Here is a 114,359-nt window from a genome sequence, read left to right as displayed (position 1 = left end):
GGCATCCCCACGATGGGCACCGCCGCGCACGCCTTCACGCTGTTGCACGACTCCGAGGAGCAGGCGTTCCGTTCGCAGCTCGACGCGCTCGGCAACGGCACGACCCTGCTCGTCGACACCTACGACATCGAGGCCGCGGTCGAGACGGCCGTCCGGCTCACCGACGGCAAGCTCGGCGGCGTCCGCATCGACAGCGGCGACCTGCCGTCCGTCGTCGCCGCCGTGCGTGCGCAGCTCGACCGCCTCGGCGCGACGAGCACGAAGATCACGGTGACGAACGACCTCGACGAGTACACGATCGCCGCGCTCCGAGCCGCCCCGGTCGACTCGTACGGCGTCGGCACCTCGGTCGTCTCCGGTTCCGGGCACCCGGCCGCCGGCATGGTGTTCAAGCTCGTCGCGCACCGGGACGCGGACGGCGGCGACTGGGTCCCCGTCGCCAAGAAGTCGGCCGACAAGGCGTCGATCGGCGGCCGGAAGGAGGCGGGCCGACGGCTCCGCAACGGCGTCGCCACCGCCGAGATCGTGCTCACCGGCGCGCAGGTCGGCCCGGACGAGCGGCCGCTGCTGGTCCCCGTGGTCACCGGCGGCGAGGTCGACCCGGCGTTCCTCGGCACGCAGGGGGTCGAGGCCGCACGCGCGCACCACAGGCGCGCGAAGGCGGAGCTGCCCGCCGATGCGTCGCGCATCGGTCGCGGCGACCCCGCCATCCCCACCCTGGTGATCTAGGGCACGCGTCGCGCGTCGCGTCGCGGCGCGCGTCGCGGCGCCGCTTCGTGAGCAGCAATGGTCGGGTCTGTGTGACGGACCCGACCATTGCTGCTCACGAAGCGACCGACAGGCGGACGGGAGGCCCGTGGCGGCGTCGCCACGGGCCTCCCGTCCGTCTACTGGTCGCGTCTACTCGGCCTTCATCTTCTCGTAGATGGCCTTGCAGTCCGGGCAGACCGGGAACTTCTCCGGGTCGCGACCCGGGATCCACTTCTTGCCGCACAGCGCCTTGACCGGCTTGCCGGACAGCGCCGACTGCAGGATCTTGTCCTTCTTGACGTAGTGCGAGAACCGCTCGTGGTCACCGGGTTCGATCGCTTCGTCTTCGAGGAGCTTCTCGAGCTCCCGGTCCATCACGTCGAGGCCGCCGCCTGGTTCCGTCATGCTCATGGGTCCAGGGTACGACGGTCCGCCCTCGGGCGCGCCGCTCGTCCGCGCTCTGCGCCGCTCGTTGCGCTGTGTCGCTAGTTGCGCTGTGCCGCGGCGAGCAGGTCGGGGCCGCGGCGGTCGAACAGGCGTCCGCCGGCGGAGACACCGATCACGAGCACGACGGCACCGACCCCGATGCCCACCAGGAGCGTCAGCACCGACCAGGGCTCCGGACCCTGCACGACAGCGAGCACCGCGAGACAGGCAGCGGGGACCGTGCAGAGCACGATGCCGATCACCATGGACGCCTGCGCGACCGTGGCGGTGACGCCGGCAGCCTGGGGCTGCTGGAAGGGGTGGTCGCCCGGCCGCACCGTCGGGTAGGGCATGAGCACGGACAGGACGCTCGACAACCCGAGGCCGGACAGCAGCGCGCTCGCACTCACGCCGATGAGCAGCGGGAACGCCGCCCAGTCTCCGAACAGCCGGGCGGACAGCGCGGCCCCCGCGACGATCGCTGGCGCCCCCACGACCAGCACGGGCACGACACGACCGAGCCGGTCGCTCCACCCGGGCGCACCCGAGGCGACGTGCAGCCACACGGCGGTGTTGTCGTACGAGACGTCGTTGTGCGGCAGGAACCCGGCGATCAAGGCCATCAGCGGCAGCGGCACGAGGGCGGTCCACTGCCACGGCACACCGGCGACACCGAGCGGGATGACGACGATCGGCACGAGCAGGATGATGAGGTACGACGTGCGGTACCGCGGGTCGCGGACCCAGTAGGTGAGCGCCCGGGCGGCGACGGCCGACACCGGAGCCGAACCGAACCGGTCGAACCAGCCCAGGCCCTGGTAGCGACGGGTTCGGGCGCGGTCGTCGACGGTCTCGAGCGCACGGCCGACGAGTGCCCACCACGCCCAGGCGAGGAGCGCGACGACGGCGACCGCGACGAGGAGCTTCAGGACACCGGCGCCGACGTGGCCGCTCGCGACCTCGGCGGGCACAGCCCACGCGGCGCCCCACGGGGTCCACCCGGCGACGTCCGCGACGCGCTGCATCTCCGCGCCCTGCGGGTCGAGCCAGTCGACGCGCAGCAGCAGCGCCACCGTCGGGATCGACAGCGCGATGATGACGAGGGCCACCAGCCACCCGGCGTCGCGGGAGCGGCCCGGCCCGATCAGCCGGGAGCCGACGGTGCAGCAGACCCGGATGAGGAGCGCGCAAGTGGCGACCCCGAGCAGCCCGCCGAGCACCGCGAGCAGCCCGAGACCGGGGTCACGGGCCCAGGCGACGACCTGGCCGACCGCGACGACGACCACACCGATCACCGGGATGCCGACGAGGCCGGCGACGACGAGTCCGATCGCCAGGCGACGGCGCTCGATGCCGAACACCGCGAAGCGCCGCGGGTGGAGCTGGTCACTCCGGCCGACGACGAGCGGCACGACCGTGAACCCGAAGGTGATCAGGGTGCCGACGGGCACGATGACGGCACGTGCGACGTCCGGGTCGGCGTCACCGAGGGCGATGGTCTGCGACGCGACGAACACGGCGGCGAGGAGTCCGACGAGGCTGGCGAGCACGACGGCGACGGACCGGCGGGCGGTGCCGCGGACCTCGCCAGCGAGCAGGTCCGCCCTCAGCCGGAGAAGCTGTGCAACCATTCCATGCTCTCCGCGACGACACGACCGCCGGCGAGTTCGACGAACTTGTCCTCGAGGCTCTTGCGCCCGCGGACCTGGGCCATGGTGCCGGACGCCAGGACCTTGCCGCCGACGATGATGGCGACCGAGTCACAGGTGCGCTGCACGAGCTCCATCGAGTGGCTGGACAGCACGACCGTGCCGCCGCCCCGGGTGTACCGGCGCAGGATGTCCGTGATCGTCGCCGCACTCACCGGGTCGACCGACTCGAACGGTTCGTCGAGCACGAGCACCCGCGGCGAGTGGATCAGGGTCGCGGCCAGGGCGATCTTCTTCGCCATGCCGACGGAGTAGTCGGCGACCTGGCGGCCCAGCGCCTCGCCCAGCCCGAAGGCCTCGGCGAGGTCGGCGCTGCGCTTCCGGGCGGTGGCACCGTCGAGCCCACGGAGCGTGGCCGAGTAGTAGAGGAGCTGTGCGCCGGTCAGCCGGTCGAACAGGCGGAGCCGGTCCGGCAGCACACCGAGACTGCGCTTCGCCGCCGTCGGGTCGGCCCAGACGTCGTGGTCGAGCACCGTCACCGAGCCGGCGTCGGGGCGCAGCAGTCCGGTGATCATGGAGAGGGTCGTCGTCTTGCCGGCGCCGTTCGGGCCGACCACGCCGAAGATGGAGCCCTGCCGGATCTCGAGGTCGACCTCGTCGACGGCCAGGGTCTGCCCGTACCGCTTGACCAGGCCGTTCGCCGCGAGGACGACGGGCTGGAGCGTCTGCGGCTGCTTCGGGGCGGCGGTGCGGGGCGCACGCTTCTTCGCCGCGGGCGCGGCGGTGCTCGCCCGGTCAGCGACGTCCGTCGCGTCGTCCGCGTCGGTCGGGACGGGAGGCGCGGCGTCGGTCCGCGGGGCGGCCTTCGTCGGGCGCTTGGTGCGTCCCTTGCCGGTGCGCGCCTTCGCGGGGCGGGGCGCTGCGGCCGCCGTGTCGTCGGTGCGGTCGTCCGTCGTCGCGTCGTCCGTGCGGGTCTCGGTCGTCGCTTCGGTGCCGGTCGTCGCTTCGGTGCCGGTCGTCGCGTCGGTGCCGGTCGTCGCGTCGTCCGGGTGGGTCGCAGTCGTCGCGTCGGTGCGGACGGCCGTCCCGTCGGTCATCGCGTCATCAGTGGCGGCGTCGTCCGCATCAGTGTCCCCCGTGTCGTCGTCGGCTGCGTCGTCCTCAGCAGCCGCGGCGGTGTCCGCGTCGTAGGCGTCCCCCGCCTCGGTCATCCAGGCAGCGTCGGCCGTGGCGTACACGTCCTCGTTCTCTGCTCGCGCTGGCATCGACCCACCGTACCAACGCTCTCCGACCGTCGGGAACCGTCTCGGCCAGGGTCACGAATTGAGTACGAAGCACGCAGACCCGTACCCCGCGAGGGGGTGTTTCCGTATCATTCACCAGGGCACGAAGGAGTGTTCACCACTTGGAAACCTGCTCCAGCAGGCGATCCCGGCAGCCTCCTCGCTGCGACGACCACGTCGACGCGACCGGTTCTCGGGCAACTCGGACGTTGGAAGCGCAGACTCGACGAGGCCCGCCCGTACCCCAGGGTGCGCGGGCGGACACCAGAAGGGACCAGCATGACCACGCAGATCGTGATCCTCGCAGCGGGGATGGGCAGCCGTCTCGGCCGCAGCCTGCCGAAGCCGCTCACGGAGCTCAGTGACGGCCGCACCATCATGCAGCAGCAGTTCGACAACATCCGCGCCGCGTTCGGTTCGAGCGCCCGCGTGACGATCGTCGTCGGCTACAAGTCGGAGCACATCGTCGAGGCGTTCCCCGAAGCGAACTTCGTCTACAACGAGTCCTACGACTCCACCAACACCTCGAAGAGCCTGCTGCGCGCTCTCAAGGCCACCGGCAAGAGCGGTGTCCTCTGGATGAACGGCGACGTGGTCTTCGACCCGATGGCGCTGGTCCGTGCGGCCGACATGATCGACGAGGGCCGTTCCTTCGTCAGCGTCAACACCGACAAGGTCTCCGACGAAGAGGTCAAGTACACCGTCGACGCCGAGGGCTTCATCCACAAGCTCTCCAAGCAGGTCGTCGGGGGTCTCGGCGAAGCCGTCGGCATCAACTACGTCTCCGCCGCCGACAAGCAGGCCCTCATCCGCCAGCTCGGGCGCGTCGACGACCAGGAGTACTTCGAGGGCGGCATCGAAGCTGCCATCGCCGAGGACGGGCTACGCTGGACGCCGATCGACATCTCCGACCTGTACGCGGTCGAGATCGACTTCGCCGAGGACCTCGAGCGCGCGAACAACCTGTTCGCCTGAACCACCGTCAGGACCCCCTCGGCGGTTCCGCCCGGAGGGAAACCGTGACCACAGCGAGTGCGCCGACCGCGCCCGTGGCTCCCGCACCCGCGAAGGCCCGGAGCGCCGGTCGGCGCTATCGTCAGGCCCTGTGGTTGCTGACCGTCCGCGACCTCCGGGTCCGCTACTCGACGTCGGCGCTCGGCTACGTGTGGTCGATCCTCGACCCACTCGTGATGTCGGGGATCTACTGGTTCGTCTTCACGCAGGTCTTCCACCGCGGCTCGGTCGGTGAGGATCCGTACATCGTGTTCCTGCTGTCCGCGCTGCTGCCGTGGATGTGGTTCACCGGCGGCGTCTCGGACTCCACCCGGGCGTTCATCAAGGAATCGAAGCTCATCCGTTCGACCACGATCCCCCGCACCATCTGGGTGGCTCGGATCATCGCGTCGAAGGGCATCGAGTTCCTGCTGAGCCTGCCGGTCCTGGCTGCCTTCGCGATCGCGACGGGTGCACACCTGCACTGGCAGGTCGTGTTCTTCCCGCTGGCGATCGTGCTGCAGTGCGCGCTGGTCTACGGCCTGGGCCTCATCGTCGCGCCGCTGGTGGTCTTCTTCCGTGACCTCGAGCGTGCCACCAAGCTCGTGCTGCGGTTCCTGTTCTACGCGTCCCCGATCATCTACGGCACGCACGCGCTGCCCTCCGCCCTGCGCGACATCGCCGCGATCAACCCGCTCACCGGCATCTTCGGCATGTACCGCGCGGCGTTCTTCCCCGGCCAGCTCGACTGGCTCGAGGTCGGCGCCTCGGTGGTCGTGACCGGCATCGTCCTGGTGATCGGGTTCGCGGTGTTCCGCCGCAGCGAGCACCGCGTGCTGAAGGAGCTGTGATGACCGCGACCGACCAGACCCGTCGCACCGAGACCGTCGCACCGGTCATCTCGGTGCGCGACGCCGGCATCTGCTTCAAGCGCAACCGTCGCGCGAGCAGGAACTTCAAGGACCTGTTCGCCGGACGCGCGCGCCGCAAGCGTGCCGATGAGTTCTGGGCGCTCCGCAACGTGTCGTTCGACGTCCGCCCGGGCGAGGCGATCGGCGTCGTGGGGCGGAACGGACAGGGCAAGTCGACCCTGCTGAAGCTCGTGGCGCAGGTCATGCTGCCCGACGAGGGCCGCGTGGACGTGGGTGCCGGCGTCGCCCCGCTCATCGAGATCACCGGTGGCTTCGTCGGGGACCTCACGGTGCGCGACAACGTGTACCTGACGGCGGGCCTGCACGGCATGTCACGGGCCGAGATCCGCGACGCCTTCGACGAGATCATCGACTTCGCCGAGATCGCCGACTTCGTGGACACCCCCTACAAGCACCTGTCGAGCGGCATGAAGGTCCGCATCGCGTTCGCGGTGATCTCGCGGCTCGACGAGCCGGTCATCCTGGTCGACGAGGTGCTGGCGGTGGGCGACAAGGCCTTCCGCGAGAAGTGCTACAAGCGGATCGAGCAGCTTCTGGCCGGCGGCCGGACGCTGTTCTTCGTCTCCCACAGCGACAAGGACCTCCGCCGCTTCTGCGACCGGGGGCTCTACCTCGACAAGGGTCGTCTGCAGCTCGACGGCACCATCGAGGCCGCGCTGGCCCGGTACGCGGCCGACTACGGCTCCTGACCGGCCGGGGTACTCCCCCTGCACCAACACCGGTATCGCTGGCTCCCTCCACAGCCCCGGCCCTCGTGCGCGCCCCCGGGGTCCCGCCGTCGGACCCTCCCCCTAGCGTTCCCCCCATGCACCACCCACCAACCGCGTACGCTGTCCCGTTCGCCGTCGACCGATCGCACGCACCGCGTCGGTACGACCTCGTCAACACCGGCCCCGAGCCGGTCGACGGGCTCTCCCTCACCCATCTGGGCAACGGCTACTGCCCGCCGCTCGCGGTGCGCCGTCTCGACCCAGGCCGGTCGCTGTCGCTGGCGGTGTTCGGCGCCGACCCCGAGGACACGGGGGTCGTCATCGTGCGGTGGCGTCGGCCCGACCGGTCCGAGTACCTCTGGCGGATGTCGCTCGTCGGGCCGGGGCTCCAGCCGTGACCCTGCGTCGACCTGCGCCACGGAGGACCCGGGGTGACGACCGGCCGTCAGCGCCCGTCGCGTTCGGCCGCGACGGTCCGCCACCGTTCGAGCAGCCACTCCACGGCCTCGTGGAACCGCTCCGTGGCGGCACCCGGGGTCGTGTCGCCGAAGTACCGTGCGACCCAGTGCTGCAGGCGTGCGAGCTCCTCGGCGTCGCTCGCGGCCGCGTCGACACGGGCGAGCACCGACGGGGCATCGGCCGCGGTCAACCAGTTCGCGTCGCTCAGGTAGCCCCGCTCGTCGACGTCGGCCTCGGGCGAGACCGGCCGCGTGACGATGAGCGGCTTGCCGACCGCCAGCCGGTCGTAGATCATCGCGCTGATGTCCGTGATCGCGACGTCGGCGTCCGCCAGCTGCCAGCCGAGGTCACCGCCGTCGTCGTACAGGTGGTGCGCGGCGGGGTCGGCCGCGTTGGCCGCGCTGATCGCCGCCACGATCCGCTCGTGCGCCGCGCGGTACGCCGGGTCGAGCACACCGCTGCGCGGGTGCGGACGGTAGACCAGACGGTGGCGGGGCGACGCCAGCACCTGCTCGGCGATGACCGTGCCGTGCGACGCGATCGACCCGTACGCTGCGGCACCGCGGTCGCCCTCCCACGTCGGGGCGTAGAGCACGACGGTCCGGTCGTCGTCCGGGTACGGGGCCGCTCCGGCGAAGTGGTCGGCCTGCGGGCGTCCGATCGCGATGGTCCGGGCGTCCAGGTCGTAGTCCCACAGCGCCTCGGCCAGACGATCGCGTGCTGCGTCCCCCGCGATCAGGGCGTAGTCGTACGCCTTGAACTGGTTCGTGGTCATGTACATCTTGTCGCTCTCGCCGTGGTTGACGAAGACGTGCCACATCCGCCCGTACCGCATCATCTGGAAGTTGCGGGCGTTCTGGTTGACGTACAGCACCACCTTCGGCGCCTGGGTGTCGACGAAGTGCTCGAGGTCGACCACCTGCCGGGCGTAGACCGCGGGCACGGGCGACTCGTCGAGCAGGGTCAGCATCGTGCCCGGGCTCCGCGAGACGATCGCCACCGGGTGCGTCTTCGCGAGTTCGGCCAGCGGCGCGTACCACTGGCGCACCTGGTACATGTTGACCGGACCGTCGGCGAAGTACACGGCGATCTCGACCGAACCGGGCGCCGGCTTCGGCGCGGACGGCAGTCGCTGTGCGAGCTGCCGCCGGCTCCGGCGCGACGTCAGGAGTCGCTCGACGAGCCGCAGGGCGGTCCGCAGGTCGCTGATGATCGACATGGTCGTTCTCCGGGTCTGCTCGGGCGGTACGGGGCGGGGCGGGTCAGACGACCGGCGGCCGCCCTGCGATGGTCATGCGTGCGACTGTGAGCCAGCCCATCGGGCGGACCGGACCGCAGTCGGTCGTCCATCCTTCGCGGATGCCCCCGAACCAGGTGGCCAGTCGGCGGGGGTGACGCCACCAGCGCGCGATCTGGATCGCGGCCCACGATCCGACGTACAGCGGTCGCAGCACCGCCGGCAGGTTGCGCCGAGCGAGCCACACCCGGTTCCGGGCGTTCAACCGGTAGTACTCGGTGTGCCGCGCCGGGTCGATCGCGGGGTGGTGCGCGACGAGGTCCCCGGCGTACCAGGTCCGACGGCCGGCGTCCCACACGCGCCAGGCGAGCTCGATGCCCTCGTGGGCGTAGAAGTACTCGGCACCCCAGCCGCCGACGGCCCGGTACACGTCCATCGGCAGCACGACGGCGCCTTCCCAGACCGAGAAGACCGGCGACGAGTGGTCCGGCTCGCCCTTGCGGATCCGCGGCACCCACCGGCGGGGGTTCGCGGCGCCCGTGGGGTCGACGACCCGTGGCTGCACGAGGCCGAGCGACGGATCGTGCTCGAACACCGCGATCGCGTCGCGCAGGAACGTCGGCGACGGCACCGAGGCATCGTCGTCGAGGAAGAACACGTAGTCGCCGTCGACGACATCGGCCCCGGCGTTGCGCCCGGTCGGGATCCCGACGTTCTCGGGCAGGGCCAGCGCCCGAACGCCGTCCGGCAGCCCGGTCGGCGCCCAGCCGTTGCCGACGCAGACGACGTCGAGCTCGACGTCCTCCTGCGCGAGCACGCTGTCCAGCCCGCGGCGCAGGTCGTCCGGTCGGGTGCCCTGCGACAGGCTCACGACGGCGACGCGCGGTCGCCCGCGGTGCACCACCGCATGGCGGCGCAGCGTTCCGGGTACGGTCGTGTCCTCGGTCACGCCTTGACCCGCTTCGAGGCGATGATCGCCAGGAAGTGCCCGACCGTCGCGAGCACGGCGAGCGGCAACAGCGCACCGACCAGGATCCGGCTGGCGAGCGGGTCGCCGATCACCAGGGCGAGCAGGGCGAAGACGAACGCGAGCATGCTCAGCTCGACCGAGTGGTACAGGCGGTGGAACGGCAGGAACTTCGCCAGACGGCGGAGCGAGGCGAGCTTCCGACCGGACGGCGCGGTGGAGGCGTCCCGCCGGTCGACGAGCTTGTCGAGCCCGGCGTTCGCACGGGCCACGTGCACCATGTCGTTGAGGGCCTTGTTCAGCACGATGACCAGGCCGAGTGCGCAGCCGATCGTCGTCCACATCCAGTCGGCGTCGTGGATCGGCCAGGTGGCTGCCCGGATGCCGAGCGCGACCGGGATCAGCCCCTCGGTCGTGTAGTGCCCCACCTTGTCGAGGAACACCCCGGCGGGCGACTTGGTGCCGCGCCACCGGGCGACCTCGCCGTCCGAGCAGTCGACGAGCATCTGCAGCTGGCCGAGCACGAGCGCCAGCGCGGCGCCCCAGATGCCGGGGATGAGCAGGGCGGCGGCGACGCTCCAGCCCACCAGGATCATCAGGCCGGTGACCTGGTTCGCGCTGACACGGGTCTTCAGGAGCACCCAGGTCAGGTACGGCGAGACGTCGCGCAGGTACAGCGAGGCCGTCCAGTGCTCGGCGTTGGCGCGGGCTCGGACCTCGTCCGGCTGGGCGACGGCCCGGAGCTCGGCGATCGAGGTCGGCCGTGCGGATCCGCGGCCGGTCGTGGGCTGGTCGGTCATTCGGTCACCGTCCCGTGTGGGTGGTCAGCTCGGACGTGCGGGTCAGGAACCCGATGATGAACCCGAGCCCCCAGCCCACGTGGATGCAGGGCAGCACGACGAGCAGCCAGAGGAGCGTCGGCAGCCCGGAGCGACGCGCCACGGCGATCGACCCCAGGACGACGAAGAGCAGGTAGACGACGGGCACCACGAACCCGAGCAGCGCCCAGGCGAGCGCCGTGCCGAGCACGGCGCCGACGATGCCGACGAGCCCGGCGACGATGCCCAGCGCCATCGCCGCCACCATGGCCGGCGGCACGAAGTAGCGCAGGCCGTTGTTCGCCGGGAACCGACGGGCGAGCTCGCCGCGCCAGAGCCCGGTGGCGACGAACTGCCGCACCAGGCGCTTCAGGCTCGGCCGCGGGCGGTACGTGACGACGAGTTCGGGCGTGAACCAGACGGTCCCACCGGTCTGGCGCAGCCGCCGGTTGAGTTCCCAGTCCTGTCCGCGCTTGATGCCCTCGTCGAAGAGTCCGACGTCGAACAGCCGCTCGCGTCGGAACACGCCGAGGTAGGCGGTCTCGGCCGGGCCCGCGGTGCCGCCGACGTGGTGCGGCGTGCCACCGAGCCCGACACGGCTGCCGTAGGCCAGGGCGACGGCCCGCTCGAAGGGGGTCCGGCCCTCGGCGCGCATGATGCCGCCGACGTTGTCCGCACCGGACTCGAGGAGCGTGTGCACCGCGATGCGCGTGTAGTCGGTCGGCAGGACCGAGTGCGCGTCGACCCGGATGACGACCGGGTGCACGGACGCACGGATCGCCACGTTCAGCCCGGCGGGCGTCGACCCGACCGGGTTGTCGATCGCGCGGATCCGGGGGTCGGCAGCGCTCATCTCGGCGACGAGCTCGTTCGTGCCGTCGATCGACGGCCCGAGCGCGAGGATGACCTCGAACGGGCCCGTGTAGTCCTGGTCGAGCAGGCTGCCGACGGCGGCCCGGACCTCGGTGACCTCGTTGAGCACGGGCATCACGTACGAGACGCCCGGCAGGGGCTGTCCGTCTGACTGCATGCGTACCTCGGGGTGCTGGCTGGCGGCACGGGACGCACCGGGGCGGTGCCGCCCCGCAGAGCGACCATGAGCCTATCAAGAGGCCGAACCACCCAGCTGCGTCGGCGCCGGACGCGCCCCGTGACGGACTGGAGGCCCGGCGCACGTCGTGCCCCGGGCCTCCTGTCCGTCGTGTGGTGGCGTCAGCCCTTGCTGTCGAACGTTCCCAGCTTCACGTCGGCCTGGCGGGTCTGGCCGTCGCGGACGTAGCTGATCGTCGTCGAGGCGCCACCCGCGAAGAAGCGCACCTGCGCGGTCAGGTCGGTGGCGTCGGAGACCGACGCCGAGCCGATCTTCGTGACGACGTCGCCCTTCTGCAGACCGGCCTTCGCCGCGGCACCGCCGTTGGACACCGACTTGATGAGGGCACCGACCTGGGTGGCGCTGGCGTCCTCGGTGGCGTCGCCGACCGTTGCGCCGAGGAGACCGTGGGTCGCCGAGCCGTTGTCCTTGATCTCGTTCGCGACCCGCTTGACCAGGTTGGCCGGGATCGAGAAGCCGACGCCGATGCTGCCTGCGGCCGACTCCGACGACGACGAGCTGCCGGCCGAGGCGATCGCCACGTTGATGCCGATCAGTCGGCCCTTCGAGTCGAGCAGCGCACCGCCGGAGTTGCCCGGGTTGATCGATGCGTCGGTCTGGATGACCGGGAGCGACACGGTGGTGTTCGCGGACGAGCTGCTGCCGTTGTCCCCGTTGCCCCAGAAGTCGAAGGGACCCGAGCCGCCGTTGCCGCCCTCGTTCGAGTCGCCACCCTCGCTGGGGGCGCTCGAGGTGACCTGGATGCTGCGGTTCAGCGTCGAGACGATGCCGTCGGTGACGGTGTTCGACAGGCCCAGGGGCGCGCCGATCGCGACCGCCGTGTCGCCCACGTTGAGCTTGGACGAGTCCGCGAACTCCATCGGCTTGAGGTCGGTCGCGTCGATCTTGATGACCGCGAGGTCGACCGTCGGGTCGGTACCGATGAGCTTGCCCGCGTAGATCTTGCCGTTCGAGGTCGTGACGGTGATCCGGCCGTTCGAGCTGTCGCCGTCGAGGGTGACCACGTGGGTGTTCGTGACGATGTAGCCGTCCTTGCTCATCACCACGCCGGAACCGGTGCCGGCCTCGTTGCTCGCGGACACGTTGATGGTGACGACGGACGGGGTGGCCTGTGCCGCGACGGCGGTGACCACGGTGGCGGAGTCGTAGTCGTTGACGGTCAGGTTGCCGCCCTGCGACGAACCGGAGGACACCACGCTGCCACCGTCGTTGCCCGAGGAGACGGCCCAACCGGCACCGCCGCCCACCAGACCACCGGCGATGACCGCGGCGATGACCGGCAGGAGCAGCTTGCTGCGCCCCGAGCGGTCCTTGGTCGTCGTGGTCGCCGCGGCGCCCGAGGCGTCGTCGCTGAAGTAGTGACCGTTGCGCTGGTTCGCGCCGTCGACGTCACCGAAGCCGCTCGTGGCCGACTGCGGAGCCTGCGCGGACGCGTTCGCGTACTCGGAGGACGAACTCGGAGCGGCCGAGGACGTCGGCTGGGCGTACTCGCCGTAGCGGGGCCGTTCGCCGCCCGGCTGGCCGTACTGGGACTGCTGGCCGTAGGGGTTCTGGGGCTGCTGGCCGTACTGGCTCTGCTGGCCGTAGGGGTTCTGGGGCTGCTGGCCGTACTGGCTCTGCTGGCCGTACGGGTTCTGGGCCTGCGGGGGCTGCTGTCCGTACGGGTTCTGGCTCTGCTGGGACTGCTGGCCGTACGGGTTCTGGCTCTGCTGCGACTGCTGTCCGTACGGGTTCTGGCTCTGCTGCGACTGCTGGCCGTACGGCGACGTCTGCTGGCCGTAGCCGCCCTGCTGCGCACCCGAGGAGTCGCCCGAGACCGCGGGGTACGGCGCGGTGTAACGGTCGGTCGCGTGGTCCGTCGACGACGGGATCACATCCGTGTGGTCCGGGGTCGTCTCGTCGTTCTCGTTCTGGTTCGGGCGAGGGGTCTCGTCCGGCTGGTCGGAGTCGTTCGGCATCGACGTGTTCCCTCTCGTGGCCGCTGCTGCGGCGTCCTCACTGGCGGCAGGCGGAGCCGCATCGTCCGGACGGCGGTCGTCGCCCTGCCCGCTGGGCGTGGTGTCGGTCATGCTGGACGTGCTCCTTTCAAGCTCGTGCAGTCTGTCGCAAGCACCTGAGCGGTCCTTCTGGCGAGGCTGCGAGCCACCCCTGGCGATCTTATGCGTGCGCTGTACACGGTGGCCCGGTCTGCCGCGGGACGGACAGCTAGGTTGGGGTCCGTTCAGCGCGACACGTCGTCGCCCGCACGGGAGGGAACCACATGCGCCAGGCAGGACCGTGGCTGCGAGCCGCCGACGGAGCGATGCTGCTCGGACCGGACGGGGTCCCCGCACCGACGGTGTTCGCCGAGATGAGCGCCCTCGCCGCCAGCACCGGCGCGGTCAACCTGGGGCAGGGGTTCCCCGACGAGGACGGACCGGCCGAGGTGCTCGAGGCCGCGGTGCAGGCGATCCGGGACGGCGTGAACCAGTACCCGCCGGGCCGGGGCACCCCCGACCTGCGGACGGCGATCGCCGAGCACCAGCAGCGGTGGTACGGGCTCGAGGTGGACCCCGACCGCGAGGTCCTCGTCACCGCCGGCGCCACCGAGGGGCTGGCCGCGACGATCCTCGCGCTGGTCGAACCCGGTGACGAGGTGATCACCTTCGAGCCGTTCTACGACGCCTACGGAGCGCTCATCCGGCTGGCCGGCGGCGTGCACGTCACGGTCCCGCTCACCGCGCCCGACTTCCTGCCCGACGAGCGCACGCTCCGCACGGCCTTCACCGACCGCACCCGCGCCGTGCTCGTGAACACCCCGCACAACCCGACCGGCCGGGTCCTGCCCACCGAGGTGCTGCAGACGATCGTCGACCTGGCCACCGAGCGCGACGCGGTGATCATCACGGACGAGGTCTACGAGCACCTGACGTTCGACGTCCCACACACGCCCATCGCGACCCTGCCGGGCGCCGCCGAGCGGACGGTGTCGGTCTCGAGCGCCGGCAAGACCTTCAACACGACCGGGTGGAAGGTCGGCTGGCTCACCGCGCCCCCGGCACTCGTCGACGCGATCACGACGGTGAAGCAGTACCTGACCTTCGTGAACGGCGCGCCCTTCCAACCGGCCGTCGCCGTGGGACTCCGCCTGCCCGACGCGGTCTTCACCGGCATCGCCGCCGACCTGCGCGCGAAGCACGAACTGCTCGCCGACGGACTGACGGCGGCGGGCTTCGACGTGATGCGACCCGACGGCGGGTACTTCGTGCTCGCCGACGCCGCGCCGCTCGGGTACGACGACGCCCGTGCCTTCTGCCTCGAACTGCCCGCGTTGGCCGGAGTCGCGGGCGTGCCGGTCTCGGCGTTCGTCCGCCCGGACCGGGTCTCCGGCTACCGGTCCCTGGTGCGCTTCGCGTTCTGCAAGCGCCGGAGTGTCCTCGAGGACGCCGCCGCACGCCTGGCGACCCTCGGAGCGCGCCCCGGCGCCTGAGACGCGACCGCGTCGGGGACGCGACCGACGCGTCAGGGCTGCCCCGGGCCTCCAGGCAGGGTGCGCAGTGCGACATCGTAGCGCCGCAGCGACAGCGACGGGTTCACCCGTCGGACGGCGTCGGTGACGGTGGTGTCGATCGTGGCAGTGAGCGTGGTCGGCGAAGCGCCGGCCGAAACGACCGCGACGCCCGACGGGTCGAGGACGACCGAGCCGCCGATCCCGATCGGCGGCGTCTGCCCGACCCCGACGACCCAGACGGTGTTCTCGATCGCGCGGGCGGTGAGGAGCGTGTGCCAGTGGTGCTCCTTGCCGGGGCCGCGCACCCACTCCGCCGGGAGGACGACGACGTCGGCCGCTCCGGTCTCGGGAGCGGCGAGCCGTCGCGTGACCTCGGGGAAGCGCAGGTCGTAACAGGTCTCGAGCCCGACACGGACTCCACCGAGGTCGAAGACCGGCAGCTGCTCCGGGTCGCCGGACTCGATGCGGTCCGACTCCCGCGAGCCGAAGGCGTCGTAGAGGTGGACCTTCCGGTACGTCGCCGCCAGGTCGCCCGACGGGAGCACCGCGACCAGGGTGTTCCGGAAGCGCTCCGGCGTGTCTGCCGACTCGGCGACCCCGACGACCAGGGCGATGCCCGTTTCGCGGGCGATGTCGCGGAGGCCGGAGACGAACGGACCGTCCAGGGGCTGCGCGGCCGCCACGAACCGATCGTCGATGTCGGCGGTGAAGTACGAGGTGTACTCCGGCGTGACGAGGAGGTCCGCGCCACGGGCCGCCGCGTCGACCGCGGAGGTACGCACGGTGGCGAGATTGGCGGCGGGGTCGTCCACGGGGGCGAACTGCGCCGCCGCGATCGTGAGGGTGGCCATGGGGCGAGCGTACCCGGGGGTCTGTGGCGGGCGGGCCTGCGGCTGGGCGTCCTGCGCCGGGGGTCTCGCGTCTCGCGTCTCGCGTCTCGTGTCTCGTGTCTGGGCGTCTCGCGGTGGGGACACGAAGAAGGCCCCGGTCCTGTTGGACCGGGGCCTTCATGTGACGCTTGGTTGCGGGGGCAGGATTTGAACCTACGACCTCTGGGTTATGAGCCCAGCGAGCTACCGAACTGCTCCACCCCGCGGCACGTTTAGAAGCCTACACGGGGCCGTGGCGGGACACAAATCGAGTGCCCCGCCACGGTGTGTCAGTTGCCGTTCTCGGCTGCCGTGGCGGCCTCGATCGCGTCCTGGAGGCGCTGGTCGGCTTCCGCCGCGGCGACCAGGTCGTTGTCGGCGTAGGCCTCCTGGCGGTCCTGCAGGGCAGCCTTGGCGTCAGCCAGGGCCTCCTGCAGGGCGTCGTTGTCGGTCGAGCCGGAACCCGTCGAGCCGGTCGAGCCCGAGCCCGAGGAACCCGTGTCGGAACCGGACCCCGTGTCGGAGCCGGAACCGCTGTCGGAACCGGAACCGCTGCCGGAACCGCTGCCGCTCGCGCCGGAGTCGCCCGCCGCGGCACCGGAGTCGCCGCCGAACAGCGAGTTCAGGGCTTCGTCGAGGGTGTCCTCGAACGCGATCTTGTCGCCGAAGGCCACGAGGACCTTCTGCAGCAGCGGGTAGGACCCACTCGAGGTCGACTGGACGTAGACGGGCTGCACGTAGAGGAACCCACCGCCGACCGGGAGCGTGAGCAGGTTGCCCTGCTTCACGGTCGAGTTGCCCCGCTTCAGGATGTTGAGCTCCTGCGACACGGTCGAGTCACCGTTGAAGAGGCTCTGCACCTGCCCGGGGCCGGGGATGTTGTCGGTCTTCGGCATCGTCAACAGCGTGAGTTTGCCGTAGCCCGACGCCTTCTCGCCCTTGCCGGCACCACCCGCGTCGGAGTTCACCGCCAGGTAGCCGGTCAGCACGTTGCGGTTGTTCGCTCCGGCCGACTGCTGCGGGATGTAGGTCGTGTACAGCGAGTAGGCGGTCCCCTGCCCCGGCACCTTCATCGTCAGGTAGTACGGGTCCTGCAGGTTCGCCCTGTTGGCGGTCGTCGTCGTCTGCGCGCCGAGCGCGTTCGTCGACGTCGCCGCGGTGTCGGCGTCACTGTCCGACGTCGCCGTGCTGGTCGGTTCCTGCGGGGTGTTCCACGCGTCGTCACCCGAGTAGAACGAGTTGGCGTTGGTCACGTGGTACGTGCCGAGGATCGAGCGCTGCACCTTGAACAGGTCCGTCGGGTACCGCACGTGGTCGAGGAGCTCGGCGCTCATGCTCGACACCGGCTTCATCGACGTCGGGAAGATCTTCTGCCACGTCTTCAGGACCGGGTCCTTCGTGTCCCACGTGTACAGCGTCACCTTGCCCGTGTAGGCGTCGACCGTGGCCTTCACCGAGTTCCGGATGTAGTTCACCTGGTCGGTGCGGTACGTCGAGGACTCGGCGCCTGCGATGCTGTCCGACAGGCTCTGGCTCTGCGAGTACGGGTACGCGTCGCTCGTGGTGTAGCCGTCCACCACCCACTGGATGCGGTGGTCGACGATCGCCGGGTAGGCGTCGCTGTCGACGGTCAGGTACGGCGCCGCCTTCTGCACGCGGGTGATCGGGTCGCGGTCGTAGAGGATCTGCGAGTCCTTGTTCACCGCGTTCGAGAGCAGGATCTGCTCCGACTGGAACTTCGCGGCGTAGACGAGCCGGTTGAAGAAGTTGCCGAGGCTCGGACCGCCGTCGCCGGCGTAGGTGGTGGTCGCGTTGCCGCCGTTGTCGTCGTCCGAACCGGACGGGTAGTCGAGCTCCACGTCCTTCGTGCCCTTCGGCGCACCCACGATCGAGTAGGGCGGCGAGGTCTCACCGAAGTACACGCGCTGCTGGAAGTCGCCCAGTGCACCGTTCGACGGGATGCCGGACTCCAGGAACACCGGCTTGCCGTCGCTCGCGCGCTGGTTGCCGTAGGCCGCGGTGACGCCGTAGCCGTGGGTGTAGACGAACGCCCGGTTGTACTGGGTGTTCGCAGCCGAGCTGAGCCCGGCGAGGTCGATGTCGCGGACCGCGATGACGGTGTCCTCGGTCTCGCCCTTGACGTCGTAGCGGTCGACGTCCAGCTCCTTCGGGAACTGGTAGTACTGCCGGTACTGCTGCAGCTGGCTGAACGTGTCGGAGACGATCTTCGGGTCGATGAGGCGGATGTTCGCCGTCGTCTGCGCGTCCTTCGCGAGCGCACCCGAGCTCGTCTCGGTCGTGGCGTCGTAGTTCTGTTCCTCGACGCCGGCGACACCGTAGGCGTCTCGCGTGGCCTTGATGTTCCGCTCGATGTAGGCGGACTCGAAGGTTCGCTCCGAGGGCTTCACCTGCAGACGCTGGACGACCCACGGGTAGATGCCGCCGACGACGATCGCGGCGACGAGCAGCAGGCCCGTGCCGACGATCGAGATGCGCCAGCGGCCGATGACCGCCGTGACGATGAAGAGCAGCGCGACGATCGCCGCGATGCCCGCCATGATCTCCCGGCCGGGGATGACCGCGTTGACGTCGGTGTACTGGGCACCGGTGATGAGGGAGTTCGACTTCGTCAGGGCCGCGTACTGGTCGAGCCAGAGGCTGACGGCCTGCAGCGCAATGTAGAGCGCCGCCGTGACCGCGAGCTGGATGCGTGCGGCACGGGAGATCCGGACCTCACGACCACCGAAGCGGAGCGCACCGTAGAGGTAGCTCGCAGCGAGCGCGGCGAGGCCGGCGATGAGGACGACGGCCGACGAGTATGCCACGATCGAGCGCCAGAACGGCAGCTCGAACACGTAGAACCCGATGTCCAGTCCGAACTGCGGGTCGCTCTTGCCGAACGGCGTGCGGTTGAAGTACTCGAGGACCATGCTCCAGCGGCCCGCGGTCGAGAGCCCGGCGAAGATGCCGAGGACCACGGGGATGCCGATCATCACGGCGCGCCGCAGCGGCTCGATGACCTGCTGGTAGCGGTCGAGCTGCGAGTTGAGCTTCGCGTAGACCGGCCGGAACCGGAACGCGAGCGCGATGCTCACGAAGACCGGGACCGCCATGCCGAGGAAGCCCGCCAGGAACATCAGGGTCCCGGCGATCCACCGGGTGGTGAGGACCTGCTGGAACCCGAGCTGCGCGAACCACGCGTAGTCGGTGTACAGGCTGGCGAAGATGAAGAAGGCGATCACCAGTGCGGCCAGCACGATGATCGTGACCACGATGGGGACCCGCGGCGAACGCCGCCCCGAGGTGGACGAGGTTGTCGTCACTTGATGTGCTCCAGACGTGTCGGACCGGCGGGCCCGGCTCGCGGCGGGCCGTCAGTGACACTGATCCTATGGGACCGGACCGAGCGTGAACCTGTACGGGGGCTCAGGACCGGGTCAGGACCCGCAGCGGGCGAGCTTCGCGGTGCTCCCGCCGTCAGCGATCGTCTGCAGGTCGGTGACGGCCTGGTCGAGCGTGGAGACGCTGTAGACGTCGAGCCCGTCCGGCACGTGCCCGACGACCTCGTCGCAGTTGTCCGCGGGGGCGAGGAACACCGTGGCGCCCGCGTCCGCGGCACCGTAGAGCTTCTGCCGGATCCCGCCGATGGGCCCGACCTCGCCGTCCGCCGTGATCGTGCCGGTGCCCGCGACGTGCTTGCCGCCGTTGAGCTTGCCCGGCGTGATCTCGTCGATGATCCCGAGCGCGAACATCATGCCGGCGGACGGACCGCCGACGTCCTGCAGGCGGATCGACACCTTGAAGGGGAACTCGTAGCGCTCGGTGACGCCGACCCCGAGCAGCGCCGTGCCCTGCTCACTGCGGGGCGTCACCCGGACGTCCTTCGTCGCGCCGTCCCGTTCGACGGTGACGGTCGCTGGGCTCGAGGTACCGTGCTGCGCGACGGCTTCACGCAGGCTCACCGCGTCGGCGTTGGTCGTGAGCGACTTGCCGTCGAACGCCGTGATGACGTCACCCTTCTCGATCGCGCCGTCGGCCGCTGAGCCCTCCTGCACGGCGCTGACCTCGAGTTCCGTGGGCAGGTCGTTCCCCTGCTGGATGAGCGCGGCGGCGACGGCTGACTGTTGCGACGCCTGCATGTCGGCGGAGTCCCGCTCGTTCACCTGCTCGGTCGTGGTGCCGCTCGGGTAGATCGCCTCGACCGGGATCACCGCCTGCGACCTGGTGAAGATCGCGCGGATCACACTGGTCCACGACGGGCGGTTCGTGGCATCGCCCTGGATGCCGACGGTGAGCATGTCGAGGGCGCCGGCCGTCGGGTACGTCTCGTGGCCGGACACCTGGATGAGCTTGACGTCCTTCGCGTCCTTGCCCGTCCCCTGCTCCTGCGTGCCGATCGTGTTGTAGACCGGCCCGGGGACCTCGATGAGGTACGGGCTGGGCAGCAGGCTCGCCAGCAGCCCCAGCACGACCGCGCCGATCAGGAACGCCCACCCGACGGTCCGGGCACGCGAGCGACGACGGGGCGCGGGGGCGAAGAGGGTCACGCGGGGTCCTTCCGAGGTGGGCACCCGCGCCTGGCGGCAGGGTGGTCGCCCACGTCTCGCGACGGGGCTGTTCGCCCTGGGCGCAGCGCTTCGGGCGTTCCCACGGGGGCATCCCAGGTGCGGCCCCGTGAGCAGCGATTAGCGTAGTCGGCATGCCTGATGAACCACAGCCGGGGCCGGACGACGACTTCCAGGAGATGCTGCGCAAGCTGCTCTCGGGCGAGGGGCAGATCGACCCGTCGCAGCTCGCCGGTGCCGCCGGTCTGCCGAACGACCCGGCCTCCGTGGCGAACCTGATGAGCCAGCTCCAGCGTGCCGCGCAGTCCGGCGGTGACGGCATCGACTTCTCGGCCACCGCCGAACGCGCCACCGCGATCGCTCGGGACGGCGGCCACCCCGTCGACCCGGCCACCTCGCAGGCGGCCGACCAGGCCTTCCAGGTCGCTGCACTGTGGCTCGACGAGGTCACGACGGTCGCCGAGCTGACCGCGACCCCGAGCCTCTACACGCGTGAGCAGTGGGCCAAGGCGACCGTCCCGGTGTGGACGCAGATCGCCGAGCCGGTGGCCTTCAGCATCGCCGATGCCCTGACCGAGGCGATCGACCAGCGTGCTCCCGAGCAGCTCAAGGCGATGCTCGGTGACGTCTCGAAGGCGATGCGCGGCATCGGCGGGGCACTGTTCGCGATCCAGCTCGGCCAGGTCGTCGGGCAGCTGTCGAAGGAGGTCGTGTCCGGCGGTGACGTCGGCGTGCCGCTCCTCGACGAGCAGGTCGCGGCACTCCTGCCCCAGAACGTCGCCGAGTTCGCCGAGGGCCTCGACGTCTCCGAGGACGAGGTCCGCATCTACCTCGCGGTCCGCGAACTCGCCCACGCCCGGCTCTTCCGGTCGGCACGGTGGCTCCGGCTGCACATCATCTCGTCCATCACGGAATACGCGCGGGGCATCCACATCCCCTTCGACCGCGTCGAGGAGCTCGCGGCCGACATCGACCCGACCAACCAGGAACAGCTGCGCGACGCACTCGCCTCGGGCGCCCTCATCCCGCCGCGGACCGCCGAGCAGGACGCCGCGCTCGCCCGGCTCGAGACGATGCTCGCCCTCGTCGAGGGCTGGGTGGACACGGTCACCGCCGCGGCCACCGTCCGTCTCCCCAAGGCCGGAGCGATCGCCGAGATGGTGCGCCGTCGCCGCGCGGCCGGCGGCCCGGCCGAGTCGGCGTTCGCCACACTCGTCGGCCTCGAGCTGCGACCGCGTCGCCTGCGTGAGGCCGCGGCGATGTGGCAGCGGGTGACCGACGAGCTCGGCGCCGAACAGCGTGACGCCCTCTGGTCGCACTTCGACCTGGTGCCGACCTCGGACGACGTCGACGCCCCCGATGCCCTCATCGCACGGCTGCGGAACCCCTCCCAGACCGACGAGGACGACGCGTTCGACAAGGCCCTCGAGGACCTGCTGAACGACTCGACCGGTGCGCGTCCGCACGAGGACGAGTCCGGCCGCGTGGCCGACGACACCGAGGGCGGAGCGGGCGACGAGCCCGGGAACGACACGGGCGACCAGCCCCGCTGAGTTCTCCACAGATCCCTCTTGTGACCCCACGCGTGCCGCACACTCCGGCAGCGTGGGGTCATGGGCATCCGCATCGATCCGACGCTCGAGTTCGTCTGGCGCGACCCCGCCACGGTCCAGCTCGGGGTCGATCCTCCACGCGCCGTCGTCGCGGTGCCCACCACGGGGGAAGAACGGTTCCTCAACGGTCTGCGACGCGAGACCGGCCACGACGTGCTGGCAGGCCTGGCGGTCGCGTCGGGGTGCTCGCCGGAACGTGCTGCGGGTGTGCTCGGTGCCGCGTCGCCCGCGGTGGTCGAGGTCCTGCCCGAGCCGCTCGAACGCATCGAGGTGCACGGCGCCGGTGTCCTCGCCGACACCGTGGCGACGTTCCTGTCCGGCGAGGGCGTGACGGTCAGCCGCACCAGCGCGCCCCCCGGGGGCCCGATCGTGCTGCCCGAGCCCGAACCGCGCCGCGCCGTGGTGGTGGCCGACCACGTCGTCGACCCGGCGCTCCGCGCCGCGTGGACCCGCCGGGGCGTGCCGCACCTGGCGGTCGTCGTCGGCGACGGACGCGTCCGTCTCGGGCCGTTCGTCGTGCCGGGAGCCGGGCCGTGCCTCCAGTGCGCTGAGTACGCACGCGTCGACGACGACCCGGCCTGGCCGGCCATCGCGGCCCAGGTGTGGGGCCGGCACCCGGCACCGCTGTCACCGTGGCGGTCGGCGGCGGTGGCCGCCGCCACGACGCGGATGCTGCTGGAACGGCTCCCGCTCCGGACGCAGCGAGCCGAGCCCGACCAGCTCGTCTTCGAGCGCGACGACCTGTCGGTCAGCCGTTCGCCGGTCCGGCCCCATCCGCGGTGCGCGTGCCGAGCGCTGCCAGGAACCGACTCGGAGCCCGGGCTCCCCCACGCGTGGAGCCCTGTTGCGACCACGTGATCGTGACGGAACGGCGGGCGCGCGTCAGCCCGACGTAGAACAGGCGTCGTTCCTCGTCCACCTCGGTGTCGGTCGACGCGTGCGAGATCGGCAGGAGCCCCTCGGCGGCGCCGGCGATGACCACGTGCGGCCACTCCAGGCCCTTCGACGAGTGCAGCGTCGCGAGCGTGACGGCGTCGACCTCGGGCTCGTGGTGCGTCGCCGCACGGTCCACCAGGTCCTGGGTGAACTGCTGCATCGTCGTGCCGGCGGGGGCGTCCTCGGCCAGGCCCATGATCGCCTGCAGCGCTTCCCACTGCTCGCGGACTGCGCCGGTGCCCTCCGGCGGCGTCTCCGTCCAGCCGCTGACCTGCAGTACCAGCCGGACACGTCGGGTCAGCTCGTCGTCGGTCTGCCGGATCGCCTCGCCGCGCATGTGGTGGACGGCGAGCTTGACCTCCGGGCGGTTGAAGAACCGGGTCCCGCCCTGCACGCGGTACGGGATGCCGTTCCGGCCGAGCGCGGACTCGAGCGCAGCGGACTGCGCTCCGACGCGGAAGAGCACGGCGCAGTCCCCGTAGGACGCTCCGGCTCCGACGAGCTCGGCGATGCGCCGGGCGATGGTCTGTGCCTCGTCACCGTCGTGGACGCAGGCCAGCACGACCGGGTCCGGGCCCGGTTCCTGGCTCTGGGCCACCAGGTCGAGTGCCCCGGGCTGCCCGCGCATCAGCGTGTTGGCCGCGGACACGACCTCGCGGGTGGAGCGGTAGTTCCGCTCGAGACGCAGGACCGACCCGCGCGGGAACTCCGAGCCGAACCCGAGCAGGTAGTCGCTCGAGGCGCCGGCGAACGAGTAGATGGTCTGACTGGCGTCGCCGACGACGCACAGGTCGTCACGGCCACCCAGCCAGGCCCGCAGCAGGTCGTGCTGCACCGGCGAGACGTCCTGGTACTCGTCGACGACGAAGAACCGGTACTGCTGCCGCACGTACGACGCCACGCGGGGCTCGGACTCGACCATGCCGAGGGTCGCCAGCAGGACGTCCTCGAAGTCCAGCTGCCGCCGGTCGTCCTTCAGCCGCTCGTACGCCTTCATCAGGTCGATGACTCGGCGCGGCGTGGTGTCGCGCGGCATCACCCGGTCGGCGGCGGCAGCCTCGTACTCGTCGAGCGAGAGCATCTGCACCTTGCGCCACTCGACCTCGGCGGCCAGGTCGCGGAGCACCGGGGTGTCGACGTTCATGCCGACCGTGTCCGCGGCGTGGGCGATCATCCGCCCCTTGGACTCGACGATCTTCGGGGCGTGCCCGCCGACGGTGTCCGGCCAGAAGTAGCTGAGCTGCGCCATCGCGGCGGCGTGGAAGGTGCGCGCCTGGACCGTCCCGGCACCGAGCGCGCGCAGGCGCGACCGCAGTTCGCCGGCGGCACGGGTCGTGAAGGTCAGCGCGAGGACGTGGTTCGGCGCGTAGGTCCCGGTGGCGACGCCGTAGGCGATCCGGTGCGTGATCGCGCGGGTCTTGCCCGTCCCGGCACCGGCGAGCACGGCGACCGGACCGAGCAGGGTGCGGGCGACCGTCCGCTGCTCGGCGTCGAGCGCGGCGAGCAGTTCGTCGGGCGAGGGCGGCCGGGGTTCGACTGCCCCGGCGCCCCTTGCACCGTGCGGACCGGTGACGCTCACGGCAGGTCCAGCGGCCCGCCGTACCACTCCTCGATGATGGCGCGGGCGATCGAGGTGCGTCCCGGCAGCAGCAGGGTGTCGCCGGCGCGCTCGCGGATCTCGTCGCGCGAGAACCACCGGACGTCCAGGATCTCCACGCCGTCGGGTCGGGCGGTCGTGGGGTCACCGCCGGCTGCGCGGGCACGGAAGCCCACCATCAGCGACGCCGGGAACGGCCACGGCTGCGAGCCGAGGTACTCGGGCTCCTCGACACGGACGCCGGACTCTTCCCAGACCTCGCGGCGGACGGCGTCCTCGAGCGACTCCCCCGGCTCGACGAACCCGGCCAGCAGCGAGTACCGGTCGGCGTCCCACGCGGCGTTGGAACCGAGCAGGATCCGGTCGTCGGCGTCGACGACCCCGACGATGATCGCCGCGTCCGTGCGCGGGAAGAGGTCGTGCCCCTCGGGGTCGCGGCGGACCCATCCGCCGCTCACGACGGCAGTGGGTGAGCCGGTTCGCGGCGAGAAGCCGTGCACGGCGTGCCAGTTGGCCATCGCGACGGCTTCGACCGCCAGGCCCTGGTCGCGCGGCGAGAGCTCGGTGGCGAACATCCGGAGGCTCTGCCAGGCGTCGTTGTCGGGTTCGATGGCGGTGGCTGTCGCGCTGTCGATCAGGGCGGCGACGAAGCGCGTACCCGCCGGGGCATCGGCGGCGTCCGACACCGCACGGCCGAGGTACAGGGTCACGGTGTCGACCGGGATCTCCGCCGCGGTCACGAAGCGCAGGGTGCCGTCGGCGTTCCGGAGCATCTCGGCACCACGCACCGGCAGGTACCGGGTGTGCTCGTCCTCGCGCAGGACGCGCTCGACGTCGTCGGTCGTGCGGAACTCGGCGTCGCGGTCGAGTTCGTTGCGGGAGAGCGGGAGCCGGGCGGCGAACTCGACGGTCACGGCGGGAGAGCTCCTCGGATCGGGTGCGGACGTGCAGGAGACGTGCGGTGGGCGTGCGGGCCGCCGAACAGCGTGGCGTGCAGCCGTGCACGCGTCACGCGCCTACCCTGAGGGGCATGGCGGGATCCCAGTTCACTCTAGCCGCGTTGGCGACGACGGCCGTTCCAGGTCTCCTCGTCACGGGCACGCGCACGCTCGGCTCGGCCGCGGCCGGCGACTACGAGTCGGCGCTCCTCCGCGACGCCGACGGTGCCGAGATCGTCATCCGCCGCCCCCGGAACCAGCGCGCCGAGGCGCGGCAGTCGGCCGACCTCGTCGCCATCCGCGCGCTGAGCGCCGGCATCCGCACACGCCTGCCGTTCGGCGTCGCCGAGTACCGCGGCCAGGCGCCGATCGGGTCGACGCGCGCCATCGTCACGACGCGGCTGGTCGGGGCCCACCCGACCCTCGCGTCGCTCGTCGAACGCCCCGACCTCGCCACCAGCGTCGGCCGTGCCGTCGCCTCGATCCACCAGCTGCCGACGAGCTTCGTCTCCGACGCCGGCCTGCCGTCGCTCACGCCGTTCGAGGTGCTCCGGTCCGCCGTCTCGGTGATGGACCGCGCCGTGGCGACCAAGCTCGTCCCCGCCGCGCTCGTCGAACGCTGGGAGGGTGCCGCCCGCGACCAGCAGCTCTGGCAGTTCACGCCGACCGTCGTGCACGGTTCGCTCGGCACAGGCGCCCTGCTCGTGGACGGCGACGCGGTGACCGGGATCCTCGACTGGGGCGAGCTGCGGCTCGGTGACCCGGCGAAGGATCTCGCCTGGGTGCTCGCCGGCCGCCGCGACGCCTTCGACACCGTCCTCAGCGCCTACGAGGCGAACGGCGGCGGGCGTGACCGACAGCTCGCACAGCGTGCACGCGTGCACCACGAACTCGAGACGGCGCACTGGCTGCTGCACGGCGTCCAGGCGAAGAGCACCGAGGTCGTCGATGACGCCGTCGCGATGATGCACCGCCTGGTCGATGCCGTGCACGCCCCGAGTGCGGAACCGCTGCAGTCCGTGTCACCGGAGACGATGGAGATCGGCGAGGTGGAGCAGCTGCTGTCCTCCACCGAACGCCGCCACGGCTGACGCCGCCGCCCCACGCTTCGTGAGCAGGAATGGTCGGGTCGCTGCGGCGCACCCGACCATTCCTGCTCACCAAAGCGCGGCAGGAGTCGTGGACGCGACCGCCTGGAGGCCCGGCGCGGGTCCGGCGGGCCGGCAGCGGGCCTCCAGTGCGGAGCACGACACGAACGCAACGCGGCCGCAGGACGTCAGCCGACGGCCTCCGACCAGGCACGCTCGAGTCCGGCGCGGTCGAGCAGCTCGGTCGGACGGACCTCCAAGTCGTCGGCGACGAAGTAGAACACCGCATCGACCTGGTCGAGCGGCCGCCCGGTGAACTCGGCGTAGGCGACGCGGTAGAGCGCGAGCTGCAGCGTGCGGCGGGCCAGGTCGTCCGCCCCCGACGGCGCCTTGCCCGTCTTCCAGTCCACCACCTCGGCGCGCCCGTCGATCTCGTACACGGCGTCGAGCTTGCAGACCACGCTGTGGCCGAGGAACGGGATGTGGATCTCGCGCTCGACCTCGATCGGCGTCAGCCCGGCCCACCGTGAGCGGGCGAACGTCGCCTGGAAGGCAGCAAGGCGACGGGCGTCGTCGTCGGTGACCACGGCGTCCGGCGACGAATCGGCGAGGTCGTCGGCATCGAGGTCGAGCTCGCCGTCCCAGACGTCGAGCGTCTCGAGCGCGCCGCCGCTCCGCGCCCGCTGTTCCACCCACTGGTGGAAGAGCGTGCCGAGCCGGGTGGCGCGGTACGGTCGCTCCGGCATCGGCCGGCGGAGCCGCTCGGCCACGGAGTCGGGTTCGGTCAGGTAGTCCTTGAAGCCCGACGCCGGGACACGGTGCGGGACGGCGACCGCGTGCTTCGCGTTCCGGGTGGCATGCCGTTCAGCGAGCAGCAGGTCGATGTCGGCAGCGAAGCGCCCCGCAGCGCCGGGGTTCGCGTTCCGCACCCGCTCGGCGGCGGCCAGGACCCGCGGTGCACGCTGTCCGAACGGCACGTGCGGCCAGGTCTGGGTCGCGCCGCTCTCCCCCATCGGGTTCTCGTCGTGCACCGTCGTCTCCGGGATCGCCGCACCGTCGATGACGCCGGCGTCCACCAGGTCGCGCAGGTAGCGGCTCGGCTCGGTGGGTCGGACCCCGCCGGCCCAGAACGAGCCGGACACGAGCAGGTCGTGCTTGGCACGGGTCAGCGCGACGTAGGTCAGCCGGCGTTCCTCGTCCTCGTTGCGGGCCTTCACCTGTTCCTTGAAGGCGTCGATCGCCGCGGTGACGTCCTTCTGGGTCTCCTGCCCGCGCCATGCGAGTCGCGGCAGCTCGGCGGCGTCCCCGCGGAACTCGTACGGCAGCCGGCCGAACCCGAGCCAACCGGACGAGCCCTCCTGCGGACGCGCCGGCAGGCCGCCCTCGACCATCCGGGGCACCGCGACGGCGTCCCACTCCAGCCCCTTGGACCCGTGGATCGTCAGGATCTGCACGGTGCCGGCCTCGGGCTCCTCGGAACGCGGGCCCATGTCGTCACGCCGGGCGGCGGCGTCGATCCACCCGAGGAACGAACCGAGGTCGGCCCGGTCGTCGGTCGACACGAAACCGGCGAGCTCGTCGATGAAGGCGTCGAGGTACGCGCCGCTGCCCTGTTCGTGCGCGGCGACCTCGATGTCGAGTCGCATCTCCTGCACGACGAGCGTCACGAAGTCGACCAGGTCGCTCCCCGCGCGTGAGCGGAGCATCGCGAGCTGCCCGCCGAGCGCACGCATCCGGCTGCGACCCGCGGGGGTGATGCCCTCGAGCGCGCCGTGCTCGTCGGGTGCGGTCGCGACGAAGTCGAGGGCGTCGACGATCGACCCGTGCTCCCCGGCAGCCACCGAGGCACGGAAGGCCGCGGTCAGGTCGTCATCGAGGCGCTGCTGGGTGTGGTCGCGCTGGAACAGCCACCGGGCGAGCTGGTGCAGGGCGACGATGTCCGCCGCCCCGACCCGCCACCGTGCACCCGCGAGCAGCCGGAGCAGGTCGTTTCCGGCCGCCGGGTCGTGCAGCACCCGCAGGCACGCCACCAGGTCGACGATCTCCGGACGCTGGAGCAGTCCGCCGGTGCCGAGCACGTGGTACGGCACCCCACGGGCACCGAGCGCCGCCGTGAACGCCGCGAGGTCCTTCCGGGCCCGCAGCAGCAGCGCCATCGAGCCCGCCGGGTTCTGCCTGCGGTGGTCCTGGAACCACGCCGCGACCTCGTCGGCCTCTTCCGGCAGGGTCTCGGGGAACACCACCCGCACGGTGCCGGCGTCCGCACCTGGCCGCGGGGAGAGTCGTTCGACGTCGACCTCGGACGCCTCGGACAGCGGTGACACGATCGCGTTCGCCCCCGCGAGCACGTCCACCGGGTTCCGCCAGCTGGTCGACAGCGCGAAGGTGACGGGTTCGGCCACGCCGGGTTCGTCGCCGCCGAAGTCGCGCGGGAACCGGGCGAGGTTCGCGGCACTCGCACCGCGGAACCCGTAGATCGACTGGTGCGGATCGCCGACCGCCATCACCGAGTGCCCGCGGAACAGCCGGGCGAGGAACCGGGTCTGCACCACCGAGGTGTCCTGGTACTCGTCGAGGAGCACCACCCCGTACCGGCTCCGCAGGTCCGTCACGCCCCGCGGCGCCGACTCTGCCGCGGCGAGCGCGAGGGCGATCTGGTCGGAGAACTCCACGAACCCGCGGTCGACCTTCTGTCGTCGGAACTCGGCGACCAGGTCGGCCAGGGGTTCGAGGGCGCCGATCGCGGCGACCGCGTCGGTGATCGCCTTGTACGGCTTGCCGCGGTTGCCGGGGAGTTCGAGCAGCTCGGAGAACTCGATCGCGAACCGGCGCAGGTCCTCCGGCTCGACGAGGTGTTCCGAGGTGGCGCCGGCGAGCGCGACCACGGCCGCGGTCAGGGTGTCGACGTCGCGGTCGAGCCCGGCGAGCCGGTCGTCGCGCGCGGCCACCACGACCCGACGGGCGAGCTGCCAGGCCGAGGGCTCGGTCAGCACCTGGGACTCGCCGTCACGCCCGACGAGCAGGGCGTTCTCGCGGAAGACCGCGTTGGCGAAGGCGTTGTACGTCGAGACGGTGGGTGCCTCGAAGGCGTCACCGGGGGTGATCAACCCCACGTCCTCGAGCGCACGGATGCGGTCGTTGATGCGGACGGAGAGCTCGCCGGCGGCCTTGCGGGTGAAGGTCAGGCCGAGGACCTCGTCGGGGCGGACGAGTCCGTTGGCCAGCAGCCAGACGACGCGCGAGGCCATCGTCTCGGTCTTCCCGCTGCCGGCACCGGCGACGACCAGCGCCGGCACGAGCGGTGACTCGATGACGGCACGCTGCTGGGCGGTGGGACGAGGGCGGCCGAGGGCGTCGGCGATGGCGTCGGCGCCGTGCCGGATGACGGGCGGTGCAGCGGCAACAGTGTCGTCCGCAGCGGCAGCCGTGCCGGTCGCGTCACCCGCGTCGGTCGCGTCCGCCGTGTCGGTCGTGTCCGCCGCCTCGGTCGTGTCGCTCACCAGGTCACCTCCGCCACCACGTGGATCCGGCACTCGACCCCGGTCCGGGCCTTCTCGCAGTGGTCGTCCACGTGCGCCACGAACGTGTGTCCGGCCATGCCCCGCGCCACCCCGTGCAACCGCTCGCGGTAGGCCTCGCGCGCCTCGGCGTCGAACGCGTGCTGCGTCCGCTCGGAGTACGCCTGTCCGCCGCGGGGGTTCTGGACGAAGACCAGCCTGGCGTCGGTCATCGGAGACCCCGCCGGCACGCCCTCGACCGCGCCGTCCTCGACCGCGAGTTGGTAGGCCCCGAGCTGCGGGTGTTCCGGCATGTCGTTCTTCTCGCTGGGCATCGACCGGCCGGTCTTCAGGTCGACGACGCTGACACGGCCCTCGGCGTCGACCTCGATGCGGTCGATGCTCCCCCGGATCCGGGCGGGCCCGGTCACGAGCGCGAACGAGGTCTCGGCGCCGAGCAGCCTGCGGCCGGCGCTGGCGAAGGTGCGGAGGTAGTCGCTCAGCCCCTCGATCATCCGCCGGGTCCTGGCACGTTCGCGGTCGGCGACCCAGGGCGACTCGAACGTGAGCTCGTCCCACCGCGCCTCGACCCGCTCCCACAGCGACTCGACGTCGATCTCGGTGGCGTGCTCCATCGCTTCGTGCACGATCGTGCCGATGCCCATCGCCGGGCTCGGGGCACCGCCGCCGAAGGTCTGCGCGAACCAGTGCACCGGGCACTCCTCGAAGGTGCCGATCCGCGACGGCGACACCGACACGGCCGGGGCGACGGGCTCGCCGCCCTCGATCTCGGGCGCTGGCTCGGCGTCGAGGTCGACCAGGGGGTCGTCCGTGGTCGGCTCGGCGAGCCCGTACCACTCGTCCGGGTCCGCCCCGGGGACCTCTGCCTCGGCCAGGCGGGCCAGCGCGGACGCGGCCTCGTGGTCGCCGGAGCCCACCACCCGGCGGCGCAGCGACCCGGCGAGCCCACGCAGGGACAGCGGGTGGACGGTCGGTTGACGGTCCGGCGGCACCGGGACGAGCCGGACGAAGGGTGACGGCGACTCGTCGTCGTTCGCCACCGTGCCGATGACGACCTGGGTGGTGGCCCGAGAAACGGCCCGGGCGAACAGCCGCAGTTCGTCGGCGACCACGGCGGCTCGGTCGTCGATGGGTGATCGCTCGACCCCGGCAGCGGCGCGGACCAGGCCGTCCGGGTCGAGCAGACTGCCGCGCACTCGGGTGTTCGGCCAGACGCCGTCCTGCAGACCGAGCACCACGACCACGTCGCACTCGAGCCCGATCGTCGCCGACGGCGTCAGGACCCGCACCCGGCCGGCGGTCCGGTCGGGGCCGATCGAGTCCTCTGGCAGGTCCGCGCCGAGCAGGTCGTCGACGAAGACCCGCGCGGGCGCGTCCGGCGTGCGCTCGACGAAGCGCTTGGCGGCGGTGAACAGGCCGACGACGGCGTCCAGGTGCCGGTCGGCTTCCCCGGCGCCGACCCCACCGGCGGCGGACTGGGCACCCCATGACTTCGCGAGACCGCTGCGCTCCCAGAGGCCCCAGAGGATCTCCTCGATGCTCGATCCTGCATCCGCGTCGGCACGAGCCTGCACCAGGCTGCGGGCCAACCGGGTCGCCCGTCGCGCGAACCCGGCGTCGACGGTCGCCAGGCGCTCCGGCGCGCCCAGGGCATCGACCAGCAGTTCGTCGGCGGTGCGGCTGCCGTCGCCCGCGAGTTCCTCGCGCCGCAGGGCGAGCCGGAGCCGGCGCATGGCCAGGGTGTCGAGGCCACCGAGGGGCCCGGTGGCGAACGCGGTGGCCAGGGCAGCGTCCAACGGCACGACGTCGAGCGCCACCGCGGCCGCGTCGAGCAGCGCCCGCGCCGCGGAGTCGTCGCGCGGACGGACGGGCGCGGCACCAGCGGTCGCCGGGACCTCGGCCACGGAGAGTGCCCGGACGAGTTCGGGGATGGCAGCACCGCTGCGGGTGACCACGGCCATCCGGTGCCACTGCACACCGTCGAGCAGACGGTTTTCGCGCAGTCGACGGGCGATCGCCACGACGAGCGCGGACCGGCTGGCGGCTTCGAGGTGCACGACGGCGTCGGACCGCGCATCCTGGTCGCCCGCCGACGCGCTGCGCTGCCGACCGGCCGCCGCGGTGCCGATTCGACCCGTGACGCCGGTGACCAGGGCACGGATCGGGGCGGGGTGCCGGTGCACGGCGCCGAGGAACAGCTCGTCGACGCGGTCCACCCCGAGTCGCACGGCCAGCCGACCGAGCACGTCCGGTTCGGCGCCGCGGAACGCCGAGGCGGCGATGTCCGGATCCCCGAAGGCGACGACCTGCACGCCGGAGCGCGCGAGTGCCCCGAGCAGCGCGATCTCACCCTCCACCAGTTCCTGCGTGTCGTCGACCACGACCAGGCGCAGGGCGGCGATGCCGGCGGGGAGCTCGTGCCGCAGCACCGCGGCGGTGGCGTACGCCACGAGTTCGCCGGAGTCGAGCCCGGTCGGTCGGAACGCGGTCACCGATGCCCGGTAGTCGTCCACGAAGTCCCCGACGGCCCGCCACTCGGGCCGTCCGAGCTCGTCGCCGAGTTCCCGCATGTCGTCGGGCTCGACGCCGGCGGCCACCGCACGCATCATGACGTCGCGCAGGGCGGTGCGGAACCCCGCTCGCTCACGGACGACGGCGGTGATCGGGTCGGGCCAGGCCGGTCCGGCTCCGTCGAGTTCGTGCCCGGCGAGCAGGTCGGCGATGATCCGGTCCTGCTCCCCACCGGTGAGCAGCGTCGGGGGTTCCTGCCCCTGCACCGACGCCGCGTGGGTGACGATCTGGAACGCGAGCGAGTTCACGGTGCGTGCGAGGGCACCCGGCACGACCCGGTCGACCGCCCGTGCGAGCCGGTCGCGCAGCGCCGTCGCAGCCGTCCGCGCCGAGGTCAGGGCGAGCACCGTCGCGTGGCCGTCGGGGGTGATCGCGTCGGGACGGGAGAGCCGGTCGGCGACGAGCCGCGCGAGCGTGGTCGTCTTGCCGCTGCCCGGCGCACCGATCACCGCGGCGTGACGGCCGTCCGGCAACGCGAGCACCGCAGCCTGCGAGGGGTCGTCGACCAGTGCGCGCGCGAACCCGGTGTCCTCGGGAGCGGGCATCAGCGTGGTCTGCGGCACGCTCGTACGGTACCCAGGACCGCCGACAGCACCGCTGCGGACGCGCGGGGCACCGGTCGTCACGCCGTCGAGTGCGCCCGCGGCGAACGCCCGATGCCGCACGGGACCGCTCGGATACGCTGTGCTCGTGGACATCAAGATCGGCATCATCAACAGCCCCCGCGAGATCGCCTTCGAGACCGCCCAGACCGCGGACCAGGTCGAGAAGGCCGTGTCCGAGGCGCTCACCGCCAAGTCGACGCACCTGTCGCTGCAGGACGACAAGGGCCGTCGCTTCATCGTCCCCGTCTCGGCCCTGGCGTACGTCGAGGTCGGCGCGGAAGAGGCACGGCGCATCGGCTTCGTCGCCTGACGACGTGGAACTGCTCTTCGCCGTCCTCGGCGGCGTCATCATCGGTGCGGTCGCGCACGTGATCCTGCCGTGGCGGTCGAACCGTGGCGTGCTCGTCGGCCCAGCGGTCGGCGGCATCGCCGCAGCAGTGCTCTGGGAAGCGCTGACCTGGGCCGGTTGGCGGTACGACGGCACCTGGATCTGGGTCGTGGCCCTCGTGGGGTCCGGCGCGATCACCCTCGTCGTCGAGTGGCTCCTCGGCACCCAGCGCGACAAGCGCGACGCCGAGTACTACGAGCTGCTCAAGACGCGCGGCGCCTGACGCCCCGGCAGCCGAAGCTCAAGCACCCTGACGCCCGAGCAACCTGACGCTCGACCAGCCCGCCCCTCGGGCAGCTTGACCGCTCAGGCCGTCAGACCGAGCGCGTCCATCCGTCGGGTGTGCGCGGCGATGAGCTCGGTCCAGACCGGCTCGAGCCGCTCCTGGTCCTCTCGGGCGTGCGACGCCAGCGCCGACCGGGCGACGAGCAGGGTGTCGCCCACCAGACGACGTCCCCACATCGCCAGACGCGAACCGATCTGCGGGTCGTCCTCGATGTGGGCCGTCAGCTCCTCGACGACCGCCGCTTCCTCGCGCGCGTCGAACACCGACCGCAGCCGCTGCCGCACGTCGAGCGGCAGCGAGCGGAGCAGGTTGCCGAACAGGTCGTTCAGGATGCCGGCCGTCACGTAGCCGGTCAGCATCGACTCGTACCAGTCGGCGCCGCTCGTCCGTTCGAGGAACAGGTCGATCGCTTCGCGGTGCGGGGCCATCAGCGCTGCCGGGTCCCCGCCGGTGCGCTCGATCTCGGCCACGATCGTGCGGTGCCGCTCGAGCGCCGTGGTCGCGAGCACCCCGGTGACCAGGCGGCCGGAGAGCGTCGGTGCCGAAGCACCGGCTCGTCCCATCGTCTCGTAGACGGACAGCTGCAGGTACGCGGCCTGCCCCAGGTACACGTCGAGCTCCGGGGTGACGTCGTCGAGCGCGAGCCGCTTGACCTGCGCGGCTCCGCGCGGGTTCCGCGACGCGAGCCATGCGGCAGCGAGCTGCGCCGCGCGCTTCCGGTTCCACCACGACACCACCCGACCAGCATAGAGGGCACCCGCCGGTCACCCGCCCGACGCCCAGCGGCGCCCGCCGGGCGCCCGCCCCGACGCCCAGCGGCACCCCGGAGCACCCCGGAGCACCCCGGACCACGCGCCCGTCGGGAGCCGGAGTGCCCCGGACCACCAGCCCGTCGGTAGACTGGCCCGGACTTCCACCAGAACTAAGGTGATTCTTTGACTTTCTCAGACCTCAACATCGACCAGGACATCGTCGATGCACTGGCCGGCAAGGGCATCATCGACCCCTTCCCGATCCAGGAACAGACCATCCCGCTCGGCCTGACCGGCCAGGACATCATCGGCCAGGCCAAGACGGGTACCGGCAAGACGCTCGGCTTCGGTCTGCCGCTGATCCAGCGGCTCGGTGCTGACCCGGCGCACGGCGTGAAGGCGCTCGTCGTCGTCCCGACCCGTGAACTCGCGGTCCAGGTCACCGAGGACCTCGAGCTCGCGGCCTCGAACCGTCCGACCACGGTCGTCTCGATCTACGGCGGGAAGGCCTACGAGGGCCAGGTGGAGCAGCTCAAGGCCGGCGCCCAGATCGTCGTCGGCACGCCCGGGCGACTCATCGACCTGCAGCGGCAGCGTCTGCTCGACCTCTCCCACGTGCAGGAGGTCGTGCTCGACGAGGCCGACCGCATGCTCGACCTCGGCTTCCTGTCGGACATCGAGCGCATCTTCCAGGCCGTCCCCGAGGTGCGGCACACGATGCTGTTCTCGGCGACGATGCCCGCGCCGATCGTCGCCCTCGCCCGCCGGTTCATGAGCCGTCCGGTGCACATCCGGGCGACCGACCCGGACGAGGGCCTCATGCAGGCCAACATCAAGCACCTCATCTACCGCGCGCACTCCCTGGACAAGGACGAGGTCATCGCCCGCATCCTCCAGGCCGAAGGCCGCGGCAAGACCGTGATCTTCACCCGCACCAAGCGTGCCGCGGCGAAGCTCGTCGAGGAGCTGAAGGACCGCGGGTTCAACGCCGCAGCGGTGCACGGCGACCTCAACCAGGAGCAGCGCGAGCGCGCGATGGCGGCGTTCAAGGCCGGCAAGCGTGACGTGCTCATCGCCACCGACGTCGCCGCCCGCGGCATCGACGTCGACGACGTCACGCACGTGATCAACCACACGATCCCGGACGACCCGGACACGTACCTGCACCGCGCCGGCCGCACCGGCCGTGCGGGCAAGACCGGCATCGCGGTCACCTTCGTCGACTGGGACGACCTGCACAAGTGGACGCTGATCGACAAGGCCCTCGAGTTCGGCATCCCCGAGCCCGTCGAGACCTACTCGTCGTCGCCCCACCTGTTCGAGGAACTCGACATCCCCAAGGGCACCAAGGGCCGTCTGCCCGGCTCGTCGTCGCACGCCGCCTCGGCCGGCGCGCCCGTCGAGAAGCGCAGCAGCGACCGCCCGGCGTCGGGTTCGCGTGACGCGTCGCGTTCGCGGTCGCGCAGCCGCACCCGGTCAGGAGGCTCGGAGCAGTCCGCCCCGCAGGCTCCGGCGACCGAGTCGGTCACCCCCACCGCCGCGGCAGGCCCCGAGGACGGCTCGGCCACCGAGGGTGGTTCCACCGACGGCGCCGCGAAGCGTCGCCGTCGTCGCCGCCGTCGCGGAGCCGGCACCGGCGATGCCTCGGTGACCGCCTCGGCACCGCAGGGCACGTCGGACGGCGAGTAGCGCCTCCAGTTCGAAGGGCCCGTCGCTGACGCGACGGGCCCTTCGTCGTCCCCACCCGCCGACTGCCCCCCCCCGCGAAAGCGACAGATCGCCGCGAATTGTCAGCGGGGATCTGTCGCTTTTGCGGATGGGTCGAGCCGCGCCGCGCGAGATCTGTCGCTTCGGTGGGACGGCGCGACGCGTCAGGACAGGCGCGAGCCGGGTCCGACCACGGGAGCGCTGCCCGTCGCCTCGGACACGATCGCGTCGAACGAGACGCGCGCCGTGCGGTGCTCCCCCAGCCGGTTCGGCTTGCCGGTGCCGTGGTAGTCACTCGAACCGGTGACGAACAGGCCGTAGCGCGTCGCCCAGTCGAGCAGGGTGCGCTTGCCGTGTGCCAGGTTCTCGCGGTGGTCGACCTCGAGCCCGCCGAGCCCGGCGTCGACCAGGTCGCGGAGCATCGGCTCGTCGATGACGATCCCGCGCGAGGACGCCGCCGGGTGCGCGATGACGGGCACGCCGCCCGCCTGCCGGATGAGTTCGACGCCGCGCAGGGGCGACGGTGCCTCGTGGGGTTCGTAGTAGCCGGACGCCGGGTGCAGGATCCCGCGGAACGCCGCGGACCGGTCCGACTCGAGCCCGCGGGCGACCAGGGCGTCGGCGATGTGCGGACGGCCGATCGTGGCACCGGGGCTGGACTGGGCCAGGACGTCCGCCCAGGTGATCGGGTGGTCCTCGGCGATGCGGTCGACCATGCGGTGCGCGCGGGAGAGCCGGCCGTCGCGGATCCGGGTCGTCTCCTCGACCAGTCCGGGGTGTTCCGGGTCCACCAGGTAGCCGAGCACGTGCACGCTGCGGTAGCCGATCCGGGTGCTCAGCTCGAGGCCCGGCAGCAGGGTCAGGGGCAGCTCGTGCGCCGCGGCCGTGGCGTCCGCCCACCCCGCGGTCGTGTCGTGGTCGGTCAGTGCGACGGCGTCGAGTCCGGCGGCCGCGGCCGCTCGGACGAGCTCCGCGGGACGCTCGGTGCCGTCGGAGACACTGGAGTGCGCGTGCAGGTCGATGAACGGGTCTGGCACGTGGCCAATGCTATCCACAGGTGAGCGGCCGCACAGGCCGGGTGTCGCCCGGCGGTGCGATGATGGACGCATGGCCGACACGACTCCCCGCGCGACGAGCAACCGATCCACGACCCCCGGGTCCTCGACCTTCAAGGACTTCATCGGGTCGCAGTGGGCCGAGCGCTCGGAAGCGCAGCCCGAGCCCCGCGAGCAGGCCGCGTTCGCGGCCGAGCGTCGCGCACGCATCTCCGAGCTGCACCCGGGCCGCACGATCGTGGTGCCGGCCGGGCAGGCCAAGGTCCGCTCGAACGACTGCGACTACCCGTTCCGCCCGCACTCCACCTTCGCGCACCTGACCGGCTGGGGCACCGACACCGTCGTCGGCTCCGTGCTCGTGATGACGCCGAGCGGCTCCGGACACGACGCCACGCTGTACTTCCGTGCCACCGCAGGTCGCGACTCCGAAGAGTTCTACGCCAACCCCGAGATCGGGGAGTTCTGGGTCGGGCCGCGCCCCTCGCTCGACGCCGTCGCCGCCGACCTCGGGCTGGCCACGGCCGACCTCGGGGCGTTCACGGCCGTCGCCGACGCACTCGACGCGTCGGCGCTGCTCGTGCGTGAAGCCGACGACGACCTGACCCGTTCGCTCGACGCCCGTACCGGCGCAGCGATCGGTGGCGCGGACGAGACCGAGGGGTCGCCGGCCACCGACGACCTGCTCGCCCGCGACCTGTCCGAGCTGCGACTGGTCAAGGACGCGTACGAGATCCGTGAGCTCCGCAAGGCCGTCGACGCCACGAAGCACGGGTTCGACGACGTCATCGGCGACTTCGACGCCGTGCTCGCACACCCGCGGGGTGAGCGCATCGTCGAGGGCACGTTCAACCGCCGGGCCCGCGCCGACGGCAACACCGTGGGCTACGACACCATCGCCGCCTCGGGCCACCACGCCTGCATCCTGCACTGGACCCGCAACGACGGCGCCGTGCAGCCGGGCGACCTCATCCTCATCGACGCCGGGGTCGAGGTCGACTCGTTCTACACCGCCGACATCACCCGCACGCTGCCGGTGAGCGGCACGTTCTCGCCCGTGCAGCGCATGGTCTACGAAGCCGTGCTCGAGGCAGCCGACGCCGCGTTCGCGATCGTCAAGCCGGGCATCACGTTCCGCCAGGTGCACGCCACCGCGATGGAGGTCATCGCGCGCAAGACCGCCGAGTGGGGCTTCCTGCCGGTCTCCGCCGCCGAGTCGCTCGAGCCGGACAACCAGTTCCACCGCCGCTACATGGTGCACGGCACGAGCCACCACCTCGGCCTCGACGTGCACGACTGCGCGAAGGCCCGTCGTGAGATGTACCTCGACGGCACCGTGCAGGCCGGCATGGTCTTCACGATCGAGCCCGGACTGTACTTCCAGCAGGACGACCTGACCGTGCCGGAGGAGTTCCGCGGCATCGGTGTCCGCATCGAGGACGACATCCTGGTGACCGAGGACGGCGCCGAGAACCTGTCGGTCGGCATCCCCCGGACCCCCTCGGAAGTGGAGGGGTGGATCGCCCGCTCGGGCCGCTAGCCTGATCGGGTGACCATGCCCGAGGCCTCCCCGAACACCATTTCGATCGAGGTCGAGCACTTCGACTCCCCCGACGCCCAGCGACTCCGCGCCGCCCAGCGCCTGGAGATCGACCGGGCGCACGGCGGCGACACCGAACCGGGTGAGAAGCCGACCGCCGAGTCGATCGCGGTGTTCTTCGTCGCACGGGACGAGTCCGGGACTCCCCTGGGGTGCGGGGGCCTGCGCATCGTCGACGACGGCATCGCCGAGATCAAGCGGATGTACGTCCGGCCGGAATCCCGCGGGTCCGGCGCCGCGGCTGCGTTGCTGCGCCGACTGGAAGAAGCCGCGCTCGACCTCGGGTCCCCGGCGCTCGTCCTCGAGACGGGCACGGAGCAGCAGCGCGCCGTCGGGTTCTACCAGCGCGAGGGGTTCCGGCGGATCGCGAACTTCGGGCCCTACGTCGGGGCGCCCCTGTCGGTCTGCTACTCGAAGGTCCTCTAGCCGCGCCGAACCTGCCCGGCGGTTCCGTGCCGTGCCGTGCCGTTCCATCCGCAGGCCCGCGCCGCGCGCAAGCCCGCACCGCGCCCGGTCACGACGTGCCGTCTGCCCGAGGCCGAGCGGTCACGAACCGTCGTCTGGGCCGGTGCCGAACGACGATCTCCGACCGCTCGAGGCCGTGCGCGCGGGGTGTTGCGACCGCCCGGACCGCCCGATCGCCCGGACTCCGCCGCCGAGGTCGCACGAAGTGCCGCGCACGCAGCTCGGCGGCGACAGTTCGTGCGACCTCGGCGGACGTGAACGGCGTGTCTGGCGACCTCGCGCGACCCGACCTCGCACGAACCGAGGACGAATCCCGGTCGCACCAGCCGGAGCCCGGCTAGCGGCGGTCGCTGCTCCCGTCACCGTCGCGCTGGGCGTCCGGCGAGGACGAGGGCTCCGGCGGAGTGGCACCGGCGACCCGCTCGCCGTAACGCGGCGGCTCCTCGGGTCGACGCTCCGGCACCGGCGGAGCCGCGGGGGCGGCAGCCGTCTCGGGGGTCTCCCCGTACCGGGGTCCGTCGTTCGTGCCGTAGCGCGGCGGGCCCGAAGGCGCACCCGTCTGCGCGCCGGGGGCCGACGTGCCGGGGTGTTGCGGGCCTCCCGGCTGCTGGTGCGGTGTGGCGTGCCCGCCGTACGGCGACTGCTGCTGCGGCGGGACCCCACCGGGGCCCGGACGCCACTGCTGCTGCTGCTGCTGCTGCTGCTGGGGAGCGTCGTTCCAGTGTGTGGACGGGGTCGCCCCGTGCTCGCCGAGGATGCGCTGCGCCTGCCCGGTCAGCTGCGGGTTGACGACGATCTGGTAGTTCGTGGCGAGCACCTGGTGCACGCTCGTGAAGTCGCGCTGCCGCTTCGTGATCGCGAACGAGACGATGCCGTAGAGCATGCCGAACGCGGCCCCGATGATCGCGGCGGCCAGGATCAGGCCGCCGGCGCTCGGCGAGAAGAGCGTGAGCACGATGCCGAAGAAGATGCCGAGCCACAGGCCGGACAGCGCACCGGCGATCGCGGCACGGCCGTAGGTCATCTTGCCGGTGACCCGCTCGACCGTCTTCAGGTCGTTGCCGACGATCGAGAGCTGGTTGACGGGGAAGTCGGCCTCGGCCAGCTTCGCCACCACGCGCTGCGCGTCGGGGTAGCTGTCGTACGTTCCCAGGACGTCGCCCTTGGGCAGCGTCGGGAACGCCTGGGCGGTCCTGCCGGCGAAGGGGCTCTGATTGCTCACACAGCCATCATTCACCGCACACCTTGCAATCGCACGTGCACTCTCAGGGAAGCAGCCGATCGGAAGCAGCCGATCGGAAGCCGTCGACCGGTGCCGTCGGCGGCGCGGGCGAACGCGCACACCCGAGCGACTACGCTGGGTCGGGTGAGCGCCACGAAGGTCTTCGTCGCCCGCCTCGCCGGGTGCTCCGTCTTCGACCCCGCGGGCGACCGCGTCGGCAGGGTCCGGGACGTCCTGGTCGTCTACCGCCGGGCCGATCCCCCGCACGTCGTCGGGCTGATCGTCGAGGTGCCCGGCAAGCGCCGCATCTTCGTGAGCATCGGCCGCATCACCTCCATCGGTGCCGGGCAGGTCATCACGACCGGCCTGGTGAACATGCGCCGCTTCGAGCAGCGCGGCGGCGAGGTCCGCGTCATCGCCGAGATGCTCGGCCGCAAGGTGCTCATCAAGAACCAGCGGATCCGCGCCACGATCGAGGACGTCGCGATCGAGGACCGCGGGCAGGGCGACTGGGAGGTCGCGCAGCTCTTCCTCCGCAAGCCGAAGACCACGCCGTCGCCGTTCGGCAAGGGCCCCACGACGTTCGCGACGTGGAACGAGGTCACCGAGGACGAGCTCCCCGGCGAGGCCCAGTCCGCCGAACACGTCATCGCCGCCTACTCCGACCTGCTGCCCGCCGACCTCGCGTCGACGCTGCTCGACCTGCCCGCCGAGCGCCGGTTCGAGGTCGCCGAGGAACTGCCGGACGATCGCCTCGCCGACGTGCTCGAGGAGATGCCCGACCAGGAGCGCATCGAGATCCTCACCCGGCTGGTGGACGCGCGCGCCGCCGACGTCCTCGACCAGATGCAGCCGGACGACGCGGCCGACGTCCTCGCCCAGTTCTCCGACGAGCGGAGCGAGGCCCTCCTGCAGCTCATGGAGCCGGAGGAGGCGCAGGACGTCCGCATGCTCCTGGAGTACGAGCCGGACACCGCCGGTGGTCTGATGACCACCGAACCGGTGATCGTCTCGGCCGACGCCACCGTGGCCGAGGGCCTCGCGCTGGTCCGCCGCCACGAGCTCGCGCCGGTGCTCGGCGCCGCCGTCTGCGTCACCCTGCCGCCGTACGAGCCGCCGACCGGTCGGTTCCTCGGGCTCGTGCACTTCCAGCGGATGCTCCGCTACCCGCCGAACGAGCGGCTCGGCACGCTCATCGACCAGCAGACCGAACCGGTCCGGGTCGACGCGAGCGCCGCCGAGGTCACCCGCATCATGGCGACCTACAACCTGCTGTCCGTCCCCGTGGTCGACGACGCCCACCGTCTCGTCGGGGTGGTGACGATCGACGATGTCCTCGACCACGTCCTGCCGGACGACTGGCGAAGTCAGGGCGAGGGGGAACCCTCACCGCTTCCACGCCAACGCCCGCGCAGGACACCCGTGACGACGGGAAGGAGGACCACCCGTGGCCCGAACGGATGACAACCGTCGCGACCGTGACCGCCAAGAGGTCCGGCTCGACTCCCCCAAGGGCATGCGCACGCGTGTGCTGCCCAGCCGCCGCCGTGGTCGCGGGGACACCTTCGGTCGTGCGACCGAGGGCATCGCCCGCGGGATGGGCACGCCGTGGTTCCTCATCGGCCTCACGCTGTTCTGCGTGGTCTGGATGGGCTACAACACCCTCGCGCCGAAGCCGTGGCAGTTCGACTCGGCGGCCATCGGCTTCACGGCTCTGACGCTCGTGCTCTCGCTGCAGGCCTCGTACGCCGCCCCGCTGATCCTGCTCGCGCAGAACCGGCAGGACGACCGCGACCGCGTGCAGTTCGAGCAGGACCGCCAGCGCGCCGAACGCAACCTGGCCGACACCGAGTACCTGGCCCGCGAGGTCGTGGCCCTGCGCCTGGCGATGCGGGACATGGCGTCGAAGGACTTCATCCGCGCCGAGCTCCGCTCCCTGCTCGAGGAGCTCGACCGCCGCGACGCCGACGAGGCCGGCTACGCGGACGAACACGACAGCTCCACCCGTGGCTGACCCCGCCCCCACCGACGAACAGCTCGGCACGGCGGTCCTCGCCGCGCTCGGGCGCGTCATCGACCCCGAGATCCGCCGCCCCGTCACGGAGCTCGACATGATCCGCGGTGTCGACGTGCAGCCAGGAGGCGCGGTGCGCGTCGACCTGCAGCTCACGATCGTGGGGTGCCCCGCCGCCGACACCATCGAGCGCGACGTCCGCGTCGCCGCCGGGTCCGTCCCGGGGGTCGCCGCCGTCGAGGTCGACGTGTCCGTGATGGACCCGGCCACTCGTGCTGCGCTGACCGAGCGGCTGCGAGCCGGCCGCCCCAAGGGCGTCCAGTTCACCGCGGACTCGCTCACGCGCGTCATCGCGGTCACGAGCGGCAAGGGTGGCGTCGGCAAGTCCACCGTCACCGTGAACCTCGCCGTCGCGCTCGCCCGCCGGGGCCTGCGGGTCGGGGTCGTCGACGTCGACGTGCACGGCTTCAGCGTGCCCGGACTGATGGGCCTGACCGACGAGCACGGGGTCGCACCCCGTCCGACCCGCGTGGACAGCATGATCCTGCCGCCGGTGGCGCACGACGTGAAGGTCGTCTCGATCGGCATGTTCGTCGACGACGTGTCGACCGCGGTGTCGTGGCGCGGACCGATGCTGCACCGCACCGTGAACCAGTTCCTCACCGACGTGTTCTTCGGCGACCTCGACGTCCTGCTGCTCGACCTGCCGCCGGGCACCGGCGACGTCGCGATCTCGGTGGGGCAGCTGTTGCCGCACGCCGAGGTCCTGGTCGTCACGACCCCGCAGGCCGCCGCGGCCGACGTCGCCGAGCGCAGCGGGATCGTCGCTCGGCAGACCGGGCAGCGGGTCATCGGCGTGGTCGAGAACATGGCCGGGCTCGTGCAGCCCGACGGCTCGGTCCTGCATCTGTTCGGCGAGGGTGGTGGCGCCGAGACCGCCGCACGGCTGTCCCGCGGGCAGGACGCCCCCGTCCCGGTGCTCGGCAGCGTGCCGCTGTCCGTGCCGCTGCGCGAGGGCGGCGACGCAGGCGTGCCCGTGGTGCTCGGTGCCCCCGAGGACCCGTCCGCCGTGGCCCTGACGGCGATCGCCGACCGGATCACCACGATGGGGCGCGGGCTCGCCGGCCGGAAGCTCGGGTTGTCGCTGTCCTAGGCTCGGGGCATGAGCACCGATCACGTCGACGTCGACTGGGAGCACGCACGCGCCACCAACCGCGCGAACTGGGACGACCGGGTGCCGATCCACGAGGGCGCCTACGCGCTCGACGCCCTCGCCGACCCCGGCCACCGCTCGGACGTCGTCCGCGAGGACCTGCCGGCCCTGACGCCCTGGTTGCCGAACGGCTCGCTCGCAGGCCTCGACGTCTGTCACCTGCAGTGCCACATCGGCACCGACACGGTGTCGCTCGCCCGCGAGGGTGCCCGACTGACCGGTGTGGACTTCTCCCCCGCCGCCCTCACCTCGGCCGCCGGGCTCGCATCGCGCCTCGGTCTCGACGTCACCTGGGTCGAGACCGACGTCCTCGATGCCCGCGCCGCCGTCACCGGTGACTTCGACGTCGTGTACACGAGCATCGGTACGATCTGCTGGCTCCCCGACCTGGATCGCTGGGCTGCGCAGGTCGCCGGCCTGCTCCGCCCCGGCGGGGTGTTCTTCATCCGCGACGGACACCCGGCGCTGTACGCCCTCGACGAGGACGCCGACGAGCTCGTCACCCGGTACCGGTACTTCCCGGACGGCACCGCGCAGCAGTGGGACGACGCCGGCACCTACGTCGGTGACGGGACCGTGGCGAACACCCGGACCTTCGAGTGGCCGCACCCGCTGTCCGAGATCGTGAACGCCCTGCTCGGTGCCGGGCTGCGGCTCCGACGGCTCGACGAGGGCCGGACCCTGCCGTGGCGGTTCAGCTCCCGCATGGTCGAGACCGACACCGGCTCGTGGGCCTGGCCGGAGCACGACCGCGACCGGATGCCGACGACCTACACGATCGTCGCCACCCGCGACTGACGACGCGACCCCCTGACGGACTGGAGGCCCGGTGCCAGCTGGCACCGGGCCTCCAGTCCGTCAGGTGGGTACGTGACGGGCGTCAGGTCGCCTCGGCGTCGAAGGGTGCCGGTTCACCGGCGGCCAGGGGCACGACGGGAGCCGTCGCGCGCACCTTGGAGGCCGTCACCTGCGCGGTCTGGACGGCTGCGGCACTCGTCCCGGAGTCGAGCAGGGCGTCGCGGATGATGCGGCGCGGGTCGTACTGGCGCGGGTCGAGCTTCTGCCACTCGATGTCATCGAACTCGGGGCCCATCTCGTCGCGCATCCGCTCCTTCGCGGTGTCGGCGAACCGACGGACGGCCTTGACGAACTCGGCCAGCTTCTGGGCGTACATCGGCAGGCGCTGCGGCCCGAGCAAGAGGACGCCGATGACCCCGATGATCAGGATCTTGTCGAGCGGGATGTCCACGCGAGCGAGCCTAACGCGTGCTGCTGCGTTGCACCTCTAGAGTTGTCTCCCGAACGGAGTGTGCGTGTCAGAGAAAGAGTCGAACTGGAAGTTCGCCGAGGACATCGTCTCGGAGACCGAGGCGATCGCCCGTGCTCGTGAGCACTCCCTGGAACTCGGGGTCGAAGCGATCTCGCCCGCGATCGGTGCGCAGATCGGGGTCATCGCCGCAGCCTCGCGAGCCACGAGCATCATCGAGATCGGCACCGGCCTCGGGGTCTCCGGCCTGTACCTGCTCACCGGCGCCCCGAACGCGACCCTGACCACGATCGACGTCGAGGTCGACCATCAGCAGTTCGCCCGCGACGCCTACATCAGCGCCGGCACCGCCCCCGCACGGATCCGGCTCATCCCCGGACGGGCGAACCAGGTGCTCCCCCGCATGAACGAGGCCTCGTACGACGTCGTGCTCGTCGACGCCGACCCCGAGCACGTCATCGAGTACGTCGAGCACGGTCTGCGGCTCGCCCGCCTGGGTGGCACCGTCCTGGTGCCGCACGCCCTGTGGCGCGGACGCGTGGCCGACCCGGTGAAGCGCGACCGCGCCACCACGGACTTCCGGCTGCTCCTGACCGAGGTGTCGACCTCGGGTGCGGTGCGCAGCGCGCTGTCGCCCGCCGGTGACGGGCTGCTGCAGTTGACGAAGGTCACCAACTAGCGCTCGACCAGCCGGCGCTCGCGCAGGTCAGTCCAGGTGCCGCAGGTACCGCTCGGGCGACTCGAGGAACGCACGCTCGTTCCGCACCAGGTCGAGGTCGCTCCACTCGGTGCGCCGCAGGCCCCACTCGCCGACCTCGTGGATCGTCGCGCCCGGGAACGCGGCGAGCACGGGCGAGTGGGTCGAGAGCACGACCTGGCCGACGCCGCTCTCGACGATCGAGCGCAACAGTGCGATCAGGGTGAGGCACCCAGAGAACGACAGGGCGGACTCCGGCTCGTCGAGGATCCAGAGCCCGGGCCAACGTGCCCGGTCGATGACGAAGTCCAGGAACGCCTCGCCGTGGCTGCGCTCGTGGAACACTGGCTCGGGGCGACTGCGGTTCGGGTGCTCCTCGAGGTAGGTGAAGAAGCCGTGCATGGTCTCAGCACGCAGGAAGAAGCCACCGCGGGGCGCACCGAAGTCACGTCGCAGGGCGATGTGCTGCCACAGGTCCGACTCGGACGGGCGGGTCGAGTGGTGTGCCCCGGTCGAGCCGCCTTCCGGGGACATCCCGAACGCGAGCGCGATGGCCTCGATCAGGGTCGACTTGCCGACACCGTTGTCCCCGACGAACACGGTCACCGGGTCCAGGTCGAGGCCCTCGTCGAGCAGCTGCCGGATCGGCGGGAGCGTGGCCGGCCACTCGTCGCGCGGCATCGGGTCCGGGTCGCGGTACTCCTCGACGCGTCGGATGGGCAGGTGGGTCCTCGGCACGGCCCCATCCTGCCGGACCCGACCGACACTGCGTGTGGACGCCCGCTACCGGCGGGCAGACGGAAGGCCCGGAGCGTACACGCTCCGGGCCTTCCGTTCTGGTGCTTCGACGTACTAGGCCGAGACGACCTCAGCGAGTGCGTCGTGGAGTTCCTTGGCCTCGGCATCGTTGACCGAGACGACCAGGCGGCCTCCACCTTCGAGCGGAACCCGCACGATGATGAGTCGACCCTCCTTAACAGCCTCCATCGGCCCGTCACCGGTCCTCGGCTTCATGGCTGCCATCAGATGTCCCCTTTCGTGCAGTAAATGCTGTCCCATTATCCCGTATGGAGGGGGCAACTGCGAAACCGCCCAGGTTGGGGGTGTCGGATGCGACGTTCTGATGCTCCGCAGAACGCGGATCCACGGGCCTCCCGCGCCCCGCATCGATCACGGCGGGGTCCAGTCGTAGCCGTCGATCCACCACGTGTAGTACAGCCAGACCCACTGCAGCCCGACGAACGCGACGACGACGGCCACGCGGTACACCCGTGACCGCGGCAGCGCCACGATGCCGAGCAACGGCGCGATCGGCACGAGGATGCGCCAGGTGCTCGACTGCGGGAAGAACACCGCCAGCAGGTACACCAGGTACGCCACGCCCCAGAGTCGCAGCTCGATGCCGATCCGGCGCGCAGCGGGCATGCACACGAACGCCGCGAACCCGACGAGCACGACGACGAGCAGCACCGTGCCGGCCGGCTGCCCGAACCACCACCCGAACCCCTGCGCCCACGGCGCGAACGGCACGAGTTCCTTCCACCCGATGTACGACGACCGCCAGGCGAGCTCGGTGTCGGTGTAGGCCTTCGGCACGCCGGTGACCGCCCACGCGATGGCCGGCCAGGCCAGACCGACCAGACCCGACACCGTGGCGACCACCGCGGGTGGGACGAGCCGGCGGAGGGTCAGCGGTTCCGACGAGCGCACCCACGCCGGGCGGATCGCCCACGCGGCCACGAAGAGCACCACCAGGAACGCGAAGGCGAGCCCCGTCGGTCGGGTCATGCCGAGCAGGAGCACGACGGGCAGCATCGCCCACCACCGTCGATCCACCATGAGCAGCAGCGCGACGAGCAGCAGGAACAGACCCATCGACTCCGCGTAGGCCACCTGGAACATCGCCGACACCGGTGCGACGCAGAACAGCACCGTGGCGAACGTCGCCCGCGCGGGGTCGAGGAACCGTCCCATGAGCCGGCGGAACACCAGCGCGGCCCCGAGTCCGGCGAGCAACGACACCGAGACCGCGACGAACTCGAACGACGCTCCGGTGAGCAGCGTGAGCCCGCGCACCAGGAACGGGTACGCGGGCATGAACGCCCACGCGTTCTCGGTCACGTGCCCCGCGGCGTCGACGGGCAGCGTCGACGGGTACCCGCCCGTGGCGATCACGCGGTACCAGGCGCCGTCCCAGATCGACGCGAACGACAGGTACCCCGGGCTCTGCACGGTGAACGAGTTCGCCGCCTGCACGCGGGCGAAGGCGAGCATCATCGCGCCCGTGACGAGCCGCGCCAGCACGTAGACGACCGTGATGCGCACCCACCACGGGACGACCCGGTACCGGGCCAGCCAGCGGTTCCGAGCAGGGGTCCTCCGGGTGGCCCCCGCCGTCGTCAGGCCGTCAGCCACCGACGCAGCCCGGCCTCGACCGCGGTGATCTGCGCGACCGGGACCTGCTCGTCGTCGTGATGGGCGAAGACCGGCTCGCCGGGCCCGTAGTTGACCGCGGGGACCCCGAGCGCCGAGAAGCGTGCGACGTCGGTCCAGCCGTACTTCGGACGGGGCTCCGGTCCGCCGACGGCCGCGACGAAGTCCTGCGCGAGCGGGGCGTCGAGCCCGGGGCGGGCACCGGCGGCGAGGTCGACGATCGTGACCTCGTACCCGTCGAACAGCTCGCGGATGTGGGCGACGGCTTCGTCGGCCGAGCGCGAGGGAGCGAACCGGTAGTTCACGTGCACCATCGCCTCGTCGGGGATGATGTTGCCCGCGATGCCGCCGCTGATGCCGACCGCGTTCAGGCCCTCGCGGTACTCGAGCCCGTCGACCGTCACGGTCCGCGGTTCGTACGCGGCAAGGGTGGCCAGGATCGGGGCGGTCTTGTGGATCGCGTTGTCGCCGATCCAGCTCCGGGCGCTGTGCGATCGCTTGCCGAACGTGCGGATCTCGGCGCGGAGGTTGCCGTTGCAGCCACCCTCGATCTGCGCCCCGGACGGCTCGCCCAGGATCGCGAAGTCGGCGGTGAGGAGTTCGGGTCGCGTCCGGGCCAGGCGGCCGAGGCCGTTCAGGGCGTCGCTGACCTCCTCGTGGTCGTACCAGACCCACGTGACGTCGACCGAGGGGTCGACCAGGTCGTACGCCAGCTTGAGCTGCACCGCGCAGCCGGCCTTCATGTCGACGGTGCCGCGGCCCCAGAGGATCTCGGTGCCGTCCTCGGTGGTCCGGAACTCGGTCGGCAGGTTGTCGTTGAGCGGCACCGTGTCGATGTGACCGGCGATGACGACCCGGCGGTCGCGGCCCAGGTTCGTCCGCGCCACGATCGCGTCGCCGTCACGGATCACCTCGAGGTGCGGCAGCGGTGCGAGCACGGCCTCGATCGCGTCGGCGAGGGCCTGCTCGTTCCCGGACACCGACTCGATGTCGCAGATGGCACGGGTGATGTCGATGGACGAGGCGGTGAGGTCGAGGTGCTCCGGCATGCGGGCAGCCTACCGGCCGCCCCTCGCACCGCCCCGGCAGTCCGGACGGTCGGGAACCCCACCGACCCGGCAGTCGGGACGGTCGCGACCCCACCGCCCCGGCCGTCCGGCCGGACGGTGCCCGCCGACGGCCGCTCGGTACCCTGGAGCCGTGACCGACACGACTGCCACCGACCGCCCGACCCACGCCTGGGGCCACGGCCTCGCGACGATCGCCGCCGACGGCACGATGCTCGACACCTGGTACCCGGAGACGCACCTCGGCCCGCTGCCCGCCGACGCCGTGTTCCCCGCCGAGCTGCAGGCGCACGTCGGTGACGACCCCCGCCGCGAGGTCCGGATCGAGGCCGTCACCACCGAGATCACGATCGACGCCGCTCCGACGAGCACCCCGGACGCGTACCTCCGCCTGCACCTGCTGAGCCACCTGCACGTGCGCCCGAACGAGGTCTCCCTCGACGGCCTCTTCGGCCACCTGCCGATCGTCGCGTGGACGAACGCCGGCCCGGTGCACCCCGATTCCCTGACGCGCCTGCGGCCGTCCCTGCAGCGCGCCGGCATCGCCGTGCACGCCATCGACAAGTTCCCGCGCCTGCTCGACTACGTCGTGCCGGACCGCGTCCGCATCGGCGACGCCAACCGCGTCCGCCTCGGCGCACACCTGGCGCCGGGCACGACCGTCATGCACGAGGGCTTCGTGAACTTCAACGCCGGCACCCTCGGCGACGCGATGATCGAGGGCCGCGTCTCGCAGGGCGTCGTCGTCGGCAACGGCACCGACATCGGCGGCGGCGCCTCGATCATGGGCACGCTTTCCGGCGGCGGCACGCACCGCGTCTCGCTCGGGGAACGCGCGCTGCTCGGCGCGAACGCAGGCCTCGGCATCTCGCTCGGCGACGACTCCGTCATCGAGGCCGGGCTCTACGTCACGGCCGGTACGAAGGTGGTGCTGGTCGGCGCGGCACCGAACCCCGACGGCACCCCGAAGACCGTCAAGGCCGCGGAGCTCTCCGGCACCCCGAACATCCTGTTCCGCCGCAACAGCATCAGCGGCGCCGTCGAGGCGCTGCAGCGCAAGGGCGAGGGCATCCAGCTGAACACCGCGCTGCACGCGTAGCGCTCTGCCCCGCCCCGCGAGCGGTCACGACGCGCCGCCTGCGCGCGCCGAGGGCGCACGAACTGTCGCTCCGGCACCCGCCGGACGACAGTTCGCGACCACTCGGCGGAAGTGAGCGGCGCGTCCCACGATCGCGCACCCACCGACGCACCCGCCTGGAGGCCCGGAGCCGGTCAACAAGACCGGCACCGGGCCTCCAGGCGGTCGTGTCCAGAGCCCGCCCCGCCCCGCGAGTGGTCACAACACGCCGTCCGCGTGCGCCGAGGGCGCACGAACCGTCGGTTCGACACCCGCCGGACGACAGTTCGCGACCACTCGGCGGAGGCGAGCGGCGCGTCCCGCCGGACGGCGGCACGCTGCGCACAACGCACGAGCGCGCCGCCCCACGGAACCGTGGGGCGGGGCGCTCGGGGTCGGTCAGCGCCCGGGGACGTCGCGCTCGGGCGCACCCACGTAGAGCTGCTGCGGGCGACCGATCTTGTTCAGCGGGTCATTGTTCAGCTCGCGCCACTGGGCGATCCAGCCCGGCAGACGACCGATGGCGAACAGTACGGTGAACATCCGCGGCGGGAAGCCCATCGCCTTGTAGATGATGCCGGTGTAGAAGTCGACGTTCGGGTAGAGCTTGCGGCTGACGAAGTACTCGTCCTCGAGCGCGATCTGCTCGAGTTCCATCGCGATGTCGAGCAGGTCGTCCTGCACGCCGAGGGACTCGAGGACCTCGTGCGCGGACTCCTTGACGAGCTTCGCGCGCGGGTCGTAGTTCTTGTAGACGCGGTGCCCGAAGCCCATGAGCTTGACACCCTGCTCCTTGTTCTTCACCCGCTCGACGAAGCGCGTCACGGGCTCGCCAGAGTCCTTGATCTGCTGGAGCATCTCGAGCACGGCCTCGTTCGCACCGCCGTGCAGCGGGCCGTACAGGGCGTTGATGCCGGCCGAGATCGAGGCGAACATGTTCGCCTTCGTCGAGCCGACCATGCGCACCGTCGAGGTCGAGGCGTTCTGTTCGTGGTCCTCGTGCAGGATGAGGAGCCGCTCGAGCGCCTTCGAGAGCACCGGGTTGGGCTTGTAGGTCTCGGCCATGGTGCCGAAGTTCAGCCGCAGGAAGTTGTCGACGAAGGACAGCGAGTTGTCCGGGTACAGGAACGCCTGCCCGATGGCCTTCTTGTGGGCGTACGCGGCGATGACCGGGAGCTTGGCGAGGAGCCGGACGGTCTGCAGCTCGACCTTCTCGGGGTCGTCCACGTCCATGTCGTCCTCGTAGTACGTGGACAGGGCGCTCACGGCGCTCGAGAGCACGGACATCGGGTGCGCCGAGTGCGGCAGGGCGTCGAACAGGCGGCGGAGGTCTTCGTGCAGCAGGGTGTGCCGACGGATGCGGGCGTCGAACTGCTCGAGCTCGGTGGGGGTCGGCAGCTCGCCGTAGATCAGGAGCCACGCGACCTCGAGGAAGGTGCAGTTCCCGGCGATCTGGTCGATCGGGTACCCGCGGTAGCGCAGGATCCCCTGGTCGCCGTCGATGTAGGTGATCGCGCTCTTCGTCGCACCGGTGTTCACGAACCCGTAGTCGAGCGTGTTCATCCCGGTCTGCTTCTTGAAGGTCGAGATGTCGATCGCGGACGCGCCGTCGACGCTCTGCAGGATCGGGAACTCCGCCGTGCCACCCGGGAACGTCAGCGTCGCGGTCGCGCCCTGCTGTTCGGCGGCGGGACTCACGGGGACGGGCGTGGTGGGCGGTGTGGCCGTCTTCTGAGCGTCATTGGCAGTGTCAGTCACGAGGACAGCCTAATCGCGGCACCTGTCGGTCGTGCACACATCCCAGGTGACGATTTGGTGGTTCCCACGGATTGCGGGCACCACCGGAACGACTCGTGTCCGTGCTACGCGGTGCCGAGGCGACGGCTGCTCGCCAGTCGCTGGGAGGCCGCGGCGATGCGTTCGTCGGTCGCCGTGAGGGCCACACGGACGTACTCGCCCCCCGCTGCGCCGTAGAACGTGCCCGGTGCGACGAGGATCCCGCGGTCGGCGAGCCAGGCCACGGTGTCGAGTGCGGGTTCGCCGCGGGTGGCCCAGAGGTAGAGCCCGGCCTCGCTGTGGTCGATCCGGAACCCGGCATCCTCGAGTGCTCGCCGGAGCATGTTCCGGCGCGCTCGGTAGCGGGCCTTCTGCTGCTGCACGTGGGTCTCGTCCTGCAGGGCGACGACCATGGCCTGCTGCACCGGCAGCGGCGGCATGAGCCCGGCGTGCTTCCGGACGGCCAGGACCTCGGCCAGGATCGCGGCGTCACCGGCGACGAAGGCCGCACGGTAGCCGGCGAGGTTCGACTGCTTCGACAGCGAGTACACGCTGAGCACGCCGTCGAGCGAGTCACCGATCACCCGGGGGTCGAGGATCGTGGGCGTCGGGGTGGTGGCGTACTCCGGGTCCCACCCGAGCTCGGCGTAGCACTCGTCGCCGACGATGACGGCCCCCAGCTCGCGGGCGCGCACCACGGCGGCACGGAGCTCGTCGATGGTCAGCACGCGGCCGTCCGGGTTGCCCGGGGAGTTCAGCCACACGAGCTTCGTGGTGGACGGCCACGCCGCCGGGTCGTCCGACGCGAGGGCCTCGGCGCGGACCAGTGCGGCGCCGAGCTCGTACGTCGGGTACGCGGCGGCCGGGAACACCACGGTGTCACCGGGCCCGATGCCGAGCCAGAGCGCGAGGCCCGCGATGAACTCCTTCGAGCCGATCGTCGGCAGCGCGTTCGCCTCGGTCAGGGCGACGCCGTGCCGGCGGCCGTACCAGTCGGCGATGGCCTGCCGCAGCGCCGGGGTGCCGGCGACCTGCGGGTAGGCGTGCGCGTCGGTCGCGGTGGCCAGGGCGGTGCGGACGACCTCGGGCGTGGGGTCGACGGGCGATCCGACGCTGAGGTCGACGATGCCGCCCTCGTACGCCGCGGCGCGCTGCTTGAACGGGACGAGCTGGTCCCAGGGGAAGTCGGGGAGGTCGAGCGCCACGAGGGGGTCCGGTCAGCCGCGGACGGGCTCGGCCGCGACGACAGGGTGGTCCTTGTGGATCACGCCGACCTTCGCAGCGCCGCCGGGCGACCCGACCTCGTCGAAGAACTCGACGTTGGCCTTGTAGTAGTCGGCCCACTGGTCGGGCAGGTCGTCCTCGTAGTAGATGGCCTCGACGGGGCAGACCGGCTCACACGCACCGCAGTCGACGCACTCGTCGGGGTGGATGTAGAGCGAGCGGTCACCCTCGTAGATGCAGTCGACCGGGCATTCGTCGATGCAGGCACGGTCCTTGACGTCGACACAGGGCTGGGCGATCACGTAGGTCACGGTTCGGGTGCTCCCTTCGACGAGCGGGTTCGAGTCTACTCGCGGCCCGGGGCCGTCCGGGACCGCAGCCCCGACAGGTCCGGCCACGCGAGGACCAGGGCGGCGATGACCGCGGGGGCGAAGGTCCACACGTACCCGGCCGCGTTGGCGAGGACGAGCGGCGAGCTCTCCCCACCGACCGACACGAGCACCTGCGTCGCGACGAGGATCCCGATGCCGATCGCGGCGACCATCGCCCGCGAGCGGTAGACGAGCCGCACGCCCACGGTGAGGCCGAGCACGATGAGGGTGGTGACGACGAGTCCGACCGGGAACGCGCCGATCGTCTGCTGGTGCGTGACCGTCCCGAGCCCGCCGGCGAGCAGCCCGAGCAGCAGCGAGACGACGACCGCCGCGGCCTTGCCCTGGCCGGACATCTCGGCGTAGGTCTGCGGCGCCGTCGGCTGCGGGGCCGCGTCGTGCCGGAACGCCTCGACCGCCGGGGCGTGCTGCCGGACGCCGTGCGGCATCACCCACGACAGAGCGCTCGGGTCGGCGCGGTCCACGGGGTCGACGGCGACCTGGGAGCGGTACTGCTCGACGGCCGCACGCACCTTGGCCCGGACCGGCAGGACGTCGACCGTGACGTCGGCCTGACCGCTGGCGGGGTCGACGATCATCGAGAACGGGACCTCTTCGGCACGGGCCGCGTACTGCGCCGCGTGGTGCATCCGCACGTGGTCGGGGTGCCCGTAGCCGCCGTCGTCGGCGTAGCTGATCACGGCGTCGGCACCGGTGGAGCGGATCGCGGCACGGACGTCGTCCACGACCTCGCCCAGGTCGGCCGCCGTCAGCGAGTCGGCCGGGGCGTCGTCCGCGGCGGTGGCCCGCCCGTCCGGGCCCCACTGCATGCCCGAGTCGACGTAGCGACGCTCCGGCAGGTCGGTCGGCCGGGCACCGCGCCCGCCGAGCCACAGGTGCTGCGGACCGCCGAGGGCGGCGAGGGCAGCGGCGATCTCGGTCTCCCGGTGCCGTGCCACCCGCGCGGGGTCGCCCGCCAGCGGAGCCAACTGCTCCGTGAGCATCTCGCCGCGCTCGCCCCGGGTCGCGGTGAGCACGGTCACCTCGGCGCCGCGCTCGAGCAGGGTCGCGATGGTCCCGCCCGACGAGAGCGTCTCGTCGTCGGGGTGGGCGTGCACGATCAGGACGCGCTCCGGGCGCGTGGCGGGGGCCTTCGACATCGTCCCCAAGGGTACGGGACTAGCGGGGCGTGACGATGTAGGTCGCCGTGACGCCGCCGCTGTCCTTGGTCTCCGAGAAGGTCAGGACGACACGGTAGGCGTCGCTCCGGAACATGCCGAACGCGCTCGACGAGTCGGCACGCTTGGCCGACTCGGTGTACCCGGCGTCGGTGAGCTGCTGCACGGCGGCCTGGAAGTCGTCGACCGAGGCCGCCCGGACCTGCGCGACCCACCCGGAGCCGTTCGGGCCGGCTCCCCCGCCGAGCACGGTGCCGTCGACGAGCGGGACGTCGGCCGACGGGAACCCGTCCGGCACCTTGCCGTCGGAGGTCACGTCGGCGCCCTTGAGCGCCGTGTCGAGCGCGCCGTCGATGCCCCCGGCGACCGAGGACATGCCGTCCTGGATCGCCTTGCCGTCGATGCCGGCGACCCCGTCGGCGACGTTCGACGCGACGGAGGACCCGAGGTCGGTGGCCTGCTGCACGGCCTGGGTCGAGCAGCCGGTGAGTCCGGCCAGGGCGATGCCGGCAGCGACGGCGGCGATCAGCGGGGTACGGAGGGAACGCATGGCGCGACCGTAACGGACGAGCCGGGAGGCCCGGCGCGAGTTGGCTGTGAACGTGCCGTCCCCGGGGCGGTCACGTGCGCGGCGGGGCCGCCCCGGGCCTCCTTCCCGGAGAACGTGTCAGGCGACGTAGGCGCGCGTCGCCGCGACCAGGGCGTCGACGCCGACCGGGATCGCGGTCTCGGCCTGCGGCGCGTAGAACGGCGAGTGGTTGCTCGGGATCTCCTCGCCGCGGCGGAAGCGCTCCGGGTCGGTGATGCCCGTGAACCAGTACACGAGCGGCGCTCCGGCGGCGGTGGCGAGCTGGCCGACGTCCTCCGACGCCATGGCGAGCCCGATCTCGAGGTCGCGGGCTCCCGGCACCTCGGCGCGGATGGCCTCGAGCACGGTGGCGGCGGCATCGGCGTCGTTCACGGTGACCTCGGCGCCCGGAGCACGCACGATCGTCGGCTCGGACAGGCCACCGGCGGTGCTCTCGGCACGGACGATGCGCTCGATCGAGGCGATGATGCGCTGGCGGGTCTCCTCGTTGCGGGCCCGGGTCGAGATCTCGATGACGGCCTCGTCGGGGATGATGTTCGCCCGCGTGCCGGCGTGGAAGCTGCCGACGGTGACGACCCCCGCGTCGCTCGGCGAGACCTCGCGGGCGACGACGGTCTGCAGCCGCACGACGGCCGAGGCCGCGGTGACGACCGGGTCGAGCGAGGCCTGCGGCGCCGAACCGTGCGCCCCACGGCCGTTGAAGGTCACCGTCAGCCGGTCGCTCGACGCCATCACGGGGCCGGTGCCGACGGCGACGATGCCGACCGGTGCGGGCGCGGAGTGCTGCCCGAGCACGACGTCCGGCTTCGGGAACCGCTCGACCAGGCCGTCCTCGACCATCGCGCGGGCGCCGGAGATGACCTCTTCAGCAGGCTGGAAGACGGCGACGACCGTGCCGCGCCAGTCCCCCGTGGTGGCGACCAGGCGCTCCAGCGTGCCGAGCAGCCACGTGACGTGGATGTCGTGGCCGCAGGCGTGCATGGTCGGGACCTCGCGGCCCTCGTCGTCGGTGCCGACGTGCTCGCTGGCGTAGGACAAGCCGGTGCGTTCCTGCACGGGCAGGCCGTCCATGTCGGCGCGGAGCCAGACCACCGGTCCCTCGCCGTTCGACACGACACCGACGACGCCGGTGCCGCCGACGCCCGTCGTCACCTCGATCCCGCCGATCTCGGCGAGCTTCGCAGTGATGACACCGGCGGTGCGGTGCTCCTGGAAGCCGAGCTCCGGGTGGGCGTGCAGGTCCTGGTAGATCGAGAGCAGGTCGAGAGTCACGCGGACCACGGTACAACCGCGAACGGCCCGGCCACCTGTTGCAGGTGACCGGACCGTCGGACGGAGGACGGGCCTCCGCGCGTGTTGCTCGTGCTGGTGCTTACGCGTCCTGGCGCTTGAGACGCGCGTAGGAGCGCTGGCGAGCCGAAGCGTCCAGCTCGACCTTGCGGATGCGCACGGCGGCGGGGGTGACCTCGACGCACTCGTCCTCACGGGCGAACTCGAGGCACTCCTCCAACGAGAGCTGACGCGACGGCGTCATCGACTCGAACGTGTCGGCGTTGGCCGACCGCATGTTGGTGAGCTTCTTCTCCTTGGTGATGTTCACGTCCATGTCGTCGGCGCGCGAGTTCTCGCCGATGACCATGCCCTCGTAGACCTCTTCGGTCGGGTTGACGAAGAACGACATCCGCTCCTGGAGGTTCGTGATGGCGAACGGCGTCACCACACCGGAGCGGTCGGAGACGATCGAGCCGTTGATGCGGGTCTGGATCGCGCCGGCCCACTCGTCGTAGCCGTGGAAGATCGCGTTGGCGATGCCGGTGCCGCGGGTCTCCGTGAGGAACGACGTGCGGAAGCCGATCAGGCCGCGCGACGGGACGATGAACTCCATGCGCACCCAGCCGGTGCCGTGGTTCGTCATGTTCTCCATGCGGCCCTTGCGGGCGGCCATGAGCTGCGTGATCGCGCCGAGGTACTCCTCCGGCGTGTCGATCGTCATGTGCTCGTACGGCTCCTGCAGCTTGCCGTTCTCGTCACGCTTCGTGACCACCTGCGGCTTGCCGACGGTGAGCTCGAAGCCCTCGCGACGCATCTGCTCGACCAGGATGGCGAGTGCGAGCTCACCACGACCCTGGACCTCCCACGCGTCGGGGCGGCCGATGTCGAGGACCTTGAGCGAGACGTTGCCGACGAGCTCGCGGTCGAGGCGCTCCTTGACCATGCGGGCGGTCAGCTTGTGGCCCTTGACCTTGCCGACGAGCGGGCTGGTGTTCGTGCCGATCGTCATCGAGATCGCCGGGTCGTCGACCGTGATGGTCGGCAGCGGGCGGACGTCCTCGGGGTCGGTCAGGGTCTCGCCGATGGTGATCGTGTCGAAGCCGGCGACGGCGACGATGTCACCGGGGCCAGCCGACTCGGCCGGGTAGCGGTCGAGCGCCTTCGTGATGAGGAGCTCGGTGATGCGGGCGTTGACGACGGTGCCGTCGTGCTTGACCCACGCGACCGTCTGGCCCTTCTTCATGGTGCCGTGGAAGATGCGCAGGAGCGCCAGGCGACCGAGGAACGGGGAGGCGTCGAGGTTCGTGACGTGCGCCTGCAGCGGGTGCTCGTCGTCGTACTTCGGGGCCGGGACGTGCTGGAGGATCGCTTCGAACAGCGGCTCGAGGTCGTCGTTGTCGGGCAGCTCGCCGTCGTTCGGCTTGTTGCGCGACGCGGCGCCGTTGCGACCCGAGGCGTAGACCACCGGGACGTCGAGGATCGCGTCGAGGTCGAGGTCGTCGACCTCGTCCGACAGGTCGGAGGCGAGGCCGAGGAGCAGGTCCTGGGACTCGGAGACGACCTCGTCGATGCGGGAGTCGGGCCGGTCCGTCTTGTTGACGAGCAGGATCACCGGGAGCTTCGCGGCGAGCGCCTTGCGCAGCACGAAGCGGGTCTGGGGCAGGGGACCTTCGGAGGCGTCGACGAGCAGCACGACACCGTCGACCATGGAGAGGCCGCGCTCGACCTCACCACCGAAGTCGGCGTGACCGGGCGTGTCGATCACGTTGATGGTGATGGGGCCGTCCGCGCCGAACTCGGTCGCGTGCTTGCCGTTGTAGAGCACCGACGTGTTCTTCGCGAGGATCGTGATGCCCTTCTCGCGCTCGAGGTCGTTCGAGTCCATCATGCGGTCTTCGCCCTCGAAGTGGGCGTCGAACGAGTTGGTCTGCGTGAGCATCGCGTCGACGAGGGTGGTCTTGCCGTGGTCGACGTGTGCCACGATGGCGACGTTGCGCAGGTCGGACCGGGTGGCGAGCGCCATACAGGACATCCTTCAATTTCTGGGAGAGTGTCGGGCCAGTGTTTTCACAGCACCGCACCCGTGGGCAGAACGCCCGACACGCCAGTCTACCGGTAGTTCGCAAGCGACAGGAGTACAGCGCATGAGCCGTCGGCGAACGTGGGTCGAGATCACCATCGTCCTGCTGCTCTCGCTCGGTGCCAGCGCCCTCTACTCGATCCTGCAGATCATCGACGACCTGTCCCAGACGACCCCGCTCGGCGAGCAGTCGACGGCCCTGAACACCTCGTCGACGACGGTGCAGTACGTCGACCTCGCCCGGCAGCTCCTCGGCATCGCGGTGGACCTGGCCCCGGTGGCGCTCGTCTGCTACCTGCTGTGGAGCACGTCGCGACCGCACCTCGGCCGGCTCGGGATCGACCGGTTCCGAGCGAAGCCGGACCTGGGCGGCCCGGCGCTCATCGCCCTGTGCATCGGGATCCCGGGGCTCGCGCTGTACTTCGCGGGGCGGGCGCTCGGCATCACGGTCGCGGTCGACCCCGCCGCGCTGAACTCGTACTGGTGGACGGTCCCGGTCCTGCTGCTGTCCGCGATCCGCTCGGGCCTGCAGGAAGAGGTGATCGTGATCGGGTACCTCTACGCCCGTCTCGGTGACCTCGGGTGGGGCCGCTGGCAGATGATCCTGTCGACCGCCCTGCTGCGCGGCAGCTACCACCTGTACCAGGGGTTCGGGGCGTTCATCGGGAACGCGGTGATGGGCGTCGTGTTCGGCTGGATCTACACGAGGTGGGGCCGGCTCCTGCCGCTCGTCATCACGCACGCCCTGCTCGACGCGGTGGTCTTCGTCGGGTACCCCTGGGTGGCGCACGCGTTCCCGCAGCTGTTCTCGTAGGCCGCGGAGCGTCGACGCGCCGCTGGCCGTTCAGCGCGTCGCGGGCGCATCCACAGCCCCCGCACAGCGCGCCGAGGGGCAACCGCCGCCGGGCCGCCCTACCGTGAGACCCATGAGCATCCCCGCGATCGGCGAGTCCGCCCCGTCGTTCACCCTGCCGGGGATGGTCGTGCGCGGCGGCGTCCGCTCCGACGACGAGTACGACCTGTCCGCCGAGATCGGCCGGACCGTCGTGCTGGCCTTCTACCCGGGCGACGCGACGGCGGTCTGCACGGCCCAGCTCTGCAGCTACCAGGCCGAACTCGACGAGTTCACCGACCTCGGCGCGACGGTGTGGGGCATCAGCCCGCAGGCACTCGACTCGCACGAGGGGTTCGCCCGCGGGTCCTCGCTCGCGTTCCCGCTGCTCAGTGACACCGCCGGCTCGGTGATCCGCGCGTACGGGGTGCAGGCCCCGGGCATCGGCCTGCGTCGGTCGGTCTTCGTGATCGGCCCCGACGGCGTGGTCCGGTGGCGGCACATCGGCCTGGTCGGTCTGCGGTTCCCGAAGGCCGAGACCATCCGCGAACAGATCGAACTGCTCGTTTCGTAGTCCTCGGCGTGGGATTCCCCTGAATGCGTCGCGATGGGGTATTGACACCCCAACTGGGGGCGACGACCATTGACGGCACGAGGGTCCGTCCAGGATCTGCCTCCCCGGGGAATCGGGTCGTCCGGAGATACGCGCCGGTGTGTCACACCCGCTCCCCGGGCGTCTCCGGGGAGGCATCTCGTACCCTCGTCCGGTGCCCTCCACCATCGTCGCCCCCGGCCTGCGCGCCCTCGCCGTCGTCCTCTGGGTCGTGGCCGTCGTGCTCGTCCCACTGGCCCTGCTCGGCGGCGGCGCGCCCTGGCTCGTGCCGATCCCGAGCATCGCCGTCGCGTTCGTCGCCTGGGCAGCGCTCTGGCGTCCCCGGATCGAGCTGACGCCGGAGCACCTGCGCGTCGTGGACGTCCGGCGGACCAGCACCTACACCTGGTCCCGCATCAGCGAGGTGCGCACGAAGTACGGCATCGAGGTGGTCACCAGCGAGGGCGTCCGCCGCGTCTGGATCGCGACCCGCCCGACGGCGCGTCTCGCCGCGCACACCGGTGACAGGCCGGGAGGCCCGGATCGCCTGGACGTCGACGCTGCGGCCGCGCGGATGCTGGCCCACGTGCCCGCCCCGGCCGAGCAGGACGGCCCGCCCCCGTCGACCGTGACGGCTGCGCCGATCACGCACCGCACCCACGGCTGGACGATCCTGGCGATGGTCGTCCTCGGGGTCGCGGCGTCGCTGGCGGCGGCACGGTTCTGACGGTCACGACGCAGAACGACACCCCCGACGTCGTGCGACGTCGGGGGTGTCGTTCGTGAACGGGGTCGTTCGTGAACGCGGTCGCGACTACTTCGTGTAGCCGACGTCCTGCCACTTGACCGAGGACTGCTGGAACTGCGCCGGACCGTAGTTCACCAGGTCCTTGCGCACACCCCAGGCGTACGGCTCGGCGAACAGCGGGATGGTGCCGGCGACCGCGACGATCTTCTTGTCGATGGCCTGCGCGTCCTTGATGCGGGCATCCGGGTCGAGCTCGCCGTTCGCCTTGTCCCACGCGGCACCGAGCGAGTCGTCCGTCACGCCGGAGTAGTTCTGGCCGGCGTCAGCGGGGTAGTAGATCGACTTCAGCGACGAGATCGGGAACGGCGTGCCCTGCCACGCGAAGTACGTGGCGTCGAAGTCACGCGTCGTCGTGGTGATGTACTTCGTGAAGAAGTCGTCGGTGGGCACGGTGTCGATGGTCACCTTGAAGCCGGCGAGCTTGGTCTGCTGCTGCACGAGCTGCGCGACGTTCGCCGAGTTCGGGTTGTCCGACGGGATCACGAAGCGGACGTCGAGTTCCTTGCCGCCCTTGGTCGCGTAGCCGTCCGAGCCGATCTTCCAGCCGGCGTCCTCGAGCTTCGACTTCGCCTTGTCGGTGCTGTAGCCGTAGACGCTCGACGCGTCGTCCTGGTAGCCCTGCTGTCCGGGCAGGTAGACGAGGTTGTTGAGCACGTCGCCCGGGCTCTTCACCGGCGACAGGATCGCCTGGGCCACGACCTTGCGGTTGATGGCCTGTGCGAACGCCTGGCGCACGTCCTGGTCCTTGAAGACGTCCGAGGTACCGTTCAGCGTGATCTGACGCTGCGTGGTGCCGAGCGAGCGCTCGATCTTCGAGTCGGACCGCGAGTTCGCCGTCTTGAGGTTGTCGGCGCTGCCGTTCAGGTTGAACGCGTCGAGCTCCTTGTTGCCGTACGCCTGGGCGACGCCGTCACGCGAGACCGTCTTGAAGACGATCGTGTCGAGCTTGCCCTCGTCACCCCACCACTTCGAGTTCTTCTCGAAGGTCACGACGCCACCGTTGGTGTCGAAGGACTTCAGGATGTACGGACCACCGGAGACGTAGGTCTTGCCGTCGGCGGCGTACGGCGCCTTGGCCCAGGCCTTGTTGAAGTGGTCCGGGGTGTCGACGGCCCAGTACGGGTAGATCGCGGTCAAGACGCTCGCCCAGTCGGCGTTGGTCTTCGAGAACGTCATGATGACGTCACGCTCGTCGGAGCCCTGCTTGACCGAGTCCACGTCCTCCCACACGTTGGTGGACAGCGGCGCGAAGGCCTTGTCGGAGCCGTTCAGCGCCTTCCAGTTCGCGATGACGTCCTTCGCGCTGATCGGGGTGCCGTCCGACCACACGGCCTTCGGGTTGATCTTGATCTCGACGGTCTGGGGCGAGTCCTTGGTCAGCTCGACGGACGTCGCGTAGTCCTTGTTCGCCTCCCACTCGCCGTTCTCCTTGAACTGGATGAAGCTCGGCAGGTAGGTCTGCGAGATCGTCGTGTCGTCGACGGTCCCCGAGTCCAGGTTGAGCAGCTGCCAGTTCGCCGGAGCTGTGTCGATCGGCAGGGTGATCGACCCGCCGTCCTTGACGTCGGCGCGGTCCGCGACGGTCCAGCCGGTCGACTTCAGCGACGACTCGGCGACCGCGGAGTTGTCGCCGCCCGCTTCTCCGCCGCCGGAGCAGCCGGCCAGCACGACGGCAGCTGCCGCAGCGGTGGCCAGGACGGCGATGCCCTTGATCCTCTTTCGCATGGCGAGGATTCCCTTTCGTTGTGGTTCGCGCAGATCGCGCTGGACCGCGGCGGCCCCCGCCGTCGCGCCTGTTGGTTGAGAACCCTAGCCACATCCGAAGGCGGCACAAGGGTCTGTGCGATGAATCGAAACACGCTCGTAACGAATGTTGCATAGCGTCACTTCCGTTGTCCCACCCAGTCGCTCGAACGGCTAGCCTGTCGCCACCGACAACGCCGTCCGGTCGGACGGCCGCACCCAGAGGTCACGAACCACATGCTCGCCTTCATCGCAAAGCGGATCGTCAACTACATCGTCCTGACGATCGTGGCGACCACGCTCGGGTACATCCTCGCCAGCACGACGCTCAACCCGGCAGCCCGGTTCCTGGGGCGCAACCCGGCCGTGCCGCCGGGCACCATCCAGGCGTCGCTCCGCAAGCTCGGCGCCGATCCGGACACCCCGCTCCTCGTCCGCACCTGGGACTGGTGGGTCGGGCTGGTGACGCACGGCTCGCTGGGCATGAGCACCCGCGGCACCGAGGTGACGGCCGACATCATCGCCCGCTCCGGCACCAGCCTGCGGCTGCTCGTGATCGGCACACTGCTCGGCGCGATCCTCGGGGTGCTCCTCGGCGTCTGGAACGCGGTCCGGCAGTACCGCACCTCCGACCAGGTGTCGACGTACCTGTCGTTCGCTGTGCTCGCCACCCCGACCTTCGTCATCGCGGTCGTGCTGATGATCCTCGCGACCACGCTCAACCAGGGCGTGGGGACGCAGGTGATCCGGTTCACCGGCGAGTACACGCCGGGGGTGACCGGGTTCTTCCCGGTGCTCGGCGACCGGCTCGTGCACCTGTTGTTACCGACGATCTCGCTGACCATCGGCGCCGTCGCCACCTACTCGCGCTACCAGCGCTCGGCGATGCTCGACGTGCTGTCGAACGACTTCATCCGGACCGCACGGTCGAAGGGCCGCACCCGCGGGTCGGCGATCATGCGCCACGGTGTCCGGGTCGCCCTCATCCCGATGTCGACCTTCTTCGCGTACTCGTTCGGACTCATCCTGACCGGCGCGAGCATCACCGAGCTGGTCTTCAGCTGGCACGGCATGGGCGAGTACTTCGTCCAGAGCATCAGCAACAACGACATCAACGCGGCGTCGGGCACGATCCTCTTCACGGCGATCCTCGTGCTCATCGCAGGGACCCTCGCGGACCTGCTGTACGCCGCGCTCGACCCGCGAGTGAGGGTGTGACCCGTGTCTGTTCTCGACCCCACGACCACGACCACCGCCGGTGACCCCGGCGACGGCAACGCCGGGACGCCGGCGCACGTCATCGAGGTGAAGGGCGGCCGCACCCCGCTCTGGCGCAAGGTGTTCGGCACCTGGCGCGCACGCATCGGCGGCAGCGCCCTGCTCCTCATCATCCTCTGGGCGTTCCTCGGCCCGTACCTGTACCACTGGAACGCCGTCGACTCCGACGGGCTGGCGTTCGGCATGCCGCCGAGCGCTGCGCACTGGTTCGGCACGAACGACATCGGCCAGGACATCTACGCGCAGACCCTGGTCGGCCTGCAGAAGTCGCTGCTCATCGGCCTGATCGCCGGACCGGCAGCGACCCTGATCGCCGGCATCGTCGGCGCGATCGCCGGGTACTTCGGCGGCCTCACCGACCGGCTGCTCGTGTGGGTCATCGACCTGCTGCTCGTGATCCCGTCGTTCTACGCGCTCGTGCTGCTCAGCCCGGTGTTCAAGAACCTGACGTGGGTTGCCCTCATCGTCGGCCTCGCGGTGTTCAGCTGGATGGTGATGGCCCGGGTGATCCGCGGGCAGACGATGTCGCTCCGCGAACGCGACTACGTCAAGGCCGCCCGGTTCATGGGCGTCCCGGCGTTCACGATCATCCGTCGGCACATCCTGCCGAACGTGGCGTCGCTGCTCATCATCGACGCCACGCTCGGCGTCGGCGCCGCGATCCTGGCGGAGAGCTCGCTGAGCTTCTTCGGCTTCGGCATCCAGATCCCCGACGTGTCGCTCGGCACCCTGCTCGCCGCCGGCAGCCAGTCCGCCGTCACCCGCCCGTGGCTGTTCGTCCTGCCCGCCGCGACGCTCGTCGCGACCGTGCTCTCGACCAGCCTGCTCGGCGACGCCCTGCGCGACGCCATCGACCCCACCTCCGGAGCCAACCGTGACTGAGCCGCTGCTCACCGTGTCCGACCTGTCGGTCACGTTCAACCCGAAGACCAAGCCCGTCTACGCGGTCCGGGGTGTCGACTACTCGGTGGCCCCCGGTGAGTTCCTCGGCATCGTGGGCGAGTCGGGTTCCGGCAAGTCGGTGTCCTCGATGGCCGTGATGGGCCTGCTGCCGTCCTCCGCCCAGGTGCAGGGCAGCATCCGGTTCGACGGGCAGGAGCTCGTCGGCAGGAACGATCGCGAGATGTCTGCGCTGCGCGGCCGGGACATCGCGATGGTGTTCCAGGACCCGCTGTCCGCATTGACGCCGGTGTACACGATCGGCCAGCAGATCATCGAGGGCCTGCGCCTGCACGACCGCTCCCTCACCCAGCACGCCGCACGCACCCGCGCCGAGGAACTCCTGCGCATCGTCGGCATCCCGAACCCGGCGCGACGACTGGACGCGTTCCCGCACGAGTTCTCCGGCGGCATGCGCCAGCGCGCGATGATCGCCATCGCCATCGCGAACGACCCGAAGCTGATCATCGCGGACGAGCCCACCACGGCGCTCGACGTGACGATCCAGGCGCAGATCCTCGACGTGCTGCAGACCGCCAAGGACATGACCGGTGCGGCCGTCGTGCTCATCACGCACGACCTCGGCGTCGTCGCCGGCAACGCCGACCGCGTCGCCGTGATGTACGCCGGCCGGATCGTCGAGACGGCGCCGGTGCTCCCCCTGTTCCGTGAACCGGTGATGCCGTACACGATCGGGCTGCTCCGCTCGATGCCGAACATGACGTCCGCCCGCACCGAGCGGCTCGTCCCGCTCGACGGCCGCCCGCCCCTGCTCACGCAGAAGCCGACCGGCTGCCCGTTCGCCGACCGCTGCCCCGCCGTCATCGACGCGTGCCGCGACGGCGAACCCGCCCTCGTCGCACCGACGGTGCCGCAGAGCGCCGACAACCCGGTCCTGACCGGTGCCGTCCAGACGATCGGCAACGGCACCCTGCTCGACGACCACACCGCCGCGTGCATCCGTCGCGACGAGATCGCCGCGGGCACTCTCGAGCGCTCGGAGATCTTCCCCCGCCCCGAGGACGTCCCCGAGGCAGCGGTCGACCACGGCGACGAGGTCGTGCTCGAGCTGCAGGACGTCGTCAAGACGTTCCCGCTCACCAAGGGCGCGCTCTTCCGCCGGCAGATCGGCGAGGTGCACGCGGTGGACGGCATCTCCCTGACGCTCAAGCGCGGCCAGGTGCTCGGTCTGGTCGGCGAGTCCGGCTGCGGCAAGACGACCACCATCATGGAGATCCTCGAGCTCGCCGGGGCCCAGCACGGCACCATCCGGGTGAACGGCGTCGACACCGCCTCGCTGTCCAAGAAGGACCGTCTGGCACTGCGCCGCGACATCCAGGTCGTGTTCCAGGACCCCATGGCGTCGATCGACCCGCGCCTCGACATCGGCTCGGTGATCGGTGAACCCCTCACCGTGCACGGCGTCGCGAAGGACGAGATCCGCCGGCGGGTGCGCGAGGTCCTCGAGCTGGTCGGGCTCGAGCCGAGCTACATCGACCGGTACCCGCACGAGTTCTCCGGCGGCCAGCGGCAGCGCATCGGCATCGCCCGTGCGCTCATCGTCGAGCCGAAGATCCTGGTGCTCGACGAGCCGGTCTCCGCGCTCGATGTCTCGGTGCAGGCCGGTGTGATCAACCTGCTCGAGGACCTCAAGCACCGCCTCGGGCTGTCCTACCTGTTCGTGGCGCACGACCTGTCCGTCGTCCGGCACATCGCCGACGACGTCGCGGTCATGTACCTCGGCCGCATCGTCGAGTACGGCGACGGCGACGCGGTGTTCTCAGACCCGCAGCACCCGTACACCCGGGCACTGCTGTCGGCCGTGCCGGTGCCGGACCCCATGGCCGAGGCCGCCCGCGGGCGCATCCTGCTCGACGGCGACCTGCCCTCCCCCACGGAGCGCATCGACGGCTGCCGGTTCCGCACGCGCTGCCCGCTCTACCAGCTCCTCGACGAGGGCCGGCAGGAGCAGTGCCGCACGATCGACCCGGGTCTCGAGCCCGTGCACGGCCGCGGTGTCGCCTGCATCCAGACCGACCAGGAGCACCTGCTCACCGAGCGGGTCGGCGCGGTCGTCTGACGACCCGGTCACGTTCACCGCTCCAGATCGTGAGCAGGAAGGGTCGGGTCCCGTCCGCGGACTCGACCATTCCTGCTCACCGAGCGCGGCAGTGGACGTGACCAGCAGACGGACGGGACGCCCGGTACCAGCTGGTACCGGGCCTCCCGTCCGTCGTGTGGTCGCGATCGCGAGCCGCGTCAGGCTCCGAGCCACAGGCTGAGCAGCGAGGCGGCGAGCAGCGCCAGCGCCGCTGCGCCGACCGCCAGGGCCGGCACGTCCCAGCCGCGCACGGCGTCGCCGGCGCCGGTGCCGTCGCGGTGCTCGGACCAGCGGTCGAGCAGCACCGTCATCTCGTCGGGCTGTCGCAGGACGGCCCGCTCGCCGCGCCGGGCCGGTTTCGGCCGCGGCAGCGACGGCCCGCCCCAGCACTGGACCTTCCGGCCGGCGACCGTCTCGATCACGATCTGCCAGCGGAGCCGGACGTCGGCGACGGCCTGCCACGGCACCACGGTGCGGCGGAGCGGGTTGACCACGGTGACCGCGCGCTCGTCGATGACGATGCACGGACGGTAGGTCAGGACCCAGAGCGCCCAGACGAGCACGGCGATCGGGCCGGCGGCACGGAGGACGACGTCCCAGCTCCCCCGGAACGCCGCATCGCCGAGCAGGAACAGGCCCAGGACGGCGACGAGGCCGGACGCCACCGCGCCCCCGCGACCAGCGCGGAGGACGACGGGGCGTCCGGCCTCGTTCGTGTCCAGGTGGATCAGCGTCCGAACTCGAACCCGGCGCCGGGGATGGCGGCCAGGAGGTCCTTCGTGTACTGCTCCTTCGGGGCGGCGAAGACCTCGTCGGTCGTCGCCTTCTCGACGATCTGCCCACGGCGCATGACGCACACGTTGTCCGCGACGAGGCGGACGACCGCGAGGTCGTGCGTGATGAACAGGTACGTCAGGCCGAGCTCGGTCTGCAGCTCGGTGAGCAGGTCGAGGATCTGGCCCTGCACGAGCACGTCGAGCGCGGAGACTGCCTCGTCGAGGACGATGACCTCCGGCTTGAGCGCCAGCGCGCGGGCGACGGCGATGCGCTGTCGCTGGCCACCGGACAGCTCGTTCGGGTAGCGGTTCACCATCGACTTCGGCAGCGCGACCTGGTCGAGCAGCTCGAGCACCCGGGCGCGACGCGAGGCCTTGTCGCCCACCTTGTGCGTGGCGAGCGGCTCGGCGATCGTGTTCCCGACGTTGTACATCGGGTCCAGGGAGCCGTACGGGTCCTGGAACACCGGCTGCACGCGACGGCGGAAGTCGAAGAGGTCCTTGCCCTTCAGCGCGCCGATGTCGATGCCGTCGAACTGCACGGTGCCGCTCGTGATGCTCTCGAGCTGCAGGACGAGCTTCGCGACGGTCGACTTGCCGGAACCGGACTCGCCGACGAGCGCCGTGGTGGTGCCCTTCTGGATCGAGAACGACACGTCGTCGACGGCCTTGAGCTCGCGGGTGGCGAGGCTCTTGCCGCGCAGCTTGTAGACCTTCTCGAGGTTCTTCACCACGATGAGGTCCTCGGCCGGACGGTGCTCGCGCTCCTGGGCCCGGGCGATCAGCTCGGCGTCGTCGTTGCCGGCGTCGGCGATGTCGACGCGTGCGTGCTGCACCTTCGACTGGATGCGACGGCTGGCCAGCGACGGGGCCGCCGCGACGAGCCGCTGCGTGTACGGGTGCTGCGGGTTGGCCAGGATCTCCTTGGAGGGACCGGCTTCGACGACCTGGCCCTTGTACATCACGACGAGCTTCTCGGCGCGCTCGGCGGCGAGGCCGAGGTCGTGCGTGATGAACAGCACCGAGGTGCCGAAGTCGCGGGTCAGGCTCTCGAGGTGGTCGAGGATGACGCGCTGGACGGTGACGTCGAGCGCACTCGTCGGCTCGTCGGCGATGAGCAGCTGCGGGCGGCTCGACAGACCGATACCGATGAGCACGCGCTGGCGCATGCCGCCGGAGAACTCGTGCGGGTACTGCTTCAGGCGGGTCGAGGCGTCGCCGAGGCCGGCCTCCTGCAGGACCTCGACGGCACGGTCACGGACCGCCTTCTTGCCGGTCGCCATGCCGTTCGCACGGATCGCCTCTTCGACCTGGAAGCCGATCGACCACAGCGGGTTGAGGTTCGACATCGGGTCCTGGGGGACGTAGCCGATCTCCTTCCCGCGGATCTCCGACATCTCCTTGTCGCTCAGCCCGACGAGCTCGCGCCCGTTGAACTTGATCGAGCCACCGGTGACCTCACCGGTGCCGGGGAGCAGCTTGATGATCGCCTGGGCGCTCGTCGACTTGCCCGAACCGGACTCGCCGACGATGGCCAGGCGCTCGCCCTGCTCGAGGGTGAGGTTGACGCCGCGGACGGCCTGCACGAGGCCGCTCTGGGTCTTGAAGCCGACCTGCAGGTCGGTGATCTCGAGCAGCGGGGCGCCGGAACCGCCGGTGCGGCTGCTGTTCGTCTGGGTCAGTGTCTCGCTCATCGGCGGGCCCTCGCCTTCGGGTCGAGCGCGTCGCGCACCACGTCACCGAGGAGCAGGAACGCGAGCACGGTGATGGACAGGGCTGCCGACGGCCAGAAGATCGTCGACGGTGCCGTTCGGATCGAGACCTGTGCGGTTCCGATGTCGAGGCCCCAGCTGAGCGCTGAGTCCGGGAGCCCGATGCCGAGGAACGACAGGGTCGCCTCAGCCACGATGAACGTGCCGAGCGACACCGTCGACACGACGATGACCGGGGCCACGGAGTTCGGGATCACGTGACGGACCAGCGTCTTGAAGCGGCTCACGCCGAGCGCGGCCGAGGCCATCACATAGTCGGACTGCTTCGCGCTGAGCACGGCACCACGCATGATGCGAGCGATCTGCGGCCAGGCGAACGCGGCGAGGACCAACGCCACTGTGATCGCGTTCCGCGCCGGGATGACCGACATGATCACGATTGCGCCGAGCACGGTGGGGATGGAGAAGAAGATGTCCGCGATGCGGGACACGATGGTGTCGAGCCATCCGCCGTAGAAGCCGGCGAGAGCGCCGATGATGACACCGACGATCGTGACCAGCACCGTGGCGACGATGCCGACGATCAGCGAGTTCCGTGCACCCCAGATGACACGTGAGTACACGTCGTAGCCCTGGCGGTTGTACCCGAAGATGTGGCCTGCTTCCGAGCCTTCGTTGCTCTTGGCGAGGATCGCCTTCCTCGGGTCGATGTGCGTGAAGAGGCCAGGGAACAACGCCACGACGATGATGAGCAGGATGAGCACGGCGGACACCCAGAACATCGGGCGGACACGCATGGAGTCCCAGGCATCGGTCCAGGTGGACCGGGTCTTCTCGTTCTCGTCGACCTGGTCGACCGCTTGGAGCGGGGTCTCCTCGATCGGAGCGACGTAGTGCGTCGCCGAGCGGGATGCGGCGTTACTTGGCATAGCGGATCCTCGGGTCCAGGACGGCGTAGAGCAGGTCGACCAGGAGGTTGGCGAGCATGAAGATGATGACCATCACGGCGACGAACGACACGACGGTCGGTCCTTCGCCGAGCTTGACGGCCTGGAACACCGTGCCACCCACACCGTGGATGTTGAAGATGCCCTCGGTCACCACGGCGCCGACCATCAGGTTGCCGATGTCGACACCCAGGTACGTCACGACGGGGATGAGTGAGTTGCGGAAGATGTGCACGCCGACGACACGACGACGGGGCAGGCCCTTGGCCGTCGCGGTGCGGACGAAGTCAGCACTCATGTTCTCGGCGACGCTCGCGCGCGTCAGACGCACGATGTACGCGAACGACACCGAGGCGAGCACGATCGCGGGCAACACGAGTTCGTCCCACGGCGCTTCGCCGGACACCGTCACCCGGAACAGTCCGAGGTTGATGCCGAAGACGTACTGCAGCAGGAACCCGACGACGAAGGTCGGGACCGAGATGAGCAGCAGTGACACGACGAGTGCGGTGGCGTCGAACAGCTTGCCCTTGCGCAGACCAGCGATGACACCGACGACGATGCCGGCGACCGATTCGAACAGCAGCGCCAGGATCGCCAGACGGGCGGTGATCGGGAACGCCGAGGCGAGCTGCGAGCTGACCGGCAGACCCGAGTACGTCACGCCGAGGTCGCCGCGGAACACGCCGCCGATCCAGAGCAGGTACTGCACGATGAACGGCTTGTCGAGGTTGTACTGCTGTCGCAGCTGCTCGATCACCTGCGGTGTCGGCTGGCGGTCGCCGAACAGCGCGGCGATCGGGTCGCCGGGCAGCGAGAAGACCATGAAGTAGATGAGGAACGTGGCCCCGAAGAACACGGGGATGAGTTGCAGGAGGCGCTTGCCGAGGTACCAGAGCATCAGATCACTGCCCGGTCCGGAGCGATGTCGATCAGGTTCATTGTGGTGAGGGGTGGACGGTCCGAGGGTCGGCACGGAAGTCCGGTGCGGGAGGGCGCCCGCGGTGTGGGGGAAGGTCTTACCGCCGCGGTACGGGGGTTCGGGGGCCATGTGGCCCCCGAACCCCCGTCCGGTGGTCGCGAGGCAGGATACCTGCTCGCGTGGTGGTCTCTACGAGACCAGGGTCAGTTCTTGACCTCGACGTCGTAGTACAGCGGCACCGAGTTCCAGCCGAACTTGACGTTCGACACCTTGTCCGCGTTCCAGACACCGGTCACGTTGGAGTACCAGAGCGGGATCTCAGGCAGGTCCTCGAACAGGAGTTCCTGAGCCTGGTCGAAGATCTTGTTGCCCTCTTCGACAGTGGCTGCCGAACGGCCCTTCGCGAGCAGCTCGTTGTACTCGGCCGAGTCGTAGCGCGCGTAGTTGCTCGACGAGCCCTTGCCCATGGTCGGGCCGAGGAAGTTGTACAGCGAGGGGTAGTCGGCCTGCCAACCGGTGCGGCTGCCGCCCGTGAGCTTGTCGTTCGTCTGGAGGTCGAGGGCCTCCTGGAACGTCGGGATCGCGTTGCCTTCGGCCTTGATGCCGAGCGTGCTCGAGATCGAGTTCGTGACCGCGGTCACCCATGCCTGGTGGCCACCATCGGCGTTGTACGTGATGGTGAGGGTGTCGTCGTACTTCGAGATCTTGTCGGCCTCGGCCCAGAGCTTCTTGGCCTCGGACTTGTCGTACTCCAGGACGTCAGAGCCCTCGAGGTCGTCGTTCCAACCGGCGATCACCGGCGAGGTGAAGTCCTTGGCCGGGGTGCGGGTGCCGTCGAAGATCTTGTCGGTGATCTCCTTGCGGTTGATCGCCATCGAGACGGCCTCGCGACGGAGCTTGCCCTCTTCACCCTTCCAGTGGTCCAGGTAGTAGGGCAGGTAGATGCCCTGGAAGATCGCGGCGGGCTGGTTGACGTTCGAGTCCGGGAAGTCGGACTTGTACGTCTGGAAGTTGGCGTCCGGCACGGCGTCGAGGACATCGAGGTTGCCGCCCTGAGCATCCGCGTAGGCGGTGTCCTGCGAGGTGTAGAACGTGATCGTCAGACCACCGTTCTTCGGCTTGCGCTTGCCCTCGTAGTCCTTGTTGGCGACGAGCTTGATGGACTGGTTGTGGGTCCAGGCCTTCTTGCCGTCGAGCTTGTACGGACCGTTGCCGATCGGGTTCTCACCGAACGCCTTGGTGTCGTCGTAGAACGCCGACGGCAGCGGCACGAAGGCCGAGTAGCCGAGCGAGAGCGGGAAGTCGGACTGTGCCGACTTCAGCTTCACGGTGAACTCGTCGTCGTTCACGACCTTGAGGCCGGTGAGCTCGGAGTCCTTCTCGGCGTTGTACCCCTCGATGTTCTCGAAGAAGTACGAGGCGCTCTGCTTGTTCGAGAACTGGGCTGCCCAGTTCCACGCCTTGGTGAACGACTCGGCCGTGACCTTCTCGCCGTTCGTGAAGGTGTAACCCGTGTTCAGTTTGATGTCGAAGGTCTTCGAGTCATCGGTGTCGATGCTCTTCGCGACCTCGTTGACGGGCTTGCCGTCGGCGTCGTACGAGACGAGGCCCTCGAACAGCGAGTCGATGACCTTGCCGCCACCGGTCTCGGTGGTGTTCGACGGGATGAGGGGCTTCTGCGGCTCACTCCCGTTCGTGGTGACGATCCCGGACGCGTTCGCCGAGCCCGAGCCACCCCCGTCGGAGCTGTTGCTGGAGCAGGCGGTCAGGGCGAGTGCTGTGGCCCCGAGCACGGCGAGGGCTGAGAGCCCGGCGCGCTTCTTGATCAAGGTTCCTCCTGGTGCATGGGACGCGCAGGGCACAGCGGTGTCGCCCGGGCGCGTTTGACCTTTGCAGCGTAGGCAAGGTGAACAGCGGCGTCCAAACCCAGGGGCGAACGGTTACACGCCGGTAACCAACTTGCACGATCCTTGCGACAAGATGCAACATTCGCGCGCGTGCCGGTGAAGGGTGCGTTTTTGTTGCATCCGCATGAAATCCATTGCACTCCGTCACACTTCTGTGCAAGTCGGGGGACGGCCGAGCATCGCTCAGGGGTACGGCTCGGGGGCTGCGTCGAGCGGTCAGGACATGCCGTGGGTGGCGCGCCGAGTGGTCACGAACTGTCGGTTGGCGCGGGTCAGGACGACGGTTCGTGACCGCACGGCGGAACTGAGCGGGGTGCCGTGACCGCCCGGGACACGACCGTGCCCCCGTCCGCCCCCGTCCGACCCCGGCCGGACGCGACCGTGCCGGCCGCCGGACACGACCGTGCCCCGCCCGGAGGACCGGACGGGGCACGGGGCGCACGGCGACGACGGGGTGTCGGCGCCGGTCGGGATCAGGCGAACGCCTCGATCGGCGGGCAGGCGCACACCAGGTTGCGGTCGCCGTAGGCCTGGTCGATCCGACGCACCGGCGGCCAGTACTTCCGGCCGCTGATGCCCGGCAGCGGGTAGACGGCCTGCTCGCGGGTGTAGGCGTGTGCCCACTCCCCCGAGATCACCGACGAGGCGGTGTGCGGGGCGTGCACGAGCGGGTTGTCGTCCGCCGGCCACTCCCCGCGCTCGACCGCTGCGGCTTCGGCCCGGATCGCGAGCATCGCGTCGACGAAGCGGTCGAGCTCGGCGAGGTCCTCGCTCTCGGTCGGTTCGACCATGAGCGTGCCCGCCACCGGGAACGACATCGTCGGCGCGTGGAACCCGTAGTCGACGAGGCGCTTCGCGACGTCGTCGACCGTGATGCCGGTGGTGTCGCGCAGCGGGCGGAGGTCGAGGATGCACTCGTGCGCGACGAGTCCGTCATCGCCCGTGTACAGCACCGGGAACGCATCACGCAGACGAGCCGCGATGTAGTTCGCCCCGAGGACCGCGGCCTCGGTCGCACGGGTGAGGCCCTCGAGCCCCATCATTCGGACGTACGTCCACGTGATCGGCAGGATGCTCGGGCTGCCGTACGGCGCCGCACTGACCGGGCCGCCGGCGTGGGCCAGGCGGTCGTCCGCCTCGGCGGCGGTCGCACCGGAGCGCCGGTCGGCCTGCTGCGCGAACGGGTGACCGGGCAGGAACGGTGCCAGGTGTGCCTTCGCGGCGACGGGTCCCACGCCGGGGCCGCCACCGCCGTGCGGGATGCAGAAGGTCTTGTGCAGGTTGAGGTGCGACACGTCGCCGCCGAAGTCGCCGAAGCGGGCGTGGCCGAGCAACGCGTTGAGGTTCGCGCCGTCGACGTAGACCTGGCCGCCGGCGTCGTGCACGGCGTCGCAGATCTCGCGGATGTCGTGCTCGTAGACGCCGTGGGTGGACGGGTACGTGATCATCAGCGCCGCGAGGGTGTCGGCGTGGGCGGCGACACGGGCCCGGAGGTCCTCGAGGTCGACGTTGCCGTTCTCGTCGCAGGCCACCACGACGACCTTCATGCCTGCGAGCACCGCGGACGCGGCGTTCGTGCCGTGCGCGCTCGACGGGATCAGGCAGACCGTGCGCTCGCTGTCGCCGTTGGCCTGGTGGTACCCGCGGATGGCCAGCAGGCCGGCGAGTTCGCCCTGGCTGCCGGCGTTCGGCTGCAGGGAGACGGTGTCGTAGCCGGTGACCTCGGCGAGCCACGACTCGAGGTCGCCGATCATGTCGAGGTACCCCTCGACGTCCTCGCGGGGTGCGAACGGGTGGATGTTCGCGAACTCCGGCCAGGTCACGGCGGCCATCTCGGTCGCCGCGTTGAGCTTCATCGTGCAGCTGCCGAGCGGGATCATGCCGCGGTCGAGCGCGTAGTCCTTGTCGGACAGGTGCTTGAGGTACCGCATCATGCGGGTCTCGCTGCGGTGTGCGCTGAACACGGGGTGCGTCAGGTAGTCGCTCTCGCGCTGCAGGGCCGACGGGAGGCCCGTGGCCGCGTCGCGCACGGCTGTCTCGGTCGCGGGGACGGTGACGTCCACCGCCCCGAGCACGCCCGCCAGCGCCACGACGTCGTCGGGCGTGGTCGTCTCGTCGACGGACAGCTGGAACGTGTCGGCGTCCACGACGTGCAGCAGGTAGCCGGCGTCCTGCGCTGCCGCGACGATCGCCTCGGCGCGACCGACGGCCCGCAGGGTGAGCGTGTCGAAGAAAGCGTCGTGCACGACCTCGACCCCGGCGTCACGCGCCACGGCGGCGAGCGCACCGGTGGTCCGTGCGACCCGGCCGGCGATGAACCGCAGGCCCTCGGGCCCGTGGTAGACCGCGTACATCGAGGCCATCACGGCGAGCAGGACCTGCGCGGTGCAGATGTTGCTCGTCGCCTTCTCGCGGCGGATGTGCTGCTCGCGGGTCTGCAGGCTGAGGCGGTAGGCCATCTGGCCGTCGGCGTCGAAGGACACCCCGACCAGGCGACCGGGGAGCTGACGCTCGAGGCCGGCGCGCACCGCGAGGTAGCCGGCGTGCGGGCCACCGAAGCCGAGCGGGACCCCGAAGCGCTGGCTCGTCCCGACGGCCACGTCGGCACCGAGGTCGCCGGGGCTGGCGAGCAGGGTCATCGCGAGCAGGTCGGCTGCGACGACGGCGATGCCGCCGCCGGAGTGGACCCGCTCGATGACGGGCGACGGGTCGACGATGCGGCCCGAGGCGCCGGGGTACTGCAGGATGACGCCGAACGCGCCGTCGAGCTGGTCGTCGCTCGGGCCGGCGGCAGCGTCGAACGTGCGCAGCGTGATGCCCACGGCGTCGGCACGGTGGTCGAGCAGTGCACGGGTCTGCGGCAGCAGGTCGGCGTCGACGAGGAACGCGTCGCCCTTGACCTTGGACGCGCGGCGGGCGAGGAGCATGCCCTCGACCACGGCGGTGCCCTCGTCGAGCATCGAGGCGCCGGCGGTGGCCATGCCGGTCAGGTCGGACACCATCGTCTGGAAGTTGATGAGTGCTTCGAGGCGGCCCTGCGAGATCTCCGGCTGGTAGGGCGTGTACGCCGTGTACCAGCTCGGGTTCTCGAGCACGTTGCGCTGGATCACCGCGGGCGTGTGGGTGCCGTGGTAGCCGAGGCCGATCATGGCGCGCCGCACGGTGTTGCGGCCGGCCTTCGCGCGGAGTTCGGCGAGCGCCTCGGTCTCGCCGACGGCGGCCGGGATCACCGAGTCGGCGACGGGGCCGACGTGGATGGACTCCGGGATCGCGGCACGGACCAGCGCGTCGAGCGACGGCTGTCCGACGACGTCGAGCATGGCCTGCTGGTCGGCCGGGGTGGTGCCGATGTGGCGGTCGGCGAAGGACGTCTGGAGGTTCTCGAACGCGGTCATGCGATGGAGGCCCGGTACGCGTCGTGGTCCATCAGGTCCTCGGGGAACGAGGTGCCGTCGACCTTGATCTTCACGAGCCAGCCGGCGCCGAAGGGGTCCTGGTTGACGGTGTCGGGGGTGTCGACGACGGCGTCGTTGACCTCGACGACCTCGCCCTCGATCGGGGCGAAGAGCTCGCCGACGCTCTTGGTCGACTCGATCTCGCCGATCTGGTCGCCGGCGGTGGTGGCGGTGCCGACGGCGGGGAGCTCGACGTAGACGACGTCACCGAGCTGCTCGGCGGCGTGGTCGGTGATGCCGACGGTGACGGTGTCGCCCTCGACGAGCAGCCACTCGTGGTCGGCCGTGTACTGGAGTGCGGTCTGGTCGGTCATGGGGTCAGCCTTTCGAGGCGCGGCGGTAGAAGGGGAACGCGGAGACCGTGCTGGGGACGGCAGTCCCGCGGACGTCGATGTGGAGGACCTGTGCCCCGTCCGACACGGCGGCGAGCGCGGCCGGGTCGACGAAGGCCATCGCGACGGGGTGGCCGAGCGTCGGCGAGAGCGCGCCCGAGGTCACGGTGCCGACGACCGTGCCGTCGAGCACGACGTCGTAGCCGGCGCGGGGAGCACGGCGACCCTCGGTCACCAGACCGACGAGCACCCGGGCGTCCGCGGACGGGGTGACGCCGGCCGCACCGACGAAGTCGCCGTCCTTCGCGACGACGCGGCCGAGGCCAGCCTGGGCCGGACGGACGTCGGTGCCGAGCTCGTGCCCGTAGAGGGGCATGCCGGCCTCGAGTCGCAGGGTGTCGCGCGCGGCGAGCCCGGCGGGGACGACCCCGCGGTCGGCGCCGGCCTCGAGCAGGGCGTCCCAGAGCACCGGGGCGGTGTCCGGGTCGGTGTAGACCTCGAAGCCGTCCTCGCCGGTGTACCCGGTCCGCGCGACGAGCACGTCGGCACCGTCGAACAGCGCGTGCAGCACGCGGTAGTAGCCGAGTTCGTCGAGCGGGGTCTCGGGCTGCAGGCGGTCGGCGACGACGAGCGCGTCGAGCGTGCCGGCAGCCGCGGGGCCCTGGATCGCGACGAGGGCCGTGGTGTCGGAGTCGTCGGAGACCTCGACGTCGAAGCCGTCGGCCCGGGCGGTGAGCGCGGTGACGGCCACGTCGCGGTTGGACGCGTTCGCGACGACGAGGAAGACGTCGTCGTCGGTCCGGTACACGACGAGGTCGTCGAGGATCCCGCCGTCCTCGGCGAGCAGCAGCGAGTACTTGGCGCGGCCGATCGGCATCGTGCCGAAGGAGCCGGCGAGCGCGTGGTCGAGGAAGGCGACGGCATCGCTGCCGGTCACCCCGATCTCGGCCATGTGCGACAGGTCGAAGACGCCGGCGGCCTCGCGCACGGCGTGGTGCTCGGCGAGGTCCGACGAGTAGCGCACGGGCATGCGGTACCCGGCGAAGTCGGTGAAGGTCGCACCGGCGGCCTCGTGCACGGCTTCGAGCGGCGACGAACGCTGACCCGGCGTGGGCAGTGGGGACGGACTCATGGCGGAGTTCTCCTGGCATCGGCAGGGCCCGGCGACGATCGCCGGGTGGAACTCCCCCTCTGTCATGGGCCTGAGAGTTTCACCGCGGCCCGTGAGGTCCGGCGGCTTTCACCGTGGGCGAGACGACCGAGCGTCTGCTTTTCAGAGTGGCCTGTCCGCTGCGGTGTGGGACCTGAGAGATTGACGGGGGGATTGCTCCTTCGGTGCCGTGCGTGCGCCCGAGGGCACGATGCGCCCAGAGGCACGATGTACCCAGAGGCACGATGTACCCAGAGGCACTGCACGGCGTCTCCCGCGACGGATGAACGGCCGGTGTGTTCAGTTGTCCGCGACGAGCATACCGAGGCCGCGTTTCGAGCGTGTGTCGCGAGCGAGCCTTCGACATCTCGTAGAATGCGGGGATGGCCGGACAACGATCGCGCCCCCGCGGGCAGCTGGAGCAGGCGGTGCTCGACGCACTCCGCTCCGCCGACTCCGGGCTCACCGCACGCCAGGTGCTCGACGCGTTCCCGGAGCCCCGCCCCGCGCTGACGACCGTCCTCACCGTGCTCGACCGCCTCGGCCGCAAGGGCCAGGTGGAACGGGAGCAGCACGACGACGCTCCCCTGACGTTCCGCGCCGTGCACAGTCGTGACGAGCAGACCGCGTCCCTGATGTCGAGCGCACTGGCCGCGTCGTCCGACCGCGAGGCCGCACTGCTGCAGTTCACCGGCTCGCTCGCCTCGGACGACCTCGAGGCCCTGCGTCGCGCCCTCGACGCCCGCGCCCGCTCCTGACCGGCTGCGCACCGTGGTCGTCGCCGGCATCGCGCTCATCGTCCTCGCACTCGCGGTGGTGGTGTTCGCGCCCCGGATCCTGACCCGTTCCGCCTGGACGATCGACCTGCCCCGCACCGCGCTGGTCTGCTGGTCGGTCGCGGTCCTGCTCGGCGTCGTCGGCTTCGTGGCCGGCATCACCCTCGTGGTGCTCGCCGACCGTCCGGTCACCGAGCTGTTCGGCGGGGACGGCTCCCCCACGCACGGCTTCAACGTCGGCGTCGCGCTCCTCGCGGTCGTCGCGTTCGTCGTCGCGGTCCGGGTGCGCCCCGGCCCGGAACACGAGGCCGTCCGCCAGGCGATGCGTTCCGGTGTCGCCCCGCACCGCGAGATCGACGGCACCCCCGTCGCCGTCGTCGAGGCCGACCACGCACTGGCATGCGCCGTGCCGGGTCGGAGCGGTGGTGTCCTCGTCAGCACCGGCTTGGCAGACCGGTTGCGCACCGACGAACTGGAGGCCGTGGTCGCCCACGAACGCGCCCACCTGACCCAGCACCACGCGGCTGCGGTCGCGGTCGCGGAATCGATCGAGCGTGCGGTCCCGTGGGTGCCCGGTGCGCGCGCCATGGCGCGGTCGACGCGTGTGCTCGTGGAGTTCGCCGCGGACGACGCGGCGGCCCGTCGCGTCGGACGCGACGCCCTGCGCCGGGCGGTGCTGGTGGCGGACGGGAGCAGCGCGCTCGGCGCGATCCGCGCCTCCAGGCTGTCGTGACGCACCATGTGTCGGGGGCGAGGCATATGGTGATCGGACCGTGAAGCCACTGACCGAAGCCGACATCCGATCGTCGTTCGTGAACGCCACCCCCGACGAACTCGCACAGCTGCCCATCCCGGGCCTGCACGAGACACTCTGGGACGAGCGCGAGTTCCTGGGCTGGCGCGACCCGCAGGCCGCCCGCCGCGGGTACATCGTGTCCTGGATCGACGAGCGCCCCGTGGGCATCGTCGTCCGGTCCGCCGGTGGCTCGCTGCGCCCCGGCATCGCCGCGATGTGCTCGTTCTGCCACTCGCCGCAGCCCGCGACCCAGGTCCGGCTGTTCTCCGCCGCGCGTGCCGGTGAGTCCGGGCGCAACGGCAACACGATCGGCACGTACATCTGCGAAGACCTCGGGTGCCCGATGCTGATCCGCACCGCGCCCCCGCACCTGAACCCGCCCGCGACCATCGCGATGCGTGGCGCCTCCCTGCTGCAGCGCGTGCAGAACTTCACCGCGGACATCACCAAGACGGCGTGAGCCGGTTCGGCACCGCCCGCTGGGCCGTGGTCGAGGAACTCGGCGACGGCCGGTGGCGGCTGACCCTGCGGGACGAGGCCGACGACGAACTCGGCGCGTTCGGTCTGGGCGTCGAGGGGCCGTGGGACCCCGACGTCGAGCCGCACGTCGGGTTCGTGCTCGTCCAGCTCGGCTTGACACTGCGCGGGGCTCGGCCGTGGCGCATCGACGAACTCGGTGACCACCGGGCGCCCGTCCTGTCGCTCGGCTGAACGAGGACGCCCGGACGGCTTCCTTCGGCGCGCGCGGTCCGCTCGGTCAGTCCGCGGCGACGAAGTTGCGCAGGATCTCGCGGTCGTCGTCGGCGCGCATCGCCCATGCGAGCTCGCTGCGGTGGTCGCTGCCCTCGAGCGGCAGGAGCGCCACCGTGTCGGGTGCGGCGAGCGCAGCACTCTCCGGCACCACCGTGACACCGAGGCCCACCCCGACCAGGTGCAGCACGGTCGCCCAGGTCGTGGCCTCCTGCACGATGACCGGGCGGCGGCCACCGGCGGTGACCGGTGCGAGGTTGCGCTCGGTCGCCAGGGCCCCCGCGACCGCCGGGAAGAACACGAACGGCTCGTCGACCAGCTCGGTGCCGCGGATGCGATCCCGATCTGCCAACCGGTGGCCGCGCGGCACAGCGGCGACGAACGCCTCGGACCGGAACGGCAGCAGGCGCACGGCGGGGTCCGGGTCGGCATCGCGGACGACGGCGAGGTCGAGCTCGCCGCGGACGATCCGTGCCAACAGGGTCGACGAGTACCCCTCGGTCAGTTCGACCCGGACCAGGGGGTAGCGCTCCCGGAACGCCTGCACACGTTCGATCGGGCCGAGGGGCAGCGCGGAGACGACGAACCCGACGTCGAGCCGACCGACCTCGCCCCGCCCGACCCGCACCGTCTCGTCGAGGTCCCGTCGCACCTGCCCGAGCAACGACCGCGCACGGCCCTGCAGCACCCGGCCGGCGGCGGTCAGGGCGACGCTGCGGCTGGTCCGGACGAACAGGTCGACGCCGAGCGCGCGTTCGGTCCGCCGGATCTGCTGGGACAGTGCGGGCTGCGCGATCCGCAGCTGCTCGGCCGCGCGGCCGAAGTGCAGCTCGTCGGCGACGGCGAGGAACGCCCGCAGCTGCCGGAGGTCGACGTCCGGTTCTCGATCCATGCACACAGGCTATCGATCAGCTCGAACGAGTATTGGACGTGACTGCATCGTCGATCGAGGATGGATGCATGCCCGAAGCGACCTCCACCGTCACCATCACCGACCTCGCCACCTCCGCGGATGCCGCGGCGTTCCGCACGCTCAACGAGGCGTGGATCACCCGGTACTTCACCCTCGAGGACGAGGACCGCGTGTTCCTCTCCGATCCCGTCGGCCGGGTCGTGGAGCGGGGCGGCGCCGTCCTGGTCGCCCGGCTCGACGACCAGGTCATCGGGTGCATCGGGGTCGTGCCCACCACCCCCGGCGTTTTCGAGCTCGTGAAGATGGCGGTCTCCCCCGACCACCAGGGGCACGGCACCGGGCGGAAGCTCATCGCCGCGGCGCTCGACCGGGCACGCGAGCTCGGCGCCCGCCGCATCGACCTGGAGAGCAACGCGCAGCTCACCAGCGCCGTGCACCTGTACGAGGCGTTCGGGTTCCGGCACCTGCGCGCGGACGAGATCGCCCCGAGCCCGTACGTGCGGGCCGATGTGCACATGACCCTCGACCTGCGCTGACGTTCGACCTGCGCCGACGTTCGAACTGCACTGACGGCGGCCCGGTCCCGGTACGCTCGCGGCATGGCGACGTACGAGGTGCAGGCGGTCCGCGAGGCCGGCGCGTGGCAGGTCTTCATCGACGGCTTCATGGTGACCGAGGTGTCCCGGTGGCCGTCCGTCGGGTTCGTGGCCCGCGAGCTCCTCGCGATGGACCGCGACGACGACCTGCGCATCCGCGTCGTCGGCCGCAACCAGTACGTGGCCTGATCGCAGCGGAGCTCGATGACCCGGGCGGTCAGCGAGCGGCGGCGACCAGCTGTTGTGCTCGCTGGTGCGAGACGTGCAGCAGCGGTCCGATCTCACGCACGGTGAGCCCGGACTCGTGCAGGACCAACGCCGCGGCGGCCGTCTCCTTCGCTGCCTCGATGCGTGCGCGCTCGGACTCCTCGCGGAGCGCGACCGCCCGGTCCAGGTGCGCCTGCGCCGCTTCGGGCATCGCCACCTCGACGACGAGTTCGAAGGACTCCGGATCGCGGTCGTCGTTCATCAGCGAGAGCCAGTCGCGGGCCATCAGCTCGATCTCTCGTTCGCGCTTCGCCTGCGTCCGGATGACGCCGTCGATCCAGATCACCCAGTACTTCTTGCCGCGCTCCGCGCGCACCGCGTGTCGGCTCATTTCCGGCCTTCTCCCCGTTGTTGACTCGGCCGATCGCGCAAACCGGTCCACGAGTTCCGCGCGCTTCACGCTACGCGTCCAATCGGGATTGGGCAAATCTGTCTACTCGAAGTAGACAAGGCCTCTCGGCTGGGTCAGCGGCATGCACTCAGGCGACGTGCCAGACCAACCCCTCCTGCGCGCTCGACGGGTACGCCGAGGCGATCCGGAACACGGCCTCGCGCAGGGTCTCCGGTGAGCACGCCAGGTTGAGCCGGACGAACCCGCGCCCCTCGGACCCGAACCCCAGCCCGGAGTTCAGCGCGACGTACGCGTTCTCGCGCAGCGGCACCGCGGGGTCGTCGCCGAGGCCGATGCCGCGGAAGTCGAGCCACGCCAGGTACCCGGCGCGCGGCCGCGTGTAGACGACCCCGGGCAGGTGCTCGGCGAGGAGCTTGGCGAGCAGCCGGTCGTTCGCCACGATGCGCGCCACGACGTCGTCGAGCCAGTCCGTCGCCAGGGTGAACGCCGCCAGGTTCGCGTGCAGCCCGAGGATGCTCGTGCGGCAGGCGACCTCCTCCCACAGGGTGTCGAGGAGCGCGGCGGTCCGGGGATCGCCGGCGACGATGACCGAGCACTTCACACCGGCGAGGTTCCAGCCCTTGCTCGCAGACGTCACGCACACGCTCCGGGCACCGAGCGGCTCGGCGACGGCGGCGAACGGGGTGAACTGCACGCCGGGGTGGGTCAGGGGGGCGTGGATCTCGTCGCTGATGACGAGGACGTCGTACTTCGCAGCGAGTTCGGCGATCGCCACGAGGTCGGCCCGGTCGTGCACGAGCCCGACCGGGTTGTGCGGGTTGCAGAGCAGGAAGACGCCGACCCCGCCGGCGAACGCCCGCTCGAGGCCCTCGAGGTCGAGCCGGTACTGCCCCCACTGCTCGAGCAGCGGGACCTCCTCGACCTGACATCGGGCCTCTTCGACGAGCTCGAAGAACGGCGGGTACACCGGCGGCGTGATCGCGACTCGGCCGCCGTCAGGCAGCGCGAGCCGGAGCGACTCGACGATCCCGACGCTGACGTCGGTGGCCAGGTGGATGCGCGACGGATCGATCTCCCAGCCCCAGCGGTCCCGCGCGAACTGCGCGAACGCGGGAGCGAGCGGACCGGGGCCGTCGAGGTACCCGAGGTCGGACTGCGAGACCCGCTCGATCAGGGCCTGCCGGATCGCCGGCGCGACGTCGTGGTCCATCTCGGCGACGAACAGGGGCAGCACGTCGGGCGCGTACCGCGTCCACTTGATGCTCGTCCGGACTCCGCGGAGCGTGCCGACCGGGTCCTGCTCGTCGCTCGCCATGCGTCCCAGCATGCCCCTGCCTGGAGGCCCGGCGCGACTCCCGACGTCATCCCACGTCGTCTTCGGGCGGGTTCGCGGCCGGGGGCCGCCCTGTCGGCCTACTGTCGGCAGCATGAGCACGAGCACCGCCGACAAGGCCGTCACCCTCAAGCAGCTGCACGAAGCCCCCGAGATCCTGCGCGTCGTGAACGTGTGGGACGCGATCACCGCCAAGGTCGTCAGCGACCTGCCCGGCACGAAGGCGATCGCCACCGCCGGGCACTCGATCGCCGCGTCGTACGGGTACGAGGACGGCGGCATGCCCCTCGACCTCGCCCTGTCCGGAGCCGCGATCGTCGCCGCCGCCACGGACCTGCCGGTCACCGCCGACCTGGACGACGGCTACGAGGACCCCGCCGAGACGATCCGCCGCGCCATCGGCTCGGGCATCGCGGGCGCCAACGTCGAGGACCGGCTGCGTCCCTTCGACGAGGCGGTCGCCCGCGTCGCCGCGATCACCGCAGCGGCGCAGGCCGAGGGCGTCGACTTCCAGCTGAACGCCCGCACCGACGCGATCGTGCGCGGCGGCGAGCGCCCGATCGACGAGAGCATCGAGGACGCGATCGCCCGTGGAAAGGCGTTCCTGGACAACGGCGCCGCCCTGGTCTTCGTGCCCGGTGCGGTCGAGCGTTCGGTGGTCGAACGACTCGTGGCCGGTCTGGGCCGCGGCAAGCTCTCGGTCATCGGCCTGCCCGGCGCCCTGCCCGCCGCCGAGTACGAGGCGCTCGGCGTCGCCCGCATCTCCTACGGCCCGCTCACGCAGCGGGTCGCGCTGCGCGCGCTCCGCGACCTGGCGACCGACCTGTACGCCGACGGCGTCGTGCCGGAGGACACCCCGACCCTGAACTGAGCCCAGTGCAGACGGGAGGCCCGGTGCCAGCTGGCACCGGGCCTCCCGTCTGCATGTGGTCGCGTCACGCGACCCGCTCAGCTCAGCCGAGCGCCGGGTACAGCGCGGGCGTGGTGCGCGCGTGCGTCTCCTGCTCGAAGGCGTAGCCGAGGCCGATGACCGTGCTCTCGTCGAACGAGCGGCCGAGGAACTCCAGGTTCACGCCGGCACCGGTGATGGTGTTGTCGTCAGCGGTCGCCTGGCCCATCGGGACGGTGATCGCCGGCATACCGGTGTTCGGGCTGAGGCGCATGTTCGTCGACTGCGTGCCGTACGGCGTGCCCGACGGATAGACGAGCGCGTCGAGGCCCTGGTCGTCGAGCATCTGCGTCACGAGCTGCTTGCCGGTGGCGAGCTGTGTCGTGTGCGACCCCGACGGTCCGACCCACGCCTGGTACTGCGTGTCGGTGATCAGATCGCGCGACTGGTAGGTGCTCTTGCGGCTCGGCACGTACTCACCCGAGGCCAGGATGCCCTGCAGGGAACGTGCGGTGACGTCGGGGTCGAGGTGCTTGGCGACGTACTCGTCCAGGTCGTGCTTGAACTCGTTCGTGCTGCCGCTGCCCTCGGACAGGACCCGGTTGAAGGCCGTCGTCGCGGTGATCGGGACGACGGTGGCACCGGCGGCCTCGAGCTTCGCGACGGAGGCGTCGAACAGGCGCTTCGTCGTGGCGTTCGTCCCGACCATGCTCGTCACGTAGCCGATGCGGGCGCCCTGCAGGGAGTCGGCGTCGAGCGATGACGTGTACGACGTCGGCACCTTGCCGGCCTGCGCACTCGTCGCCGGGTCCGCTGCGTCCACGCCGGTGACGGCGTCGAGCGCGACCGCCGCGTCGGTGACCGAGCGCGTGATCGGGCCGCCGGTGTCCTGCGACAGGGCGAGCGGGATGATCCCGTCACGGCTCGTCAGTCCGACCGTGGGCCGGATGCCGACGAGCTGGTTGTACGTCGACGGCACGCGGATCGAGCCGCCGGTGTCGGTGCCGAAGCCGATCCCCGCGAGGTTCGCGGAGATCGCCGCACCGGTGCCGCCGCTCGAGCCACCGGCCGTCTGCGCCGTGTTGTACGGACTGGCGACCAGGAGCGACGAGCCGGCGGGCTGGTTCGACGAGAACTCGGAGACGAAGCCGAAGGCGAACTCGTCGAGGCTGGCCTTCGCCAGGATCACGGCGCCGGCGTCGCGCAGACCGGTGACCATGGCGGCGTCGGTGTCGGTCTGGTTGTCGTCCCAGCAGCCGCAGCCACCGGTGGTCGGCATGTCCTTCGTGTCGTAGTTGTCCTTCACCGCGATCGGCACGCCGAGCAGCATGCTCGTCATCCCGTGCTCGGCGCGCTCGGCGTCCGCGGTCTTCGCGGCGGCCAGGGCGTCGGCGTTGGTGGTGACGATCGAGTTGAGCGCGCGCCCGGTCGACGCGGTGTCGACCGTCGCGCGGTCGTAGGCGGCGATGCGGTCGAGGTAGTCCTCGGTGATCGCGACCGACGTGGTGACCCCGGCGTTCATCGCGGCCTGCATGTCGATCGTCGATGCCTCGACGAGCTGGAAGGGGCCGTCGTCGTAGATCATCCGCTGGGACAACCCGGCCAGGTCCGCGACTGTGATGGTGCCGTCGGCGTCGGTGTCCGCGGCGCTGACCGTCGCCCAGTCGGTGCTCGCGGTCGTCGCACCGAGGTGCTCGGTGAGCAGGGCGAGGTCGGCCTTCGTCACCTGGTCGTCGCCGGTCAGGTCGAGGTCCGTGTAGTACGGCGCGAGCATGGCGGCGGGGCTGGCGTCGACGGCTGCGGGTGCTGCGGCGGCCGTGATCGCGGGGGTGGCGGCGAGGACGGTGCCGATGAGGGCGATGAGCGATGCGCCGGCGACGGTGGTGCGCTGCTTGCTGGAGGCCCGCTTCGTGGCGGCCTGCTTCGTGGCGGCCTGCTTGCTGGCGGCCTGCTTCGTGGCGGTCATGCGGAGGCTCCGGTGCGGTCGCGGCGGGCACGACGAGCCCGCAGGGTGATCAGGGTGCCGCCGGCTGCGAGCAGGGCGATGGACGCGGCGATCCACGGCGCGACGTCGGCGCCGGTCCAGGCGAGGTCGCCTCCGGTCGGACGGTCGTCCCCGCCGGCTGCCGCCACGGCGGTGGCGCTGCTGGTCGGGTCGGTGCCCGGGGCGGTCGGGTCACCGGGGGCGCTGGGGCCACCCGTGCCGCCACCGGCGCCGGGCTGCGTGGTCGCACCCGGTGTCGGGGTGGCCGTCGGGGCGGTGGTCGCGGCCGCGGCGACCACGACGGTGGTGCTCGCCGGGTCGTCGAGGGTCGTCGACGTGCCGTCGGAGCCGACGAGGGTGATGCTCGTGACGTCGAGGTCGACGCTGCCGACCGCCGTCGGGGTCAGCGAGATCGAGGTGGCCAGGTCACCGTCGAGTGCCGGCGAGGTGCCGAGGCGGGTGTGCACGATCGTCAGGGCGTCACCGTCCTGCTCGACACTGTCGAAGCCGCCGTCCGGGCCGGTGACGCTGTCGTCCCGGTACTCCACCGAGTCGGCCTCGAGCGTGATCTCGTACGCGTAGACGTCGGCGGTGTCCGGGATCGTCAGATCGACGTCGAACGCCGTGCCGACGGTCACGGTGGCCGGGGCGTCGATGGTGGCGGTGGGCGCGGTGGGCGCTGCCTGGGCCGGAGCGGCCGTCAGGACGGCGAGGCCGAACGCCCCGGCGGCGACGAGCGTCGAGGAGACGATCGTCGCGCGTGGGCGCAGCCGTGGTCGGTGCTGCATGGGCGCAGTTCCTTCGGGTGGGGTGGAGGGGTGCTGAGCGGGTACTCAGTGAACCGAAAGCTAACGGGGCGCTGTTTCCGGTTCTGGCCCGGCACGTTTCCGCCCCGTTACGGCTCGTCCCTGCCGCTACTGTCGTGCCATGTCGCTCGACGTCGAAGCCCTGCTCACCCCGCCCTCCCCCGTCGCTGCGCGAGCACTGGACGTCGTCCGGGCATGGTCGGAACCCGCCCTCGTCAACCACTGCCTGCGCTCGTGGGCCTGGGCGGTCCTGCTCGCCCCGAGGGTCGACCTCGAACCGGACCCCGAGCTGCTCTTCGTCGCGACGATGCTGCACGACCTCGGCGTGACCCCGTCGTTCGACGCCCACCGGGTGCCCTTCGAGGACGCCGGCGGCGCGGTCGGCTCGGTCTTCGCGCTCGGTGCCGGGTGGGACGCCGTGCGAGCCCGTCGGGTCGGGGAGATCGTCGAGCGGCACATGTGGCGGTCCGTCGACCCGGAGCTCGACGCTGAGGGGCACCTGCTCGAGGTGGCGACCTCGCTCGACGTCTCCGGCGTGGGCTTCGACAGGTGGTCGTCGGACGACCTGCGGGACGTCACGGCCGCGGTGCCCCGTCTGGACTTCTCGGCGACGTTCGACGGGCTGATCCACGAGCAGGCTGACCGCAAGCCGTCGTCCGCGGCCGCTCGCCTGAACGGATCGGGCAACGTCGCCGCCGGCGGGGAGCGCTGGGCAGCCTTCCTGGCGTCCTGACGCTCGGTCGGGTCGCTCGCTGGACTTCTCGGCGGGGTGGGCGTATAGTCTCTGGTTGGTGCACTGCAGCGAACCCATCTGACTCGCGCACACCACCCTCTCGACACCGACTCACCCGAGTCGCATTCCACTCGAGACACCGCTCGATCCGAACGGACGAGCTGCACGTTGAAACTCGACGTGCGCGCCCCGCACTCGATGCGTCGCGCTGGACTGAGACGTCCGCCGACACCGAGTCGCCCTGGCGCCGAATGACCAGGAAGTACAGCACCATGACCAGCAACGAACGAATCACCGTGTTCGGGACCGCACTCGCGGCCCCGACGATCACCCCCGACCGCATCGCCGAGTTCCCGGTGCGCGACGACCGCTCGCACCGCGAGTACCTCGTCCGCATCGCGGCCGACGACCTGGGGACCTTCGTCACCCGGGGCACCCGGCTCGACGCCGTCGGCGAGGCCGGCTGGACCGTCCCGGGCCGCTCCTGGGCGGGCGAGGCCAGCCGCACCCTGCTGCAGGCACAGTCCGTGCAGGCGGGCGAGATGGCCCTCGCGGCCTAGGTCCTACCAGCACCACCACGAAGCGCCGCCGAGTCCGCTCGGCGGCGCTTCGTCGTTCCCGAGGCAGCGTGGGTGACTGCGGGCTTCGTGCGAGGTTCCGTGAATCGTGCGAGGCAGCGGTCATCGCACCGTTCACGGAACCTCGCACCGTTCGTGGCATCGCCTCAGTTCAGGCGCTCGAAGACCATCGTGGCCTGTACTCGGTCTCCGCCGCCGAAGCCCGTGCTCCCCGAGGAAGCCGTCGTGATCGTGTGCAGCCGGTACCCGAGCGCAGCCTGCGCGTTGATCGCCTTCTCGAGCTCGGTGAGGTTGCCCGACCCCGTTCCGAAGAACTTCTCCTTGAGCACCACCTGCAGCACGACGTAGCTCATGCCGTTCTGTGCCGGACGCGGCTGACCACCCGAAGCAGCCTCGGCCTGGATCCGGCCGATCACTCCACCGACACCCGACGACCCGGGGGGCTGCTGCTGCACCTGCTCCGTCCACGCGGAACCGTCCCACCACCGCATGGCGCCGGAGCCGTCGTCGTACCACCCTGCCTGTGCATTCGTCATGCGCTCATCCTGGCGCACGACGAACCACCCCGGCAGATCAGTTGTTGAAGCGGAACTCCACCACGTCGCCGTCCTGCATGACGTAGTCCTTGCCCTCGATGCGGGCCTTGCCGGCAGCGCGAGCCTCGGCGATCGAGCCGGTCGCGACCAGGTCGTCGAACGAGATGACCTCGGCCTTGATGAAGCCCTTCTCGAAGTCGGTGTGGATGACGCCGGCAGCCTGGGGCGCCTTCCACCCCTTGCCGATCGTCCACGCACGGGCTTCCTTCGGACCGGCCGTCAGGTACGTCTGCAGCCCGAGGGTGTCGAACCCGATGCGGGCGAGCTGGTCGAGGCCCGACTCGGTCTGCCCGGTCGACTCGAGCAGTTCGGCGGCGTCGGCCGGGTCGAGGTCGATGAGCTCCGACTCGACCTGGGCGTCGAGGAACACGGCCTGCGCCGGGGCGACGAGCGCGGCCAGTTCGGCCTTGCGGGACTCGTCGGTCAGGATCGCCTCGTCGACGTTGAAGACGAAGATGAAGGGCTTGGCGCTGAGCAGGCCGAGCTCGGCGATCGGCGACAGGTCGATCTTCGTGGCGGAGAGCAGTGTGCCCTGCTCGAGCGTGGCACGGGCCTCGCGAGCGGTCTCGAGCACGGCCGGCTCGGCCTGCTTGAGCTTGAGCATCTTCTCGTACCGCGGGAGCGCCTTGTCGATGGTCTCCATGTCGGCGAGGATCAGCTCGGTGTTGATGACCTCGAGGTCGTCCTTCGGGGAGACCTTGTTCGCGACGTGCACGACGTCGTCGTCGGTGAAGCCGCGGACGACCTGCGCGATGGCGTCGGCCTCGCGGATGTTGGCGAGGAACTTGTTGCCCAGGCCTTCGCCCTCACTCGCGCCCTTGACGATGCCCGCGATGTCGACGAAGGACACCGGCGCCGGCACGGTCTTCTCCGAGTGGAAGAGCTCGGCGAGCTGGTCGAGCCGCGAGTCGGGCAGGTTCACCACCCCGACGTTCGGCTCGATCGTCGCGAACGGGTAGTTCGCGGCGAGGACCTGGTTCTTGGTCAGGGCGTTGAACAGGGTCGACTTGCCGACGTTCGGGAGACCGACGATTCCGATGGTGAGAGCCACGGAAGAAGAGCCTACCGGCGGCGGCCTGTCGGAGCCGACCCGGGCCTCCAGTCCGTCCGTCAGGACAGCGGAGGCGACCCGCCCAGCGTGACGAGCCACAGGATCGCGACGAGCAGGCCGTGCGCCGATCCCGTCACCACGATCGCGACGGCGGCACCGGCCGCGATCAGCGCGGCGGCCACCCCGACGGCACGTCGCGTGGTGTGCGGCGCTGCGTCGACGCGCTCCGCCTGTGCCAACAGCTCGTCCATGTCCTGCGGTTCCCCCATGCGCCGAACCTAGTCCGTCGTCATCGGCGGACGAAGGGCCGTGATCCGGCGCTCGACGACGTCGAAGACGTCGGCCTGCAGCCGGTGCGATCGCCGCCAGTCCCCCGGCACCTGCAGCGAGTGGTCGGCATGGTCGACGGTCTGGAGGCGCGCAGCAGTCCCCGGGACCCGCTCAGGCCGCCACATGGTGTCGTCTCCACCCCCGATCGCGACGTGCGCGTCGCTGGCAGCGGCGAGCGCCGTGGCCACGTCGTCGTGGGTGAGGACCGGCGTCAGCCAGACGCCGGGCACCTCGAGGCGGATCGCCCACGGCAAGGCGAAGCAGCCGAACGACTTCGCGACGACGAGGTCCGGTAGCCGGTCCCCCAGGGCGGCGGCGACAGCGGTCTCGACGAACCCGACCGGATCGGCACCGGCAGCGTCGTCGACCTGCCATCGAGGCGCGACGACCTCGCACCCGGCCGCGGCGGCGATCTCGTTCGTCCACCAGAGCAGCGGCGCCTGTTGCCCGTAGCCGGCGCCGGCGAGCACCAGGACGAGCGGACGTCGGTTGGTCTCGTTCCCCATGCGCCGACAGTAGCCACACGCAACGCCGAGGGGAACGGAGGGCGATGTCGGAACCCCGTGCGACGATCGGGACCGTGCCGTTGAACTTCACCGCGATCGACTTCGAGACCGCCAACAGCTCGCCCGCGAGCGCCTGCTCCGTCGGGCTCGTGAAGGTCCGCGCCGGCCGGGTCGTCGATCGGGCGTCGTGGTTCATCCGCCCGCCGTTCGGGCACGACGCCTTCCTGGAGTGGAACACGCGGATCCACGGCATCGTCGCCGAGGACGTCACGCACGCCAAGACATGGGAGCAGCAGTACCCCGACCTGGTGGCCTTCGCCGAGGGCGACGTCCTGGTGGCCCACAACGCCCGGTTCGACATGGGCGTCATCGCCGGTGGGTGCTCCGCGACGGGGATCGACCTGGCCGAGCACCACTCGCTGTGCTCCCTGGCGGTCGCCCGCAAGACCTACACGCTCGACTCGTACCGCCTGCCGGTCGCCGCGATGGCCGCCGGGTTCGAGGGCTTCCAGCACCACGACGCCGCCGCCGACGCCGAGGCCTGCGCCGCGATCGTCGTGCACGCTGCCGGGCACCACGGGGTCGAGACGGTGGAGGCGCTCGGCGCGGTGACCCGGGTGACGATCGCCCCGGTCCGTGCGCGTGCCGAGAAGCCGAAAGCCGCGAACCAGCCGCGGCTGTCGAACCGGCCGATGGTGTTCGCCGACTGAGGGTCTGCGCTGACTGACGGTGTTTGCAGACTGACGCAACGCCCGCTGCGCGCGGCCGGGGTGTCACATCCCCGGTGGTATTGTCACGACAATGCCGTCGGCACCGACGCCGGCATCTCCGCACGTGTGAAGGACCGCGATGACCAACGAAGGCCAGCTGCCGTCCGACCTGTTCATGGACCTGGACCGGTCGGGTCCCATGCCCCTCTACTTCCAGGTCGCCTCGCGCATCGAGGAGTCGATCCGCTCCGGCGCGATGCCACCAGGGGCCCGGCTCGAGAACGAGATCGCCCTCGGTGAGCGTCTCGGTCTGTCGCGGCCGACGATCCGTCGCGCGATCCAGGACCTCGTCGACAAGGGTCTGCTGGTGCGCCGCCGGGGCATCGGGACCCAGGTCGTGCACGGGCCGGTGACCCGCAAGGTCGAGTTGACGAGCCTGTACGACGACCTGGCGCAGGGTGCACAGGCTCCGGCGACGAAGCTCCTGCAGCGCAACGACGTCCCCGCGTCCGACGAGGTCGCCGCCGCACTGAGCATCGAGCCCGGCACGACCGTCGCGCACATCCGGCGGGTGCGCTTTGCCGAGGACGTCCCGATGGCGATCCTCGAGAACTACCTGCCACCGGAGTTCCTCGACCTGACCGACGAGGACCTGCAGGCGTACGGGCTGTACCAGCTGCTGCGCGGCCGCGGCGTGACGATGCGGGTGGCGAAGCAGCGGATCGGCGCCCGTGCGGTCACCGACGAAGAGGCTGGCCTGCTCGAGATCGAGGACGGCGACCCGGTGCTCACGATGAGCCGCACCGCGTACGACGCCTCGGGCCGTGCGGTCGAGTACGGCGTGCACTGCTACCGCCCCGACCGGTACTCGTTCGAGGTCACGCTCGTCGACAAGTAGGTCGCTCGGCGAGAGGTCACGACACGCTGCCGGTGATGCGCCGAGTGGTCACGAACTGTCGCCCGGACGCCCGGCAACCGACAGTTCGTGACCACTCGGTGAAACTGAGCGGGGTGTCGTGACCACCCCGCGAACGCACGGCCTCAACCGAGCGCGGGCACCCCGAGCTCACCGGTGACGTACTGGGCCCGTCCGAAGCCGAACGACCAGTCCTGCGGCCCGTTCTCCACGTAGCCGATGAAGACGTCCTCGGACGCGACACCGACCGCCGCGAGGGCGTCGTGGATCGCCCGGTACAGCGCCGCCTTCGCCTCGTCGGTCCGCCCGCGCTGCGTGAACACCTGGATGACGATGACGCCCTCGGTGCGCTCGAACCCCAGGCCGGCGTCCTCGGCGATGATCTGCTGCGCCGGGTGCTCGGTGATCACCTGGAACCGGTCACGCACCGGGATCCCGTACACGTCGACGATGGCCTGGTGGATGGCGTCGGCGATGCCACGGACGACCTCCGGCGAGCGGCCGGTGGCGAGGTCGATACGGACGAGCGGCATGGTGCCTCCTGGTTGCTCGGATTTTGTCCTTACATACTAACAAGCAGACGCCGCCACGTGTCTAGAACCTCGGCGTCGGCGCCCCGTACGTCAGCGGTCCGTCGACACGATCGACGTCGTGCCACGCGCCGTCGACCAGCGAGGCCTCTGCCGCCTCGACGATCGACGCGGCAGCCAGCCCGTCGGCGACCGAGGGTGCGAGCTGCTCCCCGCGCTGCACGCTCGCGATGAACTGCGCCGCCTCGATCGTCTTCAGGTCGTCGTAGCCCATCGCGGTCCCGGCGCCGGGCTGGAAGCGACCGAAGTCGCCGTCCCCGGGTGCGACGTAGTGCGTCGCGTACCCGTCGACCTCCTGCCCGTCCAGGTACACCTCGAGCTCGTTGAGGCGTTGGAAGTCCCACCGGACCGAACCGCGGGTGCCGTAGATCTCGAGCGTGTACTCGGCGTGCGGCCCACGCATGACCCGACTCGAGTCCATCGTGCCGACCGCACCGTCCTCGAACCGGAACAGCAGCGCGGCGTAGTCCTCGTTCTCGACGGCACCGAGCTCGCCGGTGGCCGCCGCACTGCGGTCGACGATGCCGACACCCGGGCGGGGACGCGACTCGATGAACGTCTCGGCGAGCGCACTGACCGAGGCGATCCGGCCGACCACGTACTGCGCCAGGTCGAGTCCGTGCGACAGCAGGTCGCCGAGCACACCCGATCCGGCACGCTCACGCTCGAAGCGCCAGGTCAGCGGGGCCGCCGGGTCGGACGAGTAGTCGGCGAGCAACGATCCGCGCACGTTCGTGATGCGCCCGAGCCGCCCGCTGCGGACGAGTTCGCGGGCGCGCTCGATCGCCGGGGCGTGCCGGTAGTTGAAGCCGACGCTCGTGATGACGCCGGCCCGCTGCACCGCCTGGTGGATGGAGCGCGAGTCGCTGGCGTACCGGCCCATGGGCTTCTCGATCCAGAACGCCTTGCCCGCCTCGGCCGCGGCGACGGCCATCTCGCGGTGCAGGAAGTTCGGCGAACAGATCGACACGACGTCGACCGCCGGGTCGGCGAGGACCTCGTGGTAGTCGGCGACGGCCCGCTCGTACCCGAGCCGCGTCACCGCCTGGTCACGTGCCGCCTCGATCGGGTCGGCCGCGACGACGAGCCGTGGCTGGACGCCGAGCTCCGGGAAGTGGTCCGGCAACGCTCGGTAGGCACGCGAGTGCAACCGCCCCATCCAGCCGACCGAGATCAGCCCGACGCCGATGCTGTCCATGGAGAACTCCTTCGTTCAGGTGACGCGCATTGGAGCGCGACAACGAGCGTAGCCGATGCGGCGGACTTTGTCAGCACATGACGCAACCGCCTGGAGGCCCGGTGCCGGTCTCGGGGACCGGCACCGGGCCTCCAGGCTGGTGCGTCAGCGCGCGGGGCGCGACCCGTGGTTGCGATCGCGGATGGCACCGCGCATCAGACCGCGACTCAGATCGCGCGTCTCAGATCGCAGGGACGATGATGTCGCGGACCAGGGCGTCGAGCTTCGCGTCGGCGTCCAGGAACTGCCGCAGCGTCGTCACGGTCGCACCGAAGCGGTCGAACTCGTCGATCGTCATGCCGTCCACGTCGTAGCCGCGGGCGAACTCCGGCGTCGCGGCCCGGAGCGCCTCGATGACGTGCACGGGGACCTCGTCGTCGATGGCGTGCGGACGGAACGGGAACGCGTTGTCGTTGATGTCCTTCGTCCACTGGAACGGCGGCGACACCACCAGGTCTCCGCCCTGGAACTCCGACCACTGCAGTGCGTTGCGGAACGCGGCGACCAGCACGCGCGACCGGAACCCACGCTCCTGGAAGACGCGGTAGGCGTTCTTCACCGCGGCGACACCGGCCCACTCGAGGATGCCCGGGTCCACCATCACGTGGTCGCGCTTGACGACGGTCTTCAGCCAGTCGTCGAAGCGGCCGGCCATCAGGGTGACGACGTGGCCGAACTCCTGCTCGGGCAGGCCCTCGGCAGCGCGGCGGTCGAGTGCCCGTTCGATGGCCTCGCCCACGGCGACGACCTGCGGCACGGTGAAGGACACCGTGGCGTTGATCGAGACCCCGCGGTAGGCGGCTTCCTCGATCGCGGCGATGCCGACCTTGGTGGCGGGGATCTTCACGATGATGTTCGGCGCCAGCTGCGAGAACCGGACGGCCTGTTCGACGAGCGCGTCGGCATCACGGTGGAACCGGGGGTCCGTCTGCATGGACAGTCGACCGTTCCGGCCGCCGGACGCCTCGAACGCGGGCAGCAGCTGCGCCGCGGCGGCGATGGAGAGCTCCTCGACGGCCTTCCAGCCGATCCAGGACTCCCCCGCCGTCGGGTGCTCCTCGGCGATCTCGCGGATGCGCGGGACCCAGGTCTCCGGGTCCTGCTGGATGCAGGTGTACGCGATCACCGGGTTGCAGGTCGCACCGACGGCACCGTACTCGTGGATGGCGGTCGACAGTTCGCGCGGGTCGGCGGAGTCGTTCCACAGGGCGGTGGGGGTCTGCTCCGCGGCCTGCAGGGTGACGGGACGGGAATCGGCGTCGGTGGACGCCTGCGTCTCGAGGGTGGTGGTCATCGGTGGAGTCCCTTCGTGATCGTGTCGAGCTGGAACCGCGACACCACGTCGGCGTTCTCGTCCTCGGCGAAGACGCTCGAGACCGCGACGGTGTCCTCGCGCGCCGAGAAACCGACCCGGTCGAGTGCCGCCCAGAAGGCGTCGAAGTCGACGTCCGCCTGACCGACCGGCAGGTGCTGGTGCACACGGACCGGGTTGCCGGGCGGGTTCGTGATGTAGCGCAGGCCGTGCGAGCGACGGTGGTCGTACGCGTCGGCGACGTGGACCAGCTGCAGCGAGTCACCGGCCGCGTCGATGATCTCGTCCATGTTGCCGCCGTAGTGGAACGTGTGGCAGGCGACGTACACGAAGCCGACGTGCTTCGAGTTCAGGCCGCGGATCACCCGGAGCGCCTCGAGCCCGTCCTCGACGAAGTCGTCGGGGTGGGGATCGATGAGCACACGGATGCCGGCGTCCTCGATGATCGGCAGCAGTTCCTCCATCGACCGGTAGAACTGGTCCTCGGACTCCTCGGCTCGCTCGGGGCGGCCGGAGAACTCCGTGTTGATGGTGTCCACGCCGAGGCGCTTCGTGATCTCGATGACCCGCTTCCACTTCCGCACCGCAGCCTGTCGGGCGTCCTCGTCCGGGCCCGACCAGCGCAGCACCGGCAGCACGCTCGCCACCTGGACCCCGGCGTCACGGCAGGCCGCGGCGAACGCGTCGACCAGGTCGTCGTCGGCCTTGGGGTGCCGGTAGAAGGGGATGAAGTCCTTGTGCGGGGTGAGCTGCAGGTACTCGTAGCCGAGCTCCGCGACCTTGCGCGGGAACTCGAGCAGCGACAGGTCGTGGTGGAACGGGGTCGGGTCGAGCGCGATCTTCGGCATCGATCAGGCCCCGGCGAGCGCGGCGGTCGCGTCGCTCGTCGCGTCGCTCGTCTCGTCGTAGAACGCCGGCTTCGTGACCGCGTACTCGACCACTTCGTGCGCGCCGGACTGCTGGGCCCGGACCGCCACCTCGGCGACGACGGACGCGGTGTAGCCGTCCCAGGCACTCGGCCCGTCGATGCCACCGGTCCGGGCAGCGTCGACCCAGCGCTGGACCTCTTCGTCGTAGGCGGCACCGAAGCGCTCCTTGAAGGACGGCGTGACGCCCTGCGAGGTCGCTCCGGCTGCGACGAGCGAGAGCGACGTGTCGCGGCCGATGTACGCGACACCGGACTCGAACACGGCGTCGGTGGTCACCTGGTAGCCGAACTGGGCGTTGACGTTGATCTCGACGATCGCCATCGTGCCGGACTCGGTGGTGAACAGGACGAACTGCGGCTCGGGCAGGTCGGCCGGCGCGAGGGAGTTCTTGCGCGGCTTCTTCACCTCGACGCTCGTGATGGCTTCGCCGGTCAGGAACGGGATGATGTCGATCTCGTGGATCACCGAGTCGTGGATGAGCATCGACTCGCTGAAGTTGGGCGGCGTCGTCGGGTTGCGGTGCGCGTGGTGCAGGGCGAGCAGGGCACCGTTCGCCCCCGACTCGCGCAGGGCCTTGAGCTCCTGGTACCCGGCGTCGAACCGGCGCATGAAGCCGACCTGGATGACGGGCCGGGCGGCGTGCTGCTGCTCGAGCTCGACGATGCGCAGCGAGTCCTCGGCGCTGGTCGTCAGCGGCTTCTCGCACAGGACGGTGAGGCCGCGCTCGAGCGCGGTCACCAGGATCGGCTCGTGCAGGAAACCCGGCGTCGCGATGATGACGGCGTCGATCTCGGTCTGCTCGAGCGCCTCGTCGAAGGACGCCGCGGTGATCGCGCCGGGCGCCAGGGCGGCTGCCGCAGCGGCACGGGCCTGGTCGGGCTCGACGACGGCGACGACGTCGGCGTTCGAGATCTTGGCGGTGATGCGGCGGACGTGGTCGGCGCCCATCATGCCGGCGCCGACGACGGCGACGCGGAGGTTCTGCGTGGTGGTCATGGTGGTGTTCTCCTGGTGGTTGTTGACGCTGCGTGGACGGCGCGTCAGGAGGCGCGGGCGGCCGAGGTCGAGCCGAAGATGTGCTGGAAGGTGCGCTCGGCGATCGGGCCGGGGGCGTCGACGGAGCAGCCGTACATGTCCTGCTCGACGATGCCGAAGATGTCCGGGTTGATCGCGGCGACGGCCTCGATGATCGGGGCGAGCTCGGGGGTGCCGTGCGGCGGCTCGGTCATGATGCCCTGCGACACGGCGGTCGCGAACGGCACGTCGTTCTTGAGCACGTCGAACAGCAGGTCGGTGTCGACCTGCTTGAGGTGCAGGTAGCCGATGCGCTCCGGGTGGGCGGCGATGAGCTTGAGGTTGTCGCCGCCGTAGTAGGCGAAGTGGCCGGTGTCGAGGCAGAGGTTGGTGTACTCGGGGTTCGTGACCTCGAGGAACCGCACGGTCTCCTTGTAGGTGCCGACGTGGCTGTCCGCGTGGGTGTGGAACTGCTGGTGGACGCCGTACTCCTCGAGCAGCGCCTTGCCGAGCTGGTCGTGTCCCTTGCCGAGACGCTCCCACTGCTCGTCGGTGAGCGTGCGCGCCTCGAGCACCTCTTCGGTGGCGTCCGAGCGCCACAGGTCGGGGATCGTCACCAGGTGCTCGGCGCCGAGCTTCGCTGCCAGACCGGCGACCGCGACGGCCTGGTCCCACGCACGCTGGAACTGGTCCTCGCCCTTGTGGAACCCGGTGAAGACCGTGCCGGCCGACAGCTTGAGCCCGCGGGACTCGAGCTCGTCGGACAGCTGCGACGGGTCGGTCGGCAGGTACCCGTACGGCCCGAGCTCGATCCACTCGTACCCGGCGGCGGACGCCTCGTCGAGGAAGCGCTGCCACGGCACCTGCTTCGGGTCGTCCGGGAACCAGACGCCCCACGAGTCCGGGGCGGTGCCGATGCGGATCGAGGCGGGCGCCGCGTCGGTGGCGGGGCTGCCGATGGGGGTGGCGGTGTCGGTCATGACGTCGCTGTCGCTTTCTGTCTCGTGAACGGTTCAGCCGAGCAGCGGACGCTGCGTGGCGACCTGCTGCTCGTACTCGGCGCGGGCGGCCTGGGTGCTGGGGAGGGTGGAGGTCTGCGCGACCGGCACGTCCCACCAGCCGTCGCCCTCGGGGGCGTAGACCAGCGGGTCGGAGTTGATGTGCACCAGGGTGGTGTGGTCGTTCGCCTTCGCCTGACGCAGCGCGGCCTTGAGGTCTTCGATGCTGTCCGGGCCGGGCTGCACCTCGATGACGTCGACGCCGTACGAGCGGGCGTTGGCGGCGAGGTCGACGGGCAGGGGCTCGCCGTTCTCGAACGACTCGGTCTCGTCGAGGTACCGGTACTTCGTGCCGAAGCGCTCGGAGCCGACGGTCTCCGACAGGTGCCCGATCGACGCGTACCCGTGGTTCTGGATGAGCACGACGATGATCTTGATGCCCTCGGCCACGGCGGTGACGAGCTCGGTGTGCAGCATCAGGTAGCTGCCGTCACCGACCATCACGATCGCGTCGCGCTCCGGAGCCCCGCGTCGCACCCCGATGCCACCGGCGATCTCGTAGCCCATGCACGAGAATGCGTACTCGACGTGGTACCCGAGCTCGTCGCGCACCCGCCAGAGCTTGTGCAGGTCGCCGGGCAGCGAGCCCGCCGCCTGGATCACGACGTCACGCGGGTCGGAGACCGACTGCACGGCCCCGATGATCTCGGGCTGGCCGGGCAAGTCCGCGCCGGACGGCGCGAACGCGCCGTCGACGGCGGCGTCCCACGCCGCCTTCAGCGAGGCGATCTCGGACGCGTAGCCGGGCTCGACGACGTACGCCGTGTCCGAGGTGAGCGACTCGGTCAGGGCGACCAGGGCCTCCCGGGCGTCCGCGATCAGCGGCAGCTGCGAACCGTGCTTGTAGGCGTCGAACGCGGCCACGTTGACGTTGACGAACGTGACGTCGGGGTTCTGGAACGCCGTACGCGACGCCGTGGTGAAGTCGCTGTAGCGGGTGCCGATCCCGATGACGACGTCGGCCTGGGCGGCGATCGCGTTGGCGGCCGCGGTGCCGGTCGCACCGATCCCGCCGAGGTACTGCGGGTGGTCCCAGACCAGGGATCCGCCGCCGGCCTGCGACGTGCCGACCGGGATCCCGGTGGCCTCGACGAAGGTGCGGAGCTCGTCGGCGGCGTCGGAGTACAGCACCCCGCCGCCAGCCACGATGACCGGGCGCCGACCAGCGCGGATCGCGGCCACGGCACGCTCGAGCGGGCCACGCTCGGGCAGCGGCCGGCGGATGTGCCACTCGCGCGGCTGCAGGAACGCGACGGGCACGTCGAACTCCTCGGCCTGGACGTCCTCGGGCAGGGCGATCGTCACCGCACCGGTCTCGGCCGGGTCGGTGAGGACCCGCATCGCGGCGAGGGCGATCGAGAACAGCTGCTCCGGACGCTCCACCCGGTCGAAGTAGCGCGAGAGCGGACGGAAAGCGTCGGTGACCTGCAACGACGTGTCGTGCGGGAGCTCGATCTGCTGGAGCACCGGGTCGGTGGTGCGCGTGGCGAAGGTGTCCGACGGCAGCAGCAGTGCCGGCAGCCGGTTCGTGGTGGCGAGCGCCGCGGCGGTCAGCATGTTGGCGGCACCCGGGCCCACCGACGCAGTCGACGCGTAGGTCGCACGGCGGCGGTGCATGCGGGCGAAGCCGACGGCCTCGTGCACCATCGCCTGCTCGTTGCGGGCCTGGTGGTACGGCAGCAACCCGGGCTGCTCGACGTGGAGCTGCTTGATGGCCTGACCGACCCCGGCGACGTTGCCGTGCCCGAAGATGCCGAAGATCCCCGGGATGGTGCGTTCGCGGACGTCGCCGTCGACGGTCCACTGGTTGGCCAGGAACTCGACGAGTGCCTGGCCGACCGTCATCTTCCGCGTGGTGGTGGTCACGCCTGCTTCCTTTCGTAGGGCAGTCGTGGGTCGATCGATTCCGATGCCCACGCCTGCCGGACCCACCCGTGGGCCGGGTCGTCGGTGATGTTCCAGACGCGCTCCGGGTCGGGCCCGGCCATCACGTTCAGGTAGTACATGTCGTAGCCCGGAGCGGCGACCGCCGGACCGTGCCAGCCGTACGGCACCAGGGCGACGTCGCCGGTCCGGACCTGCCGGAACTCGTCGATGGCGCGGTCGTCCGAGGCGTAGGTGCGGTGCAGGGCGAACGGGTCGGCGGCCTCGGGCGCGATCGACTCGAGCCCGCGGGACACCGCAGCCTCGTAGTAGTAGATCTCCTCGAGGTTCGACTCCGAACCGGGCACGTTCGTATCGTGCTTGTGCGGCGGGTACGACGACCAGTTGCCGGCCGGCGTGATGACTTCGCACACGATGAACTTGACGGCGTCGAGCGCGGCCGGGGTGCCGAAGTTGTGCACCTGACGGCTCGACTGCCCCGCACCGCGGAGTTCCACGGGCACGTCTGGCCGGGCCACGTAGGTGGTCGGCTTGACGGTGTCGGTGGGTGCTTCCGCGACGGCGAACCGGCCGCTGCCGGTGATGGTGGCCGCGGAGCCCGATCCCAGGTACAGGACGTCGGTGGGGCCGTCGAAGACGCTCCCACGCCCCTGCAGGGTCTGCTCGCCGTCGCCGGCAGCGCCCGAGTGGGTCACGTGGAACGACCCGGCGAGCGGCACGACGATGCGCTCGACGGCGTCGGCCGGGAGGCGCAGCTCGCCCCCGTCGGTCAGCGCGCCGGTCCGGAGCCCGGTGTGCGCCCACCCCTCGATGCGACCGTCGACCACGTCGGTCCAGCCCGCCTCGGGCCGGGAGCCCGCCGGGATGAACCACTGGTCGTGCTGGTGCTGTTCGTTCGCCATGCCGCGGGTCAGTTGTTCGACGGGAAGCCGAGGTTGATGCCGCCGTGCGACGGGTCGAGCCAGCGGCTCGTGATCGCCTTCTGGCGGGTGAAGAAGCTCACGCCGTCGGCCCCGTACGCCTTGTGGTCACCGAACAGCGAGTTCTTCCAGCCACCGAACGAGTAGTAGGCGACGGGCACCGGGATCGGGACGTTGATGCCGATCATGCCGACCTGCACGTCGCGCTGGAACCGTCGGGCGGCCCCACCGTCGTTCGTGAAGATGGCGGTGCCGTTGCCGTACGCGCCGGAGTTGATGAGCTCGAGGCCCTCTTCGTAGGTGGCGACGCGGACGACGCTCAGCACCGGACCGAAGATCTCCTCGGTGTAGACGCGGCTGGTGGTGGGCACCTGGTCGATCAGCGTCGGGCCCAGCCAGAAGCCGTTCTCGTCGCCGTCGGGTCGGACGGTGCGGCCGTCCACCACAACCACCGCACCGTCCTGCTCTGCGACCTCGATGTACGAGGCGACCTTGTCACGGTGCTGCTTCGTGACGAGCGGGCCCATGTCGCACCCGCGACGACCGTCGCCGATGCGCAGGGTCGCCGCGCGGTCCTTGATCTTCTGGATGAGCTCGTCGGCCACCGGCTCGACCGCGACGACGACCGAGATCGCCATGCAGCGTTCACCGGCCGAACCGAAACCGGCGTTGATCGCGTTGTCGGCGACCAGGTCGAGGTCGGCGTCCGGCAGGACGAGCATGTGGTTCTTCGCGCCACCGAGGGCCTGCACGCGCTTGCCGTGCTTGGTACCGGTCTCGTAGACGTACTGCGCGATGGGTGTGGAGCCGACGAACGAGATCGACTCGACGTCGTCGCTGGTGAGCAGGCCGTCGACGGACAGCTTGTCGCCGTTGAGCACGTTGAAGACGCCGTCGGGCAGCCCGGCCTCCTTGAACTTCTCGGCGAGCCAGATGGCGGCCGACGGGTCCTTCTCGCTCGGCTTCAGCACGACGGTGTTGCCCGCGGCGATCGCGATCGGCAGGAACCAGAGCGGCACCATCGCCGGGAAGTTGAAGGGGCTGATGATGCCCACGACGCCGAGCGGCTGGCGGATCGAGTAGACGTCGATGCCGGTCGAGACCTGGTCGGAGAACTCGCCCTTCATCAGGCTCGGGATGTTGGTGGCGAGCTCCACGACCTCTTGCCCGCGGGCGATCTCGCCCATGGCGTCGTCGATGACCTTGCCGTGCTCGCTCGTGATGATCTCGGCCAGCTCGGCCTTGTCGCGGTTCAGGATCTCGCGGAACGAGAACAGGATCGCCTGGCGCTTGGCCAGCGACAGGTTGCTCCAGCCGGGGAACGCCGCCTTGGCGCTGCCGATGGCCGCCCGGATCTCGGACTCGTCGGCCAGCGCGACCTGCTTGGTCGCGACGCCGAGCGCCGGGTCGTACACGGGGGCGGTGTTGCCCGACGCGGATTCGACGCGCTTGCCGTCGATCCAGTGCCCGACGGTGGTGGTGGTCGTGTCGGTGAGCGTCATGCGTTGCTTCCTTCCGAGATGGACGAGTCCATGGTGGTGGCGCCCGCGAGCCGAGCGGCCGGGTCGTGGGCATCTGTGGAGAACCCGCCCCGGGCCTCCTGGCTGTGGACGAGACCGGCGGCCACGTCCACGGCGGCGGCGACGTCGCCGTCCGAGGGGTAGAGCAGGGTGCGTCCGACGACCAGGCCGCGGACGCCGGGCAGGGCCAGGGCGTCAGCCCACTTGGCGTACGTCTCCAGCGGGCGCGAAGCCGGGTCGCCGCCGAGCAGCAGCGTCGGCAGCGTCGTCGCGGCCATCACGCGCTCCATGTCGTCGACGACGGGGATCTTGAGCCAGCTGTAGGCGCTGGACTCGCCGAGGCCGGCAGCGATCGCCATCGAGGTGATCACGGCGTCGGCCGACAGGTCGTTGACGACCCGGCCGTCCCGCCACTCGGACATGAACGGCTCGAGCATGATCGGCAGCTGGAGCGCCGCGGCCTCGCTGACGGCGCGGGCCGTGGCCTCGAGCGTCGGCGCGGTGCCCGAGTCCTCCAGGGCGATGCGCACCAGCAGCTTGGCGAAGTCGAGCCCGGAGTCCTTGATCGCCTGCGCCGAGTACGCCGTGTACCGGTCGTCCATCTCGAACGTCGCGCCGCGGAGTCCGCCGCGGTTCATCGACCCGACGACGACCTTGCCGTCGAGGGCGCCGAGCAGCGCGAGGTCCTCCAGGATGTCTGGGGTGCCGAGCACCCCGTCGACTCCCGGCCGGCCGAGGGCCGTGACGAGCCGCTCGAGCAGGTCGTAGCGGTCCGCCATCGCGGACTCGTCGTCGCGCACGGCCAGGGCACCGCGTGCGGGGTGGTCGGCGGCGACGATGAAGAGCTTGCCGTCGTCGGCGAGCAGGGAGCGCTTGCGGCGGGCGTCGAGCGTGGCACGCACCAGGTCGGGCTGGCCGGCACGGATGTCGCGGAGGCGCTGGAAGTCAGCGGGGCTGAGCTCAGGCATGGGTCTTCTCCTCGGTGTTCGTCTCACCCGTGTACGTCTCACCCGTGTGGTTCGTGCCCTCGGCCGGGTTGTCGGTCAGGAACTGCTCGATCTCGTCGCTCGTGGGCATCGCCGTCGAGCACTCGAACCGCGTCGCGACGATCGCGCCGGCTGCGTTGCAGAACGCCAGGATCCGCTCGAGGCTCCAGCCCTGCAGCAGTCCGTGGGTCAGCGCGCCGCCGAAGCCGTCACCCGAGCCGAGCCCGTTCACGACGTCGATGTGGTGCGGACGGAACTCGACGAACTCGTCGCGGGTCTTCGCCAGCACGCCCTTCGGCCCCTGCTTGACGATCGCGATCTCGACACCGCGGTCGAGCAGGGCGTCGGCGGCGCGGACCGGGTCGGTCTCACCGACCGCGACCTCGCACTCCTCGCGGTTGCCGACGGCGACGGTGGCGTGCTCGAGGGCGATCGCGACCTCGCGCGTCGCGGCCTCGGGGCTCGACCAGAACACCGACCGGTAGTCCAGGTCGAGCACGGTGTGGGTCTTCGTGCTGTTCTGCGCGGCGGACCGGGCTTCGTAGGCGACGTGATGCGCCTGTCGGCTCGGCTCCTCGCTGAGGCCGGTCACCGTGGTCCAGAAGATCTTCGCGCGCTCGATCTCGTGCAGCGGCAGGGACTTCGCCGTGATCATCAGGTCCGGCGCCTTCGGGGCCCGGTAGAAGTAGAGCGGGAAGTCGTCCGGCGGGAAGATCTCGCAGAAGGCGACGGGGGTGTTCAGCCCCTCCACCGTCTCGACGAACGCGTTCGCGACCCCGTACTCGGGCAGCGTGCGGGCGATGTACCGGCCGAAGGGGTCGTTGCCCGTCCGGGTGATGACCGCGGCGTCCGCGCCGTGTCGAGCAGCGGCGATGGCGACGTTCGTGGCGCTGCCGCCGACGGACTTCGAGAAGGTCGAGACGTCCTCGAGCGGGCCGGTCTGCTGCGGGTAGATGTCGACGCTGACGCGTCCCATCGTGATCACGTCGTAGGCGTGGGGAGCTTGGTTCGTCATGCGACGCGGTGGACCTTCCGTGCGGCTTCATCGGCGGACGATCACGACTGTACACCCTGTTTGCCCTAATGTCATGACATGGATTCTGTGGTCTGTCACGTTGCTCCCGTGGCGCTGGTCACGCTGGTTCTGCGGGGCGCGCCGGAGTGCCGGGAGGCGCGGTGTCGGTGGGTTCTGCCAGGGTCGCGACATGCAGATCCTCGCCCTGGTCATCGGTCTCGTGATCGGCATCGCCGTCGGTGCGGTCGTCGCCTGGTCGCTCGCCCGCTCGCGCGCGGGCATCGACGCAGCGTCGTCCCGTGCGACGGCCGAGGCGCTCCGCGGCCAGCTCGAGGCGGCCCGACGCGACGCCGAGGAACGCCTCGACGCCCAGGACACGCAGTACCGCCGCCAGGTCGACTCGCTCGAACGGCGCTCCGCCGAGCTCGAGCACCTGGTGCAGCGCATGCACGGCGTCGACGCGGCACGGAACCAGAACGAGTCCAAGGTGCTCTCCGCGCTCAGCCCCGTGGCGCAGACACTCGACGTGATGCGCACGAAGATCGCCGAGCTCGAGCAGTCGCGGAGCGAGCAGTACGGCGCGCTGTCGGCGCAGCTCCGGTCGGCCGCCGAGTCGGAAGAGCGCCTGCGCGCCACCGCCGACACCCTGGCCAGCGCCCTGTCGTCGAACAGCACGCGCGGCGTCTGGGGCGAGACGCAGCTGCGCAACGTGGTCGAGGCCGCCGGGCTGCTCGAACGCGTCGACTTCGACGTGCAGTCGTCCGTCACCACCGCCGTCGGCTCCGCCCGCCCGGACATGGTCGTGCACCTGCCCGGCGGCAAGACCATCGCCGTCGACGCCAAGGTGCCGTTCAGCGCCTACCTGCAGGCCGCCGAGATCCCGGCGACCGCCACCGGTGCCGAGGCAGCCCGACGCGACCAGCTCATCGCCCAGCACGTCAAGGCGCTCCGAGCGCACGTCGACGCCCTCGCCGCACGGGAGTACTGGACCGGCTACGACGCCTCCCCCGAGCTCACCGTCGCCTTCATCCCGTCCGAGTCGCTCATCTCGAGCGCCCTCGCCGCCGACCCCGGGCTGCTCGACCACGCCTTCCGCAAGCGCATCGCCCTCGCCTCACCCGTGACCCTGTGGTCCGTGCTCAAGACCGTGGCGTTCTCGTGGCAGCAGGACGTGGTGTCGCAAGAGGCGCACGAGCTCTTCAAGGTCTCCCGCGAGCTCTACGGCCGGCTGTCCACGATGGCCGGGCACGTCGACAAGCTCGGCCGCTCGATCCGGGGCTCGGTCGTCGACTACAACCGCTTCGTCGGGTCCCTCGAACGCCAGGTGCTGCCGAGCGCCCGTCGGCTGTCGCTGCTCGACGAGTCGAAGGTCATCGCGGACCCGTCCTCGATCGAGGACGAGCCGCGGCTGCTCACGGCGCCGGAGCTCGTCGGCGCCGTCGACGAGGACTGAGCCGCTCGCTACGATCGATCGTCATGGGGGAAGCACTGCAGAACCATCCCGGCGACCGCGAGTTCCCGGTCCGTCCACGCTGGCGACACCGGGCGATGGTCGCCAAGGCGCGGAAGCAGACCGGGCGACGACGGGACCGCGCCGCAGCGTGGATCATCATGGCGATCGCAATCGTGGCGTTCTTCGTCGTGCTCCTGATCTCGATCCTCGCCCCGTACGACGTCCGGGCGCACTTCGGGTACGGCATCCAGGCGGTGTGGCGCTGCTTCCTGATCGCCGTCGTCGTGTGGTTCGTGCTGACCTTCGTTACCTCCCTCCGTGACATCGGGCTGCCGGTGCGGGAACAGCGGCGGTACCGGGAGCGCACCGGTGCTCGCGAGCTGCCCGTCCGCCGACTGCAGCAGCTGGCCCTCGCCTCGTTCGGCGACTTCCACGACGGATGGTGGCCGGCGTCGCTCGCCCCGTACGGTTCGCGGGTGGAGCTCGGCGGCGAGTACCTGCAGGACACCACGCCGTCGCCCTTCGTGACGATCCCCCTGCCCCCGCTGACGTTCCTGCGCCGCGAACTCGACGAGACCTACAAGATCGCCAGCGGGCGGGACGCACAGTCCTTCGCCGTCGACCTGCTCGGTCCGAAGAGCGTGTCGTGGCAGTTCCTCGCGTTGAGTCGATCCGCCGAGGGTGAGACCCGGCTCACCCGGCTGTCATCACTGCTCGGCACCGACCCGTGGGCAGGCTCGAGCCTGCTCGAACGCCGAGCGGACCGCCCGCCGAAGCTGCTCTGGTCGATGGACGTCAAGAACGCGGTCACCGCCGTCCGAGGTGCGTACGCCGCCGGGCTCCTGAACGAGGACGATGCCTGGTCGTCGATCGACCTGGTCTCCGATGTCGCCTTCACCCTGTTCGACTCGTGGGACGACTACTTCGACAACCTGCGGGCCGCGTACGCCCTGGTCTACGACGAGCTCAAGACGGTGCAGGAGTTCGATGCCGGGCGGCGTGAGCTCTTCGCCTCGAACTGGCCGGTCACGCGGCTGCCGTGGCCCGCGTCGCCCGGAGCTCCACTGCCCCGAACCGTCAGCGACCCGCTGTGGGCGGACGAGGACGACGCGTCGGTCTCCTGACCGCGACCGGACCTTCCTCGGGGCGACGGCTCATGCGTCGGAGTACCCGGGGAGCGCGCGGACGGCCTCGGCGTTGCGGGCCCACACATGTTCTTTCGCAACGAGAAGGCCATCGGTCATTCTGCCTGGTCAGCTGACGAATCAGATGAGAGGGTTACCCTCGAGGACCTTCTTCGGTAACGCTTCCCAATCACCAAAATCCGGCGTGTTCGCCCAGTTCGGCTCGACGTCAACTCCGTGGAACTGCTCCAGGTCTTTTGTCTGTTTGGAGTGATCGATCCGCGTGCGCTGCCCCTCGCCGTTCGGAGACAGGTGCAATTGATTGGAGAACAGGGGCTTGTTGGCCAGTGCACGTTCCTTCGGTCTGAAGTCATCAGGTTCGGGGAAGATCTTGTAGATCACTTCGCTGAGGAACAGCCGTCCGCCCCACCGGTTCGAATACGTGGCAAGGGTCACATTGCGATTGTTTGCGTCCCAAACGAACACTTGGAAAACTGGCCCGTCGATGGCAATTCCGCCCCGAGGCGTGACCTCCACGGTCCAGGACGGTACAGCGGATGCGGGATCGATTTCAAAGCCGCCGTCGTCCCGCCTCACGAAGGTGCCGACGCTCGGCTCGGCGGGGACCACAGTGAACCAGTCCATCTGGTCATCCTGATGCTGGTGCCAACGCCCGCGACACTCTTTCTCGCTCAGGAATCCTCTCGGATCCGGTGTTCGGGTGAAGTGATTCCACTTCTGCATGTAGAGGTATCCGTGCTCGATCACGGGTTCTTCGATCGTCCTCGAGTTCTCGGCTCTACCGAATCTGAACATCAATCACCCCCGGCATTGAAAGAAGCACCGCGCCAATGTGTGTCAGCCAGTGCAGGGGGAAAGTTTCTGGGCACATATCGAGCGCCGACGCCATCCACGCTCTCGTCGAGCCGTAGTTCAGTCAATTGAATACCCCGGGAGCTCACGAATAGCAGAAGCATTACGCTCCCACTCATCCTCTATGCGCAGGATCGGCCAAGCTTCCGATCCACCGAAAAGCCACATGGTGGACAAGATGGCCAGGTCAACCGAGTACAGGTCCAAATGCCCGGAAACCGGCATGAATTCATCCATCTCCCGCTCCTCGGGCGGCCGGTCTATGTGATGGCGAAGAGCCTTCCCCTCGAGCAGGGGTGATTTGACCGTCCATCCGAAGGTCCGCTGTGCCACCGACGGCGCGACCGAACCTCGATAGGACGCGTAAAACGCCGTCGCATACGCGGCTCGCTGCCGTGTTCTCTGAATGTGCGGCAGGGTTGAATCGGGTACATGCAACGATCGCGCAAGCAGCATGTTTCGGCTTTTGTCGCCATATATCGCCAGTAGCGCCGAACCGCGAAGCAGCGCAGCGCCGCCGGGATCGGTACCGAACGACCTGATCTTCTTAACTTTGTCCAGCTCCGCTCGCACGGGCTTCGTAATGTTCAGCGATGAAGGATCCACTGCCTCACGCAACGTCTTGACATCGATCAAGGTGAGTTCTACTTCCACTCGTGTGGCTGGGGGTAGGCGCGTCATTCCGCCGAGATGTACCGCGCGGGAACGACCAAGGCGAGGGTCACCCGGTCGTGGCCCGCCGAGAACTCCACGCCCTCCAGGTGGGCGCGAGCTGCATCGATTCGCAACAGGACAGGAGCGGTGGACTTGCGCCGCCCAGCCTGCATAGCCAACTCGCGATCGGTCGTCAGATGCGCGTACTGGCGCCCCATCGGTAAGAGCCCTTCGCGCAGGATCGACTCAGCCGCAGCAGGGGAAGTTGCATGCCAGAGCACCGGCTGCGGAACGATCGCCGGCTTCACGATGCGCTCGTCCGTCGAGTGCCCGTACTGAGCACGGATCCGGTCGCTTTCGACGGCGAAGCGCTGCTTGTCGGACTCGGCGACCACTCGGCGCAGATCTTCCAACGATGCCTGAATGCCCGACCGCTCCAAAGCGTCGGCAAGATCTGCGAGCGGGACGCTCCCGTCAGCACCGAGTTCCAGCCCGTACGCACCCGGTTCGTGCCGCAACGCGTGCGACATCGCCTTGCTGATCGACGCGTCCCTACGAGGCATGTCTCAGTCCTCTTCCTGCTCCGCGAGCCACGCTGCTCGATGCTCCTCCATCTCCTCCCACCAGACGTCGAAGGACGTCCACTGACCTCGATACTCGGTTCCGGGCGAAGCGAACGTGTGGATGATCAGCACAGGAGGATTGCCCGTACGGTCGTCGCCGTCGAAGCAGAACACATCGTCTGTGTCCTGGTGCTTTGCGAAGGGTACGAGGGAACGGGTCGGATACTGCTTCCCAACGATGTCGACCCAGTCCGTTGTCTGGTTCTCGTACTCAGACGTCCACATGAAGGGATCGATGTCAGGAAGCGGGTCTTGTGCAAGGGCCCCTTGGAAGCGCTCGGGGTACTGGAATCCCTCGGGCGCGATCAAGCGCGCCTCGACTTGCCGTTCCTCGACGGTTGTTAGTCGGCGTTCCCTCACTGTGACCCTCCGGTGAGCTTCGGGGGTCGTGAGACCCATCTGGATTCGCTTTCGACCAATTCGCGCCTTGCCACTTTATCTGAACCTCAGCACCCCCCAACGTTCTGGGCTCGGCGTGGCCACGCTTCGTGAAGCGTTCAACCTCTTTTGCCGTCAACGGTTGATGAGGTTCGTGTGCTCGGCCCCTGCACCGGAGAATCAGTGTGAGACTTGGCAGATCGTCGGATCAATTCAGATTGGCGCTTGATCAGTTCCTGCCATGCCATGCTACCCGACCAACGGTCAACGGAACCCCGAGCAATCGCAAAGAGTTCCAGCTAAGAACTCTGCGTGTGCGACCCTCGACCGCCACCTCGTTCTTCTCCGCTCGAGCCGGAACTGGCTTCACCGAGACCGACTGATGACCCGCTGGCCCCGTTCCTCTATTTGTGATTCAACCGATGTATTCGTTTGAAGAGTGAAACAGGCACTGCCGTCTTTTGGTACAACAAAGGGGCCATTTCCAGCTAGGCTAAACAAGGGGTTTTGTGCCTCGTAATATTCGCGGCTGTTGTACAGAACGATCCACCAATCGTTGGTCTCGATCCATCCCCTATCCCAAATAAGGTCTTCATCAGCGCGCACTTCCTTCGCAAATTCATCCTGAGCATATTTGAGAGTTCGCATGCACCATCACCGTGTCTTGAGTAGTAAGAGTTGATCGAAGTTCTCCAACTTCGCAAACGTTCCTGACTGTCCGTCGAGAAACGCAACACCATTCCAATCCTGGTGGCCGACTTGAGTCTCTCCCTTTAAGGGTCACCCCTGTCCCGCGGATGGACCGGATGCGCGCAGCGTCTGCCTCCACGATGGCCGCCCGGTACATCTTTGAATCAGCCGCGGCTCCTCCCAGAGGTCCTCGTTCGAGAAGGTGGGCCACTCATCTGTCCCGCTGGACGTCGACGAGATCGACTGGGTAGTGCGGCGACGACCGCAGCACCGAATCGTCAAGCGCCCGCGCCACCACCAGTCCCGCGGCTTCCCACGCCCAGTGCCCAAAGTACGCCTCGAACCGGTCTCCCTGCACTGCCTGCAGTGCCGGCGCCCACCAGATGAACGAAATATTCCTCTGCCACGCTTGCACATACCTGTTCAACGCAGAAGCGGCACGATCGGGCGGAGCAGTCGCTGCCGCAGCAAGGTTTTGGAACGGTCGCTTGTGCCACACAGCATCCCGCACCGGATTGATCCCCAGCAGCGTCCCGAGCACTGGATCAGCACCGCCAGCAGCAGCAACAATCCCGATCAACCGATCCGTCAACTCCGGAGCGACACCGATGCACCGCGCTACCGACGACAGCCACAACGCGTTGTAGTACGTCGACTTGTTGTCGAACTCCAATGGATCCAATGGGAATCCCGCATCCGACACCGCCGCGTAGCGGTTCCAGGTCTCCCAGACAGTGACGGCCGACTCGACGTCCGCCGCGAGCTCGAGCACGGGTGCTCCGGCTGAATAGCGCGCTCCCAGCAGGAACAGCACATTCTCCAAGTTCGCCATGGTCCGCATGATGCCAGCCCTGACGTCATCCGACCGGAAATCATGGCTGAACGGACGAAACTTCTCGATATCCCGCTCGAGGACTCGGAACGCGTCGTCCCAGTAGGCAGCATTCACTCGGTCACTGCGTGGAGTCATGATGTTCCGCTCTTGCGGAACCGCTTGACTTCGTCCGCAGTCAACGCCTCGTTGTGCTCGTGCGCTCGGGTCTGCACCGGAGTACCAGTTTCGCGCGCCGTCCTGCTCCGTGTGTTGTCCATACTCGTGACAGCTCCGTCGAGCATTTCGGCGACATCCACAGGGTGACCGCGCCAACCGCCGTAGCGCATGCTGTTGGTGATGTCCTCGTAGTTGCAGGGTAGTTCGGTCGATCTTGTTTGCAGGAGACGGACTTCTGCGAGAAGCGAACGGCCCAGGTCCCACGATGGCCGCCCAGTGCACCTTTGGATCACTCACGGCCCCTTCCAGGGGTCCTCGTTCGGGCAGCCGGGCGACTCATCCGTCCTGCTTGCCGTCGACGAGGTCGACGGGGTAGTACGGCGACGACCGCAACACGGAGTCGTCGAGCCCGCGCGCCACGACGAGCCCCGCCGCCTCCCAAGCCCAGTAACCGAAGTACGTTTCAAAGTTATCCCCCTGCACTGCCTTCAGCGCTGGGGCCCACCAAATGAACGAGATGTTCTTCTGCCAGGCTTGCACGTACCTGTTCAGCGCAGAAATGGCGCGATCCGGCGTCCCGGTCGCGGCCGTATCGAGGTTCTGGAACGGCCGCTTGTGCCACACGGTGTCCCGCACCGGTTCGACCCCCAACAGCGTCCCGAGCACTGGGTCAGCGCCTCCAGCAGCAGCAACGATCTCGATCAACCGATTCGTCAACGCCGAATTGACGCCGATGCACCGCGCTACCGACGCCAACCACAGTGCGTAGTAGTACGGCGGCTTGTCGTTGAACGTCAGCGCTTCTAGCGGGAAGCCACCGTCGGACACGGCAGCGTAGCGGTTCCAGTTCTCCCAGATAGTGACGACCGAGTCGAGATCATCCGCGAGGAGTGACGTCGGAAAGCCCGCCGAGTACCGCGCGCCCAGCAGAAAGAGCGCGTTGTCGAAGTTCGCGGTCGTTCGAATAATCCCAGCTCGCACGTCGTCGGCCCGGAACACATGACTGAACGGGCGGAACCCCTCGACGCCGCGCGTCAAGACTTCTATCGCATCGGTCCAGTAGGCCGCACTCACTCGGCTGTCGCGTGGAGTCATGTCTTTTAGCGTAGACGTGCCGCCGCATCGAGCAGTTGCGGCAGGCACGAGCCGTCCGGACTGATCTTGACGACTGCGCGCTCGAGCGTCCCATCAGCGAGCGCATTCACCACGTCATCACGGTGAGCAGCTTGTGTTCCCATCCTGAGCCGCGAACCGCCCTCTCCTCGAAGGACGCCGTTGAGCCAGCCATCGGACATCTGAAGCCCATGCTTCTTCGTCATACCGAGGAGATCTACGCCCGACCTGCTGGCATTTGAGGAGAACTTCGACTCCACCACGACGTAGTGCCCGGTGTCCGGGTGGTGGAAGACATGGTCGACCCCGTTCTTGAAGACACTCTTCACCACCGTCACATCGACGTACCCTTGGGCCTCGAAGAGAGCCCGAGTCTGGGACTCGCCGAACTCTGCCTTCGCCTTGTTGGAGGCGAGCCTGGAGATGGACCGACCCGTGGGGTTCACGGCTGCGCCTGTCATGCCGCGGACAGGCGGCAGAGCTTTGGCAGACCTCTCGGCCATACCTGCGAGTGGCCGCTGGACCCTCGTGAGGAGCGCACGCGCCGATCGGCTCGCCATACTGAACGGGCCGGTCGAACGGCCGACGACCGCCACGCCTTTCATGCTGATCGACCCGACGCGTGCGATCTGCGTGGCGATTCGGGTGCTCTTCAAGAGCGTGCCCACCGCGCCGCCTGCGGGGACGCAGTCGAGCAGGGAGAACGCGAGGTCCCACCCGTCGG

Annotated in this window: 106 protein-coding genes, 1 tRNA gene and 2 riboswitches (1 of these 109 running past the window's edge); of the genes, 39 read left to right on the top strand and 68 right to left on the bottom strand. The window is 70.4% G+C overall.

The features are described from left to right. A protein-coding gene (locus QRN49_RS15305) for a nicotinate phosphoribosyltransferase (protein WP_284756578.1) crosses the window boundary here: on the top strand, window positions 1-729 show its 3' portion. The gene continues 561 nt to the left of window position 1, outside the view; 729 of the gene's 1,290 nt are visible here — the last part of the coding sequence; the start codon falls outside the window, past its left edge; it ends in the stop codon at window positions 727-729. 171 nt (window positions 730-900) lie between these two features. Here the strand turns inward: QRN49_RS15305 and QRN49_RS15300 are convergent, their stop codons facing one another. The 3 genes from QRN49_RS15300 to QRN49_RS15290 all read right to left on the bottom strand — a co-directional run bounded on the left by QRN49_RS15300 (window position 901) and on the right by QRN49_RS15290 (window position 4,090). After that, a complete protein-coding gene (locus QRN49_RS15300; protein WP_099051947.1) occupies window positions 901-1,161 on the bottom strand; it encodes a DUF3039 domain-containing protein in 261 nt (86 codons plus the stop codon). 74 nt (window positions 1,162-1,235) lie between these two features. Continuing rightward, a complete protein-coding gene (locus tag QRN49_RS15295) occupies window positions 1,236-2,807 on the bottom strand; it encodes an ABC transporter permease (RefSeq protein WP_284756577.1) in 1,572 nt (523 codons plus the stop codon). Then, a complete protein-coding gene (locus QRN49_RS15290) occupies window positions 2,783-4,090 on the bottom strand; it encodes an ABC transporter ATP-binding protein (RefSeq protein WP_284756576.1) in 1,308 nt (435 codons plus the stop codon). Before QRN49_RS15290 ends, QRN49_RS15295 begins: the two co-directional genes overlap by 25 nt. A gap of 297 nt (window positions 4,091-4,387) precedes the next feature. On the opposite strand from QRN49_RS15290, the gene QRN49_RS15285 reads away from it, so the two are divergent. From QRN49_RS15285 to QRN49_RS15270, 4 genes are all read left to right on the top strand, one after another. Continuing rightward, window positions 4,388-5,083 carry a phosphocholine cytidylyltransferase family protein gene (locus QRN49_RS15285; RefSeq protein WP_017887019.1) on the top strand — a complete coding sequence of 232 codons (696 nt, stop codon included), beginning with the start codon at window positions 4,388-4,390 and terminating at the stop codon, window positions 5,081-5,083. A 44-nt stretch (window positions 5,084-5,127) separates the two neighbouring features. Beyond that, window positions 5,128-5,952: an ABC transporter permease gene (locus tag QRN49_RS15280; RefSeq protein WP_084741093.1), complete on the top strand. Its 825-nt coding sequence runs from the start codon at window positions 5,128-5,130 to the stop codon at window positions 5,950-5,952. Further along, on the top strand, window positions 5,952-6,722 hold the full coding sequence (locus tag QRN49_RS15275; protein WP_284756575.1) for an ABC transporter ATP-binding protein: 771 nt from the start codon (window positions 5,952-5,954) through the stop codon (window positions 6,720-6,722). Before QRN49_RS15280 ends, QRN49_RS15275 begins: the two co-directional genes overlap by 1 nt. A 116-nt stretch (window positions 6,723-6,838) precedes the next feature. Then, entirely contained in the window at window positions 6,839-7,141 is a 303-nt protein-coding gene (locus QRN49_RS15270; RefSeq protein WP_071405447.1) for a hypothetical protein, read from the top strand. 47 nt (window positions 7,142-7,188) lie between these two features. Here the strand turns inward: QRN49_RS15270 and QRN49_RS15265 are convergent, their stop codons facing one another. The 5 genes from QRN49_RS15265 to QRN49_RS15245 all read right to left on the bottom strand — a co-directional run bounded on the left by QRN49_RS15265 (window position 7,189) and on the right by QRN49_RS15245 (window position 13,404). Further along, a complete protein-coding gene (locus QRN49_RS15265; RefSeq protein ID WP_111022640.1) occupies window positions 7,189-8,421 on the bottom strand; it encodes a CDP-glycerol glycerophosphotransferase family protein in 1,233 nt (410 codons plus the stop codon). Between the two features lie 43 nt (window positions 8,422-8,464). Continuing rightward, the gene (locus tag QRN49_RS15260; RefSeq protein ID WP_284756661.1) at window positions 8,465-9,340 is read right to left on the bottom strand and encodes a glycosyltransferase family 2 protein; all 876 of its coding nucleotides are present in this window, start codon (window positions 9,338-9,340) and stop codon (window positions 8,465-8,467) included. Between the two features lie 44 nt (window positions 9,341-9,384). Next, the gene (locus QRN49_RS15255) at window positions 9,385-10,206 is read right to left on the bottom strand and encodes a CDP-alcohol phosphatidyltransferase family protein (RefSeq protein WP_110864465.1); all 822 of its coding nucleotides are present in this window, start codon (window positions 10,204-10,206) and stop codon (window positions 9,385-9,387) included. 4 nt (window positions 10,207-10,210) lie between these two features. Next, a complete protein-coding gene (locus QRN49_RS15250) occupies window positions 10,211-11,254 on the bottom strand; it encodes a glycosyltransferase family 2 protein (protein ID WP_209049502.1) in 1,044 nt (347 codons plus the stop codon). A 182-nt stretch (window positions 11,255-11,436) separates the two neighbouring features. Further along, window positions 11,437-13,404, bottom strand: coding sequence for a trypsin-like peptidase domain-containing protein (locus QRN49_RS15245; RefSeq protein ID WP_284756574.1), 1,968 nt, complete (start codon window positions 13,402-13,404; stop codon window positions 11,437-11,439). A 191-nt stretch (window positions 13,405-13,595) separates the two neighbouring features. Between QRN49_RS15245 and QRN49_RS15240 the strand changes: the two genes are divergently transcribed. After that, the gene (locus QRN49_RS15240; RefSeq protein ID WP_259513433.1) at window positions 13,596-14,804 is read left to right on the top strand and encodes an aminotransferase class I/II-fold pyridoxal phosphate-dependent enzyme; all 1,209 of its coding nucleotides are present in this window, start codon (window positions 13,596-13,598) and stop codon (window positions 14,802-14,804) included. A gap of 32 nt (window positions 14,805-14,836) precedes the next feature. On the opposite strand, the gene QRN49_RS15235 is transcribed toward QRN49_RS15240, so the two are convergent. The 4 genes from QRN49_RS15235 to QRN49_RS15220 all read right to left on the bottom strand — a co-directional run bounded on the left by QRN49_RS15235 (window position 14,837) and on the right by QRN49_RS15220 (window position 20,241). Further along, entirely contained in the window at window positions 14,837-15,676 is an 840-nt protein-coding gene (locus tag QRN49_RS15235; RefSeq protein ID WP_284756573.1) for a carbon-nitrogen hydrolase family protein, read from the bottom strand. A gap of 168 nt (window positions 15,677-15,844) precedes the next feature. Continuing rightward, window positions 15,845-15,921: transfer RNA gene (locus QRN49_RS15230), tRNA-Met, on the bottom strand. Between the two features lie 63 nt (window positions 15,922-15,984). Continuing rightward, entirely contained in the window at window positions 15,985-18,966 is a 2,982-nt protein-coding gene (locus QRN49_RS15225; protein WP_284756572.1) for a UPF0182 family membrane protein, read from the bottom strand. A 165-nt stretch (window positions 18,967-19,131) separates the two neighbouring features. Further along, on the bottom strand, window positions 19,132-20,241 hold the full coding sequence (locus tag QRN49_RS15220) for a YlbL family protein (RefSeq protein ID WP_111022636.1): 1,110 nt from the start codon (window positions 20,239-20,241) through the stop codon (window positions 19,132-19,134). A 152-nt stretch (window positions 20,242-20,393) separates the two neighbouring features. Here QRN49_RS15220 and QRN49_RS15215 point away from each other — a divergent pair, with 152 nt between their 5' ends. Further along, on the top strand, window positions 20,394-21,812 hold the full coding sequence (locus QRN49_RS15215; protein ID WP_284756571.1) for a zinc-dependent metalloprotease: 1,419 nt from the start codon (window positions 20,394-20,396) through the stop codon (window positions 21,810-21,812). Window positions 21,813-21,872: 60 nt separating this feature from the next. After that, window positions 21,873-22,730 (top strand): TOMM precursor leader peptide-binding protein, encoded by an 858-nt coding sequence (locus QRN49_RS15210; RefSeq protein ID WP_284756570.1) that lies wholly within the window; start codon window positions 21,873-21,875, stop codon window positions 22,728-22,730. Here the strand turns inward: QRN49_RS15210 and QRN49_RS15205 are convergent. Together QRN49_RS15205 and nudC are read right to left on the bottom strand one after the other, a co-directional pair. Then, complete coding sequence (locus tag QRN49_RS15205; protein WP_284756569.1) at window positions 22,621-24,387, bottom strand: ATP-dependent helicase; 1,767 nt, start codon at window positions 24,385-24,387, stop codon at window positions 22,621-22,623. The two genes, QRN49_RS15210 and QRN49_RS15205, sit on opposite strands and share 110 nt — an antisense overlap. Further along, on the bottom strand, window positions 24,384-25,319 hold the full coding sequence (gene nudC / locus QRN49_RS15200) for an NAD(+) diphosphatase (protein WP_284756568.1): 936 nt from the start codon (window positions 25,317-25,319) through the stop codon (window positions 24,384-24,386). The genes QRN49_RS15205 and nudC overlap by 4 nt, the downstream gene beginning before the upstream one ends. Window positions 25,320-25,435: 116 nt before the next feature. On the opposite strand from nudC, the gene QRN49_RS15195 reads away from it, so the two are divergent. Then, a complete protein-coding gene (locus QRN49_RS15195) occupies window positions 25,436-26,434 on the top strand; it encodes a phosphotransferase (protein ID WP_111022632.1) in 999 nt (332 codons plus the stop codon). 185 nt (window positions 26,435-26,619) lie between these two features. Here the strand turns inward: QRN49_RS15195 and QRN49_RS15190 are convergent, their stop codons facing one another. Together QRN49_RS15190 and QRN49_RS15185 are read right to left on the bottom strand one after the other, a co-directional pair. Beyond that, entirely contained in the window at window positions 26,620-29,814 is a 3,195-nt protein-coding gene (locus QRN49_RS15190) for an ATP-dependent helicase (protein ID WP_502869009.1), read from the bottom strand. Window positions 29,815-29,927: 113 nt separating this feature from the next. Then, a complete protein-coding gene (locus QRN49_RS15185; RefSeq protein WP_284756566.1) occupies window positions 29,928-33,083 on the bottom strand; it encodes a PD-(D/E)XK nuclease family protein in 3,156 nt (1,051 codons plus the stop codon). A 127-nt stretch (window positions 33,084-33,210) separates the two neighbouring features. On the opposite strand from QRN49_RS15185, the gene QRN49_RS15180 reads away from it, so the two are divergent. Further along, complete coding sequence (locus QRN49_RS15180; protein ID WP_111022630.1) at window positions 33,211-33,435, top strand: DUF3107 domain-containing protein; 225 nt, start codon at window positions 33,211-33,213, stop codon at window positions 33,433-33,435. 4 nt (window positions 33,436-33,439) lie between these two features. Further along, window positions 33,440-33,736: a hypothetical protein gene (locus tag QRN49_RS15175; protein WP_111022629.1), complete on the top strand. Its 297-nt coding sequence runs from the start codon at window positions 33,440-33,442 to the stop codon at window positions 33,734-33,736. 83 nt (window positions 33,737-33,819) lie between these two features. Here QRN49_RS15175 and QRN49_RS15170 read toward each other — a convergent pair whose 3' ends face one another. Beyond that, window positions 33,820-34,533 carry a ferritin-like fold-containing protein gene (locus QRN49_RS15170; protein ID WP_258372448.1) on the bottom strand — a complete coding sequence of 238 codons (714 nt, stop codon included), beginning with the start codon at window positions 34,531-34,533 and terminating at the stop codon, window positions 33,820-33,822. 201 nt (window positions 34,534-34,734) lie between these two features. Here QRN49_RS15170 and QRN49_RS15165 point away from each other — a divergent pair, with 201 nt between their 5' ends. Beyond that, window positions 34,735-36,240 (top strand): DEAD/DEAH box helicase, encoded by a 1,506-nt coding sequence (locus QRN49_RS15165; RefSeq protein ID WP_284756565.1) that lies wholly within the window; start codon window positions 34,735-34,737, stop codon window positions 36,238-36,240. Window positions 36,241-36,422: 182 nt separating this feature from the next. Here QRN49_RS15165 and QRN49_RS15160 read toward each other — a convergent pair whose 3' ends face one another. Next, window positions 36,423-37,295, bottom strand: a complete 873-nt coding sequence (locus QRN49_RS15160) for a PHP domain-containing protein (protein WP_071405460.1) — start codon at window positions 37,293-37,295, stop codon at window positions 36,423-36,425. A gap of 70 nt (window positions 37,296-37,365) precedes the next feature. On the opposite strand from QRN49_RS15160, the gene QRN49_RS15155 reads away from it, so the two are divergent. Next, window positions 37,366-38,850, top strand: coding sequence for an aminopeptidase P family protein (locus tag QRN49_RS15155; protein WP_284756564.1), 1,485 nt, complete (start codon window positions 37,366-37,368; stop codon window positions 38,848-38,850). A 15-nt stretch (window positions 38,851-38,865) separates the two neighbouring features. After that, a complete protein-coding gene (locus QRN49_RS15150) occupies window positions 38,866-39,336 on the top strand; it encodes a GNAT family N-acetyltransferase (RefSeq protein ID WP_163343880.1) in 471 nt (156 codons plus the stop codon). Between the two features lie 376 nt (window positions 39,337-39,712). Here the strand turns inward: QRN49_RS15150 and QRN49_RS15145 are convergent, their stop codons facing one another. Next, on the bottom strand, window positions 39,713-40,597 hold the full coding sequence (locus tag QRN49_RS15145; protein WP_284756563.1) for a YflT domain-containing protein: 885 nt from the start codon (window positions 40,595-40,597) through the stop codon (window positions 39,713-39,715). 144 nt (window positions 40,598-40,741) lie between these two features. Here QRN49_RS15145 and QRN49_RS15140 point away from each other — a divergent pair, with 144 nt between their 5' ends. Genes QRN49_RS15140 through QRN49_RS15125 form a run of 4 tightly spaced genes read left to right on the top strand, consistent with a single transcriptional unit; the run spans window position 40,742 to window position 44,622 of the window. Then, a complete protein-coding gene (locus QRN49_RS15140) occupies window positions 40,742-42,061 on the top strand; it encodes a magnesium transporter MgtE N-terminal domain-containing protein (protein ID WP_027464574.1) in 1,320 nt (439 codons plus the stop codon). A gap of 52 nt (window positions 42,062-42,113) precedes the next feature. Beyond that, window positions 42,114-42,611, top strand: coding sequence for a DUF1003 domain-containing protein (locus QRN49_RS15135; protein WP_042539423.1), 498 nt, complete (start codon window positions 42,114-42,116; stop codon window positions 42,609-42,611). Then, complete coding sequence (locus tag QRN49_RS15130; protein ID WP_282819502.1) at window positions 42,604-43,764, top strand: P-loop NTPase; 1,161 nt, start codon at window positions 42,604-42,606, stop codon at window positions 43,762-43,764. The genes QRN49_RS15135 and QRN49_RS15130 overlap by 8 nt, the downstream gene beginning before the upstream one ends. 9 nt (window positions 43,765-43,773) lie before the next feature. Further along, window positions 43,774-44,622 (top strand): class I SAM-dependent methyltransferase, encoded by an 849-nt coding sequence (locus QRN49_RS15125; RefSeq protein ID WP_284756562.1) that lies wholly within the window; start codon window positions 43,774-43,776, stop codon window positions 44,620-44,622. 82 nt (window positions 44,623-44,704) lie between these two features. Here QRN49_RS15125 and QRN49_RS15120 read toward each other — a convergent pair whose 3' ends face one another. Continuing rightward, complete coding sequence (locus QRN49_RS15120) at window positions 44,705-45,073, bottom strand: twin-arginine translocase TatA/TatE family subunit (protein WP_027464570.1); 369 nt, start codon at window positions 45,071-45,073, stop codon at window positions 44,705-44,707. A gap of 64 nt (window positions 45,074-45,137) precedes the next feature. Between QRN49_RS15120 and QRN49_RS15115 the strand changes: the two genes are divergently transcribed. Then, a complete protein-coding gene (locus QRN49_RS15115) occupies window positions 45,138-45,770 on the top strand; it encodes an O-methyltransferase (RefSeq protein WP_284756561.1) in 633 nt (210 codons plus the stop codon). A gap of 27 nt (window positions 45,771-45,797) precedes the next feature. Here the strand turns inward: QRN49_RS15115 and QRN49_RS15110 are convergent, their stop codons facing one another. The 4 genes from QRN49_RS15110 to dapE form a co-directional block, all read right to left on the bottom strand. Then, entirely contained in the window at window positions 45,798-46,526 is a 729-nt protein-coding gene (locus QRN49_RS15110) for an AAA family ATPase (protein WP_284756560.1), read from the bottom strand. A 114-nt stretch (window positions 46,527-46,640) separates the two neighbouring features. Continuing rightward, the gene (locus QRN49_RS15105) at window positions 46,641-46,811 is read right to left on the bottom strand and encodes a DUF3117 domain-containing protein (RefSeq protein ID WP_017887054.1); all 171 of its coding nucleotides are present in this window, start codon (window positions 46,809-46,811) and stop codon (window positions 46,641-46,643) included. 147 nt (window positions 46,812-46,958) lie between these two features. Beyond that, entirely contained in the window at window positions 46,959-48,203 is a 1,245-nt protein-coding gene (locus QRN49_RS15100) for a hypothetical protein (RefSeq protein ID WP_284756559.1), read from the bottom strand. Continuing rightward, window positions 48,188-49,270, bottom strand: a complete 1,083-nt coding sequence (gene dapE / locus QRN49_RS15095) for a succinyl-diaminopimelate desuccinylase (RefSeq protein WP_071404160.1) — start codon at window positions 49,268-49,270, stop codon at window positions 48,188-48,190. Before dapE ends, QRN49_RS15100 begins: the two co-directional genes overlap by 16 nt. Before the next feature lie 151 nt (window positions 49,271-49,421). On the opposite strand from dapE, the gene dapD reads away from it, so the two are divergent. Further along, window positions 49,422-50,387 carry a 2,3,4,5-tetrahydropyridine-2,6-dicarboxylate N-succinyltransferase gene (gene dapD, locus QRN49_RS15090; RefSeq protein WP_284756558.1) on the top strand — a complete coding sequence of 322 codons (966 nt, stop codon included), beginning with the start codon at window positions 49,422-49,424 and terminating at the stop codon, window positions 50,385-50,387. A 417-nt stretch (window positions 50,388-50,804) separates the two neighbouring features. Here dapD and QRN49_RS15085 read toward each other — a convergent pair whose 3' ends face one another. From QRN49_RS15085 to typA, 7 genes are all read right to left on the bottom strand, one after another. Then, window positions 50,805-52,103 carry a citrate synthase gene (locus QRN49_RS15085; RefSeq protein WP_111022616.1) on the bottom strand — a complete coding sequence of 433 codons (1,299 nt, stop codon included), beginning with the start codon at window positions 52,101-52,103 and terminating at the stop codon, window positions 50,805-50,807. A 164-nt stretch (window positions 52,104-52,267) separates the two neighbouring features. Further along, window positions 52,268-53,386 carry a succinyldiaminopimelate transaminase gene (gene dapC / locus QRN49_RS15080; protein WP_284756557.1) on the bottom strand — a complete coding sequence of 373 codons (1,119 nt, stop codon included), beginning with the start codon at window positions 53,384-53,386 and terminating at the stop codon, window positions 52,268-52,270. Window positions 53,387-53,398: 12 nt separating this feature from the next. Further along, window positions 53,399-53,716: a ferredoxin gene (fdxA, locus tag QRN49_RS15075; RefSeq protein WP_017887060.1), complete on the bottom strand. Its 318-nt coding sequence runs from the start codon at window positions 53,714-53,716 to the stop codon at window positions 53,399-53,401. 35 nt (window positions 53,717-53,751) lie between these two features. Beyond that, on the bottom strand, window positions 53,752-54,936 hold the full coding sequence (locus QRN49_RS15070; RefSeq protein ID WP_284756556.1) for a PIG-L family deacetylase: 1,185 nt from the start codon (window positions 54,934-54,936) through the stop codon (window positions 53,752-53,754). A 19-nt stretch (window positions 54,937-54,955) separates the two neighbouring features. Next, window positions 54,956-55,504, bottom strand: coding sequence for a hypothetical protein (locus QRN49_RS15065; RefSeq protein WP_071404165.1), 549 nt, complete (start codon window positions 55,502-55,504; stop codon window positions 54,956-54,958). Between the two features lie 117 nt (window positions 55,505-55,621). Then, entirely contained in the window at window positions 55,622-56,815 is a 1,194-nt protein-coding gene (locus QRN49_RS15060) for an amidohydrolase (protein WP_220034921.1), read from the bottom strand. Window positions 56,816-56,915: 100 nt separating this feature from the next. Next, window positions 56,916-58,838: a translational GTPase TypA gene (gene typA / locus QRN49_RS15055; RefSeq protein WP_027464562.1), complete on the bottom strand. Its 1,923-nt coding sequence runs from the start codon at window positions 58,836-58,838 to the stop codon at window positions 56,916-56,918. A 121-nt stretch (window positions 58,839-58,959) separates the two neighbouring features. Between typA and QRN49_RS15050 the strand changes: the two genes are divergently transcribed. The 3 genes from QRN49_RS15050 (at window position 58,960) to QRN49_RS15040 (ending at window position 61,046) form a co-directional block, all read left to right on the top strand. Beyond that, window positions 58,960-59,709, top strand: a complete 750-nt coding sequence (locus QRN49_RS15050; RefSeq protein WP_035807570.1) for a CPBP family intramembrane glutamic endopeptidase — start codon at window positions 58,960-58,962, stop codon at window positions 59,707-59,709. Window positions 59,710-59,821: 112 nt separating this feature from the next. Continuing rightward, window positions 59,822-60,301 carry a peroxiredoxin gene (locus tag QRN49_RS15045; RefSeq protein WP_111029557.1) on the top strand — a complete coding sequence of 160 codons (480 nt, stop codon included), beginning with the start codon at window positions 59,822-59,824 and terminating at the stop codon, window positions 60,299-60,301. A 193-nt stretch (window positions 60,302-60,494) separates the two neighbouring features. Then, the gene (locus QRN49_RS15040; protein ID WP_284756555.1) at window positions 60,495-61,046 is read left to right on the top strand and encodes a PH domain-containing protein; all 552 of its coding nucleotides are present in this window, start codon (window positions 60,495-60,497) and stop codon (window positions 61,044-61,046) included. Between the two features lie 87 nt (window positions 61,047-61,133). Here the strand turns inward: QRN49_RS15040 and QRN49_RS15035 are convergent, their stop codons facing one another. After that, window positions 61,134-62,852: an ABC transporter family substrate-binding protein gene (locus QRN49_RS15035; protein WP_284756554.1), complete on the bottom strand. Its 1,719-nt coding sequence runs from the start codon at window positions 62,850-62,852 to the stop codon at window positions 61,134-61,136. 255 nt (window positions 62,853-63,107) lie between these two features. Between QRN49_RS15035 and QRN49_RS15030 the strand changes: the two genes are divergently transcribed. Genes QRN49_RS15030 through QRN49_RS15020 form a run of 3 tightly spaced genes read left to right on the top strand, consistent with a single transcriptional unit; the run spans window position 63,108 to window position 67,167 of the window. After that, complete coding sequence (locus tag QRN49_RS15030) at window positions 63,108-64,088, top strand: ABC transporter permease (RefSeq protein ID WP_110864437.1); 981 nt, start codon at window positions 63,108-63,110, stop codon at window positions 64,086-64,088. Between the two features lie 3 nt (window positions 64,089-64,091). Beyond that, on the top strand, window positions 64,092-65,030 hold the full coding sequence (locus QRN49_RS15025) for an ABC transporter permease (RefSeq protein ID WP_071404170.1): 939 nt from the start codon (window positions 64,092-64,094) through the stop codon (window positions 65,028-65,030). After that, window positions 65,023-67,167: a dipeptide ABC transporter ATP-binding protein gene (locus tag QRN49_RS15020; protein WP_110864436.1), complete on the top strand. Its 2,145-nt coding sequence runs from the start codon at window positions 65,023-65,025 to the stop codon at window positions 67,165-67,167. The genes QRN49_RS15025 and QRN49_RS15020 overlap by 8 nt, the downstream gene beginning before the upstream one ends. 179 nt (window positions 67,168-67,346) lie before the next feature. On the opposite strand, the gene QRN49_RS15015 is transcribed toward QRN49_RS15020, so the two are convergent. The 8 genes from QRN49_RS15015 to gcvT form a co-directional block, all read right to left on the bottom strand. After that, window positions 67,347-67,853: a PH domain-containing protein gene (locus QRN49_RS15015; RefSeq protein WP_071404172.1), complete on the bottom strand. Its 507-nt coding sequence runs from the start codon at window positions 67,851-67,853 to the stop codon at window positions 67,347-67,349. 62 nt (window positions 67,854-67,915) lie between these two features. Beyond that, the gene (locus tag QRN49_RS15010) at window positions 67,916-69,658 is read right to left on the bottom strand and encodes a dipeptide ABC transporter ATP-binding protein (RefSeq protein ID WP_071404173.1); all 1,743 of its coding nucleotides are present in this window, start codon (window positions 69,656-69,658) and stop codon (window positions 67,916-67,918) included. Continuing rightward, a complete protein-coding gene (locus QRN49_RS15005; RefSeq protein ID WP_111022608.1) occupies window positions 69,655-70,605 on the bottom strand; it encodes an ABC transporter permease in 951 nt (316 codons plus the stop codon). The genes QRN49_RS15010 and QRN49_RS15005 overlap by 4 nt, the downstream gene beginning before the upstream one ends. Next, on the bottom strand, window positions 70,595-71,524 hold the full coding sequence (locus QRN49_RS15000; protein WP_111022607.1) for an ABC transporter permease: 930 nt from the start codon (window positions 71,522-71,524) through the stop codon (window positions 70,595-70,597). Before QRN49_RS15000 ends, QRN49_RS15005 begins: the two co-directional genes overlap by 11 nt. 224 nt (window positions 71,525-71,748) lie before the next feature. Continuing rightward, window positions 71,749-73,374 (bottom strand): peptide ABC transporter substrate-binding protein, encoded by a 1,626-nt coding sequence (locus QRN49_RS14995; RefSeq protein WP_111022606.1) that lies wholly within the window; start codon window positions 73,372-73,374, stop codon window positions 71,749-71,751. A 551-nt stretch (window positions 73,375-73,925) separates the two neighbouring features. After that, window positions 73,926-76,847, bottom strand: coding sequence for an aminomethyl-transferring glycine dehydrogenase (gcvP, locus tag QRN49_RS14990; protein ID WP_284756553.1), 2,922 nt, complete (start codon window positions 76,845-76,847; stop codon window positions 73,926-73,928). After that, window positions 76,844-77,221, bottom strand: coding sequence for a glycine cleavage system protein GcvH (gene gcvH, locus QRN49_RS14985; protein ID WP_017887079.1), 378 nt, complete (start codon window positions 77,219-77,221; stop codon window positions 76,844-76,846). Before gcvH ends, gcvP begins: the two co-directional genes overlap by 4 nt. Before the next feature lie 4 nt (window positions 77,222-77,225). After that, window positions 77,226-78,371 (bottom strand): glycine cleavage system aminomethyltransferase GcvT, encoded by a 1,146-nt coding sequence (gene gcvT / locus QRN49_RS14980; protein ID WP_259587887.1) that lies wholly within the window; start codon window positions 78,369-78,371, stop codon window positions 77,226-77,228. Window positions 78,372-78,420: 49 nt separating this feature from the next. Continuing rightward, window positions 78,421-78,522: riboswitch (glycine riboswitch) on the bottom strand. Continuing rightward, window positions 78,523-78,676, bottom strand: a riboswitch (glycine riboswitch). Between the two features lie 96 nt (window positions 78,677-78,772). On the opposite strand from gcvT, the gene QRN49_RS14975 reads away from it, so the two are divergent. From QRN49_RS14975 to QRN49_RS14960, 4 genes are read left to right on the top strand one after another with little or no spacing between them, the layout of a single operon-like run. Then, a complete protein-coding gene (locus tag QRN49_RS14975; RefSeq protein ID WP_110860589.1) occupies window positions 78,773-79,147 on the top strand; it encodes a BlaI/MecI/CopY family transcriptional regulator in 375 nt (124 codons plus the stop codon). Between the two features lie 13 nt (window positions 79,148-79,160). Beyond that, on the top strand, window positions 79,161-79,898 hold the full coding sequence (locus QRN49_RS14970) for a M56 family metallopeptidase (RefSeq protein WP_111223840.1): 738 nt from the start codon (window positions 79,161-79,163) through the stop codon (window positions 79,896-79,898). Window positions 79,899-79,938: 40 nt separating this feature from the next. Further along, window positions 79,939-80,421, top strand: a complete 483-nt coding sequence (locus QRN49_RS14965) for an FBP domain-containing protein (protein ID WP_027464546.1) — start codon at window positions 79,939-79,941, stop codon at window positions 80,419-80,421. Further along, complete coding sequence (locus QRN49_RS14960; protein ID WP_017887084.1) at window positions 80,418-80,672, top strand: hypothetical protein; 255 nt, start codon at window positions 80,418-80,420, stop codon at window positions 80,670-80,672. The genes QRN49_RS14965 and QRN49_RS14960 overlap by 4 nt, the downstream gene beginning before the upstream one ends. Before the next feature lie 46 nt (window positions 80,673-80,718). On the opposite strand, the gene QRN49_RS14955 is transcribed toward QRN49_RS14960, so the two are convergent. Beyond that, window positions 80,719-81,603, bottom strand: a complete 885-nt coding sequence (locus QRN49_RS14955; protein WP_071404180.1) for a LysR substrate-binding domain-containing protein — start codon at window positions 81,601-81,603, stop codon at window positions 80,719-80,721. 68 nt (window positions 81,604-81,671) lie between these two features. Here QRN49_RS14955 and QRN49_RS14950 point away from each other — a divergent pair, with 68 nt between their 5' ends. After that, window positions 81,672-82,160 carry a GNAT family N-acetyltransferase gene (locus QRN49_RS14950; protein WP_194653704.1) on the top strand — a complete coding sequence of 163 codons (489 nt, stop codon included), beginning with the start codon at window positions 81,672-81,674 and terminating at the stop codon, window positions 82,158-82,160. A gap of 63 nt (window positions 82,161-82,223) precedes the next feature. Continuing rightward, window positions 82,224-82,409, top strand: coding sequence for a hypothetical protein (locus QRN49_RS14945; RefSeq protein ID WP_017887087.1), 186 nt, complete (start codon window positions 82,224-82,226; stop codon window positions 82,407-82,409). 28 nt (window positions 82,410-82,437) lie between these two features. On the opposite strand, the gene QRN49_RS14940 is transcribed toward QRN49_RS14945, so the two are convergent. Beyond that, a complete protein-coding gene (locus tag QRN49_RS14940; RefSeq protein ID WP_284756552.1) occupies window positions 82,438-82,818 on the bottom strand; it encodes a hypothetical protein in 381 nt (126 codons plus the stop codon). Between the two features lie 148 nt (window positions 82,819-82,966). Then, window positions 82,967-84,154, bottom strand: coding sequence for a MalY/PatB family protein (locus QRN49_RS14935; RefSeq protein ID WP_284756551.1), 1,188 nt, complete (start codon window positions 84,152-84,154; stop codon window positions 82,967-82,969). A gap of 112 nt (window positions 84,155-84,266) precedes the next feature. On the opposite strand from QRN49_RS14935, the gene QRN49_RS14930 reads away from it, so the two are divergent. Next, entirely contained in the window at window positions 84,267-85,043 is a 777-nt protein-coding gene (locus QRN49_RS14930) for an isocitrate lyase/PEP mutase family protein (RefSeq protein WP_284756550.1), read from the top strand. An 82-nt stretch (window positions 85,044-85,125) separates the two neighbouring features. On the opposite strand, the gene QRN49_RS14925 is transcribed toward QRN49_RS14930, so the two are convergent. Continuing rightward, window positions 85,126-87,027, bottom strand: a complete 1,902-nt coding sequence (locus QRN49_RS14925; protein ID WP_284756549.1) for an amidase family protein — start codon at window positions 87,025-87,027, stop codon at window positions 85,126-85,128. Beyond that, a complete protein-coding gene (locus QRN49_RS14920) occupies window positions 87,024-87,833 on the bottom strand; it encodes a hypothetical protein (protein ID WP_284756548.1) in 810 nt (269 codons plus the stop codon). Before QRN49_RS14920 ends, QRN49_RS14925 begins: the two co-directional genes overlap by 4 nt. A 139-nt stretch (window positions 87,834-87,972) precedes the next feature. Here QRN49_RS14920 and QRN49_RS14915 point away from each other — a divergent pair, with 139 nt between their 5' ends. Together QRN49_RS14915 and QRN49_RS14910 are read left to right on the top strand one after the other, a co-directional pair. Continuing rightward, window positions 87,973-88,584 carry an HD domain-containing protein gene (locus tag QRN49_RS14915; RefSeq protein ID WP_284756547.1) on the top strand — a complete coding sequence of 204 codons (612 nt, stop codon included), beginning with the start codon at window positions 87,973-87,975 and terminating at the stop codon, window positions 88,582-88,584. A 272-nt stretch (window positions 88,585-88,856) separates the two neighbouring features. Next, the gene (locus QRN49_RS14910; RefSeq protein WP_284756546.1) at window positions 88,857-89,144 is read left to right on the top strand and encodes a hypothetical protein; all 288 of its coding nucleotides are present in this window, start codon (window positions 88,857-88,859) and stop codon (window positions 89,142-89,144) included. Between the two features lie 164 nt (window positions 89,145-89,308). Here the strand turns inward: QRN49_RS14910 and QRN49_RS14905 are convergent, their stop codons facing one another. From QRN49_RS14905 to QRN49_RS14890, 4 genes are read right to left on the bottom strand one after another with little or no spacing between them, the layout of a single operon-like run. Continuing rightward, on the bottom strand, window positions 89,309-89,698 hold the full coding sequence (locus QRN49_RS14905) for a DUF2510 domain-containing protein (protein ID WP_282820075.1): 390 nt from the start codon (window positions 89,696-89,698) through the stop codon (window positions 89,309-89,311). Between the two features lie 37 nt (window positions 89,699-89,735). Then, a complete protein-coding gene (gene ychF, locus QRN49_RS14900) occupies window positions 89,736-90,809 on the bottom strand; it encodes a redox-regulated ATPase YchF (RefSeq protein ID WP_284756545.1) in 1,074 nt (357 codons plus the stop codon). Between the two features lie 59 nt (window positions 90,810-90,868). After that, on the bottom strand, window positions 90,869-91,078 hold the full coding sequence (locus QRN49_RS14895; RefSeq protein WP_111022593.1) for a hypothetical protein: 210 nt from the start codon (window positions 91,076-91,078) through the stop codon (window positions 90,869-90,871). Window positions 91,079-91,087: 9 nt separating this feature from the next. Then, on the bottom strand, window positions 91,088-91,645 hold the full coding sequence (locus QRN49_RS14890; protein WP_284756544.1) for a hypothetical protein: 558 nt from the start codon (window positions 91,643-91,645) through the stop codon (window positions 91,088-91,090). 44 nt (window positions 91,646-91,689) lie between these two features. Between QRN49_RS14890 and QRN49_RS14885 the strand changes: the two genes are divergently transcribed. Next, window positions 91,690-92,355 (top strand): exonuclease domain-containing protein, encoded by a 666-nt coding sequence (locus tag QRN49_RS14885; protein ID WP_181435780.1) that lies wholly within the window; start codon window positions 91,690-91,692, stop codon window positions 92,353-92,355. 139 nt (window positions 92,356-92,494) lie between these two features. Beyond that, window positions 92,495-93,253, top strand: coding sequence for a GntR family transcriptional regulator (locus tag QRN49_RS14880; RefSeq protein WP_071405736.1), 759 nt, complete (start codon window positions 92,495-92,497; stop codon window positions 93,251-93,253). Window positions 93,254-93,396: 143 nt separating this feature from the next. On the opposite strand, the gene QRN49_RS14875 is transcribed toward QRN49_RS14880, so the two are convergent. The 11 genes from QRN49_RS14875 to iolC form a co-directional block, all read right to left on the bottom strand. After that, entirely contained in the window at window positions 93,397-93,804 is a 408-nt protein-coding gene (locus tag QRN49_RS14875) for a tautomerase family protein (RefSeq protein ID WP_284756543.1), read from the bottom strand. 61 nt (window positions 93,805-93,865) lie between these two features. Next, window positions 93,866-95,059 (bottom strand): Gfo/Idh/MocA family protein, encoded by a 1,194-nt coding sequence (locus tag QRN49_RS14870; protein ID WP_284756542.1) that lies wholly within the window; start codon window positions 95,057-95,059, stop codon window positions 93,866-93,868. A gap of 220 nt (window positions 95,060-95,279) precedes the next feature. Next, complete coding sequence (locus QRN49_RS14865) at window positions 95,280-96,392, bottom strand: transaldolase family protein (RefSeq protein WP_111029577.1); 1,113 nt, start codon at window positions 96,390-96,392, stop codon at window positions 95,280-95,282. Next, complete coding sequence (locus QRN49_RS14860; RefSeq protein WP_284756541.1) at window positions 96,389-97,258, bottom strand: sugar phosphate isomerase/epimerase family protein; 870 nt, start codon at window positions 97,256-97,258, stop codon at window positions 96,389-96,391. The genes QRN49_RS14865 and QRN49_RS14860 overlap by 4 nt, the downstream gene beginning before the upstream one ends. Before the next feature lie 3 nt (window positions 97,259-97,261). Next, window positions 97,262-98,335 carry a Gfo/Idh/MocA family protein gene (locus QRN49_RS14855; RefSeq protein WP_017887102.1) on the bottom strand — a complete coding sequence of 358 codons (1,074 nt, stop codon included), beginning with the start codon at window positions 98,333-98,335 and terminating at the stop codon, window positions 97,262-97,264. 44 nt (window positions 98,336-98,379) lie between these two features. Further along, window positions 98,380-99,333 (bottom strand): sugar phosphate isomerase/epimerase family protein, encoded by a 954-nt coding sequence (locus tag QRN49_RS14850; protein WP_042539399.1) that lies wholly within the window; start codon window positions 99,331-99,333, stop codon window positions 98,380-98,382. Between the two features lie 33 nt (window positions 99,334-99,366). Further along, the gene (iolD, locus tag QRN49_RS14845) at window positions 99,367-101,256 is read right to left on the bottom strand and encodes a 3D-(3,5/4)-trihydroxycyclohexane-1,2-dione acylhydrolase (decyclizing) (RefSeq protein WP_284756660.1); all 1,890 of its coding nucleotides are present in this window, start codon (window positions 101,254-101,256) and stop codon (window positions 99,367-99,369) included. 17 nt (window positions 101,257-101,273) lie between these two features. Next, window positions 101,274-102,197, bottom strand: a complete 924-nt coding sequence (gene iolB / locus QRN49_RS14840; protein WP_111038833.1) for a 5-deoxy-glucuronate isomerase — start codon at window positions 102,195-102,197, stop codon at window positions 101,274-101,276. Window positions 102,198-102,205: 8 nt separating this feature from the next. Continuing rightward, window positions 102,206-103,717 (bottom strand): CoA-acylating methylmalonate-semialdehyde dehydrogenase, encoded by a 1,512-nt coding sequence (locus QRN49_RS14835; protein ID WP_209130140.1) that lies wholly within the window; start codon window positions 103,715-103,717, stop codon window positions 102,206-102,208. Further along, window positions 103,714-104,703 carry a class I fructose-bisphosphate aldolase gene (locus tag QRN49_RS14830; RefSeq protein WP_035807563.1) on the bottom strand — a complete coding sequence of 330 codons (990 nt, stop codon included), beginning with the start codon at window positions 104,701-104,703 and terminating at the stop codon, window positions 103,714-103,716. The genes QRN49_RS14835 and QRN49_RS14830 overlap by 4 nt, the downstream gene beginning before the upstream one ends. Then, entirely contained in the window at window positions 104,696-105,736 is a 1,041-nt protein-coding gene (gene iolC, locus QRN49_RS14825; protein WP_284756540.1) for a 5-dehydro-2-deoxygluconokinase, read from the bottom strand. The genes QRN49_RS14830 and iolC overlap by 8 nt, the downstream gene beginning before the upstream one ends. 190 nt (window positions 105,737-105,926) lie before the next feature. Between iolC and QRN49_RS14820 the strand changes: the two genes are divergently transcribed. Together QRN49_RS14820 and QRN49_RS14815 are read left to right on the top strand one after the other, a co-directional pair. Beyond that, complete coding sequence (locus QRN49_RS14820) at window positions 105,927-107,189, top strand: DNA recombination protein RmuC (protein WP_111046288.1); 1,263 nt, start codon at window positions 105,927-105,929, stop codon at window positions 107,187-107,189. 23 nt (window positions 107,190-107,212) lie between these two features. Beyond that, complete coding sequence (locus QRN49_RS14815; RefSeq protein WP_284756539.1) at window positions 107,213-108,313, top strand: DUF1266 domain-containing protein; 1,101 nt, start codon at window positions 107,213-107,215, stop codon at window positions 108,311-108,313. Between the two features lie 141 nt (window positions 108,314-108,454). Here the strand turns inward: QRN49_RS14815 and QRN49_RS14810 are convergent, their stop codons facing one another. The 8 genes from QRN49_RS14810 to QRN49_RS14775 form a co-directional block, all read right to left on the bottom strand. Next, on the bottom strand, window positions 108,455-109,081 hold the full coding sequence (locus tag QRN49_RS14810; RefSeq protein WP_284756538.1) for a hypothetical protein: 627 nt from the start codon (window positions 109,079-109,081) through the stop codon (window positions 108,455-108,457). A 165-nt stretch (window positions 109,082-109,246) separates the two neighbouring features. Continuing rightward, complete coding sequence (locus QRN49_RS14805) at window positions 109,247-109,822, bottom strand: hypothetical protein (RefSeq protein WP_284756537.1); 576 nt, start codon at window positions 109,820-109,822, stop codon at window positions 109,247-109,249. A gap of 41 nt (window positions 109,823-109,863) precedes the next feature. Further along, window positions 109,864-110,403: an RNA 2'-phosphotransferase gene (locus tag QRN49_RS14800; RefSeq protein WP_282818667.1), complete on the bottom strand. Its 540-nt coding sequence runs from the start codon at window positions 110,401-110,403 to the stop codon at window positions 109,864-109,866. Between the two features lie 3 nt (window positions 110,404-110,406). Continuing rightward, window positions 110,407-110,862, bottom strand: coding sequence for a hypothetical protein (locus QRN49_RS14795; RefSeq protein ID WP_209080030.1), 456 nt, complete (start codon window positions 110,860-110,862; stop codon window positions 110,407-110,409). Window positions 110,863-111,207: 345 nt separating this feature from the next. Further along, complete coding sequence (locus QRN49_RS14790; RefSeq protein WP_209080032.1) at window positions 111,208-111,489, bottom strand: YrhB domain-containing protein; 282 nt, start codon at window positions 111,487-111,489, stop codon at window positions 111,208-111,210. A 253-nt stretch (window positions 111,490-111,742) separates the two neighbouring features. Then, window positions 111,743-112,501 carry a PoNe immunity protein domain-containing protein gene (locus QRN49_RS14785; protein WP_209080034.1) on the bottom strand — a complete coding sequence of 253 codons (759 nt, stop codon included), beginning with the start codon at window positions 112,499-112,501 and terminating at the stop codon, window positions 111,743-111,745. A gap of 357 nt (window positions 112,502-112,858) precedes the next feature. After that, window positions 112,859-113,617, bottom strand: a complete 759-nt coding sequence (locus QRN49_RS14780; protein WP_282818669.1) for a PoNe immunity protein domain-containing protein — start codon at window positions 113,615-113,617, stop codon at window positions 112,859-112,861. A 5-nt stretch (window positions 113,618-113,622) separates the two neighbouring features. Continuing rightward, window positions 113,623-114,359, bottom strand: a 737-nt coding sequence (locus tag QRN49_RS14775) for a hypothetical protein (protein ID WP_284756536.1), incomplete at its 5' end; no start/stop codon positions are given.

Origin of the sequence: Curtobacterium sp. ME-Dv--P-122a (genome assembly GCF_030209645.1) — a bacterium.
In the GTDB taxonomy this organism is placed as follows: Bacteria; Actinomycetota; Actinomycetes; order Actinomycetales; family Microbacteriaceae; genus Curtobacterium; species Curtobacterium flaccumfaciens.
Note: the sequence above shows the minus strand (reverse complement) of the source record. Positions and strands in the feature narration are given on the sequence as shown.

Excerpts from the sequence above, each read along its gene's own strand:
- QRN49_RS14790 (WP_209080032.1), bottom strand. The coding sequence starts at position 111,489 with ATGCGAACTCTCAAATATGCTCAGGATGAATTTGCGAAGGAAGTGCGC.
- QRN49_RS15150 (WP_163343880.1), top strand. The coding sequence starts at position 38,866 with ATGCCCGAGGCCTCCCCGAACACCATTTCGATCGAGGTCGAGCACTTC.
- QRN49_RS15045 (WP_111029557.1), top strand. The coding sequence starts at position 59,822 with ATGAGCATCCCCGCGATCGGCGAGTCCGCCCCGTCGTTCACCCTGCCG.
- QRN49_RS15290 (WP_284756576.1), bottom strand. The coding sequence starts at position 4,090 with ATGCCAGCGCGAGCAGAGAACGAGGACGTGTACGCCACGGCCGACGCT.
- QRN49_RS14820 (WP_111046288.1), top strand. The coding sequence starts at position 105,927 with ATGCAGATCCTCGCCCTGGTCATCGGTCTCGTGATCGGCATCGCCGTC.
- QRN49_RS14785 (WP_209080034.1), bottom strand. The coding sequence starts at position 112,501 with ATGACTCCACGCAGTGACCGAGTGAATGCTGCCTACTGGGACGACGCG.
- QRN49_RS15105 (WP_017887054.1), bottom strand. The coding sequence starts at position 46,811 with ATGGCAGCCATGAAGCCGAGGACCGGTGACGGGCCGATGGAGGCTGTT.
- QRN49_RS14930 (WP_284756550.1), top strand. The coding sequence starts at position 84,267 with ATGAGCACGAGCACCGCCGACAAGGCCGTCACCCTCAAGCAGCTGCAC.
- QRN49_RS15300 (WP_099051947.1), bottom strand. The coding sequence starts at position 1,161 with ATGAGCATGACGGAACCAGGCGGCGGCCTCGACGTGATGGACCGGGAG.
- QRN49_RS15195 (WP_111022632.1), top strand. The coding sequence starts at position 25,436 with ATGGCGGGATCCCAGTTCACTCTAGCCGCGTTGGCGACGACGGCCGTT.
- QRN49_RS15070 (WP_284756556.1), bottom strand. The coding sequence starts at position 54,936 with ATGTCGAAGGCCCCCGCCACGCGCCCGGAGCGCGTCCTGATCGTGCAC.
- QRN49_RS14800 (WP_282818667.1), bottom strand. The coding sequence starts at position 110,403 with ATGCCTCGTAGGGACGCGTCGATCAGCAAGGCGATGTCGCACGCGTTG.
- QRN49_RS15275 (WP_284756575.1), top strand. The coding sequence starts at position 5,952 with ATGACCGCGACCGACCAGACCCGTCGCACCGAGACCGTCGCACCGGTC.
- QRN49_RS15000 (WP_111022607.1), bottom strand. The coding sequence starts at position 71,524 with ATGCTCTGGTACCTCGGCAAGCGCCTCCTGCAACTCATCCCCGTGTTC.
- QRN49_RS15270 (WP_071405447.1), top strand. The coding sequence starts at position 6,839 with ATGCACCACCCACCAACCGCGTACGCTGTCCCGTTCGCCGTCGACCGA.
- QRN49_RS14895 (WP_111022593.1), bottom strand. The coding sequence starts at position 91,078 with ATGGGGGAACCGCAGGACATGGACGAGCTGTTGGCACAGGCGGAGCGC.
- QRN49_RS15035 (WP_284756554.1), bottom strand. The coding sequence starts at position 62,852 with ATGCGAAAGAGGATCAAGGGCATCGCCGTCCTGGCCACCGCTGCGGCA.
- QRN49_RS15155 (WP_284756564.1), top strand. The coding sequence starts at position 37,366 with ATGGCCGACACGACTCCCCGCGCGACGAGCAACCGATCCACGACCCCC.
- QRN49_RS14950 (WP_194653704.1), top strand. The coding sequence starts at position 81,672 with ATGCCCGAAGCGACCTCCACCGTCACCATCACCGACCTCGCCACCTCC.
- QRN49_RS14885 (WP_181435780.1), top strand. The coding sequence starts at position 91,690 with ATGTCGGAACCCCGTGCGACGATCGGGACCGTGCCGTTGAACTTCACC.
- gcvH (WP_017887079.1), bottom strand. The coding sequence starts at position 77,221 with ATGACCGACCAGACCGCACTCCAGTACACGGCCGACCACGAGTGGCTG.
- QRN49_RS14855 (WP_017887102.1), bottom strand. The coding sequence starts at position 98,335 with ATGACCACCACGCAGAACCTCCGCGTCGCCGTCGTCGGCGCCGGCATG.
- QRN49_RS15135 (WP_042539423.1), top strand. The coding sequence starts at position 42,114 with ATGCGCACGCGTGTGCTGCCCAGCCGCCGCCGTGGTCGCGGGGACACC.
- QRN49_RS15005 (WP_111022608.1), bottom strand. The coding sequence starts at position 70,605 with ATGCCAAGTAACGCCGCATCCCGCTCGGCGACGCACTACGTCGCTCCG.
- QRN49_RS14850 (WP_042539399.1), bottom strand. The coding sequence starts at position 99,333 with ATGACCGACACCGCCACCCCCATCGGCAGCCCCGCCACCGACGCGGCG.
- QRN49_RS14915 (WP_284756547.1), top strand. The coding sequence starts at position 87,973 with ATGTCGCTCGACGTCGAAGCCCTGCTCACCCCGCCCTCCCCCGTCGCT.
- QRN49_RS15210 (WP_284756570.1), top strand. The coding sequence starts at position 21,873 with ATGGGCATCCGCATCGATCCGACGCTCGAGTTCGTCTGGCGCGACCCC.
- QRN49_RS14880 (WP_071405736.1), top strand. The coding sequence starts at position 92,495 with ATGACCAACGAAGGCCAGCTGCCGTCCGACCTGTTCATGGACCTGGAC.
- QRN49_RS14905 (WP_282820075.1), bottom strand. The coding sequence starts at position 89,698 with ATGACGAATGCACAGGCAGGGTGGTACGACGACGGCTCCGGCGCCATG.
- QRN49_RS14920 (WP_284756548.1), bottom strand. The coding sequence starts at position 87,833 with ATGCAGCACCGACCACGGCTGCGCCCACGCGCGACGATCGTCTCCTCG.
- gcvT (WP_259587887.1), bottom strand. The coding sequence starts at position 78,371 with ATGAGTCCGTCCCCACTGCCCACGCCGGGTCAGCGTTCGTCGCCGCTC.
- QRN49_RS14955 (WP_071404180.1), bottom strand. The coding sequence starts at position 81,603 with ATGGATCGAGAACCGGACGTCGACCTCCGGCAGCTGCGGGCGTTCCTC.
- QRN49_RS14815 (WP_284756539.1), top strand. The coding sequence starts at position 107,213 with ATGGGGGAAGCACTGCAGAACCATCCCGGCGACCGCGAGTTCCCGGTC.
- QRN49_RS14865 (WP_111029577.1), bottom strand. The coding sequence starts at position 96,392 with ATGACCACCACCCTCGAGACGCAGGCGTCCACCGACGCCGATTCCCGT.
- QRN49_RS15065 (WP_071404165.1), bottom strand. The coding sequence starts at position 55,504 with ATGCGTTCCCTCCGTACCCCGCTGATCGCCGCCGTCGCTGCCGGCATC.
- QRN49_RS15050 (WP_035807570.1), top strand. The coding sequence starts at position 58,960 with ATGAGCCGTCGGCGAACGTGGGTCGAGATCACCATCGTCCTGCTGCTC.
- QRN49_RS15030 (WP_110864437.1), top strand. The coding sequence starts at position 63,108 with ATGCTCGCCTTCATCGCAAAGCGGATCGTCAACTACATCGTCCTGACG.
- typA (WP_027464562.1), bottom strand. The coding sequence starts at position 58,838 with ATGGCGCTCGCCACCCGGTCCGACCTGCGCAACGTCGCCATCGTGGCA.
- QRN49_RS14890 (WP_284756544.1), bottom strand. The coding sequence starts at position 91,645 with ATGGGGAACGAGACCAACCGACGTCCGCTCGTCCTGGTGCTCGCCGGC.
- QRN49_RS14975 (WP_110860589.1), top strand. The coding sequence starts at position 78,773 with ATGGCCGGACAACGATCGCGCCCCCGCGGGCAGCTGGAGCAGGCGGTG.
- QRN49_RS14910 (WP_284756546.1), top strand. The coding sequence starts at position 88,857 with ATGACCAGCAACGAACGAATCACCGTGTTCGGGACCGCACTCGCGGCC.
- dapE (WP_071404160.1), bottom strand. The coding sequence starts at position 49,270 with ATGCCGGAGCACCTCGACCTCACCGCCTCGTCCATCGACATCACCCGT.
- QRN49_RS15235 (WP_284756573.1), bottom strand. The coding sequence starts at position 15,676 with ATGGCCACCCTCACGATCGCGGCGGCGCAGTTCGCCCCCGTGGACGAC.
- QRN49_RS15250 (WP_209049502.1), bottom strand. The coding sequence starts at position 11,254 with ATGCAGTCAGACGGACAGCCCCTGCCGGGCGTCTCGTACGTGATGCCC.
- iolD (WP_284756660.1), bottom strand. The coding sequence starts at position 101,256 with ATGACGGTCGGCCAGGCACTCGTCGAGTTCCTGGCCAACCAGTGGACC.
- QRN49_RS14830 (WP_035807563.1), bottom strand. The coding sequence starts at position 104,703 with ATGCCTGAGCTCAGCCCCGCTGACTTCCAGCGCCTCCGCGACATCCGT.
- QRN49_RS14945 (WP_017887087.1), top strand. The coding sequence starts at position 82,224 with ATGGCGACGTACGAGGTGCAGGCGGTCCGCGAGGCCGGCGCGTGGCAG.
- QRN49_RS15255 (WP_110864465.1), bottom strand. The coding sequence starts at position 10,206 with ATGACCGACCAGCCCACGACCGGCCGCGGATCCGCACGGCCGACCTCG.
- QRN49_RS14860 (WP_284756541.1), bottom strand. The coding sequence starts at position 97,258 with ATGCCGAAGATCGCGCTCGACCCGACCCCGTTCCACCACGACCTGTCG.
- QRN49_RS15010 (WP_071404173.1), bottom strand. The coding sequence starts at position 69,658 with ATGAGCGAGACACTGACCCAGACGAACAGCAGCCGCACCGGCGGTTCC.
- iolB (WP_111038833.1), bottom strand. The coding sequence starts at position 102,197 with ATGGCGAACGAACAGCACCAGCACGACCAGTGGTTCATCCCGGCGGGC.
- QRN49_RS14835 (WP_209130140.1), bottom strand. The coding sequence starts at position 103,717 with ATGACGCTCACCGACACGACCACCACCACCGTCGGGCACTGGATCGAC.
- QRN49_RS15265 (WP_111022640.1), bottom strand. The coding sequence starts at position 8,421 with ATGTCGATCATCAGCGACCTGCGGACCGCCCTGCGGCTCGTCGAGCGA.
- QRN49_RS15285 (WP_017887019.1), top strand. The coding sequence starts at position 4,388 with ATGACCACGCAGATCGTGATCCTCGCAGCGGGGATGGGCAGCCGTCTC.
- QRN49_RS14780 (WP_282818669.1), bottom strand. The coding sequence starts at position 113,617 with ATGACTCCACGCGACAGCCGAGTGAGTGCGGCCTACTGGACCGATGCG.
- QRN49_RS15295 (WP_284756577.1), bottom strand. The coding sequence starts at position 2,807 with ATGGTTGCACAGCTTCTCCGGCTGAGGGCGGACCTGCTCGCTGGCGAG.
- QRN49_RS15240 (WP_259513433.1), top strand. The coding sequence starts at position 13,596 with ATGCGCCAGGCAGGACCGTGGCTGCGAGCCGCCGACGGAGCGATGCTG.
- QRN49_RS15125 (WP_284756562.1), top strand. The coding sequence starts at position 43,774 with ATGAGCACCGATCACGTCGACGTCGACTGGGAGCACGCACGCGCCACC.
- QRN49_RS15215 (WP_284756571.1), top strand. The coding sequence starts at position 20,394 with ATGCCTGATGAACCACAGCCGGGGCCGGACGACGACTTCCAGGAGATG.
- iolC (WP_284756540.1), bottom strand. The coding sequence starts at position 105,736 with ATGACGAACCAAGCTCCCCACGCCTACGACGTGATCACGATGGGACGC.
- QRN49_RS14875 (WP_284756543.1), bottom strand. The coding sequence starts at position 93,804 with ATGCCGCTCGTCCGTATCGACCTCGCCACCGGCCGCTCGCCGGAGGTC.
- gcvP (WP_284756553.1), bottom strand. The coding sequence starts at position 76,847 with ATGACCGCGTTCGAGAACCTCCAGACGTCCTTCGCCGACCGCCACATC.
- QRN49_RS15245 (WP_284756574.1), bottom strand. The coding sequence starts at position 13,404 with ATGACCGACACCACGCCCAGCGGGCAGGGCGACGACCGCCGTCCGGAC.
- QRN49_RS14870 (WP_284756542.1), bottom strand. The coding sequence starts at position 95,059 with ATGGACAGCATCGGCGTCGGGCTGATCTCGGTCGGCTGGATGGGGCGG.
- QRN49_RS14940 (WP_284756552.1), bottom strand. The coding sequence starts at position 82,818 with ATGAGCCGACACGCGGTGCGCGCGGAGCGCGGCAAGAAGTACTGGGTG.
- QRN49_RS14925 (WP_284756549.1), bottom strand. The coding sequence starts at position 87,027 with ATGACCGCCACGAAGCAGGCCGCCAGCAAGCAGGCCGCCACGAAGCAG.
- QRN49_RS14935 (WP_284756551.1), bottom strand. The coding sequence starts at position 84,154 with ATGGCGAGCGACGAGCAGGACCCGGTCGGCACGCTCCGCGGAGTCCGG.
- QRN49_RS14795 (WP_209080030.1), bottom strand. The coding sequence starts at position 110,862 with ATGGGTCTCACGACCCCCGAAGCTCACCGGAGGGTCACAGTGAGGGAA.